This window comes from Paenibacillus andongensis (assembly GCF_025369935.1).
Taxonomy (GTDB): domain Bacteria; phylum Bacillota; class Bacilli; order Paenibacillales; family NBRC-103111; genus Paenibacillus_E; species Paenibacillus_E andongensis.
Genome location: NZ_CP104467.1, coordinates 3282814 through 3398156, shown reverse-complemented (window position 1 = coordinate 3398156; position 115343 = coordinate 3282814). Strand labels below are relative to the sequence as shown.

Annotated in this window: 112 protein-coding genes, 3 tRNA genes, 1 riboswitch and 1 other annotated feature (2 of these 117 only partly in view); of the genes, 33 read left to right on the top strand and 82 right to left on the bottom strand. The window is 44.6% G+C overall.

All coding sequences use genetic code 11. The features are described 5' to 3' along the window. Positions 1-938, bottom strand: partial view of a sensor domain-containing diguanylate cyclase gene (locus tag NYR53_RS14935; protein WP_261305885.1) — the 5' end (the start) only. 1030 nt of this gene lie to the left of the window's left edge; 938 of the gene's 1968 nt are visible here — the first part of the coding sequence; it begins with the start codon at positions 936-938; its stop codon lies off the left edge, out of view. A gap of 374 nt (positions 939-1312) precedes the next feature. Here NYR53_RS14935 and rpsD point away from each other — a divergent pair, with 374 nt between their 5' ends. Beyond that, positions 1313-1912, top strand: a complete 600-nt coding sequence (gene rpsD / locus NYR53_RS14930) for a 30S ribosomal protein S4 (protein WP_047672586.1) — start codon at positions 1313-1315, stop codon at positions 1910-1912. Positions 1913-1958: 46 nt separating this feature from the next. Here rpsD and tyrS read toward each other — a convergent pair whose 3' ends face one another. Next, positions 1959-3218, bottom strand: coding sequence for a tyrosine--tRNA ligase (gene tyrS, locus NYR53_RS14925; RefSeq protein WP_261305884.1), 1260 nt, complete (start codon positions 3216-3218; stop codon positions 1959-1961). A 52-nt stretch (positions 3219-3270) separates the two neighbouring features. Next, positions 3271-3548 (bottom strand) — a binding site (T-box leader). Between the two features lie 128 nt (positions 3549-3676). On the opposite strand from tyrS, the gene NYR53_RS14920 reads away from it, so the two are divergent. Next, positions 3677-6823 (top strand): transglycosylase domain-containing protein, encoded by a 3147-nt coding sequence (locus NYR53_RS14920; protein WP_261305883.1) that lies wholly within the window; start codon positions 3677-3679, stop codon positions 6821-6823. Between the two features lie 114 nt (positions 6824-6937). On the opposite strand, the gene acsA is transcribed toward NYR53_RS14920, so the two are convergent. Continuing rightward, positions 6938-8662 (bottom strand): acetate--CoA ligase, encoded by a 1725-nt coding sequence (gene acsA / locus NYR53_RS14915; protein WP_261305882.1) that lies wholly within the window; start codon positions 8660-8662, stop codon positions 6938-6940. Positions 8663-8891: 229 nt separating this feature from the next. Here acsA and NYR53_RS14910 point away from each other — a divergent pair, with 229 nt between their 5' ends. Further along, positions 8892-9530, top strand: a complete 639-nt coding sequence (locus NYR53_RS14910) for a GNAT family N-acetyltransferase (RefSeq protein WP_261305881.1) — start codon at positions 8892-8894, stop codon at positions 9528-9530. Positions 9531-9599: 69 nt separating this feature from the next. Next, on the top strand, positions 9600-10784 hold the full coding sequence (locus NYR53_RS14905) for an acetoin utilization protein AcuC (RefSeq protein WP_261305880.1): 1185 nt from the start codon (positions 9600-9602) through the stop codon (positions 10782-10784). Between the two features lie 51 nt (positions 10785-10835). On the opposite strand, the gene NYR53_RS14900 is transcribed toward NYR53_RS14905, so the two are convergent. From NYR53_RS14900 to NYR53_RS14870, 7 genes are all read right to left on the bottom strand, one after another. After that, complete coding sequence (locus NYR53_RS14900; RefSeq protein ID WP_261305879.1) at positions 10836-11537, bottom strand: 5'-methylthioadenosine/adenosylhomocysteine nucleosidase; 702 nt, start codon at positions 11535-11537, stop codon at positions 10836-10838. Positions 11538-11625: 88 nt separating this feature from the next. Next, complete coding sequence (ccpA, locus tag NYR53_RS14895; RefSeq protein ID WP_261305878.1) at positions 11626-12630, bottom strand: catabolite control protein A; 1005 nt, start codon at positions 12628-12630, stop codon at positions 11626-11628. A 179-nt stretch (positions 12631-12809) separates the two neighbouring features. Continuing rightward, positions 12810-13217 carry a hypothetical protein gene (locus tag NYR53_RS14890; protein WP_029195585.1) on the bottom strand — a complete coding sequence of 136 codons (408 nt, stop codon included), beginning with the start codon at positions 13215-13217 and terminating at the stop codon, positions 12810-12812. A 126-nt stretch (positions 13218-13343) separates the two neighbouring features. Beyond that, positions 13344-13886 (bottom strand): type 1 glutamine amidotransferase domain-containing protein, encoded by a 543-nt coding sequence (locus NYR53_RS14885; protein WP_261305877.1) that lies wholly within the window; start codon positions 13884-13886, stop codon positions 13344-13346. A 1-nt stretch (position 13887) separates the two neighbouring features. Next, positions 13888-15627, bottom strand: a complete 1740-nt coding sequence (gene ptsP / locus NYR53_RS14880) for a phosphoenolpyruvate--protein phosphotransferase (RefSeq protein WP_261305876.1) — start codon at positions 15625-15627, stop codon at positions 13888-13890. After that, complete coding sequence (locus NYR53_RS14875; RefSeq protein ID WP_261305875.1) at positions 15624-17513, bottom strand: glucose PTS transporter subunit IIA; 1890 nt, start codon at positions 17511-17513, stop codon at positions 15624-15626. Before NYR53_RS14875 ends, ptsP begins: the two co-directional genes overlap by 4 nt. Before the next feature lie 198 nt (positions 17514-17711). Next, positions 17712-18437 (bottom strand): hypothetical protein, encoded by a 726-nt coding sequence (locus NYR53_RS14870; RefSeq protein WP_261305874.1) that lies wholly within the window; start codon positions 18435-18437, stop codon positions 17712-17714. A 183-nt stretch (positions 18438-18620) separates the two neighbouring features. On the opposite strand from NYR53_RS14870, the gene NYR53_RS14865 reads away from it, so the two are divergent. After that, a complete protein-coding gene (locus NYR53_RS14865; protein WP_261305873.1) occupies positions 18621-19187 on the top strand; it encodes an NAD(P)/FAD-dependent oxidoreductase in 567 nt (188 codons plus the stop codon). Positions 19188-19263: 76 nt separating this feature from the next. Here the strand turns inward: NYR53_RS14865 and NYR53_RS14860 are convergent, their stop codons facing one another. The 5 genes from NYR53_RS14860 to crcB (NYR53_RS14840) are packed head-to-tail and all read right to left on the bottom strand — an operon-like array spanning position 19264 to position 22613. After that, entirely contained in the window at positions 19264-19692 is a 429-nt protein-coding gene (locus tag NYR53_RS14860; protein ID WP_261305872.1) for a CoA-binding protein, read from the bottom strand. An 11-nt stretch (positions 19693-19703) separates the two neighbouring features. Further along, the gene (locus tag NYR53_RS14855) at positions 19704-20522 is read right to left on the bottom strand and encodes a C39 family peptidase (RefSeq protein ID WP_261305871.1); all 819 of its coding nucleotides are present in this window, start codon (positions 20520-20522) and stop codon (positions 19704-19706) included. Positions 20523-20552: 30 nt separating this feature from the next. After that, positions 20553-21851: a 3-phosphoshikimate 1-carboxyvinyltransferase gene (aroA, locus tag NYR53_RS14850; RefSeq protein WP_261305870.1), complete on the bottom strand. Its 1299-nt coding sequence runs from the start codon at positions 21849-21851 to the stop codon at positions 20553-20555. Positions 21852-21876: 25 nt separating this feature from the next. Then, the gene (gene crcB, locus NYR53_RS14845; protein WP_261305869.1) at positions 21877-22236 is read right to left on the bottom strand and encodes a fluoride efflux transporter CrcB; all 360 of its coding nucleotides are present in this window, start codon (positions 22234-22236) and stop codon (positions 21877-21879) included. Next, positions 22233-22613 (bottom strand): fluoride efflux transporter CrcB, encoded by a 381-nt coding sequence (gene crcB, locus NYR53_RS14840; RefSeq protein WP_261305868.1) that lies wholly within the window; start codon positions 22611-22613, stop codon positions 22233-22235. The genes crcB (NYR53_RS14845) and crcB (NYR53_RS14840) overlap by 4 nt, the downstream gene beginning before the upstream one ends. 109 nt (positions 22614-22722) lie before the next feature. On the opposite strand from crcB (NYR53_RS14840), the gene NYR53_RS14835 reads away from it, so the two are divergent. Beyond that, positions 22723-23013, top strand: coding sequence for a rhodanese-like domain-containing protein (locus NYR53_RS14835; protein ID WP_056833160.1), 291 nt, complete (start codon positions 22723-22725; stop codon positions 23011-23013). A 23-nt stretch (positions 23014-23036) separates the two neighbouring features. Here the strand turns inward: NYR53_RS14835 and NYR53_RS14830 are convergent, their stop codons facing one another. After that, the gene (locus tag NYR53_RS14830) at positions 23037-23543 is read right to left on the bottom strand and encodes a shikimate kinase (protein ID WP_261305867.1); all 507 of its coding nucleotides are present in this window, start codon (positions 23541-23543) and stop codon (positions 23037-23039) included. Between the two features lie 147 nt (positions 23544-23690). On the opposite strand from NYR53_RS14830, the gene NYR53_RS14825 reads away from it, so the two are divergent. Continuing rightward, complete coding sequence (locus NYR53_RS14825; RefSeq protein ID WP_057302951.1) at positions 23691-24014, top strand: hypothetical protein; 324 nt, start codon at positions 23691-23693, stop codon at positions 24012-24014. Positions 24015-24028: 14 nt separating this feature from the next. Here NYR53_RS14825 and gnd read toward each other — a convergent pair whose 3' ends face one another. The 15 genes from gnd to NYR53_RS14750 all read right to left on the bottom strand — a co-directional run bounded on the left by gnd (position 24029) and on the right by NYR53_RS14750 (position 39610). Continuing rightward, positions 24029-25441 (bottom strand): NADP-dependent phosphogluconate dehydrogenase, encoded by a 1413-nt coding sequence (gene gnd / locus NYR53_RS14820; protein WP_261305866.1) that lies wholly within the window; start codon positions 25439-25441, stop codon positions 24029-24031. A 32-nt stretch (positions 25442-25473) separates the two neighbouring features. After that, positions 25474-26241: an SDR family oxidoreductase gene (locus tag NYR53_RS14815; RefSeq protein WP_261306376.1), complete on the bottom strand. Its 768-nt coding sequence runs from the start codon at positions 26239-26241 to the stop codon at positions 25474-25476. 56 nt (positions 26242-26297) lie between these two features. Further along, positions 26298-27869 carry a gluconokinase gene (gene gntK / locus NYR53_RS14810; protein ID WP_261305865.1) on the bottom strand — a complete coding sequence of 524 codons (1572 nt, stop codon included), beginning with the start codon at positions 27867-27869 and terminating at the stop codon, positions 26298-26300. After that, complete coding sequence (locus tag NYR53_RS14805; protein WP_261305864.1) at positions 27866-29137, bottom strand: nickel pincer cofactor-dependent isomerase, group 22; 1272 nt, start codon at positions 29135-29137, stop codon at positions 27866-27868. Before NYR53_RS14805 ends, gntK begins: the two co-directional genes overlap by 4 nt. A 17-nt stretch (positions 29138-29154) precedes the next feature. Continuing rightward, on the bottom strand, positions 29155-30159 hold the full coding sequence (locus tag NYR53_RS14800) for a LacI family DNA-binding transcriptional regulator (RefSeq protein ID WP_261305863.1): 1005 nt from the start codon (positions 30157-30159) through the stop codon (positions 29155-29157). A gap of 341 nt (positions 30160-30500) precedes the next feature. Further along, positions 30501-31802: a 6-phospho-beta-glucosidase gene (locus tag NYR53_RS14795; protein WP_261305862.1), complete on the bottom strand. Its 1302-nt coding sequence runs from the start codon at positions 31800-31802 to the stop codon at positions 30501-30503. Between the two features lie 5 nt (positions 31803-31807). Then, a complete protein-coding gene (locus NYR53_RS14790; RefSeq protein ID WP_261305861.1) occupies positions 31808-32806 on the bottom strand; it encodes an N-acetylglucosamine kinase in 999 nt (332 codons plus the stop codon). 36 nt (positions 32807-32842) lie between these two features. Beyond that, positions 32843-33832 (bottom strand): LacI family DNA-binding transcriptional regulator, encoded by a 990-nt coding sequence (locus tag NYR53_RS14785; protein ID WP_261305860.1) that lies wholly within the window; start codon positions 33830-33832, stop codon positions 32843-32845. 146 nt (positions 33833-33978) lie between these two features. Continuing rightward, on the bottom strand, positions 33979-34119 hold the full coding sequence (locus tag NYR53_RS14780; RefSeq protein ID WP_261305859.1) for a hypothetical protein: 141 nt from the start codon (positions 34117-34119) through the stop codon (positions 33979-33981). A gap of 45 nt (positions 34120-34164) precedes the next feature. After that, entirely contained in the window at positions 34165-34770 is a 606-nt protein-coding gene (locus NYR53_RS14775) for an extracellular solute-binding protein (protein ID WP_261305858.1), read from the bottom strand. A gap of 242 nt (positions 34771-35012) precedes the next feature. After that, positions 35013-35609, bottom strand: a complete 597-nt coding sequence (locus NYR53_RS14770; RefSeq protein ID WP_261305857.1) for a YkzI domain-containing protein — start codon at positions 35607-35609, stop codon at positions 35013-35015. Between the two features lie 196 nt (positions 35610-35805). Beyond that, entirely contained in the window at positions 35806-36042 is a 237-nt protein-coding gene (locus NYR53_RS14765) for a DUF6953 family protein (protein WP_261305856.1), read from the bottom strand. Positions 36043-36327: 285 nt separating this feature from the next. Then, the gene (locus NYR53_RS14760; RefSeq protein ID WP_261305855.1) at positions 36328-37482 is read right to left on the bottom strand and encodes an ABC transporter permease; all 1155 of its coding nucleotides are present in this window, start codon (positions 37480-37482) and stop codon (positions 36328-36330) included. Then, entirely contained in the window at positions 37475-38662 is a 1188-nt protein-coding gene (locus tag NYR53_RS14755; protein ID WP_261305854.1) for an ABC transporter permease, read from the bottom strand. Before NYR53_RS14755 ends, NYR53_RS14760 begins: the two co-directional genes overlap by 8 nt. A 12-nt stretch (positions 38663-38674) precedes the next feature. Then, complete coding sequence (locus NYR53_RS14750) at positions 38675-39610, bottom strand: ABC transporter ATP-binding protein (protein ID WP_290428997.1); 936 nt, start codon at positions 39608-39610, stop codon at positions 38675-38677. 194 nt (positions 39611-39804) lie between these two features. Here NYR53_RS14750 and NYR53_RS14745 point away from each other — a divergent pair, with 194 nt between their 5' ends. Together NYR53_RS14745 and NYR53_RS14740 are read left to right on the top strand one after the other, a co-directional pair. Beyond that, positions 39805-40926: a sensor histidine kinase gene (locus NYR53_RS14745; protein ID WP_261305853.1), complete on the top strand. Its 1122-nt coding sequence runs from the start codon at positions 39805-39807 to the stop codon at positions 40924-40926. A 33-nt stretch (positions 40927-40959) separates the two neighbouring features. Further along, complete coding sequence (locus NYR53_RS14740) at positions 40960-41622, top strand: response regulator transcription factor (RefSeq protein WP_261305852.1); 663 nt, start codon at positions 40960-40962, stop codon at positions 41620-41622. On the opposite strand, the gene NYR53_RS14735 is transcribed toward NYR53_RS14740, so the two are convergent. Continuing rightward, on the bottom strand, positions 41623-42468 hold the full coding sequence (locus tag NYR53_RS14735; protein ID WP_261305851.1) for a stalk domain-containing protein: 846 nt from the start codon (positions 42466-42468) through the stop codon (positions 41623-41625). It lies immediately after the preceding gene. Positions 42469-42660: 192 nt separating this feature from the next. Between NYR53_RS14735 and NYR53_RS14730 the strand changes: the two genes are divergently transcribed. The 5 genes from NYR53_RS14730 to NYR53_RS14710 all read left to right on the top strand — a co-directional run bounded on the left by NYR53_RS14730 (position 42661) and on the right by NYR53_RS14710 (position 47155). After that, positions 42661-43293, top strand: a complete 633-nt coding sequence (locus NYR53_RS14730; protein WP_261305850.1) for a YktB family protein — start codon at positions 42661-42663, stop codon at positions 43291-43293. Between the two features lie 116 nt (positions 43294-43409). Then, positions 43410-44102 (top strand): hypothetical protein, encoded by a 693-nt coding sequence (locus tag NYR53_RS14725; protein ID WP_261305849.1) that lies wholly within the window; start codon positions 43410-43412, stop codon positions 44100-44102. A gap of 563 nt (positions 44103-44665) precedes the next feature. Further along, on the top strand, positions 44666-45394 hold the full coding sequence (locus tag NYR53_RS14720) for an ABC transporter ATP-binding protein (protein ID WP_261305848.1): 729 nt from the start codon (positions 44666-44668) through the stop codon (positions 45392-45394). Continuing rightward, positions 45391-46437 (top strand): ABC transporter permease, encoded by a 1047-nt coding sequence (locus NYR53_RS14715; protein ID WP_261305847.1) that lies wholly within the window; start codon positions 45391-45393, stop codon positions 46435-46437. The genes NYR53_RS14720 and NYR53_RS14715 overlap by 4 nt, the downstream gene beginning before the upstream one ends. A gap of 7 nt (positions 46438-46444) precedes the next feature. Further along, positions 46445-47155, top strand: a complete 711-nt coding sequence (locus tag NYR53_RS14710; RefSeq protein ID WP_437180151.1) for a TetR/AcrR family transcriptional regulator — start codon at positions 46445-46447, stop codon at positions 47153-47155. A gap of 76 nt (positions 47156-47231) precedes the next feature. Here the strand turns inward: NYR53_RS14710 and NYR53_RS14705 are convergent, their stop codons facing one another. Both NYR53_RS14705 and NYR53_RS14700 read right to left on the bottom strand, forming a co-directional pair. Beyond that, positions 47232-48404: an MFS transporter gene (locus NYR53_RS14705; protein ID WP_261305846.1), complete on the bottom strand. Its 1173-nt coding sequence runs from the start codon at positions 48402-48404 to the stop codon at positions 47232-47234. 34 nt (positions 48405-48438) lie between these two features. Continuing rightward, positions 48439-49701 (bottom strand): MFS transporter, encoded by a 1263-nt coding sequence (locus NYR53_RS14700; protein ID WP_261305845.1) that lies wholly within the window; start codon positions 49699-49701, stop codon positions 48439-48441. Positions 49702-49872: 171 nt separating this feature from the next. On the opposite strand from NYR53_RS14700, the gene NYR53_RS14695 reads away from it, so the two are divergent. Further along, on the top strand, positions 49873-51342 hold the full coding sequence (locus tag NYR53_RS14695) for an aminotransferase class I/II-fold pyridoxal phosphate-dependent enzyme (RefSeq protein WP_261305844.1): 1470 nt from the start codon (positions 49873-49875) through the stop codon (positions 51340-51342). A gap of 87 nt (positions 51343-51429) precedes the next feature. After that, on the top strand, positions 51430-51849 hold the full coding sequence (locus NYR53_RS14690) for a DUF1885 family protein (protein WP_261305843.1): 420 nt from the start codon (positions 51430-51432) through the stop codon (positions 51847-51849). 61 nt (positions 51850-51910) lie between these two features. Here the strand turns inward: NYR53_RS14690 and NYR53_RS14685 are convergent, their stop codons facing one another. The 3 genes from NYR53_RS14685 to NYR53_RS14675 all read right to left on the bottom strand — a co-directional run bounded on the left by NYR53_RS14685 (position 51911) and on the right by NYR53_RS14675 (position 53905). Beyond that, positions 51911-52222 carry a DUF1292 domain-containing protein gene (locus NYR53_RS14685; protein ID WP_047672482.1) on the bottom strand — a complete coding sequence of 104 codons (312 nt, stop codon included), beginning with the start codon at positions 52220-52222 and terminating at the stop codon, positions 51911-51913. A 91-nt stretch (positions 52223-52313) separates the two neighbouring features. Further along, positions 52314-52931, bottom strand: coding sequence for a stalk domain-containing protein (locus NYR53_RS14680; protein ID WP_261305842.1), 618 nt, complete (start codon positions 52929-52931; stop codon positions 52314-52316). An 80-nt stretch (positions 52932-53011) separates the two neighbouring features. Continuing rightward, positions 53012-53905: an alpha/beta hydrolase gene (locus tag NYR53_RS14675; RefSeq protein ID WP_261305841.1), complete on the bottom strand. Its 894-nt coding sequence runs from the start codon at positions 53903-53905 to the stop codon at positions 53012-53014. Between the two features lie 179 nt (positions 53906-54084). Between NYR53_RS14675 and NYR53_RS14670 the strand changes: the two genes are divergently transcribed. Together NYR53_RS14670 and NYR53_RS14665 are read left to right on the top strand one after the other, a co-directional pair. After that, complete coding sequence (locus NYR53_RS14670) at positions 54085-54837, top strand: MBL fold metallo-hydrolase (RefSeq protein ID WP_261305840.1); 753 nt, start codon at positions 54085-54087, stop codon at positions 54835-54837. A gap of 201 nt (positions 54838-55038) precedes the next feature. Beyond that, positions 55039-56655, top strand: coding sequence for an ATP-binding protein (locus tag NYR53_RS14665; protein WP_261305839.1), 1617 nt, complete (start codon positions 55039-55041; stop codon positions 56653-56655). Here the strand turns inward: NYR53_RS14665 and NYR53_RS14660 are convergent. Both NYR53_RS14660 and NYR53_RS14655 read right to left on the bottom strand, forming a co-directional pair. Then, positions 56652-57089: a GNAT family N-acetyltransferase gene (locus NYR53_RS14660; RefSeq protein ID WP_261305838.1), complete on the bottom strand. Its 438-nt coding sequence runs from the start codon at positions 57087-57089 to the stop codon at positions 56652-56654. The genes NYR53_RS14665 and NYR53_RS14660 overlap by 4 nt on opposite strands. 76 nt (positions 57090-57165) lie before the next feature. Beyond that, the gene (locus tag NYR53_RS14655; RefSeq protein WP_261305837.1) at positions 57166-57627 is read right to left on the bottom strand and encodes a divergent PAP2 family protein; all 462 of its coding nucleotides are present in this window, start codon (positions 57625-57627) and stop codon (positions 57166-57168) included. 116 nt (positions 57628-57743) lie between these two features. On the opposite strand from NYR53_RS14655, the gene NYR53_RS14650 reads away from it, so the two are divergent. Further along, the gene (locus NYR53_RS14650) at positions 57744-58175 is read left to right on the top strand and encodes a CBS domain-containing protein (RefSeq protein ID WP_056833226.1); all 432 of its coding nucleotides are present in this window, start codon (positions 57744-57746) and stop codon (positions 58173-58175) included. Here the strand turns inward: NYR53_RS14650 and NYR53_RS14645 are convergent. From NYR53_RS14645 to NYR53_RS14610, 8 genes are all read right to left on the bottom strand, one after another. Then, positions 58144-59355 (bottom strand): ArnT family glycosyltransferase, encoded by a 1212-nt coding sequence (locus tag NYR53_RS14645; protein ID WP_261305836.1) that lies wholly within the window; start codon positions 59353-59355, stop codon positions 58144-58146. The genes NYR53_RS14650 and NYR53_RS14645 overlap by 32 nt on opposite strands. A gap of 27 nt (positions 59356-59382) precedes the next feature. Continuing rightward, a complete protein-coding gene (locus tag NYR53_RS14640; protein ID WP_261305835.1) occupies positions 59383-59739 on the bottom strand; it encodes an EamA family transporter in 357 nt (118 codons plus the stop codon). Beyond that, a complete protein-coding gene (locus tag NYR53_RS14635) occupies positions 59736-60080 on the bottom strand; it encodes a DUF2304 domain-containing protein (RefSeq protein ID WP_261305834.1) in 345 nt (114 codons plus the stop codon). The genes NYR53_RS14640 and NYR53_RS14635 overlap by 4 nt, the downstream gene beginning before the upstream one ends. Positions 60081-60086: 6 nt before the next feature. After that, the gene (locus NYR53_RS14630) at positions 60087-60785 is read right to left on the bottom strand and encodes a glycosyltransferase family 2 protein (RefSeq protein WP_261305833.1); all 699 of its coding nucleotides are present in this window, start codon (positions 60783-60785) and stop codon (positions 60087-60089) included. Between the two features lie 352 nt (positions 60786-61137). Beyond that, positions 61138-61389: a hypothetical protein gene (locus NYR53_RS14625; RefSeq protein WP_261305832.1), complete on the bottom strand. Its 252-nt coding sequence runs from the start codon at positions 61387-61389 to the stop codon at positions 61138-61140. A 153-nt stretch (positions 61390-61542) separates the two neighbouring features. Further along, positions 61543-62028 (bottom strand): hypothetical protein, encoded by a 486-nt coding sequence (locus tag NYR53_RS14620; RefSeq protein ID WP_261305831.1) that lies wholly within the window; start codon positions 62026-62028, stop codon positions 61543-61545. Positions 62029-62049: 21 nt separating this feature from the next. Beyond that, a complete protein-coding gene (locus NYR53_RS14615) occupies positions 62050-62610 on the bottom strand; it encodes a superoxide dismutase family protein (protein ID WP_261305830.1) in 561 nt (186 codons plus the stop codon). A gap of 167 nt (positions 62611-62777) precedes the next feature. Next, positions 62778-63104 carry a hypothetical protein gene (locus NYR53_RS14610; protein WP_047672455.1) on the bottom strand — a complete coding sequence of 109 codons (327 nt, stop codon included), beginning with the start codon at positions 63102-63104 and terminating at the stop codon, positions 62778-62780. Positions 63105-63415: 311 nt separating this feature from the next. On the opposite strand from NYR53_RS14610, the gene NYR53_RS14605 reads away from it, so the two are divergent. The 3 genes from NYR53_RS14605 to NYR53_RS14595 all read left to right on the top strand — a co-directional run bounded on the left by NYR53_RS14605 (position 63416) and on the right by NYR53_RS14595 (position 64427). Then, a complete protein-coding gene (locus NYR53_RS14605; protein WP_261305829.1) occupies positions 63416-63571 on the top strand; it encodes a hypothetical protein in 156 nt (51 codons plus the stop codon). A gap of 159 nt (positions 63572-63730) precedes the next feature. Beyond that, on the top strand, positions 63731-63940 hold the full coding sequence (locus NYR53_RS14600; RefSeq protein ID WP_029196083.1) for an alpha/beta-type small acid-soluble spore protein: 210 nt from the start codon (positions 63731-63733) through the stop codon (positions 63938-63940). A 196-nt stretch (positions 63941-64136) separates the two neighbouring features. Then, the gene (locus NYR53_RS14595; RefSeq protein WP_261305828.1) at positions 64137-64427 is read left to right on the top strand and encodes a hypothetical protein; all 291 of its coding nucleotides are present in this window, start codon (positions 64137-64139) and stop codon (positions 64425-64427) included. Between the two features lie 96 nt (positions 64428-64523). On the opposite strand, the gene NYR53_RS14590 is transcribed toward NYR53_RS14595, so the two are convergent. Next, positions 64524-64596: transfer RNA gene (locus tag NYR53_RS14590), tRNA-Val, on the bottom strand. Between the two features lie 218 nt (positions 64597-64814). On the opposite strand from NYR53_RS14590, the gene NYR53_RS14585 reads away from it, so the two are divergent. After that, positions 64815-65009, top strand: coding sequence for a hypothetical protein (locus NYR53_RS14585; RefSeq protein ID WP_029196081.1), 195 nt, complete (start codon positions 64815-64817; stop codon positions 65007-65009). 82 nt (positions 65010-65091) lie between these two features. Then, complete coding sequence (locus NYR53_RS14580) at positions 65092-65544, top strand: hypothetical protein (RefSeq protein WP_261305827.1); 453 nt, start codon at positions 65092-65094, stop codon at positions 65542-65544. A 64-nt stretch (positions 65545-65608) separates the two neighbouring features. Here NYR53_RS14580 and NYR53_RS14575 read toward each other — a convergent pair whose 3' ends face one another. The 3 genes from NYR53_RS14575 to NYR53_RS14565 are packed head-to-tail and all read right to left on the bottom strand — an operon-like array spanning position 65609 to position 68312. Next, a complete protein-coding gene (locus NYR53_RS14575; protein WP_261305826.1) occupies positions 65609-66121 on the bottom strand; it encodes a metallophosphoesterase in 513 nt (170 codons plus the stop codon). Continuing rightward, positions 66114-67475: a Na+/H+ antiporter NhaC family protein gene (locus tag NYR53_RS14570; RefSeq protein WP_261305825.1), complete on the bottom strand. Its 1362-nt coding sequence runs from the start codon at positions 67473-67475 to the stop codon at positions 66114-66116. The genes NYR53_RS14575 and NYR53_RS14570 overlap by 8 nt, the downstream gene beginning before the upstream one ends. Before the next feature lie 3 nt (positions 67476-67478). Beyond that, positions 67479-68312 carry an alpha/beta hydrolase family protein gene (locus NYR53_RS14565; protein WP_261305824.1) on the bottom strand — a complete coding sequence of 278 codons (834 nt, stop codon included), beginning with the start codon at positions 68310-68312 and terminating at the stop codon, positions 67479-67481. Positions 68313-68502: 190 nt separating this feature from the next. Between NYR53_RS14565 and NYR53_RS14560 the strand changes: the two genes are divergently transcribed. Continuing rightward, positions 68503-69615: a hypothetical protein gene (locus tag NYR53_RS14560; protein ID WP_261305823.1), complete on the top strand. Its 1113-nt coding sequence runs from the start codon at positions 68503-68505 to the stop codon at positions 69613-69615. A gap of 54 nt (positions 69616-69669) precedes the next feature. Here the strand turns inward: NYR53_RS14560 and NYR53_RS14555 are convergent, their stop codons facing one another. The 20 genes from NYR53_RS14555 to NYR53_RS14460 all read right to left on the bottom strand — a co-directional run bounded on the left by NYR53_RS14555 (position 69670) and on the right by NYR53_RS14460 (position 93347). Next, positions 69670-70443: a stalk domain-containing protein gene (locus tag NYR53_RS14555; RefSeq protein ID WP_261305822.1), complete on the bottom strand. Its 774-nt coding sequence runs from the start codon at positions 70441-70443 to the stop codon at positions 69670-69672. An 81-nt stretch (positions 70444-70524) separates the two neighbouring features. Further along, on the bottom strand, positions 70525-71271 hold the full coding sequence (locus tag NYR53_RS14550) for a DUF1906 domain-containing protein (protein ID WP_261305821.1): 747 nt from the start codon (positions 71269-71271) through the stop codon (positions 70525-70527). A gap of 148 nt (positions 71272-71419) precedes the next feature. Further along, positions 71420-71698, bottom strand: a complete 279-nt coding sequence (locus tag NYR53_RS14545; RefSeq protein ID WP_261306373.1) for a DUF2277 domain-containing protein — start codon at positions 71696-71698, stop codon at positions 71420-71422. Positions 71699-71882: 184 nt separating this feature from the next. Further along, complete coding sequence (locus tag NYR53_RS14540; protein ID WP_261305820.1) at positions 71883-72239, bottom strand: hypothetical protein; 357 nt, start codon at positions 72237-72239, stop codon at positions 71883-71885. Positions 72240-72425: 186 nt separating this feature from the next. Next, on the bottom strand, positions 72426-73574 hold the full coding sequence (locus NYR53_RS14535) for a Gfo/Idh/MocA family protein (protein WP_261305819.1): 1149 nt from the start codon (positions 73572-73574) through the stop codon (positions 72426-72428). Positions 73575-73721: 147 nt separating this feature from the next. Further along, positions 73722-74918, bottom strand: coding sequence for an ROK family transcriptional regulator (locus tag NYR53_RS14530; RefSeq protein ID WP_261305818.1), 1197 nt, complete (start codon positions 74916-74918; stop codon positions 73722-73724). A gap of 290 nt (positions 74919-75208) precedes the next feature. Next, positions 75209-75282: transfer RNA gene (locus NYR53_RS14525), tRNA-Ile, on the bottom strand. Positions 75283-75293: 11 nt separating this feature from the next. Continuing rightward, positions 75294-75370: transfer RNA gene (locus tag NYR53_RS14520), tRNA-Met, on the bottom strand. 91 nt (positions 75371-75461) lie between these two features. Further along, positions 75462-75626, bottom strand: coding sequence for a hypothetical protein (locus NYR53_RS14515; protein WP_164484139.1), 165 nt, complete (start codon positions 75624-75626; stop codon positions 75462-75464). 164 nt (positions 75627-75790) lie between these two features. Continuing rightward, on the bottom strand, positions 75791-77542 hold the full coding sequence (locus NYR53_RS14510) for a hypothetical protein (protein ID WP_261305817.1): 1752 nt from the start codon (positions 77540-77542) through the stop codon (positions 75791-75793). Between the two features lie 66 nt (positions 77543-77608). Beyond that, positions 77609-78865, bottom strand: coding sequence for an efflux RND transporter periplasmic adaptor subunit (locus tag NYR53_RS14505; protein ID WP_261305816.1), 1257 nt, complete (start codon positions 78863-78865; stop codon positions 77609-77611). A 29-nt stretch (positions 78866-78894) separates the two neighbouring features. Next, positions 78895-82005 (bottom strand): efflux RND transporter permease subunit, encoded by a 3111-nt coding sequence (locus NYR53_RS14500; RefSeq protein ID WP_261305815.1) that lies wholly within the window; start codon positions 82003-82005, stop codon positions 78895-78897. A 271-nt stretch (positions 82006-82276) separates the two neighbouring features. After that, positions 82277-84430: a hypothetical protein gene (locus tag NYR53_RS14495; RefSeq protein WP_261305814.1), complete on the bottom strand. Its 2154-nt coding sequence runs from the start codon at positions 84428-84430 to the stop codon at positions 82277-82279. 54 nt (positions 84431-84484) lie between these two features. Then, the gene (locus NYR53_RS14490) at positions 84485-85963 is read right to left on the bottom strand and encodes an ABC transporter substrate-binding protein (RefSeq protein ID WP_261305813.1); all 1479 of its coding nucleotides are present in this window, start codon (positions 85961-85963) and stop codon (positions 84485-84487) included. Next, positions 85944-86891: an ABC transporter ATP-binding protein gene (locus tag NYR53_RS14485; protein ID WP_261305812.1), complete on the bottom strand. Its 948-nt coding sequence runs from the start codon at positions 86889-86891 to the stop codon at positions 85944-85946. The genes NYR53_RS14490 and NYR53_RS14485 overlap by 20 nt, the downstream gene beginning before the upstream one ends. Position 86892: 1 nt before the next feature. Then, complete coding sequence (locus NYR53_RS14480; protein ID WP_437180150.1) at positions 86893-89826, bottom strand: ABC transporter permease; 2934 nt, start codon at positions 89824-89826, stop codon at positions 86893-86895. Continuing rightward, positions 89826-90926: a permuted SH3 domain-containing protein gene (locus tag NYR53_RS14475; RefSeq protein ID WP_261305811.1), complete on the bottom strand. Its 1101-nt coding sequence runs from the start codon at positions 90924-90926 to the stop codon at positions 89826-89828. The genes NYR53_RS14480 and NYR53_RS14475 overlap by 1 nt, the downstream gene beginning before the upstream one ends. Next, positions 90889-91659 (bottom strand): ABC transporter ATP-binding protein, encoded by a 771-nt coding sequence (locus NYR53_RS14470; RefSeq protein ID WP_261305810.1) that lies wholly within the window; start codon positions 91657-91659, stop codon positions 90889-90891. Before NYR53_RS14470 ends, NYR53_RS14475 begins: the two co-directional genes overlap by 38 nt. A gap of 389 nt (positions 91660-92048) precedes the next feature. Further along, positions 92049-92669 carry a nitroreductase family protein gene (locus tag NYR53_RS14465; protein ID WP_261305809.1) on the bottom strand — a complete coding sequence of 207 codons (621 nt, stop codon included), beginning with the start codon at positions 92667-92669 and terminating at the stop codon, positions 92049-92051. A gap of 132 nt (positions 92670-92801) precedes the next feature. Then, complete coding sequence (locus NYR53_RS14460; protein ID WP_261305808.1) at positions 92802-93347, bottom strand: GNAT family N-acetyltransferase; 546 nt, start codon at positions 93345-93347, stop codon at positions 92802-92804. A 179-nt stretch (positions 93348-93526) separates the two neighbouring features. Here NYR53_RS14460 and NYR53_RS14455 point away from each other — a divergent pair, with 179 nt between their 5' ends. From NYR53_RS14455 to NYR53_RS14445, 3 genes are all read left to right on the top strand, one after another. Next, positions 93527-94903: a dipeptidase gene (locus tag NYR53_RS14455; protein WP_261305807.1), complete on the top strand. Its 1377-nt coding sequence runs from the start codon at positions 93527-93529 to the stop codon at positions 94901-94903. A gap of 24 nt (positions 94904-94927) precedes the next feature. Further along, positions 94928-95434 (top strand): GNAT family N-acetyltransferase, encoded by a 507-nt coding sequence (locus NYR53_RS14450; protein WP_261305806.1) that lies wholly within the window; start codon positions 94928-94930, stop codon positions 95432-95434. 348 nt (positions 95435-95782) lie between these two features. Continuing rightward, positions 95783-96886 carry an IS4 family transposase gene (locus tag NYR53_RS14445; RefSeq protein WP_261305805.1) on the top strand — a complete coding sequence of 368 codons (1104 nt, stop codon included), beginning with the start codon at positions 95783-95785 and terminating at the stop codon, positions 96884-96886. 230 nt (positions 96887-97116) lie between these two features. On the opposite strand, the gene NYR53_RS14440 is transcribed toward NYR53_RS14445, so the two are convergent. Both NYR53_RS14440 and dapA read right to left on the bottom strand, forming a co-directional pair. Further along, entirely contained in the window at positions 97117-97524 is a 408-nt protein-coding gene (locus NYR53_RS14440; protein WP_261305804.1) for a RidA family protein, read from the bottom strand. A gap of 13 nt (positions 97525-97537) precedes the next feature. Next, positions 97538-98419, bottom strand: coding sequence for a 4-hydroxy-tetrahydrodipicolinate synthase (gene dapA / locus NYR53_RS14435; RefSeq protein ID WP_261305803.1), 882 nt, complete (start codon positions 98417-98419; stop codon positions 97538-97540). Positions 98420-98542: 123 nt separating this feature from the next. Between dapA and NYR53_RS14430 the strand changes: the two genes are divergently transcribed. Beyond that, positions 98543-99418 (top strand): LysR family transcriptional regulator, encoded by an 876-nt coding sequence (locus NYR53_RS14430; protein WP_261305802.1) that lies wholly within the window; start codon positions 98543-98545, stop codon positions 99416-99418. Between the two features lie 129 nt (positions 99419-99547). Here the strand turns inward: NYR53_RS14430 and NYR53_RS14425 are convergent, their stop codons facing one another. The 8 genes from NYR53_RS14425 to pyrR all read right to left on the bottom strand — a co-directional run bounded on the left by NYR53_RS14425 (position 99548) and on the right by pyrR (position 108919). Next, on the bottom strand, positions 99548-99748 hold the full coding sequence (locus NYR53_RS14425; RefSeq protein ID WP_261305801.1) for a putative motility protein: 201 nt from the start codon (positions 99746-99748) through the stop codon (positions 99548-99550). 20 nt (positions 99749-99768) lie between these two features. Beyond that, positions 99769-99855: riboswitch (cyclic di-GMP riboswitch) on the bottom strand. Positions 99856-99942: 87 nt separating this feature from the next. Continuing rightward, positions 99943-100584 carry an orotate phosphoribosyltransferase gene (pyrE, locus tag NYR53_RS14420; protein WP_261305800.1) on the bottom strand — a complete coding sequence of 214 codons (642 nt, stop codon included), beginning with the start codon at positions 100582-100584 and terminating at the stop codon, positions 99943-99945. Positions 100585-100623: 39 nt separating this feature from the next. Beyond that, entirely contained in the window at positions 100624-101313 is a 690-nt protein-coding gene (gene pyrF / locus NYR53_RS14415) for an orotidine-5'-phosphate decarboxylase (protein ID WP_261306371.1), read from the bottom strand. Positions 101314-101409: 96 nt separating this feature from the next. Next, the gene (carB, locus tag NYR53_RS14410; protein WP_261305799.1) at positions 101410-104619 is read right to left on the bottom strand and encodes a carbamoyl-phosphate synthase large subunit; all 3210 of its coding nucleotides are present in this window, start codon (positions 104617-104619) and stop codon (positions 101410-101412) included. Next, entirely contained in the window at positions 104606-105778 is a 1173-nt protein-coding gene (carA, locus tag NYR53_RS14405) for a glutamine-hydrolyzing carbamoyl-phosphate synthase small subunit (RefSeq protein ID WP_261305798.1), read from the bottom strand. Before carA ends, carB begins: the two co-directional genes overlap by 14 nt. A 189-nt stretch (positions 105779-105967) precedes the next feature. Next, the gene (gene pyrC, locus NYR53_RS14400) at positions 105968-107251 is read right to left on the bottom strand and encodes a dihydroorotase (protein WP_261305797.1); all 1284 of its coding nucleotides are present in this window, start codon (positions 107249-107251) and stop codon (positions 105968-105970) included. A 211-nt stretch (positions 107252-107462) separates the two neighbouring features. Further along, the gene (locus NYR53_RS14395) at positions 107463-108368 is read right to left on the bottom strand and encodes an aspartate carbamoyltransferase catalytic subunit (RefSeq protein WP_261305796.1); all 906 of its coding nucleotides are present in this window, start codon (positions 108366-108368) and stop codon (positions 107463-107465) included. Further along, the gene (gene pyrR / locus NYR53_RS14390) at positions 108365-108919 is read right to left on the bottom strand and encodes a bifunctional pyr operon transcriptional regulator/uracil phosphoribosyltransferase PyrR (protein ID WP_261305795.1); all 555 of its coding nucleotides are present in this window, start codon (positions 108917-108919) and stop codon (positions 108365-108367) included. The genes NYR53_RS14395 and pyrR overlap by 4 nt, the downstream gene beginning before the upstream one ends. Positions 108920-109402: 483 nt before the next feature. Here pyrR and NYR53_RS14385 point away from each other — a divergent pair, with 483 nt between their 5' ends. The 4 genes from NYR53_RS14385 (at position 109403) to NYR53_RS14370 (ending at position 114930) form a co-directional block, all read left to right on the top strand. Next, positions 109403-111127 carry an ABC transporter ATP-binding protein gene (locus NYR53_RS14385; RefSeq protein WP_261305794.1) on the top strand — a complete coding sequence of 575 codons (1725 nt, stop codon included), beginning with the start codon at positions 109403-109405 and terminating at the stop codon, positions 111125-111127. Beyond that, the gene (locus NYR53_RS14380) at positions 111124-113004 is read left to right on the top strand and encodes an ABC transporter ATP-binding protein (RefSeq protein ID WP_261305793.1); all 1881 of its coding nucleotides are present in this window, start codon (positions 111124-111126) and stop codon (positions 113002-113004) included. The genes NYR53_RS14385 and NYR53_RS14380 overlap by 4 nt, the downstream gene beginning before the upstream one ends. A gap of 72 nt (positions 113005-113076) precedes the next feature. Further along, a complete protein-coding gene (gene dapD / locus NYR53_RS14375) occupies positions 113077-113787 on the top strand; it encodes a 2,3,4,5-tetrahydropyridine-2,6-dicarboxylate N-acetyltransferase (RefSeq protein WP_171648435.1) in 711 nt (236 codons plus the stop codon). 21 nt (positions 113788-113808) lie between these two features. Further along, complete coding sequence (locus NYR53_RS14370) at positions 113809-114930, top strand: N-acetyldiaminopimelate deacetylase (protein ID WP_261305792.1); 1122 nt, start codon at positions 113809-113811, stop codon at positions 114928-114930. A gap of 244 nt (positions 114931-115174) precedes the next feature. On the opposite strand, the gene NYR53_RS14365 is transcribed toward NYR53_RS14370, so the two are convergent. After that, positions 115175-115343: the 3' portion of an aminotransferase A gene (locus tag NYR53_RS14365; protein WP_261305791.1), read on the bottom strand. It continues 989 nt past the right edge of the window; only the last 169 of its 1158 coding nucleotides appear in the window; the start codon falls outside the window, past its right edge; it ends in the stop codon at positions 115175-115177.

The window sequence follows — 115343 nt, the reverse complement described above, 5'->3', positions numbered from 1 at the left end:
AATTGCAAATCCGAAGCGTGAATCAACTCTCTATTAAACGTCATATATAAAACACCATATACACCCTGCTTGCCTGATAATGGAGCAGCTATATGACCTGATCTTGGACCACTGCTTTCGGATGAAGGTTCAAATATAACATGTCCTTCCATGAAAGCCCGTGTTCGTATGTCATCCTCTGTACTTTGGAAATTCAAAGGCTTCACGGATAGATTCGTAGAGTCATTATCTTGTGAAAGCAATAAATCTACTTGTATATTGGGGTAAACGCTATGCATGCACGCAATGACTTCAGTCAATACCGAATCGACATCAATTTTGGCGTATAGCTTCTTAGAAGCCTCAAATAATATATCATGCTTCTTAAACTCAAGTTCCCTATTCAGATGCTGCATAAATAAATGGTCGTACTTACGACGATCCGCCACGCTTTGCACACTGCCTTGGAACGAAAGTGAAAGGATATAAAATAATTGTGTAAGTTCGTCTACTTCTTCAAGTGTATGGGAAAATAGTCCCAAATATACAATTGGATTCCCTAGTGGATCTAGGACTGGAATCGAAGCAGCCATAACTGACTTCAGTTCTTTTGCGCTCATTTCTTCGCTTGTCATTATATGCATTTTGGGATTCGCAGCACATCGTGCAAGTGGATTGTCATTGCGTTCGACTTCGCTCCATGATGCTCCTACCTGCAGCAAAGCATCAGTTAGAAGTGTATCATTGGAGCAAGCATTAACCACTTTAAGATCCGTATTTACGCATAACAGTGCGGTTTGAGGCGGTAGCATCGCTTGCCCGAATTGGTGAATCCATTCATCAAAAGCATCTAGTACTACCTGATGACAATTAGATTCCCAATAGGAAAAGCTGCTAGAAAGAACAAGTCCTTGCCGAAGAAACTCTTCGAAGTGTTCTGCACGACTATGTTGTTTCATACTACGAAGTGATTCACTCATAGGCTCTCCTTCACCAACAAACTGTAGTCCTATTGATCCAGGCTAAATCTTACCTCATATATCATACTATTTTTCTGTGCTTATTGCACTGATATTTTAGAATCACTTTAAAGGATTGAGACTTGACACACGGACCTGTTTTTAATAAAATTAGAAGTCGAGTAACAACATGATTTCGGTGAATGCCATTTGTGATCACCCTCACTGCTTTTGCTCCTGCCAAGACAGCGGCTGAACTACTCTTGTCAGGGAATCACAGTATGATTCGCAAGCAAAACCAGGCACTTGTCTTCACCCTGACATCTAGATGCTATCTACTAAACTAATTGTTGAAAAGAAGGAGTTTTTCCTAAATGTCACGTTATACAGGACCTAAATTTAAATTAAGCCGTCGTGTTGGTATTTCTTTGAGTGGTAACGGTAAAGACTTGAAACGCCCATTCCCTCCAGGTCAACATGGCCCAGGACAACGTAAAAAAATGAGCGGCTATGGCGTTCAATTAAATGAAAAACAAAAGCTTCGTCACATGTACGGTTTGAACGAGAAGCAATTCCGCAACTTGTTCGATAAAGCTTCCAAACTTAAAGGTATTGCCGGTGAGAACTTCATGGTCTTGCTTGAAAGCCGTTTGGACAACCTGGTTTACCGTCTTGGTCTTTCCAACTCCCGCGCAGGCGCGCGTCAACTAGTTGCTCACGGTCACGTAACTGTGAACGGCAAAAAAGTAGATATCGCTTCTTACATCGTATCTACAGGCGACGTTATTGCTCTTCGTGAAAGAAGCAAAGGTCTTTCCGCAGTGAAAGAAGCTCTTGCTAACCGTAACTACCTGCCAACTTACCTTGAGTTCAACGACGCAAGCGTAGAAGGCAAGTACATCCGTTTGCCAGAACGTTCTGAGCTTCCACAAGAAATTGACGAGAAACAAATCGTCGAGTTCTACAGCCGTTAATAAAAGCAAGCCCCTCAGGGATTTCCCTGAGGGGCTTATTTTTATATTAAGCAAACTGTACTAGGTAGTAATTCTTTTTACCGCGGCGAATAATAATGTAAGATTCTCCGAGCCTGCCCAAATCTCTGGCAACTGCATCGAATTGCGTCACTTTCACACCGTTGACCGTGACTGCCCCGCTTTCAATATCTTGACGCGCTTGACGTTTGGACGGTGCCGCTCCTACGGAAATCAGTAAATCAACCAATGCAATATTATCTTGGTCAATGGTTGTAGATGGAACATCTTTGAACGCTTCTTCAATCTCCGTACGAGAAAGCTCCTGAATATTACCGCTGAATAAAGCTGTTGTAATGTTAAGAGCACTTTCTAACGCGTCTCCACCGTGTACAAGCTTCGTAACTTCGCGGGCAAGTAATTTCTGAGCTTCTCTCTTCTCAGGCTGAGCCTGTACTTCTTCTTCAAGACGTTCGATTTCCTCATGCGAAACGAAAGTAAAATATTTCAGGAAACGGATGACATCATTATCGGCTGTGCCCAACCAAAATTGGTAGAACTGGTAAGGAGATGTTTTGGTTGCATCCAACCAAATGGCTCCGCCTTCTGTTTTTCCGAACTTTTGCCCATCACTCTTTGTCACAAGCGGTAATGTTACGCCGTAAGCACGGTTTTCTGTGGACTTGCCAATTAGCTCAAGACCAGCCGTAATATTACCCCATTGGTCACTTCCACCAATTTGTACAGAGCAATTTTTCGTTTCATTGAGCTTCAGGAAATCGTAAGATTGCAGAATCATGTAGCTGAACTCTGTGAAAGAAATCCCTTTGGAAATCCGTGAATCAACAGAATCCTTTGCCAACATGTAATTAACGGTAAAATTTTTGCCTACATCACGAAGAAATTCGATGACGTTCAGCGATCCTAGCCAATCGTAATTGTTGACAAGCTCTGCACTATTTTCAATCTCAGTGGAGAAATCGAGAAAGCGAGATAACTGATTTTTAATGCTTTGTGACCATGCCTCGACAACTTCTGGCCCGTTGAGTGTGCGCTCATTGGCTTTTCCGCTTGGATCACCAATCAGACCAGTTCCTCCGCCAACAAGTGCCAAAGGAACATGACCAGCGAGCTGAAAGCGTCTCAGCGTTAAAATAGGCAGCAAACTACCGATATGCAAGCTGTCCGCAGTCGGGTCAAAGCCGCAATAAAGCGTAACACGCTCCTCGTTAAGCTTTTTATCTAAGCCCTCTCGATCTGTAATTTGATGAAGCAGCCCGCGAAACTCCAAATCCTTCAAAATATCCATGTTCATCCATCTCCTTTTATCCTTAAAATACAAAAAAAAGCCTTCTTATCCACAAAGGGACGAGAAGACTTGACTCGCGGTACCACCCTAATTAAAACAGTAGTTACGTACATCTATAACAGGTGTTATGTGCACGGCTAGCTATTTTCACTCAAGAACCTTTAACGGGGTTAAATCGGCAAATACTACTTGTGCAGCTGAAGTTGCTGCAGGTTCCCATTCACTGCTCAAGACCGTAATTCACTAACCTGCAGGTACCGGTTCGCACCCTCCACCGGCTCTCTGAAAGCATCCACAAGCTACCTACTGCTGATCTTTCTACGCATTTGATAAAAATTTATCACATGTTTCTAGCTGTTGTCAAACCATGTCGGCATCGTTTCTTCGCTTCATCATTACCGCATAAGGTGCAATTATGGTATACTATTAGGGTTCATGTAAGGAGGATATTGGAACTTATGCGCAATTTTTTCGCTAAATGGAATCGCCCTTGGGTGAGAACAACATTCAAAGTAACTTGGATTACCTTAAAATGGACCATCATTTGTGCTTTTTTGGCCGGAATTGTCGGTGGATCCGCGGCATTCGGGTATGTGAGTGCCCTAGTCAAAAAAGATCCTGTACGCACCGAAGAATCCATACGCCAGCAGATGCAGGAAAATGCAGTCACAGGCTTTGCCTACTTTAATGATGATACCGTCATAGGGCAATTGCGAACGGAAGAAGACCGTCGTCTCGCTCAGCTAGATGACATTCCGCAGCTTCTACTAGACGCTGTCCTCGCCATTGAAGACAAAGACTTCTACAATCATCGCGGGATCGATATCCGCGGACTTTATCGCGCAGTAACTCAGAAACTGCTGAACGAGGAAGTTCAAACAGGTGGCAGTACGATTACGCAACAGCTTGCCAGACGGGTATTTCTTACACTAGACCGCGATGATGGCCGTAAAGCAAGAGAGCTGCTGCTCGCACTGCGGATGGAGCGCCTAATGTCCAAGGATGAAATTTTGCTCGCTTATTTGAACAAAATTCCTTATGGCAATGGCGCGACAGGCTATAATCTATATGGGATTAAAGCAGCTGCCAAGGGTCTCTTCAACATCGACGATTTGGATAAGTTAAACGTTGCTCAAGCAGCTTACTTAGCTGGTCTGCCGCAATCCCCATCGCAGTACTCCGCATTCACGAGTAAGCCTGAGTTTGATGAAGATGGTTTTAAAAAAGCGGTTACGCGTGAACAATTAGTACTCAAACGGATGCTGGAAGAAAAGAAAATTACGAACGAGCAATACCAAGAAGCACTTAAGTTTGATCTCAAAGCTTCCATGCCCCCTGCGGCTCAGAAGGCTTATACGACTTATCCTTACCTAATGATTGAAACAGAAAAAGAAGCAGCCGAAATTCTGTTAAAGCTCCAGAAACCTGAACTTGATCCGAAGAAAAACCAAACCGCTTATAATGAAGCATTAAAAGGCATACATACTCAGCTCTTACGCGGCGGTTATCAAATCTATACAACCATTGATAAGACGATTTATGATTCCATGCATGAAATATCGAGTAACGATAAAAACTTCGCCCCTAATGATGATAAAAAAGGCATGGAACAAGTTGGGGCCATCATGATCGATTCCAAATCCGGAGCTATTAAAGGGATGATTGAGGGCCGCAATTTCTTCGAAGAGCAGCTCAATCACGCCACACAAGCATTCAGACAGCCGGGTTCAACAATGAAACCTATTGCCGCTTATATACCAGCCTTAGAAAAAGGAGCCATTCAACCGGCCAGTGTCGTGGATGATATTCCGATTATTCTAAAAGACGGGGTCAAAGGCTTCCATCTTCCTGAAAACTGGGATCATAAGTTTCACGGATTAATGACAGCAAGAAAGGCTCTAAACCAGTCTTACAACATCCCTGCCATTGATATATTTTTGAATAAAGTCGGGATTAATGAGGCATGGGACTTTGCCAAGAAACTCGGAATTACATCGATTCAAAAAGAAGATTACGCTGCGCAGACCGGTGTAATCGGCGGTTTAAGCAAAGGAACTTCAGTGAGGGAACTGACTGGCGCGTATGCTTCTATTCCGAATAAAGGCGTATTTAACGAAACGTTTATGATTCGCGAAATCAAAGATTCGAATGGCAAAACGATTTATACACATGATCAGAAGCCAACCCCTGTCTACTCTCCACAAAGTGCATATCTAATTACGGATATGATGAAAACGGTGATTAGCCAAGGTACAGCGACAGATTTAATGAAAAACTATAAATCATACGGCAAAATTGAGATTTCAGGCAAAACAGGCTCTACGCAGGACGATGCTGATGCTTGGTTTATGGGCTTTACCCCAGATATCACGGTTGGCGTATGGATCGGCTATGATCAACCGATTAATAAATTGTCATCGTCGACGAAATCATCGCAAGCGCATCAAACTTATCACGCCAAAGATATATGGGCACTCATCATGAACCGAACCATCGAACAAAAACCAGAGTTATTCCCTACCAAAACTTTTGCTAAACCGGATGGAATTGTCTCAGCAACCGTATCCAGCTTATCAGGTAAGCTGCCGAGCGAATTAACGACGAAATTCGATCTTTTGGTTACTGATCTTTTCAACAAGAAATACGTTCCAACTGAAGCCGACAATGTGATGGTTCGGATGAAAATCAGTTCATTTGGCGGACTAAATTACATGGCGCAAGACAATACGCCGGCAGATTTCGTGCAAGAGAAAACGGTTATTAAAAGACAAAAATCGATTAGTCAATTGCTTAAAGAAATCGAAGTAGCGATGAGTAAACTTCCCGAAAAAAGTCGTAAACCGATCGATAATTATAAGCCTATAGACTATGACGATGACGCACCTTCCGAGGTTGACCCTCGGGTTGATGACGGTAAAGAGCCTGCAGCACCAACGAACGTTGTAACAACGAAGTCCGGTGATACAGCAACCATTGCCTTCCAGGCAAGTCCGAATCCGGATATCGTCGGCTATCGCATATATCGTTCCGATAACCGCGGCAAGTTCCAGCTCATGGGCGGCAAAGTTGTCTTGGCAGGCGCTGAGACGAAATTCAGTGATCAAGTCCCCGGATCTAGCTTAATCGGTTATTATGTAACAGCAGTTGATGTGGCGGGGAAAGAATCGGCACCTAGCCGCTCCTCCTACACAGATGGAAGCTCGCTAGATTCTCTGTTCGTTCCTTCTGTCGATGGCAGTCAAGTTCCTGGAGCTACTCCCCCTCCATCAGGCTCAAATGGTGGAATCGGTGAACCCGCAGGAACCGACAACGGTCATAATGGAAATACAAAAGACCTACCTGCTTCACCAACAGGTATTAAAGCCAAAGCTGATGGTGCAGGTGTGATGTTAACCTGGAAAGCTAATGCAGCCAAGGATAAAGTAAAAAAGTATAACGTTTATTTTAGTGATAAAGAAAAAGGAACGTTTAAGAAGCTTGGTACTGTTGATGATGCGACCGAATTTCATTACTACGCAGCAGCTTACAACGGTTATTACAAAGTAACGGCAGTCAATGATGCAGGTGAATCTAAGCCATCGGCTGCTATCGCCTATAACAATTAAATCACGATGTAAACAGACCCGGATATCCGGGTCTGTTTTATTTCTAAAAGCGTATGCAAGTATTAAAAAGCCTCCCTCACACCAAGAAATCCAGTGCAAGGAAGGCTTTGCTTATTAGTCTTCGATCGTCGATAAGTCGCCAGTTGGCAAATTGAGCTCCCAAGCTTTAAGAACACGGCGCATAATTTTACCACTGCGTGTCTTAGGCAGCTTGTCTTTAAATTCAATTTCACGAGGAGCTGCATGGGCAGAAAGCCCTTCTTTAACAAACTTGGAAATGTCCGCTTTTAACTCATCAGATGGTGTGAAGCCTTCACGCAGAGCAATAAACGCTTTAATGATCTCTCCACGCATCGGGTCAGGCTTACCAATAACCCCAGCCTCTGCAACCGCAGGATGCTCAACGAGCTTACTCTCCACCTCGAAAGGACCTACCCGCTCGCCTGCTGTGTTAATCACGTCATCCACACGGCCTTGGAACCAGAAGTAACCTTCTTCATCCTGATAAGCCGAATCACCGGAAACGTACCAACCTGTCAAACGGAAATATTCTTCGTATTTCGATGGATTATTCCAAATTTTACGCATCATCGAAGGCCATGGCGTTTTGATAGCTAGGTTCCCCATCCGATTAGGAGGCAAAACGTTCCCAGCATCATCAATAATAGCCGCTTCGACACCCGGAATTGGACGCCCCATGGAACCAGGCTTAATCGTCATGGATGGATAGTTACAGATGAGTTGTCCACCTGTTTCTGTCATCCACCAAGTGTCATGTATACGTTGGTTATAAACTTTTAGCCCCCAACGTACAACTTCGGGATTTAACGGTTCACCTACGCTAAGTACGTGACGAAGCGAAGACAGATCAAACCCAGTAACCACATCATCACCGGCACCCATCAACATACGGAAAGCAGTTGGCGCACTGTACCAAACAGTTACTTTATATTTTTGAAGTGTATTATACCAATCTTGAGGACTGAAGCGACCACCGCGAATGACATTCGTTGCACCATTTAACCATGGAGCAAAGATGCCATAGGAGGTACCTGTTACCCAACCTGGATCCGCTGTACACCAGTAAATATCGTCCTCTTGAAGATCTAATACAATTTTACCCGTATAATAATGTTGAAGCATGGCGTTTTGTACGTGATAGACACCTTTCGGTTTACCCGTCGAACCAGACGTATAATGGATAATTAATCCATCTTCACGATCCAGCCATTCGATGTCAAGTTCGGTTGAAGCGCTTTCCATCTCTTTATAGAAATCAACTTGTCCTTCAGTTAGCTCCACATTGTCTCCAACGAGAATGACATGCTTCAAATGTGGAAGTTCATTATAAGGAACACGCGATAGTAAACTTGGCGTCGTAACGATCGCTACGGCTTCACTATCTTCCAGACGGTCTCTGACTGCTGTTTCCATGAAAGCCTCAAATAATGGCCCAACAACGGCACCTACTTTAAGTGTACCAAGCAACGAATAGTACAGTTCCGGTGTACGTGGCATGAAAATAAAGACGCGCTCGCCTTTGCCAACACCAAGTCCTCGAAGTACATTACCAAATTGATTAGATTTCGCTTTCATTTGTCCATAAGTGATTGCTTCTTCTCGCTGACTATCGCTGTAATAAAGAGCGATTTTATCCTTTTTGGATGAGTCGGCATGACGGTCAATCGCTTCATATGCCATGTTAACTTTACCTGTTTCATACCAGGAAAAGCTCTTCTCGATGTCTTTCCAGTCAAATGTCGCATGCGTCTGTTCATAATTGCTCATGTTAGGATTAGGGGATACAGCTTCAATGAGTTCAACTTTCATTTGATCCATGTACGTAAAACCCTCCTCACGATATTAATCGCTTTCACTTTCACTTTACTGATTTATTTAAGCAAAATGTGATCGATTTTTGACATATTCTATTATATCATACTAGGAAATATTCGCCTATGTTAAAAATTCGTCTTTTAATTCAACCTAAAGTTTGGTATAAGAATACTATGACCTAACGGAAAAGGAAACGTTCATCATGCTGTTTTTCAAAAGGAGAGCTAAGGTTATGCAGCATATCAAAATATACCACTCACACAGCCTGCGAGCAGCTCCTGATCAGCCCGAAATTATCATAGAAGGCCCTGTTTCAGCAGAAAGCTTGCAAGAGTTAACTATGCATACCAAATTAGATGCGTTCCGCAGACCTAAGGAACAGTTAGAGGCACTAGTCGAAATCGCACAGTTGCCCGAAGGACGTATCATTATAGCAAGAGAAGGTTCCACCATTGTCGGCTATGTCACCTTTCACTATCCAGACGAGATTGAGCGTTGGTCACAAGGTCATATGCAGGATTTAATTGAACTAGGCGCCATAGAAGTTGCAGACGACTACCGATCCATTGGTTTAGGGAAAAAGTTGATTCGACTCGCTTTTGAAGATGAGCAAATGGAGAATATCATTTGCTTCACCACGGAGTACTATTGGCATTGGGACTTGGAAACTAGCAAATTAACGGTCTGGGAATACCGTCAAATGATGGAGAAGCTGATGAAAAGTGTCGACATGATTTGGTTCGCTACGGACGACCCCGAAATATGCTCCCATCCAGCCAACTGTCTTATGGTAAGAATCGGTAAAAAGGTGCCGATCTCTTCCGTTGAGCAGTTTGATCGTATTCGTTTTCAGCAGCGTTTCATGTATTAATTTCTAAGTAATCGCAGGATTTCTAGGGCTTCAAGCGAAATTGTTAGTCCATTCGGGGGAATTAGGGATATGAACAAGAAGGCAAGTCCTGTCTTTATCTATGATGATCAAGAAATTCAATATAAATTTAATGAAAACCATCCATTCAATCAAGCTCGCCTTACGATGACGGTGGATCTGCTGCGAAAAGCCGGCGCGCTCCCTGACAGCGCGCTGTGGTCCCCTCGCTCCGCAACAGATAGCGAACTGCTGCGGGTTCATTCCCCCGCATACATGGAAGCGGTGAAAGCGCTTAGCTGTTCCGTGCCGGAGGAACGCTGGGTCCGGGAAGCATCGCGCTTCGGACTTGACACCGAGGATACGCCCTACTTCGCCGGGATGCATGATACCACGGCGAAGGTCGTAGGCGGTTCCATCACCGCTGTCGAGCTGGTGATGTCTGGTAAGGCTCCGCACGCCCTTCACCTGGGCGGCGGATTACACCACGCCCTGCAAAGCAAGGGCGCAGGCTTCTGCGTCTACAATGACGCGTCAGCGGCGATTGCGTACGCCAAAGAGATGTACGGCGCTAAGGTGCTGTACATCGACACAGATGTGCATCATGGGGATGGCGTGCAGTGGGCCTTCTACGCCGATCCTCAGGTATGCACACTTTCTATTCACGAAACGGGGAAATATCTATTCCCCGGCACGGGCGCCGTGAACGAACGCGGCGAAGGCGACGCGTTCGGCACGAACATTAACATACCGGTGGAGCCCTACACCGAGGATGAGTCCTGGCTGGAGTGCTTCGGCGAGGTGCTTACCGAGACGATTGCCCGCTTCCAGCCAGACGTCATTATCTCGCAGCATGGGTGCGATGCCCATGCTTTCGACCCACTCGCGCATGTCCATTGCTCCATGCGCGTGTACAAGGCTATGCCCGAGCTGATCCACTCCCTTGCGCACCAGTGGTGCGAAGGGCGCTGGATAGCGCTCGGAGGCGGCGGGTACGACATCTGGCGAGTCGTACCGCGGGCTTGGAGCCTGCTCTGGCTCGTCATGAGCGAGCAGGCGATCTTAGATCAGCTGGCGGCGCAGCCCCAGCTGAAGCTGCCACAGGCGTGGCTTGACGCCTGGCAGAGCAAGAGCCCGGTCCAGCTGGTGGATACGTGGCTGGACCCTGTAGAGGCTTGGGCGCCGATTCCGAGGCGCCAAGCGATTGCCGAGAAGAACCGGCAAACGAAGGAAATTGCTATGATGTATCTGAAGTAGAATAAAAGCTCAGAACCGCCATTTCGGCGACATTCTGAGCTCTTTTCATGTTTAGAGATGCTTCACGATATCCTCAACCATTTTGTACGAATTCTCCGATGCCTGAACCGTAAACTCGGCAAAGTTAACATGAGCTGACCCATCTGCTTTATCGGACATCGATCGCAGCACGACATAAGGAGTGGCATTCATCGAGCAAACCTGAGCAACCGAAGCTCCCTCCATTTCAACACAAACGCCGCCAAGCTCTTCGTACAAGCTGGCAACAACTTCCCGGCTTGCAATAAACTGGTCTCCAGAGAGTACTCTCCCCTTTTTAACCTTGCCTGCAAACAGCTTTTCACCAGAAGCAACAGCCAACTCAACAAGCTTGCTATCCGCTTCGAAGATGGATTTCGCTTCATAAGGGATGACGCCGCGAGAAAACCCAAGCGCAGTAACATCCATGTCATGCTGCATGCATTCACTCGATATCACAAGATCTCCGATATTCAGTTCTGGATCTAAGGCTCCCGCTACTCCCGTAAAAATAACAGCTTCGACGCCGAAGTTATCAATTAAAATTTGAGTTGTCACTGCCGCATTCACTTTCCCTACACCTGTCCGGCATACGACAACTTGCTTGTCATAATACGTACCTTCACGAAACGTAATACCAGCTTTGACCGTCTCACGTACATCGGTCATATGCGAAACGAGCAGCTCTATTTCTTCGTTCATCGCTCCGATAAGAGCAAGTTTATTCCATGTCATTTCATTATCCTCTTTCCCTTATCAACATGAGAAAACCTCTACCGAGATCATCCCCGAAGGAATGACCTCGCTTAGAGGTTTGATTTGATTAAGATTGTGTAACGGAGTTGCGATAAATAACTTCGTGCGGCAGGATAACCTGCATATGATCCGTTGACTCTTTATTCATCAACTTCGTTAGAAGACGCATCGACACGGCGCCGATATCATACATCGGTTGTGCTACTGTCGTTAGAGTCGGTCTAACCATGGAAGCCATGCGAATATTATCCACGCTAATGACGGCGATATCTTGCGGTACTCGGAGTCCATTGTCTTGAATCGTATGAATAGCACCAATCGCCATCTCGTCAGTTGCGGAAAAGATTGCCGTTGGTCTTGGTGAAAGCTCCAAGAAATAATTCACAGCGTCTACACTTGACTCGTAACGATAGTTCCCAATGCGAACATATTCATCACGCAGTGGAATACCTGCTGCATCCAATGCCTTTTTGTAACCTTGATAACGCGCAAATCCATTCGCTGGATCATGCAGAGTTCCGGATATCATGGCAATGTCACGGTGACCGGCTTCAATTAGCACATTCACAGCATCAAAAGCAGCTTTCTCGTGATCGATATCAACGGATGCCATTGCTTGGTTCTCATCCTTCGTGCCGCATAAAACGACTGGTACGGAAGACGTACGGAATGCCTGTGTATGTTCCTCTGTTACTACGCCACCCATAAAGAGCAATCCATCAACTTGCTTCTCAAGCAAGGTGTTAATAACACGAATTTCTTTTTCTTTCTTCTTGTCCGCATTACACAAAATGATATTGTAATGGTACATATTGGCAATATCCTCAATCCCACGTGCTACTTCAGCAAAAATGGAATTGGAAATATCGGGAATGACAACACCGACTGTCGTTGTCTTCTTACTCGCTAAACCTCTTGCTACCGCATTAGGGCGGTAACCAAGTCGTTCAATGGCTTCAAAAACCTTCTTACGTGTTTGTGGCTTAACGTTAGGATTGTTGTTTACAACCCTAGAAACGGTTGCCATCGAAACTCCTGCTTCTCTTGCTACATCATAAATGGTTACGGTCACGGTTACTCTCTCCATTTTCAAAAGTATTCTGCGATCCTAGTATATTATCGTTATGATACGACAAATTAATCCATCTTGCAATGTATATTGAAAATGCTTTGAAAATAATTTCAATGTTTTTCAAAAGATGTACACATTATGATAAAAGCCAACCCCCATTGGGATTGGCCACATACTGCTTATGTCGAAATTGCACTCTGTGTGATTTGCGATAACCGCTTGCGAATTTCTTCGGTCCATGGTTCATCACCCAGCGATTGTGCTAGCAATAGGATGTCCAAAAGTTCATTGATCCGTTCTTCAACGATCTTTTCCATGGAATCATTCATATGCTCTTTTTCAGTCACCTTCAGCAGTAAAAAAGCAACCTCCGAAAGTTCATGAAAAAAGAGCTGCTGCTTCTCAGGCTTACTCCCCAGCCTACCGATTAAACCGGTAAGTTCGGGTTTGACATGAGGAACAACTTCACTGCGTCCACACGCTTCACATGAGTAAATAGGTACATTCTCAATGTCGACTTTGTTCTGATAAATAACCGTACGAAGACGAAGGTTCATCGTGCGTCCGCACTTACAATACTTTTGCATTCTAACACTCCTTCTACTTTGCGGGCGGCATGTACATGAGTTGCTTGTACTATGATATTCTACGATTTTAATCGATTTCCTGCCGAATGAAGAGTAGTAGTTTTTGCCACCTATGGTAGTGGAATGTTATTTTTCCTGTAGTTTATTAAATTGAATAAGTTCATCCACAAATCGCTTGGAAAATGCGGGAAGGTCTGGTGGGCGACGCCCAGAAATGATGTTGCGATCGACAACCACTTCTTCGTCCAACCAAGTTGCTCCCGCATTTTCGAGATCATCTCGAATGCCTGGCGTAGACGTCATCGTGTACCCCTTAACAATTTTCGCCGAAATCAGCACCCAACCTGCATGACAGATTTGAGCAATCGGTTTAACTGCTGCGTGAAACTCCTGCGTTAGACGAATTACGTCCGGATAACGACGAAGCTTATCAGGCGCCCATCCTCCTGGAACATATAGGCCAATGTAATCGGAAGACTTTACTTCACTGAAGGCATAGTCTGTCGTAATGGGTACACCATATTTACCATGATACAAGGTTCCTGCCTTAGGGCCGACAATATCCACTACGACCCCAGATTCACGCAAACGTAAAACGGGATACCACATTTCCAAGTCTTCAAACTCTTCATCAACAAAAGCTAACACTTTCGTTCCTGTCAATTCCATGCTAGTTTCCTCCTACTATGGATTCTGTTTGTTCGGTTTGAGCAAGCAGTTCTATGATTTCATCACTTGTTTTGCAAACTAGAATTTCATCGACTAACTGTTTGCACTTTTTAGCATCACTGCTTAATAAACGGTGTTTCACTTGTAAAAGTGTCTGCACGGAAATACTTAGTTCTTCTATTCCCAATCCCAACCAAATCGGAAGCGCTCGGATGTCACCCGCCATTTCACCACAAACGCCTACGGGAATTCCTACACTTTTGGCCGAGTCGATCACATGTTTGAGAAGCCTAATAACTGCCGGATGATAGGGATTATATAAATGCGCGATGTTTTCATTCATCCTGTCCACAGCTAATACATATTGAACAAGATCGTTCGTTCCAATGCTCATAAAATTCACTTCACTTGCAAGGACATCTGCAATGAGCGCTGCGGCGGGCACTTCAATCGTTAATCCAATTTCAATATTTGCATTATAGGGCAAGCCTTGTGCATGCAATTCCGCCTTAGCTTTCTCGAGAAGAGCCTTAGCCTGACGAACCTCATCCAAGGAAGTGACCATAGGATACATTATTTTCACGTTACCGTAGTGGCTGGCCCTGAGAATCGCTCTAAGCTGTGTCATAAATAGGTCCTTACGGTCTAGCGAAATACGAATCGCCCGATACCCCAGAAATGGGTTATCTTCTTTTGCAAGCGGCAAATAATCGAGCTTTTTATCTCCGCCAATATCGAGCGTTCGGATGACAATGGGACGACCTTTAAGCTGCCTAGCAGCATGACGATATACTTCGTACTGTTCGTCTTCGCTGGGCAGAGAATCGCGGTCCATGTAAAGATATTCCGTCCGGAACAAACCTACCCCTGAAGCCCCGTTACGTAAAACCTGATCGATTTCCAGCACGGAATTGATATTGGCATGTAAATTCACATAGCTCTTGTCCAACGTTACGGGAGCAACGTCAGCTATCTCTTGCAAGCTTTCTTTGAACTCGAGCCAATTCTTTTTGCGTGCTTGATACCGCTCAATCGTTATTTTATCAGGATTGATGTATAAGGTACCCTCTTGTCCATCAATAATTAGGAAATCGCCATTTTGAATGGGCCGCAGAAGCTTCCCTTCCAAACCCAGCACATATGGTACGGACATTGCCCTCGCCATAATGGATACGTGCGAATGCGTGCCACCGAGAATCGTAAGTAGTCCAAGCACATTAGCCGGATCCAAATGAGCCAATTGAGACGGTGTTAGCTCTTTGGCGACCAAAATGTAAGGATGATCGATCGGTGGTACCGCCCCGCTTGTATCGCCGAGCAAGTGCTTCAGAAGCCGGTTTCCGACATCTTTAATATCAAGCGCTCGTTCCTTCATATATTCGTCGTCAATGAGATTGAACATATCGACAAATTTATCGATAACTTCTTTCACAGCAACTTCTGCCGCCTTATACTGCAGTTCAATAATCCCTTGAATTTCGTTCATAAAAATGGGATCTTCCAAAATCGCCAAGTGTGCATCAAAAATATAGGCTTGATCTTGCCCAACTACATCCTTAATCTCTTGCTTAATGATTTCTAGCTCATCTTTGGAAGATCGAATACCATCATACAAACGTTCAAATTCATAAGACAAATCGGTGACATCAATCATTTTCTCAGGAAAATCCCACTCCCATGTAGGTATGACAAAAGCCTGACCCATTGCGATCCCTGAAGACGCTCCTATTCCTCTGATCATCCATTCGTCCCCCCCGTTTGTTTAGTAGGCTTTAGGACAACAGACATCACAGAACCTTGGCCTTTTTTGACAGCTTTAAATGGAGCAAAGCTCCAGGATTTAACAAGATCGGGATTCGTAATAATCATCGGTGTCGCCATCGATGAAGCGAATTTTTTAACTTTATTATAGTTAAACTTAACAAGCAGTTGCCCCGATTCCACGTGATCGCCTTCTTTTACTACTGCATTAAAACATTTACCCGGCAAACTAGACGTATCGATGCCAATGTGCAGCAGGACCTCCAAACCTTCTTCGGTCTGGATGCCAAGGGCGTGCATCGTCGGATAAATGTGCATAATGGTCCCGGCAACAGGAGAAACCAGTTCTCCTTTCTCGGGAATAAAAGCAACGCCGTTTCCTACCAAACGCGAAGCAAAGATACGATCAGGTACTTCTTCAATCGGGATCATGCGTCCTTGCATTGGCGATGTAAATAACACTACATGAATATCTTTGCGCAATACTTTCATAATCTCTTCACGAATTAGCTCTGAGAATGTTCCGAACACGACCTGAACATTGCCTCCTCCAAGACGGATGACGCCTGCTGCTCCTAAGTGTCGTAATGCCGTGATGTCCATCAAACGATCATTGACAAGTGTAAGACGCAATCTGGTAATGCAGGCTTCAATCTTCTTAATATTGTCTTTCCCACCGAGTGCTTGCAAAATAAGTGGAGATCGATATGGAATATCGCCTGCCCACTCTTCAAGTGAAGATCCTTCTTCTCTACCTGGCGTAGGAATCTGGAACCGCCTTATGGCCCAGCGGAACAAGAAATAGTAGAGAAGCCCATAAACGATACCGATCGGTATCAGCAGTAAACCGTTATGCGATAGGTGCAAATTAATGACGTAGTCGATGGCACCGGCCGAATACGAAAAACCGTGGTGAATATTCAATTCATAAGCCAACCACATGGCCGCTCCAGACAAAATCGCATGAATAACAAATAAATACGGAGCTACAAAGAGAAACGCAAATTCAATAGGCTCAGTGACGCCGGTTAAAAAAGAAGCTAGCGCTGCCGTCAAGAATGTGGCCCTAATCTTCGGCTTCAAATCTTCCCGCGCTTCCCCAATAATTGCAAAAGCGATTGCTGGGAGGGCAAACATCATAATGGGATATAATCCGGCCATATACAAACCAGCTGTCGGATCCCCGGCAAAATACCTAGGCAAATCCCCATAAGCCATATGCCCCGTTGGTGTCTGATAAGCACCTACTTGAAACCAGAAAAAGTTATTCAAAATATGATGCAAACCCGACGGTACCAGAAGACGATGCGCGATACCATAAACAAAAGCGCCTATACCGCCTAATCCAAGCAGCCAGTTGGAGAGCTTGCCCATCCCCATTTCTAAGTAGGGGCCAATAATGATCATAATATAAGACACTACCAGCGTAGATAGCCCCATAATAAGCGGAACTATACGGGGGCCACCGAAAAATTGTATGTATTCCGGGAGCTTAATCTCTTTACAGCGATGATAAATAATAGCAGCCAGTAATCCAATTAATATCCCACCTGGCACGCCCAGTTGAAATTGAGTCCCCAGCTCATGTTCAATTAGTCTTGTGAACATAAAATAGCCCAGCATGGCTGATAAACCAGCAATCCCAGCGCTCTCTGTAAGGCCTAGCGCAACACCAACTGCGAATATGATCGGTATATAATCGAAGACCGTATTCCCAGCCAACAGCAGCATATCCCCTAAGCTAGATGCATGAATGACATCCCAAGGTAGATCCCCTAGACGAAGCAACACAGCAGCGATAGGAAGCGCAATGGTAGGCAGCATTAATGAGCGGCCAAGCTGTTGTAAGTTCCCCATCCAGTTCAAACGTATGCTACCTCCTAAGCGTTTTGCTTTAGCAAAACTGACATCGTAAGCATAAGCTTAGCGTTTTCGAAGAAAACTTGCATCGTAAGCATAAGCCCTCTCTTATCAAATCGTAAAGCTTGTTAGCCTGTTTGTCAAAACAAAATAAGCAGGTCGGCGTTCGACCTGCTCCTAAACTCATTCAAAACAGTTCCCCTATTAAAACGAGGAATTGTATCCGGATTGTTGCCCCAGGGTTGGATTATTAAATCCGGAATTAAATGATTGAAGGGGCTGTTGTGGAAAGCTTTGTTGCATGCTTTGTTGTGATCCAAAGCCTGTTTGGAAGGATTGTTGAGAAGGCATTGAGGAATCACTACGCTTATACGCATCATGTCCAGGTTGATTCCCACGATAATTCGCTGTGTGGAAAGCATTTGGTGAAACATATGCCTGTTCATACGGTTGTTGATTTGACTGCATAGAACTGCCGTACTGATTAGAAACAAAGGGTTGCTGTTGTTGAGAGGAGGAATAACCATATTGTTGGGATTGGTTAGATCCAAATTGGTTGTTCATTGGGATATAAGATGAATATCCGCTTTGGACGCTGGACTGCTGCTGTTGCCAAGATGGCGACGAAGAATCGCCACGTTTGTATGCATCATGGCCTGGTTGATTTCCACGATAATTCGCGGTGTGAAAAGATTCTTGAGAAGTGGCTTGAGCTGCTTGAGTATTCATTTGATTGAATCCTTGATTAAATCCTTGGTTGTATCCTTGGTTGGTTTGACCAGCGTTAGATTGATTATAGAAAGATTGTACAGCCCCAATAGGCTGGTACTGTTTTTGGTAACCTTGATATTGCGCATTATTCCCCTGAAAACCTTGTGAAGATTGATAACCCTGGGAAGCATTCCCAAAGTTGCTGTTACTGTTGTACATGTGTAAATCCTCCTCGGACTCTCATATTTTGGACACCTTTTTTGGGGCCTTTTTTATTCTCTCCGCTTGTTGATTTTTTATTAATGGAAGCCATTGGGTTGGTCTTTAGAAAATTGACTATGAATTACCCGCTATGCCATAATTCTTTTGTACCCCATTCTCTTTGTAGGAGGAGTTACCGTAATGACATACGACGTAATTATTATTGGAGCAGGCCCAGCAGGATCTAGTGCAGCCCTATTCACAGCAAAAGCAGGTAAAAAGACGCTTGTCATTGACAACAATCAAAGTGTCACTAAACGAGCGTGGGTCGAGAATCATTATGGCGTAGAAGCGATAGCAGGGCCTGATTTAGTCGAAATCGGGAAGAAACAAGCTGCTAAATTCGGAACTGAATTCGTACAAGGCAAGGCGGAGCAATTGACAAAAACCGAAGAAGGTTTCCAAGTAACGACGGACAACGAAGCTTACGAAGGAAAACATGTTATTCTCGCAACAGGACTGTCCGTTGAGCTTGCAGAAGCTTCAGGCATTCAGACGAGGCCTGGAACAGAACCACGCATCAAAACAGTCGTTGATGCAGATGCGCAAGGCAACACCAGCATTAAAGGTGTATGGGCAGCAGGTACTACAGCAGGAGTTAGTATGCACACAATTGTTACGGCCGGTGATGGTGCTAAAGTAGCAATTAATGTGATTAGTGAATTAAATGGTGAACGTTACGTCGACCATGATATATTAAAAGCATAGTTCCGAACATACATAAAACCGCTTCTCCCTTACCTATTTGGCAAGAGAAAAGCGGTTTTTAGTTTTGTCCATAATATTAGTTATTTCGAGGATTTAGAATCGCATCTTCCACTTTAATGCAGCGGTCCATAACGACTTCTAACCCGGCTTCGCTGGCAATACGTGCAGCTTCTTCATTCACAATATCGAGCTGTAGCCAGAAAACCTTTGCATTAATTTTGACGGCTTCTTCAGCGACAGGAACCACTTGATCAGCACGGCGAAACACATTGACGATATCCACGGTTTCAGGAATATCAGATAAAGAAGCGTAGCATTTCTCGCCTAGTATTTCAGTGGCGTTCGGATTGACAGGAATGATCCGGTACCCCCTGCTTTGCATAGCCGCGGAAACCATATAAGATGTACGATCTGGTTTATCAGACAAACCTACTACGGCAATATTTCCTGCACTCGCTAGGATTTCCTTGATGTGCTCTCTTGACGGATTTTCAAATGTCGTCATCTGTTTCCCTCCTATTTTTTCAGGTACGTGAGACCTTGTTTTCCCATTGCGGTCCAACTGTCGATAAACTGATTTTTGTTTACCTGCACTTGCTTTTTTCCGCTTAATGGATCATTCAAGTATACATTATTCTCATCATATCCTACCAATAATACAGCATGCTCAGCATATGTCGTCTTGATAGGTCCCTTAGGTGTATCCCAAGTTACCCATTTGTAAGGGTTGTTGAAATCGATTGTGGTCCAAATAATAACCGGAATATCATTCGCAATCTGCTGTTCATACAATTCGAAGGACTCACCCGTAATGTCGATGGCTTGAGGGATATACGATTTCAACAGTGGAAATAGACCGGCATGATAGATGCCAAAACCTCTCTGCTTCCGAGTGACATCGCCTACGAAACCTGTGTTCGGATTTCCCCAGTAAGCAATTGAGCCGTCTGCATTTATAGTAGCTGGTGTGTCATCCTTGGGCATTTCTGCAGCAAGTTCCATTTTACTTTTTGTAATTCCATGATACTGCAGCATCATCGTTAAACTTGTTATTTCACAACCTGCTGGCAGTTCTGGTAGTTGAGCAAAGACAGGCGCATCAATCATTGCTGATTTTTTCATCTGGATAGCCGGCGACGGAGAAGCAACCTCATTGACTTTCACGGATGCTGTTGGCTTAGCGGCAAGTATCGCAGGACTGGACGCAAATAACGCTGGTTCTTTACCAGTCGCTTTAGCATACAGCAATACGGCAAATACACTGCTAGCAAACACAAGTCCAACAACGAGGAAGAAACCGAACGTCACCTTTAACCCCTGCCAAATAATCGTCATGCTGACTCACCCATTCGTTGTTTTGGGAATCTATGTCTCACTCACAAGTTCAACCTGAGCACCAATAGAACGTAAATGATCAAAGTACTGCGGGTAGGATTTGGCCACATGATGGGCATCACGAATGATCAAACCCTTCTCAGAACGAAGACCAACAACAGTAAGAGCCATAATCACTCTGTGATCGAAATGAGCATTAATTTCGACTCCGCCTGTAACACCTTGTGGTTTACCATGCACGATAATTTCACTTTGGCGTTCTTCTACGTCGGCTCCAGCTTTACGCAGCTCGTTCAAATAATCGGTGATACGGTCGCACTCTTTATAACGTAAATTTTCAACATTGTAGAAACGAGAAGTACCTTCTGCAAATACAGCTGCTGCAACCATTGCAAGCACAGCATCTGTAAAGTGATCTCCATCAAACTCACCAGCAACCAGCTTTTGGTTGCCTCTAACATGCACTACACCATTGTCATGAGTTAAATTGACACCCATTGCTCGCAAGACATCTACACAAGCCTTCTCACCCTGCTTGCTGTTCTCTTCAAGACGAAGAACTCGTACGTCTGAATTCGTCACTGCCGCAGCTGCTAGAATCGCTGCAGACCCCGGGTAATCGCCTTGAATGACATATTCTTTGGCTTGATAGGATTGTCTACCTGGAATGCGGTAGTGCATAAGGTCTTCGCTGGCGTGTACGATAATACCAGCCTGTTCTAATACTTCCAGTGTTTGACCTACAATGATTTTGGATTTCAAATCATGCAGCACTTCAATCTCACTATCCTCTTCTAGCAAAGGTGTCATAAATAAGAGAGAGCTTAGGAACTGAGAACTGACATTACCGGAAACAGTGAGCTTGCCACCGCGCGGTTGTCCCCCTTTAATAGTTATCGGCAGACGTCCGTTAGAATGTTGCACTTCCACACCCATTTGTTGCAAAGTATCAATGAGATCATTATGCGGTCGCTTCCCCAGTGACTCCGGATATGTATTTACAAAAGTCAAATCAGGACAAAAAGCAGCTGTCGACATCAAAAAGCGAAGTACAGCACCGGCATTACCTACATTCAGCTCAGAAACATGCTTGGGATGCTTACCAAAACCCGTAATAACGATTTTCTCATCATCTTCTTCAATAATGGCGCCCAAATTACGAACACAGCGTCTCATGGCATCACTGTCTTCACTATGAGCCGGATAATAGATGGTGCTCGTCCCGTCTGCAAGTGCTCCTATTAGCAAATAGCGGGTTGTGTAGTTTTTGGAGGAGAGAGCATTTATTTCCCCTTGTAGATGGGCAGTTGGTTTCACGATGGCTTTCATGTCGTTGATATCTCCTTTATAGTGTTTATATGTAATATCCGAGGAATGTCAGTAGAATTCCACCGGTATAACTGAGCAGTGTATATAGGATCCAAGCTTGCCATTGTCCAGAGCGGAGCTGCTTAATGCTTTCGAGATTCAATGTGGAAAATGTGGTGAAAGCACCCATAAAACCCGTGCCTATCAACAATTTCCAATCGTCAAAAGAATGATATCTCATCAATAGTCCGAGCAAAAAACAACCCAAAAGATTTATTGTCAGTGTACCATACGGAATAGAACTTGGGAACCTGTTTGAAATGGTTGTCCCCAGCTGAAATCGGCAAATTGCGCCAAAGAATCCTCCAAAACCTACCAGGCAAATGGGCCATAACCATGTCATCATGATCGACGATCGCCCCCTAGAACAGACTCACCAATACGGACACCCATCCATGTTGCTCCTAGTCCTCCCCATAAACTTCCCAAAACATAAATAGCAGCAAGGACCACATGTCCCTGGTTAAGCATACGCATGGTTTCAAAGCTGAAAGTAGAGAACGTAGTAAAAGATCCAATAAAACCAGTTGTTATTGGCAGTCGAAGTCTAGTAGGTATGCGAAGCTTCGGGGCGAACGTAATAAATCCAAGAATCAGACAGCCGATTAGATTACAAATAAAAGTTCCCCAAGGAAAAACGGAAACCGTCGTAGGATTCCATATGGCAGAGAGCGCAAATCGGGCAATGGCGCCTAATATACCGGCTAAACCAATGTACAGCATGGTAACACAACTCCTGTTATTAACCGTAGGTTTGACATCTAGACTTTTTGTTTCTATCATTACTTGTAATGGGGGCTTCTTCCCCACATATCAAGCATGGAGGTCCGAAATGGATACGATTTTACCATCCGAAATCAAAGAAAGACTGGACCGCGGCGAACAACTAGCGATTGTCGATGTTCGCGAAGATGATGAAGTAGCTGCCGGTATCATCCCAGGAGCTAAACATATTCCGCTAGCTCAATTGCCAGACCGCCTAAGCGAAATTCCCCAAGTCGAAGAGCTCATTCTCGTTTGCCGCAGCGGAAACCGCAGTGGACGCGCAATTAGCTTCTTGGAGGCTCAAGGCTATAAAGGTCTTAAAAACATGACTGGCGGCATGTTGGAGTGGGAGGACTAAGCTTCTGGCTTGTCCCCCTCTTCCTAAATTTCAGCTTGCTGGATGATAAGTGCTGTAATTTCGTCCGTTGTTAATTGCGTAGTATCAATAACCGAATGCGCGAAATCATAGGCAAACTTACGTTGTTCAAGCAGCAGGTGAACGCGCTCCTCTAAATTCCCCTGCAGCAAAGGACGACTGGTATCACTGCTCACTCTTTGAATGATGATCTCTGGTGATGCTTTCAGCGCAACCACAAAGCCATTCTGGAGCATACACGCTCGGTTACTCTCGGCCAGCACTGCGCCACCGCCTGTAGAAACAATTTGTCCTTTACGAGTTAATATATGTTCCAGCGCCTTACTTTCCAAAGCGCGAAAATGCGATTCACCATGAATACGAAACAAGTCCGATATGCTTGTTTGATGCTCTTCTTCCAGAGCCGCGTCCGAATCTTGAAAGATCCATCCCAGATGCTCGGCCAGCTTCTTACCAACCGTTGATTTACCTGTCCCCATAAATCCTACAAGTACTATATTGCTAGCTGTCACATTAATCCCCTTTTCTCATATGCTGTTCATACAAACTTTCCCAACATCATAACATAGCCAAATCGACATGAATACAATCCACCAAAAAATCATATAGTAGTGTGAATAAATTCCAGCATAAACAGTTAAGATTTTAAGAGAGACCATATGCCGACAAGGAGAGATGGAGCTTTGAACCCAACTGTTGCCTATCAAAACCGCACAAAAGGCAAACTGGAGCAAATTTTGCACCCAAGCTATACACTTTGCAAAGAGGATGTTGTGTGGATACTGGAGTTTATTAAGAAAAAAGTGGCTGAAGAAGACCCGCTTATGCAAGGTCTTACTCAACCACGTTTATTAAGAAATTTTCGCTATTTTGCCGAAGTCTCCCTGATGCTCATTCACAGACGGAACGGCTTTGATCAAGAAGCCGATCGTCTGAAAATGTGGCTGCGTGAAGCGGCATATGGTTTGCAGGAAGAGGCTTAAAAGGCCTTATCCTCTTAGTTTTCCATCCAATTGAAGTGGAAGGAACCTTCTTTGTCCACACGTTGGAATGTATGTGCACCAAAATAATCGCGCTGCGCTTGCAGCAAGTTTGCTGGCAATCTTTCTGTACGATAGCTATCGTAGTAAGCAAGTGCCGTTGCGAAAGCCGGAACAGCAATCCCGCGAGTAACCGCTTCTGCGATGACTTGTCTCCATGATTGTTGATAGTTGTCTACAACACCATTGAAGTAAGAATCAAGCAGCAGGTTTTTGAGTCCAGGATCGCGGTCGTAGGCTTCCATAATATTTTGCAGGAATCTTGCACGAATGATACAGCCGCCGCGGAAGATCTTTGCGATGTTGCCATATTTCAAATCCCAATTATATTCCTCGGAAGCTGCTCTCATTTGAGCAAAGCCTTGGGCATAAGAACAAATTTTACTTGCGTAAAGCGCTTGGCGAACAGCCTCGATAAACGCTTTGCGATCGCCTGTAAAGGCTGGAGCATCAGGTCCTTTGAGTACTTTGCTTGCCGCTACGCGTTCTTGCTTCATCGCGGAGATGAAACGGGAGAATACGGATTCTGTAATAATGGAAAGCGGTACGCCAAGATCCAAAGCACTTTGACTGGTCCATTTTCCTGTTCCTTTTTGACCAGCGGAATCTAGAATTACATCAACCATAGGCTTGCCGGTTTCAGCATCATATTTAGTGAAAATATCACGTGTAATTTCGATCAAATAGCTGTCGAGCTCGCCGTTGTTCCACTCTGTGAAGATCTCATGAAGCTCTTCAACGCTTACGTTCAGAACATCCTTCAACAATTGATACGCTTCGCAGATAAGCTGCATATCACCATACTCAATGCCGTTATGCACCATTTTCACGTAGTGGCCAGCACCATCAGGTCCGATATAAGTACAACAAGCATCGTCGCCCACTTTGGCAGAAATCGCTGTAAGGATAGGCTCAACGAGTTTATAAGCGTCTTCTTGTCCGCCCGGCATAATAGCAGGGCCATTCAATGCGCCTTCTTCACCGCCGGAAACACCCGTTCCAACGAAACGAATACCTTTCTCTGCTAGCTCTTTGTTACGACGCTGCGTATCTGGGAAGAACGCATTGCCTCCATCGATCAAGATATCGCCTTTGTCCAAATAAGGAACAAGTTGGTTAATCGTATCGTCAGTAGGACCGCCAGCTTTAACCATAATCAAAATTTTGCGTGGAACTTCGAGCGATTGCACGAATTCTTCCATGCTGTATGTACCTACTAGTTGTTTGCCTGGGGCTTCTTGAAGAAGCTCTTTTGTTTTTTCAGCAGAACGGTTAAATACGGATACAGTGAATCCTCTGCTCTCGATGTTTAATGCCAAGTTTTTCCCCATAACCGCAAGACCGACGACACCAATTTGTTGTTTAGACATCTCTCTCATACACCCTTCCGATATATAAATATTTAAATCGTCATCGCGCCAAAACCGCCATCCACTCTTAAAACAGAACCTGTTACAAAGCTAGAAGCTTGTTCAGAAGCAAGGAACACAGCAGCACCCTGAAGCTCAGACGCTTCACCGAATCGATTCATGGGCGTATGACGCATAATGGACTCGACACGTTCCGGCGACAGAATCTTTCGATTCTGCTCCGCTGGGAAGAATCCAGGAATAATCGCGTTAACACGGACGCGGCTCGGAGCGAATTCACGGGCTAGATTCTGCGTGATGTTATTGACAGCTGCTTTGGAAGCGGAGTAAGTGAATACACGGGAAAGCGGCGGATCAGACGAAACGGATGAAATATTAATAATACTTCCTCCCTCTCCTCGATCAACCATGTATTTCCCGAACACTTGGCAGGCTAACACGACGCTTTTCAAATTAACCTCCATTATAGAATCCCATTCTTCCATGGAAATGTCAAAGAAAGGTGTGGCACTATTTTTGCCAGGGCAGTTCATAAGAATATCCACGCTGCCGGACCAAGCGATAACTTCTTTGAGAACAAGCTCCAAATCTTCCCGTCTCGTCGCATCCGCTTGAAAGGTATTTGCTTCCCCACCTATGGCTTCAATGCTCTCACGAACCTGATCACTTTTCTCTTGATTACGACCGATGATGGCTACTTTCGCTCCATGTCCAGCCAAGGCAAGAGCCATAGAGCCTCCAAGCGTGCTGTTGCCGCCAATAATCACTGCTGTTTTCCCTGTAAGATTGAATAAATTCATCGTCATCTTCCCCTCCAGCATTTTGCTTGGCAAACTTTCTTAAAAGTATAGCTAAGTTATGTCTGAGGGCTCCGAAGGTGCTGTTGTTGAAAAGCGGTAATCGCATCGAATTGATCTTTTAACTGATGATATACGCTTGTATAAATAGATGTCAATTGTTGATAGACGCGATAATCGTTTTCATTCACCTCGTGAGCCTTTCCTACCTGAATCCATTGATGAGCATGAGATAGATCTTCGATTTCCCCCATTGCGAGCAAACCTAGTAAAGCTGCGCCGATCCCTGAGCTTTCAATCGAATCAGGCACAGTGACAGATGTGCCGAGCATATTCGTCATCATCTGGCGCCAAAATTCAGATCGGGCAAATCCGCCGGACGCGCGAATCACAGTGGCAGGTCCCATAATCCGCTCCAAGGAAGTGCTAACTGCCTGGATGGAGAACATAACACCTTCGAGCGCTGCACGAATCATATGTTTCTTCTGATGGCTAAGTGAAAGCCCGAAGTAAACGCCGCGTGCATTCGCGTTCCAGTAAGGCGCGCGCTCGCCGGAAAGCAGCGGCAGGAACAGCAGGCCATCAGAGCCCGCAGCAACTTGTGACGCTAGCTCCGTCAAGTAATCATAGGGATCGATTCCCTGGCGGCGGGCTTCTTCGGCTTCCGCCGTAGCGACCTGGTCTCTCACCCAACGGAAAACGATACCACCGTTGTTGATCGGCCCTCCCACGACCCAGAAGTTTTCTGTTAGCGCATAGCAGAACAGCCTGCCTTCGGGGTCGGTTTGCGGCTTGGTGACGACGCTGCGCACGGCACCGCTGGTGCCGATGGTGACGGCGACGACACCCGGCTCGAAAGCACCTACGCCGAGATTCGCGAGGACGCCGTCGGACGCGCCGATAATGAAGGGCGTGTTCTCGGACAAGCCCATTGCGGAGGCTAACTCGGCGCTGAGCCCTTCTACGCGGTGTGTTGTCGGCACCAGCTCAGAAAGCTGTTCCGGCGTCACACCGGCCTGACCAAGCGCTTCTGCATCCCAATCGAGCTTCTCCAGATTGAATAGCCCTGTTGCACTAGCTAGTGAATGGTCAATAAGATAGCGACCAAACAGCTTCGCGAAGACGTACTCCTTGATGCCAATGAACTTATAAGTTTCCTTAACGAGATCGGGTTCGTTATCACGGAACCACATCAATTTAAGAAGCGGTGACATCGGGTGAATTGGCGTTCCTGTCCGCGAGTAAATCTGCTGACCTAGGCCGCTGCGCTTAAGCTCTTCCGCATAATGCGCACTGCGATTATCCGCCCAAGTGATACATGGGGTCAGAGGGTTCGTCTGCTCGTCAACCGCAATGAGGCTGTGCATAGCTGAGCTGAAGGAGACGCAGAGCACTTGGTCAGCTGTAATAGCAAGCTTGCGAACAACAGCGCCAATTCCTTGCACAACGGCGCCATAGATTTGTTCCGGATCTTGTTCGGCCCGATCAGCGGCCGGTGTGAAGAGCGGATATTCAATTGAGTGCGAAGCTAAAACTTGACCATTCCGATCAATTACAAGCGTCTTGGTACTCGTTGTCCCGATATCCGCGGCGACAATGTAAGGCTTATCTCTGACTGCGTCAACTGTCATTTGCTAATATTCCCCTCTGCATCAAATGAAAGGTCATAAGGTTCTGATAGAATTTCAATATCCGGATGTTGACGAGCTGCGTCTAACAAATTCACGGAAATTTCAATTTCGCCCAAGTGAAGTGTATCTTGAATCCGAACTAGTTTGCAGGTCGTGTAATCTAGAATGTTACAGGTTTTAACGGCTGCCTTGATCGCGTAGAAATCGTTCTCCAGTGTAGTTGCGATTTTGGTAGGTGCACAAACGGTTGAAGTTAGTCCGTTTGCATAAGTGAACTCTAAATTCGTTTTATTCACTAATCTTTGTGTGGTGAAATCAGCCGTTCCTACACCGTTGGCATTCCCCTTTGTTTCAGGCGTTAAGTCCAGTACAACCATTTTGGCAACATCTGGTCCGCCATGCGCGTAAGGCGTTGGGTAGCGGCCGGTAACATTGGGATCCATGCCATCGCCGCTTATATTTTTACCAATATAATCAATAACAAGGACATCGATTTCGTCGAATAATATTTTCGGTAGACGTGATTTTGCTTCTATCAGAAGTTGTTCCTCACGTGCTTCAATTTCAGCTGCAGGAAGCACTTCCACTTGGCAAGTCTCATCATAGGCATTTTCAACAAGTGCCACACCGAATACGATAGGCAGCTTCTCGATCATCAAATTGGCCATGGCCGGCACATTCTCCGCCATATACTTGAAGCCAAGCTGGTGACAGGCTTCAGCGCCTTTCTGCTTGCCGAGCCCAATGGCGATCATCTTCATGATCCCGCTCTCAATACGTCCTCGAAACGCCGTATGCGGCTTCACACGGTTAATAACGACGATAGCATCAGCCTCTGAAGCAATGCGATCTACATAAACAGGCAAACCATTAGGTAGTTGGTCGATCTGTACGACTTCCATGGAAGAACGAATAGGCGCGCCCATCGAGGCCTCCGTAATGCCAAAATGCAGCAATACCTCGGTCTGTCCTTCGGCTGTAGCACCACCATGACTTCCCATACAAGGTACGATGAAAGGGAACGCGCCTCGATCTTTAATGGCGTCAATGGTCGTTTTGGTGAAGCCTGCGATATTGGCAATCCCCCTGCTTCCTACAGCAACAGCAACCTGCTGACCGGGATGTATGCTTGCCATAACTCCGCTGCTGGCAAGCTTATTCGCTAATTCTAACTCTGGATTATCCAAAATGGTACGATCAAACTTCTGCCGAATCTTAACCATTTTGGGAATCGGAATATCATTTAATAACTCTCTCAGAATGCTCATGGACAGATCCCTCTTCCTTATGGTGTTAATAACCGAACGGATTCCCGCACGATCAACTCTGTTTTTAATAGCAACTGCTCCGTTTCGTGCTGCTTATTTTCAATATTTCCAAGAAGTCGTAAAGCGCCTTCTCTGCTAATTTGCTCAATCGGTCTGCGAACGGTTGTTAGTGCTGGAGTCACGTAGGCTGCGAATACCGTATCATCAAAGCCTATCACTGAGATATCGATAGGCACATTCATCCCAGCTTCCGATACCGCTTTCATCGCACCAAGCGCCATTTCATCATTACAACAAAATACGGCTGTCGGTCTTTCATCCAGCGTCAGAAATTGCTGCATGGCCTTGTGTCCGCTCTCCAGATCATACAATCCCGGCAAGCGATATGCGGGTGGAACGGTGATCTGGTAATGCTTCATGGCTCGTTCGAAGCCGTCTTTCCGATTCTGTGCGGATTTAAAGCCTTTGACACCCTCTACGAGAGCAATTCGCTTATGTCCCTGCTCAACCAAATAAGAGGCTGCTAGAAAAGCGCCTTGCTCCTCATCAGAGAGAACATTCAGCACGCCTGAAGTTTCAACAGGGCGATTCAGCACAACTTGCGGGATTCCTTTACTGGCAATGTGGTCAATGATGGCTTGATCGTCATCACTCTGACTGACAATAACAATGCCGTCAAAGCTTTTCCGAGTAATCGATTGAAAACTGGTGTAATCGTCAATCCCTTTTACGATCAATTGGTAACGATCCTGTATGACACTATTGACACCGCGGATAGCTTCATAGAAGAAGCCGGCGGAAGTTCCTTTGCTTAGTGTGGTAAAGAACAACCCCAAGTTATACGAACGATCGAGTACCAAACTCTTCGCGCTGTAATTAGGCGTGTAATCCATCTGCTCAGCGATGCTCCGGATGCGCTCCTTCGTCTCCTCCTGAATGAGCGGGCTGTTGTTCAGTGCTCTGGAAACCGTTGTATGAGACACTCCTGCAAGCTTGGCAATATCCTTAATGGTAACGCTCATACCCTCACCTCTACGAGAAGCATATCACATTTATGCACACGTTAACAATGGTCTTTTCACACAAGTTAAATATTTATTCTTAAACTTTGTATACTGTTCAAATCAGAAATTCGACAGTTTTTCCTGCTATCAGCAGTACCACTAGATGCCACTTTCTGCCTTCTCAGGCAGGTCATCCCCCTATAATTCTACCTATTGAGCTTTATCATGTAAGAAATGCAGGTTGTTTCATCCGCTGAAAGAAGGTATTTGCTTACGGACAACTGTGGCTTCTTCTTTTGTTTTGCATATAAATTATAAAACAAAAAAACTCCCTTCTCAGGGAGCTTCCTCTTCATGTATTATTTGAAAAAAGCCGGTAAATACGCTTTATTCTTCTCCAGCATTTCTTCCATAAGCGTCTTGGCTACTGCCACTGACGGCACCAAAGGATGGTGAACCAGTGCTTGTAGAACAAGATCTCTACTACCCGTAACAGCAGCTTCTATGGAGAGGCGTTCATATGTTTTGACAGCATGAATAAGGCCTTTAATATGTTCGGGAACTTTAGTCAAGCCCATTGGTATAGGGCCATTTGCTGTAATGACACAATTCACTTCAATACAAGCATCCTTCGGTAAAAAGTCGATAATGTTATCGTTCATTACATTCAGCGTTTGAATATCCCGTTTATCATTGTAAATGGAATCCATGAGATTAACAGCTGCCTCGGAATAATAAGCCCCCCCGCGTTTCTCCAACTGTTTTGGCTTCTCCTGCAAATCAGGATCTTGATAAAGCTTGAACAATTCGTCCTCAACGCGTTTCACAACTTCTGCACGAGTACCATTTTCTTTGAGCGATGCCAACTGTTCTTCTAGCATGATATCCGTCATGTAAAAATATTTCAAATAATAGGAAGGCAGAGATTGCAATGAACGCAAGAAATCCGCATCCCACTCGCTAGCCGGTACATTTTTCCCGCTATATTCTTCTTTACGATCCAGCAGTTCAGCTAATTTATCCTCGCCTCTGATTTCAGCGCGCGTTACCCAGTGAAGATGGTTTAACCCAACGAACTCAGTGTATATCTGTTCAGGAGCAGCATCATACTTGTTCATTAACCATTTGTGCAATCCGATTGGCGCATTGCAAAGGCCTATGCTTTTCACGTTGGAGTACTTATGAATGGCCTCAGTCACCATACCTGCAGGATTCGTGAAATTCAGCAGCCACGCATTAGGGCTCAACTCCTCAATATCCTTACAAATATCAAGCAGTACAGGAATCGTGCGAAGTGCTTTCATCATTCCGCCCGGGCCGGTCGTCTCCTGACCAATAACACCGTATTTGTTAGGAATATGCTCATCCCATTTACGGGCTTCCAAAAGACCTACGCGCATTTGCGTACTTACGAAATCCGCATTTTCGATCGCTTTTCTGCGATCCAAGGTTAAATGCACCTCGATCGGCAAACCGGACTTCTCGATCATTCTTTTTGCCAAATTCCCGACGATTTCCAGCTTGTGCTTGCCTTCCTCCACATCCACAAACCAAAGCTCTCTTACAGGCAGCTGGGCATATCTTAAAATAAAACCTTCTACGATTTCCGGCGTATAAGACGAGCCTCCGCCTATGATAGCAATTTTCAAAGCATCTCTCATTGCACTCACATCCTAGTCTTGTCTAGTAATTGTATGGTTTGATAATCGGACACGGTCCGGAGTTTCTCGTACACTTCTATTGAAACGGGGGTGCCGGCGGCTTCCATCGCCATCCAAACAGCGCCAACCACAGGTTCGACGTTCAATTTCACAATTGTGGCTTTGGGGGCGACTTCGCTTACTGCCTTTTCAATATAAGAATGAATAAAAGGCCCATCACCTCTTGCAATGACACTGCCCGCAAGCACAACTTGAAAAGTCTCTTGCTCCATATTTAAACGTTTAATTACAGCTGTGGCTGACTTGCCAAGTTCTTCTCCCTGCACCCTGAGAATGCGGCAAGCGACCTCATCCCCCTGCTCTGCGGCTTCAAACAACAGTTTGGTCGTATGAAGCGGTACGGTTTTGTTGTTATCCAGAAAATCGTCAAACATATCCTGCACCGAATTGTAGCCAAGGAACTTGATCAGCAGCTCAGTTAGCAAAGTCGGCTGCTCCCTGCCATCCCATGACCGAATGACAGAACGAAAAGCCTCTACGGCCAGTGTGCCTCCCCCGCCAAAATCACCAAACTGATAGGTGAAGCCTCCACATTGAAAAAACTCACCCTGCCTGTTCTTGCCGGCACTATTCGTTCCACTTCCGCAGATTAGAACAACGCCAAATGGCTGGGAAGTACCTGCATGCAAAGCAATCATGGTGTCACAATCAATCCCATAATTCGTGAATCCCAATCCGCCAATAAGCGGACGCAGGATCGTATAATCAATCGGTCGATCTGCGCCAGCAAGGCCGAAAAAAGCATATTCAATGTCGCTGTGCGTAAGCCCCGCCTGCTGTAGAGCCATAGCTACGGAGTTTGTAATATTTCCGAGTGCTTGTTCAACCCCGAGTTGATGATTGCCATTGCCGCTGTGCCCTTTACCAACGATACGGCCATGTTCATCTGTTACGAGTGTGTAGGTTTTACTCCCGCCTGCATCTACACCCAAATAATATTTCATACTTTCAACTCCTATATATATCCATCAACTCTAGTTTCATTTTCTTGTGGTGGATTCTCGAATGATTAATTCCGGTTCCAATTGCACCGTTATATTACGTTTGGCTGTACCATCAATCCACTTGAGCAAAATATCGACGCCTTGTCTCCCCATTTTGTCCGCCGGTTGACGAACGGTAGTTAACCTAGGGCGGAATTCCTCTGAGAATATCTGATCGTCAAAACCAACAATGGACATATCACGCGGTATTTTGTAGCCCTCATTTTTGAGCGCGTCCATCACACCAAAAGCCGTCAGATCATCCGCAGCAAATACCGCACTTGGAAGTTTTCCAGACTGAATCCAGCGACTTGCCGCTTGATAGCCGGAGGTGATGCTGAAATTACCTTTCTCAATCCAAGAAGGATCCAAGCCAGCCTCCTGCATCGCACTGACGAAACCGCGCTGACGCTCACTGCTGCTTAAGTAAGGTTCAAGCCCGGAAATATGGGCAATCTCCGTATGACCTAGGTCAATTAAATGTTTCGTGGCATCGTAACCGCCTTTATAATTATCAATGATGACAGAGGATATCGATGGATGAATATGCTGATTATCCAGCATAACGAAAGGAATTTTCTTCTTTTTCAATTCCATGACATAATCATCCTCATGTATTGGAGAAAGCATAATAACACCGTCCACACGATCCTCTTGGAACATGGAATTATCGAAAGATGCGAACACATCTGTTGATATCGAAAGCGCTAAGAAGTAACCTTTTTCAGCAAGCCGATCGTTAATCTCTTTGACTACTGCATCCAAGAAAGAATCATTTAAAGTGGTAATGCCGAGTCCAATGATACCCGTCTTGCCGCGAGCTAAGCTCCGCGCAGCAGCATTCGGATGGTAATCTAACTCTTTCATCGCTTGCAGCACTTTTTGGCGATTTTTTTCACGGACAGTGCCAGCTTGATTAATGACTCGCGAAACGGTAACGACGGACAAACCGCTTCTCTTGGCGACGTCAAAGATGCTTACTTTCATATAAAACAACTCCTGTAGTTCTAAAGTTGCAGTAATCAAGTCGATTTACAGCATGTTTTCAAATTACCACAATTAGCACTTCAAATATACAGGGGGAATGCAATTGCAGTACCGCGCGCCGCATTCCCCCAGCTTGAGATGACCAGCTATTTATTCACGCGTTCCAACAATTTGGTTAATTTGTCTTGAATGCCTGGTAAAGCTTCTTCGATTTTCTTTTCGCCATTTTCTACGCTAGCCAGCTCGTTAATGAACAGTTCATTAATTTGCGAGTAGTTCGAAATCATATGGTTGTAAGATTCGAATCCATTTTTGTACGCACCCTCAACCACTTATTTAATTTGTTTGGGCTCGATGCCTTCGAAGTTCGCATAGTACTTCTCGGCAGCTTTTTGGTTAACAGGCGGATTGCCGCCGCTGAGCTCAATGGATTTCTCCTGAACATCTGTTGTAACTAAGTATTTGATCCATTCGTATGCTTCTTTCGGGTGCATTGAATCTTTCAGTACGAACAAAGGGTCAACGTACAGCACACTGCGTATTTTTTCGTTAGGACCTTGCGGCACTGCAGCGACACCGACTTTGAAATTAAATTCACTAGATGCCGCCAAGCTCCAAGAGCCGACGATGGACATACCGATTTTGCCTGAAAGAAACGGGTCACCGAATTGTCCGGATACCGACTTGGAAAACGCCGGCGTCGGGGACACCTTTTTATCCCAAATCAAGCCATAAATCTTCTTGTAAGCTTCAATGACCTCAGGTTGTCGGTGAAGCTGTAAAAGAGCGATGCCCCAATCGGAAATAAAGCAAATACAATGAAGCCGATGATCCGAGGTGAAACGAACAGGTAGAAATACTTGCTTTCTCGACGACTTCCTCTGCTTCTGCTCAGTGAAACCGCTCCTTTCACTTTTTTCAAAATAGTGAATTTTCATCACCAAAAGTTTAATCGCTTTAACTTTTAGAGTTTAGTTCCCCTTTATTCAACAAAATAAAAACATTTTAAGTTATGTACACAAACGATTCCACTCGAAAGTTAAAGTGCTTTAACTTTCGTAAGATGATTATATACGATGACGTTCGGGTTAACAAGCGTAATTTTTCAAGAAATTTAAAGAGAGACCCTATCTATGAATTAGATAAAGACTCTCCCTTTATTTGACTCCACTATTCATTTTCACATCTCCAATAAGAGCATTTCTTGTCTCATCTCGATCAGCTTGGTTTTACTCTCCATGACCGCCTTGACATCACCTGAGGCCATTGCATCATGAAGGGTAGCTAGTTCGTAATCCAGCTCCATACGCAAAATAGGAATCCGGTCATCGGTGCGTTTGGATCGCAGCGCTTGCATGACTTCCTCTACGGTCACGGCAGGCTCCTTCTGATACAGCACTTTATGTTCGATACCGCTAATCTCGACCATTCGAATAATTTCACCGAACATAATATTCTCAATGAGAATTTGCCGATCCTTGAATCTTTTTACTACAGCATGACCACGTGTATCACCAATTAGCTTCTCCATCATTTCGGCGAGCTTCTCATCTTTGAAGGAATAGTTGCCAACGATTTTATACTTTTCACCGATTCGTTCGAATTTCAGCTTAATCAGCTTGCGTCCTGTGCGAATGGAAATGATGAACTGAAGGTCACTTTCGTTCCAATATAGAGAATAACCTTCCTGAATGAGTGCTTTAATGAAGTTCCGGATTAGCCGGCGATCAAATCGTAACTCTAGGTTGCAATACTCCACTTCATGACTCTTACTCACGGCAATCCCCTCCATAATTGGTGCATTCAATTTTATTTAAATATTCAGACAACTTATTTGCTTATTCTTATCTTATTATGAATTCTATGTTTTAGCAACTTGGATTATTGACATTTTTTTAAGGAAAAACGTACAAAAAAAGCTGCTGCCTGTATTATCACGGCTTCAGCCTAAACTGGAAGTAAACGGTCTCAGCCTATTGCCAACCCCAGAAAAATCCATCGCGCTCCCATGCTGCTTTACCGCCATGAAGTTTTTTAAAGATTTTCTTCACGTCTTTGGAAATGGCTTGATTCCCATTCTCGTTTATATAGATGAAGGATTCCCCAAAATGTTGAATTATATAGTCTACTGCTTCTTTCTGATGTAAAATACCTGCGGATTTCAACTGCTCCAACATCCATTCCGCAACTTCATTCGCCGTAACGGCCATTTGCATTCTCTCCCTTTATTCGTATGTTTCTTGGGCCTGTGAACAGGCGAGTGACGCTATTGTACCATGAAGAAGACACAAATTAAAAAGAAACCAATCCTTGGTAAAATGGAATTGCATGCAACCATCTGCTGAAAAAAGCAGTTGTATACAAAAAAATGAGGACAGTTTGGCCGGTATAGCCTTACTGTCCCGCTATTTTTTTTGAGAATAAGTCTAATGTAAAGAGAACAGGGCTGTCCCCAAGTAGATTTAGCTACTTTTGAGATAGCCCTTTGATTTTTGTTAACTAACCTCAGCATCTCCCGGTCTAAGAATGACTGACCCTACGCCCAAAAGAATCAGTCCAAACAAGGTGAGTACGCTCATGTGCATCCACATCTGAGACAAAGTCTGACCAGAAGCCATTCGCTGAATGGCCTCAATCACCCATTTTTGCGGAACGAAATTCGCAAGCTTCTGCATCCAGTCCGGCATTAGGCTGATCGGCCAGTAGCATCCGCCTAGCATACATGTCGGGGTAACAACGAGAGAATTAATTATGCCCATATTCGACGCATTCTTAACCATACTAGCTACCGCGCTGGCAATTCCCATGCTGGCTAGTAAGAAAAACTCCAACAAGATAAACTGCGATACAAACGGAAGTCCATAATCATAATTCGTTACATAACGCGTAAACAAGAGAATGACTAACACTTGCAGCGTCCCGACTAAGAAACTGCCTATGAAATTCCCAAGTACAATTTCGAAAGAATGAACGGGTGCCGAATAAGTTCTAGCCATTGTGCGTTGTCTTCGATCATCCATAATCACGGAAACCGTATTATTGATTAACCCCATCATGAACATCAGCATGAAACCAATTACCGTATGCATATTCGGATTCACATACAAATTAAGATCAGTGACTTGCGCCTTCACCTGATGCTTCTCCATCTGTGAAATTGTCTTCTCCACGGCTTCACGAAGCGCTGCATCTTGGAGCCCTTGCTGGGTATGCAGCTCAATCGTTCCACGATATCTGGATAGAATACTATCCAGATTGATTTTGAGCGTGATCGAAGCCTCATTCGTGTTTAGTTGGTACATATCTATTTGTGCAGATGTGCCTTTCATCAACGTCTCGCTGAATCCTTCAGGAATGAGAAAGGCGCTGCTCACTTTTTGTTTCGTGATAACTTCTTTTAGCGCTGTTTCAGAAGTTTCTTCTTTGAGCCGATAATCTGGCAGCGTCGAAAGTTCTTGCAAGAGATGGGAGCCCATCGTTCCCCGATCCAAATTAATATAAGCAATATCAACCCCGCGTTCGCTCTGCCCACCAAGTATACCAATGATTAGCGAAACTACTCCCGCTGGAATGACTAAATACATGAGAAAGCCTTTTTTCTGCAAAAGTGTACGACGCAGCATATTGAGCGCTATGAATAAGCTATTCATGATATCCCGCCTTCCGATAAATAATCAGGGTAAGAAGCAACAATCCCCCACTAATACACGCCAAAATTGATATATGATGTCCTATGATTGCAGAATCACTTCCGAGCATTATTCGAAACATACTCTGCATGGCCCAGTGATTGAGTGTAAACTCTCCCATCCGCTGCAGAAGACCTTCTGGAAGAGGTGTGAAGCCTCCACTTAGGAAAGTCATGGCAAGAATGATCATTTGGAATGTCGTACTGATTGCTTTAGACGATTTCGCTGCCAGCATGATCAATATCGCTAGACTCATCGAAGCGACGATAATCAATAAGCAAACTAAGAAGAGATGGAAGAAGTCATTTCCCCAATTGACACCGTAAAATAGAATGGTTGCACCAATAACAAGCGATGCCTGAACAATCGAACTGAAAATATTTCCCAGAATTTTACCCAACAAAATTTGATATTCATGAATGGGCATTGCATTTAATCGGGATAGCGTGTGCCTTTCTTTCTCCCCTTGCAAACCGAGCGCCGCTCCCATGCCCGAATATAACAAAAACATGACCAGCATAGACGCTGTGTAATACTGCATTGCTGTATAGTTGGAATTGGAAGATGTAAGCTTGCCTAGCCTTACATACGAAGAAGCCTCCATTGTCGGTTTGAATGAACCGTCACTACTTTGTTTCTGCACTAGATCCGCTGCACCGGGCCCTGCTGAAATTATCGCGGATTGCATGTAATTCACTTGATCCAAAAAGGAGCGAAGCGCCATTTTAGCGGTCAAATTCTGCCCATAATCCTGGCCTAGTATCATCTCCCACTCCGCTTCTTTTCCCTCAAGCACGCGGCTGCTAAAATCACTTGGAACGATGAGTGCAAACTCCGAATCTCCTGACTTGAGCCGTTTGACCGCTTCATCACGCGACTGAATGTTCGTAGGCTGTATGATCTTCATTAACTCCGGTGTGTTCAGAAAGCTATTAAACCCTGCGCTTAATACTCCTAGGTCAGACTGCACGACATCTACCTTAACGGGCTTCAGCGTCCGATCTTCCATTTTGAACGCGCCTGAGAGCGCCGATCCCAAAATGAATATTAGTAAAAGCGGCATCAAAAACTGAATCATGAGTACATAACGCATACGCATAAAACGTAATATTTCATACTTCGCAATGATCCAAATCGGCATGGTGACCTCCTCCTAATCCCGTAAGGTTCTTCCGGTCAACGACAGGAATAAGGCCTCAAGATCAGGCTCCACCTGTGTGAGCGATTGGATTTTCACTTCGTGTTTGGAAAGGATGAACAGGATATCCTGCAAATAGGCTTGGGAGGAACCCACCAGCAACTCTAGTGTCTGCTCATGAATGGTAACCTGCTTAATCCGCGGATGATTCCTTAGCTCCTTCACGGCTTCTTCCTTCAAATTAGATGCTTGAATGATTATTTTATTGTCCTGCTCAACTTTACCGCGCAATTCTTCTTGTGTTCCGCAAGCAATGAGATGCCCATGATCCATGATGCCGACCCGTGTGGATATGGCGGACACTTCCTCCATGTAGTGCGAAGTATAAATGATCGTTGAGCCCATACGGTTCAGCGACCTAACAGATTCTAGAATGTGATTTCGGGATTGAGGATCGATACCCACGGTAGGTTCATCCATAATAATCAGCTTTGGACGATGCATAATGGCACACGCGATATTCAATCTACGCTTCATCCCGCCCGAAAAGGAACTGGGTCTATCACGAGCACGATCCAGTAATCCTACAAATTCCAGCGCTTCCTCCACTCTTTCTTTCAGCAGCTTACCTCTTAATCCATATAACTTTGCGAAAAAAGTAACATTTTCTCGTGCTGTTAGATGTTCGAAAATCGCGAGATCTTGTGGAACAAGGCCAATTCTCCGTTTCACTTCAATCGTATCTTTCGCAACTGAGAGTCCATCAACCAACATTTCGCCTTGATCGATTTTGAGCAGACCGCTCAGCATTTTGATCGTTGTGCTTTTCCCAGCCCCATTGGGACCTAACAATCCGAAAACTTCACCTTCCTGAATCGATAAATTCAAATGATCGACAGAAATTTGATTGCTATATTTTTTGACAACATTTTTTATATGAACAAAGCTCACAAGATCCTCTCCCTTTTCCGTTATTCCAACTTGTGTTATTACAATGATTGTATCTCCAATGGATCCCCTTAACAGGTAGAATAAGTCATTATTCAAAGGTGACAAAAGTCATTATCTGTCTATTAGACGTGTTAACCCTCCTAGTTTATATGGTATACTTTGCTAATACTTGCCCTGAAAAGGAAGGAAATCGATTGACACAATTACGTTCGTTAACCCGCTATTTACTCATTCTCATTCCAGCGATTGCCTCGATGTATTTAGAAAGCTATTCATCTAATAGTACGTATGTCTTCCTCATTCTCATATTCCTTTGGATTGCAGAAATGCGCAGAACGATATTCTCGAAATCCGTATGGATGCTTTTACTCGAAATCGGATTTAGCGGATGGATGAGCTATCACTATGACGGCATTTTGTTCATAACTTTTTACTCAACGCTCTTATCCTATGTAACCACCGTAAATAGTCATATCCGTTACTATATCATGAGTATTCACTTGATTCTATTGAACATATCCTTACATAGTCAGCCAAACAGCTACTACCTTATTGCCAATCTGATCTTCTTGTCTCTGACGATTCTCCTGCTGCAGATGCTCCAAACGGAGCAAAACAAAGAGGAAATTGAGCTGCTCTATGATAGGCTTCGGCGACAGCATTACGAGCTGGACGAAGCTCGCCTTCAGTTAATGGATTACGCCCGAAAAGTCGAAAACATTGCACAAACGGACGAACGCAATCGGATTTCCCGAGATATTCATGATGATTTGGGACATAAGCTGATCCGGCTTAAAATGATGATGGAAGCATCCTTGCAGATCCTGCCTACGCAGCAAAAGAAAGGCGTAGAGATGTTAATGTCGGTCCGTGACCAGTTAACCGAAAGCATGGAACTGCTGCGCTCAACCGTGCGTAGACTGAAACCAGATGATGAAACGTTGCAAACCTACTCGTTGGAGAAACTCATTGAAGGATTGACAGCAGATAAAGGAATAACTATTGAGGTAGAGATGCAGGGGATGCCCTACGTACTGTATCCGAGTCTAGAGTTCATACTATACCGTAATGCACAAGAAGCCATTACGAATGCCATTCGTCACGGGTCCGCAACCCAGGTTCTCATTCAGTTAACCTATGAATCCAAACAGATTACAATGTGCATTTCGAATAACGGTAAACTGCCTAATGAGCGAAGTGTAAACGGATTAGGCATGTCAGGCATGGAAGAACGAAGCAAGCTTATTGGAGGGCAGCTTATGGTGTCGATCGAGGATCGATTTACAGTGACGACGGTCTTGCCCACTTTTCGCTAAATTGAATCTACCTAAGAAAGGGTTGAACACAACATGATACATGTGCTCATTACCGACGATGATCCATTCATCCGCGAAAGCTTACAATTAATCATTGGACTTGACGAAAATATTAAAGTTGTTGGTACGTGTATGCATGGAGACGAAGCTCTTGCTTTTATCCAAAACGGCGTCCAGGTTGACGTTGTCCTGATGGACATTCGGATGCCAATCTGTGACGGTGTTCAAGGCACGTTGAAGATTAAGCAAGCTTATCCTCATATTGCTGTGCTTATTCTGACCACATTCGATGATGATGAATTTATCGTTCAGGCCTTGCGAAACGGAGCCAGCGGTTATCTGCTCAAAAATATTTCGCCGGATCGGATTATTCAAGGAATCAAGACAGTAGAGCAAGGCAATCTTCTTATTCATCCCGAAATTGCTAAGAAATTGACGACCTTTATCGGTACTAATTCATCTTCGAACATACCTGCACCCAAACCACTTAGTGGATATGGATTAACTGCTAGCGAACAAGCTGTCGTAGCCCAAATCGCTGAAGGTCTGTCCAATAAAGAAATCGCCCAGGAGCTATTCCTGAGCGAAGGTACCGTTAAAAATTATATTACGGAAATTCTCAGCAAGCTGAATCTCCGAGATCGCACGCAAATTGCTATTTTTTATTTAAAAAAGCAATCAGGCACCGGCAGTTAATTATTTAACTCTCGTCACCTGGATGTCCTCTTTGGAGGAACTTCCAACGACATAATCAGGCTTATTATTATTGCCATTTATTTGCGTCAGTTTGAGAGTTGTACGATAGAAATGCCCATTTTCCGTAAGCAAGTAGCTGTATGTATTCTCTTCAGGCAGCGCATCGATGATAATTGGATTCGTCATGTAAGGTACTTTATTGATCTCATAATATCGAAAACCTTCCACATACGCTCTGATTGTCTTGAGCTTTACTGGATCCTGCTCCCCTGTAATCACGATGGGTTCATTTATGAGATAGGAAATTTGCGGCGTTTCTTTCCAACTCTTTTTCAATTCTTCTTCGCTGACATAAATATCCTCTGTATACTTTTCCTTCGCTTTCCGTAATCCGCCCGTAGAAACCCCCATTCGGTCCAGATCTTTCAACCGGTAATATGTCTGATCCGTCGTATTAACTAGAATCGGATAAGTCCCCCCTAAATAATCCAAGTACTGTGGATAGGGGTACTGCAGCACAATTTCTGTATAATTCGTTTCGTTGCCTTCCGCAGGCTGCTGGGGATTAATACGGGAATTCAGATAGATGGTTTTCGTGCTATCCTTCCAATTCACAACCGCTCCTAAATAAGTTCCAAGTTCCTTCACCGGCAAATAACTGGAATTATTATAAATTAAAGGCGGATTCGCCAGCTTCACTTCTTGCCCATTCACGACGACTTTAAAATCGTTTCTTAAGTAAGCATCAACGCGCTGCAGCACATCCTGTGCGTAAACACCCGCTGTGAAACAAGTTCCCATTAAAGTGCCAAGTACCGCTATTTTAGACCATTTTGACATCCTCATACGATTAAATTCTCCTGTCTTTCCTGATTGATAGTTATCACATAATTCGGCATGGTTCCACTTTTTTCCTGCTTTTCTGTCATAAAATCGGTCCGATGGCCTACTTCCTTATCTGAAACTCGTATTTATTGCGGGAATACACGAATTGCTTTAGAATAATTGAAAACGTAATTGAAAAGAGGAATTAAACAAATGAGTTTCATTGGATTTGCACAGCATGATTTCGATACCTTTGCTATAGAAGGTCTTGATGGACGTATGGAAGCCATTCGAGAGCGCATTCAGCCTAAATTTAAAGCATTAGGTGATGCATTGGCTCAGGATTTGTCCGTCCTTTCCGGTACAGAAATGTTCCTACATATCGCTAAACACTTAAGACGTAAAGTGAATCCCCCTGTTGATACTTGGCTGGCGATTTGTCCAAACAAACGAGGGTATAAACAGGTACCTCACTTCCAAGTAGGTCTATTTGATGATCGAGTGTTTATTTGGTTGGCACTTATTTATGAACTCCCGAATAAAAGTAACATTGCAACTACCTACATGAAAGAAATCGACCGTTTGCAAAAAGAAATTCCATCCGATTTCGTCCTTTCCTTCGACCATATGAAAAAAGACGTTACCCCCCTGTCCGATCTTGATCGCAGCGGCTGGAACGACGCATTAATTCGTTTCCGTGATGTCAAAAAAGCGGAGCTGCTCATCGGCCGCAACCTCAGTTTCAAGGATCCCGTGCTAGGGAAACCGGCTGAACTTGAGCTGCTTATTAAACAAACTTTTGAGAAGCTCATCCCTCTTTATCAGATGGCTGTGAACGCTAAGTAAATCAGATTTATGGAAATTTTTATGTGAGACTAAGGTTCCTTTAAAGTAAAATTAACCCCTTCTGCACAGACTAAGCGCTGTAGTCCTAATCCAACAGGAAAGGAGGGATTAAAAGTATGAACCCAACGTATATGAAAAAGCTAGTGGTGAGCTCGATTGCTTTCACAATCGCTCTTGGCTGCACGGCACTTCCCTCCGTAACGGCAGCCGCTCAATCTCCTTCCGGGGATCAGGAGCAAACGATTCGTTTGCAACAGACAGATGAGAAGGATCATGGCGGTCACCGCCGAAAATGGCCGATTGTCGATGAGTCTGCTACCGTCATCGGTGTTGACAAAGAAGTGCTCGTCAAAGCGCTGAGGAACGGCAAAAGCATCGTTGAAGCAGCCGCAGACAAAGGCATCAGCGAAGCCGACTTGACTGCCAAGCTGCAGCAGCTTCGAACAGGCAAAATTGATGCTGCCGTCAAAGACGGCAAGCTGACAGCTGATCAAGGCGAGCACATGAAGATGAAACTCAATGAGCATTTGAAGTTCATCCTCAACGAGAAAAACTTGTTAGATGGTCATGATGGCCGCGGCAAGGGGCATAAGTTCGGACTGAAGCCGGATACCGAGAAGCTTGCTAAGACTCTCGGTCTGAGCAAGGACGAACTTCACGCCCAGCTCCGCTCCGGCAAATCCCTGGCTGAGATTGCCAAGTCTAAGGGCATTTCGAAGGACAAGCTTGTGTCGTCCATAAAGGATCAATTAACCCCATCTATTGAACAATGGGTTGATCGTAAGAAAGACGCGAAAGTCAAAGACTGATCATTGCAAGTGATAGCAAAAAGGCATTCCTCTGGGTTACTCTGGGATGCCTTTTTTCCTGCTTGGGATAAGGCCACGAAACTTATGAAAGCATCCATATTCTCGGTTGCCATGAACGTTGTATAAAGTACAACTTTATCTGCCAAGTCTCCACCTCTCATCTTTCGTTGTTGTATGATGTACAACAATTAGGCCTAGATTAGGCTATTTGGGAACAAATGGGCTCGAAATGTTGTACGAAATACAACAGTAGCAGGCTACACAGGGTGAAGCAGTTGTATTGTTGCACAAAATACAACTTGGACTATCGTGCACTCGGGGATTTTCAATTGGCGGGTTCCCAACATGCTTCACAAAGTTGCTGAACGACTCTCATTCAAATATTAGAGCCTCTTGAGCGCAGCTTGCTTTGTATCAAGCTTTATAAACACTCTCAGTTAAGAGCGGTATAAAATAATTCTCAGAAATGAGTGATTACTCACTTCTCAAATTCAATGTGATGGCGTATGATAAGTACATCAAGAAAAATAAGTGATTACTCACTCCCGAAAGAGGTGCAAGATATGACTACAGACCTTTCTATTCAAGTGCATGGTGTCAGCAAGCAATTTGATGAAAAGATTGTTCTGAATGACATTACTCTAGCTGTGCCGAAAGCCCATATTTTCGGATTGCTCGGCCCTTCCGGATCGGGGAAAACAACACTTGTACGTTTAATTGCTGGCATTGATGTTCCCACATCGGGGACCGTTCATGTGCTCGGGCAGCAGATGCCCCAGTTAGCGATGCTATCGAAAATCGGTTACATGGCGCAATCGGATGCCCTTTATGCAGAACTAACCGCTCAAGAGAATTTGGAGTTCTTCGCATCTTTGTATGGGTTAACGGGAACAAAGCGCAAGCAGCGCATCCATGACGTCATGGAGCTTGTTGATCTAGGATCTCATTTGAAGAAGCAGATTTCCAATTATTCTGGAGGAATGAAGCGCCGCTTATCACTCGCAATCTCTTTGCTGCACGAGCCAGGCATTCTAATTCTCGATGAGCCTACGGTGGGCATTGACCCCGTCTTACGCAAATCAATTTGGCAAGAGTTAACGAATCTCAGTTCGCAGGGCACAACGATTCTCGTGACCACCCACGTGATGGATGAAGCAGACAAATGTCATCAGCTTGGTATGATCCGTGACGGCAGACTCACGGCAGTAGGAACACCGGATGAGTTGAAACAGGCTACTTCCTCCGCAACGATTGAAGAAGCATTCTTATATTATGGAGGTGTCAAGCAATGAGAATTCGTGCGATTGTGATCCGTATTTTACGCCAGTTCTTTCACGATAAACGAACTTTAATGATGATGCTTGTAGCTCCAATGTTAATTCTTTTTATGATGTCATTGGTGTTTAACGGCAACACCTATGTCCCAAAACTAGGCGCTGTTAATGTCCCTGCTCCGCTCATTCAAAAACTGCAGGATCAAAATGCGGAAGTAATAACCTACACGGCAGATGAAGCCCAAACTGAGCTAGAAGCTGTGCATTTGGATGCCATTATTGCGATGAATGGGGCAGCGCCGCAAGTGACCTTAGAAGGAAGCGACCCCAGTAAAAATAGAGCTGTGCTGTTCTTGCTCCAAAAAGCACTGCAAAGCGCAGCACCAGCAAGCTCTAACGCTAGCTCTAGCTCCAATTTACAAGCGCCAGCCATCACCTATTTGCATGGCTCTGCTGATATGGCGGCGTTTGACAATTTCGGTCCTGTTCTCATAGGTTTTTTCGTCTTCTTCTTCGTTTTCCTGCTCTCTGGCGTTTCGTTCTTGAGGGAACGAACCGGCGGAACCTTGGAACGACTGCTGGCCACACCGCTGCGCCGGTGGGAAATCGTTGTCGGTTATATTCTAGGCTTTGGCATATTTACAACACTCCAAGCAACGCTCATTGCATGGTTCGCCACTAGTGTGCTGGGACTTATGTTGGTCGGCTCTTTCTGGTATGTTTTGTTAATCACCGTCCTGCTAGCATTGGCTGCCTTATCACTAGGAACGCTGATTTCAGCTTTTGCAAACAATGAATTCCAGATGATTCAGTTCATTCCGCTTATTATCGTCCCCCAGGTGTTCTTCTCAGGCTTATTCAGCCTCGATACGATGTCGGTATACCTCCGCTGGATTGGTGTCATCATGCCGCTTAAATACGGTGCAGATGCCCTACGGAATATAATGATCCGCGGTGCAGGTTGGGATCGCATTTGGTTGGACGTTCTCGTGTTAGCAGCATTCACGATTTGTTTCATGATCTTAAACATAGTGGCACTCCGGAAGCACCGTAGGATATAATGTTAGGATGTCCTATGTTGCAAAGCCAGTTTTGCTAAATAAAGAGGTGAACGCATTGTCCCAAGTCGAACCATGGTTAAACGAGCTTCTGCGTCTAAATGACGAAGAAGAGAAGATGACCGATAAGCAGATAAAAATTGTTCAAGCGGCTGTAGAGATTTTCTCTGAGAAAGGGTTCGCTGGCTCTTCGACCAGTGAAATTGCCCAAAAAGCTGGCGTAGCGGAAGGTACCATATTCCGTCACTATAAAACGAAAAAAGAATTGCTGCTATCGATCGTTGCCCCCATTATGACGAAGCTCATTGCACCGTTTGCAGTGAAGGATTTTACCAAGGTGTTGGAAGCTGATTATCCAGATGTTGAACAATTCTTGCGCGCCATCACTGTGAATCGTTTAGAATTCGCCCGCAAGCATTTTCCGGTTATCAAAATATTCATGCATGAAATCCCTTTCCATACGGAGCTTCGTGAACAGTTTAAAGAGACAGTTGCTGTATTAGTGCTGGAAAAAGCTTATAAAGTCATACGTCACTTTCAAGCTGAGGGTCAATTAATCGAACTTCCCGAAGCTACGAGTATGCGACTGATCGCCTCGACAATTATTGGCTTCTTGATTACTCGATTTTTGTTTGCGCCCGATTCGGAATGGGATGAACCCCAAGAAATCGAGCACACGATTAACTTCATCATGCACGGCTTATCACCTCGCAAGCCATAGCTCGCCGTTACAAAGAAAAAAGCTGCACACCAGCCTTCCCCTATTCGGGAAGCTAGTGTGCAGCTTTTTTCATCTGTCAGGCGGTTTGCTGCTGCGCCCGCGTCTGACGATCTACAAGAACGAAGCGCTGAAGCAGCAGGATCGCTGCTAAGCAGAGCACGCCGCCGATAATGAACGGCAGCGAATGCGCGATGGCGAATACCGCTCCTCCAAGGAGTGGGCCCGCAATGCGGCCCAGACTGTCCATAGAGGAGCTGAGGCCCGTCGCGACGCCTTGACCGACTTTCGTGCGCTGTGTAATCAGCGACGTCACACACGGGCGTATGAGGGCGTTACCTGCGCCGAAGACCGATAAGTAAATAGCAGCGGTCACTACGCTGCTGGAGTACAGCAGCAGGAAGAACCCTGCTGCGGATAACAATAACCCAATGCCGATCACGCGCTGCTCGGCTCCCTGTTTGACCAAGCGACGGACAACGCCGCCTTGGATTAAGGCGCCAACAATACCGCTAGCTAAGAACATCATGCCGATATCGAATGGCGTTGCGCCAATTTTGCCCATTTGGTAATACTGAAGCGTCGCTTCGAGCCCTGCCAATGTGAAAGATACGAAAAATGATAAAACATAAAGATACTTCGAAGCTCCATCGAAAGCAGTCCATCTTGATGGAGCTTTCTCCTTCACGGACGTGCGCTTGTCAACAGACAGCGATTCTTTCAGTATAGCAAAAGCAAAAAGAAAGGAAGCTAGTGCGAGACCAGATGCTACAAAGAATGGAAGATACGTCCCCCAGCGGCTTAAAATCCCGCCGATCGCTGGACCGAAAATAAAGCCTAACCCAATTGACATTCCCACCATACCCATGCCTTTTGTCCGATTCTCAGCGGTTGTAATATCAGCTACATAAGCCACAGCGCATGCTGTTGCTGCTCCTGAGAATAATCCACCTAGAATGCGGGATACGTACATGACCCACAGATTACCGTCAGCGAATCCAAATATCAAAAAGCTAACGCTAAACCCAAGCAGACCAATTAAGATAATCGGTCTGCGCCCGATGCGATCCGATAGTCCTCCCCAAATAGGGGACATGAGAAAAGAGGCTGCGGAATAGACCGATAATAGCAGTGCATTATGATATTCAGCGCCTGCACCTTTAACAACTTCAGGCAGCACAGGAATGATGATCCCGAAACCTACGAATATAGTCATCAACAACAGCATGATGATTCCGATCTGTTTATTCATGATGCTTATAATCCTCCAAACGAATCATTTTCCCTTATCGTACCATACCTTTTTTGGGGATGGAAATGAACATTTGAAGAACAAGCAGCACGACCAGCACCAAGCCGCTCATCAAGAATGGCGTATGATAGCCATACACGTCCCAAAGCTTTCCGGAAACGATCGGCCCAATGATCATCCCCAGCCCTTCAATCGTTAGGAAGAACCCCCAAACTGCGCCTCGTTTCTCCGGTGGAATGGCTGAAGCAATGAGTGCATTCCAAGAAGGAATAAGGAAGGCATAGCCCGCTCCAAGCACAGCAACCAAGACATAGAGCAGCAGCATTGTCTTCGCGAAAGTAAACAGCAGCAGCGCAGCAGCGCTTAGCAGACAACCCACAACTAAAAATGGACGAATGCCTAGACGATCAACTAACTTCCCCATCGGAACTAAGAAAACGACAGTAACAGCTCCGCCAGCAATTAGAAACATGCTGTATTGAAAAGATGTAAGCTTCAATATCTCTTTGGCATAGAGTGTGAGAATGGGAGTCAGAATACCAAGAGCGAACGTTTGCAGGAACATCGCGGGGAATAGCAACGGGCTGACAGACATTGAGCGCCGTACTTCACTTAGATACGTTTTTATCCGCTCCCAGAGTGGTTTTGCAGCAGCTCGGTTAGAAACCAAATCTTTCTCCGCACCGCCCTCTCCGTCCGTTCTTATTACGCCACTCTTTCTTGGCAGCATGAGCGCAACAAGAACGACAACCGTCATGCAGCCGATCAATAATCGAAATCCGGTGCTGTAGTTATTTTCTCCCACGAAAAAGTTAATAGCTACCGGTCCCAGCCCAACGCCTGAGAGCCAAGCCATATAGACAACGCTCATAATTGTAGCTTTACCCTCGTCGCCGGCCACTTCCGTCGTTCCTGTGATCACACAGGGCCATAATGGCGCCGTACCAAAGCCAAGCAGCGCACATCCTAGGATCATCCACATATATTGGGTAGTCGTTGCAATTAGAATGACCGAAACAAATGTCAGGAGCACACCGGTAAGCATGGTTGTTCGGTAACCCAACTTATCAATAATCCAGCCAACGGGTGTACGAAGCACATTATCACCAATATATTGAGCAGCTAGCGTCCAGCCAATAATAAATGTGGATGCACCTAATGTCGTTTTCATATAGACCGGTAAAATCGTTAAAAGCAAGGCTCCCTTCACAAATTCGACGACAAACATAATAATTAACAATTCGATCACAAATGGAGAAAACAAGCGATTATTCCGCCATTTTTGCATCCAAACCATAAGATTTCTCCTTATTTTGGCGTATTTTAACAAGTTGCTGTTAGTTTTACCTGAACTGGCACAAACTATTTTTTAAAAATAAGCTTGCATGATATCTCTATTTTGATATACTCATTTTGTTTGTTGCATTGTTCGACAAGCAATCCACGATAGAAGGGAAGCGATAATCAGGTGGATCATACCCGTACCCCCCTGTTCACTGCACTGCTCACACATGCTGAGAAAAATCCAATTCAATTCCATATTCCAGGCCATAAAAAAGGAGTCGGTATGGACCCGGAGTTTCGTTCCTTTATTGGGGACAACGCGCTATCTATCGACCTCATCAATATAGCACCGCTGGATGACCTGCATCAACCAATGGGCGTGATTGAAGAAGCTCAGAAGCTTGCTGCAGACGCCTATGGTGCTGATCATACGTTCTTCTCCGTACAAGGGACAAGCGGCGCCATTATGACCATGATTATGACCGTGTGTTCGGAAGGCGATAAAATTATCGTTCCGCGCAATGTACATAAATCCGTCTTGGCCGCGATTATTTTCGTAGGCGCTAAGCCCGTGTTCATCCAACCTGCCCGCGATAAAAACTTGGGTATTGATCACGGAATTCCTACGCGTTCTGTTCGCCGTGCACTCGAAAAGCATCCGGATGCCAAAGCTGTTCTGGTCATCAATCCGACCTACTATGGCGTATGTACCAATCTTAAAGAAATTGTTGACCTTGTTCACAGCTATAACATGCCTGTCCTTGTCGATGAAGCACATGGTGTGCTCATTCATTTCCATGATAAATTGCCGATGTCCGCGATGGAAGCTGGAGCTGATATGGCCGCGACTAGCGTTCATAAGCTAGGTGGTTCCATGACACAAAGCTCAGTCCTCAACGTGAAAGGGAATCGTGTTAATCCAAAGCGAATCCAAACGATTATTTCGATGCTTACGACAACTTCAACTTCCTATATATTGTTAGCTTCTTTAGATACTGCACGCAGACATCTGGCGATAAATGGCCATGCAATGGCCGAGCGCACGATTGAACTTGCTCAGTATACAAGAAAACAGATCAACGAAATCTCCAACCTCTACTGCTTTGGGGAAGAGATTCTGGGTGAAGAAGCGACTTACACCTATGATCCGACGAAAATATGCGTTCACGTACGCAAGCTTGGCATCACTGGCTTTGAGGTCGAGAACTGGCTGCGCGATCATTACAACATCGAAGTCGAAATGAGTGACATGTACAACATTCTCTGTCTTATAACGCCTGGTGACACCCAAGAGAACGTCGACACCCTTCTCGAAGCCTTACGCGAGCTTTCTCATATGAATGATGACGTTGTTGAAGTAAAAGAAGTTGTCATCAAAGTTCCTGCGATTCCACAACTAACTTTAACACCGCGGGATGCCTTCTATGGCGAAACCGAAATACTCCCATTCAAAGACGCTGCGGACCGCATTATTGCCGAATTTATTTATGTGTACCCGCCTGGTATTCCCATTTTGCTTCCAGGCGAAGTGATAACCCAAGAGCTTATTGATTACATTGTGGAGCATGTCGAAGTTGGGTTGCCGGTAAAAGGTCCAGAGGACCGCAGTGTTCAAAATGTGAAGGTTATCGTCGAGACGCAAGCGATTTTCTAGTATCCGCCTCGAGCGGTGTATATATTGTAAAACCGTTTACATGATGCTATGATGTTGGTGATGTTTAGCGAATGAGGTGAACAAGGAATGGCTCAAAGCGCTTATATTAAATTCGTAACAGGATCCACAGTTGCCGCACTCACCTTGGATGAACTAAAGGAAAGGCTGCTGCATTACCGTGATCAGCTCAGTCAGACAGCCAAGCAGCTTGGCTGGGAGTATGACGAGGCCGGATTCCCTTATACCATTGAGACGAAGCCGGAAGGCGAAGGCAAATGGTTCTATCTGAAAGGTATCAATCCTTTATACAAATATATTGTGATTGGTGTTGGGAATGAGCAGAACCAAGAGAAAGAGCAGCATTATGTGCAAGTCGTGTTGCCCGACGATGCCACACATGGCGACAAAAGCAAGGGCAATGAATTCTGCAAATACCTTAGTAAACTGCTGAAAGCTGAACTTCATCTATTCAACGGCAGAATCATGTATTTCAATCCCAGAAAATGAATGTATGCAAACAGAAACCCCCTAACAGATCACTCTGCTAGGGGGTTCTTATGTATAGCTCTTATTCTTCGCCTTCTTGAGCTACGATCTCATTGTAAATAGTCACTACACGTTCCCACTCTTCTTCATCTTCAATGTTGACAAGGAAGGCATCGTCGTCCTCTTCTTCAACACGGAAAATAACACCGTCAGCTTCAGGATCGTTGCGATCGAGCAAAACAGCATAAGCCTGCTCTTGAGATTGGAAGGTATATACCATCACCATCTCATGCTCTTCACCGTTCTCGTCCGTTACGATAAAAACATCTTCCCCTTGCTCGTGATCGTGGTCACAGTCCGGGCCGTGTACATGATCATGCTTATCATCGCTCACAGGCAGAACCTCATTTCGTCGAATAATTAGTTACGTAATTATCCTAACATTTTCGTTATAAGAGGTCAAACCACTTTCGTGTTTGCTTTTCCTACTCGGATTGAATCTGCTTCTCGGATACGACTGCATAGTCGTTAGAACCATCTTGCTTCATAGCAAATTTAACGACATACGTACCAGCTTCATTAAAGGAAACGCCATACAAAGGTACTTTCAACCAAAACGATTCTTTGGATTCCGAGATTGATTTCACAACCGGTGTAATAACGCTCTTCCCACTTGGTGAAACAACAGAAACCCGCACAGAATTAATGTTTGTCTTCAAGTTATCGACTTGAGCAAAGACGATAAAGTCTGCTTCCTTGCCGCGCTCTACAACACCGAATGGAACGATAGCGGAGTCTTTACGCACCTCAGTCGTAAAGAACATGTGTACATTTGGTTTGTATAAGTAGGCAGTCTTGTTCGAGTTATCCCATTTCACCAATGCTTGAAGCGCCTCACTTACTGCGCGTAGCGGTAGAACGGTTTTACCGTCAACAATAAGAGGAGGAACGTCTGTATCCCCGAATTCCACTGTCTCTTCATTAACGATTAATCGGGCAATATTATTACCTTTAAAATCCCCCCATATCGATGAAGCCACCACTGCAGCCGTACTTAGAACAAAAAACATCAGCATCAACGCTAATATCCGTTGAACTTTCATTCGCTTAACCTCCAGCTCTTGTTAGTAATCTTTGTGTCTGCATCTTTATACTCCGATGATTAACAAGAGTTGCGATGATTTTATAATTTTGATAAAAAAGCTAGAACACGTTGTGTATAGGCTTCCGGTTGCATCTGATAGGAGCCGACATGCCCCGCTTTTTGTGTGACCCAGAGTTCAAATACATCCGGATAGCGGCTCCACATGCTTTCACTGTTGGACCAAGGAATAGCCTTATCATCACGACTATGAATAAAAAGAATCGGCCTTGGATAAATGTGATCTACCGCGGCGAGCGCATCAACACGATGAGGGTTGATACCAATTAATCTAGGTAAAATAAGTAGAATTAATGGTGTAAACGGAAAACGCGGAAGATTAGACCATACAGGCAAATTGTCCTTTAAGTAAGGACTAAGCTGACTGAAAGCGCTATCTGTAATGACCCCTAACACAGCCCTTTCTTCGGCTGCTGCTAGGATGGATGTACTGCCTCCCATTGAAAAGCCAATCAAGCAGATTTTACTTGGTTCGCGTTCTTGAACCCAGTCGATTGCACCGAGTACATCTTGCTTTTCCAAAAAGCCAACCGTCGTTATTTTCCCTTCCGAGTTCCCCGAGTTTCGAAAATCAAACATAAACACATGATATCCTGCTTCAACAATGGATTTAGCCAAAGCCAACGCTGGAAGCCCTTTTTCCAGACGTGTTCCTGCATAACCATGAGACATAATAACGGTCATTGGGATAGCATCCGTTGGCGCACATGGGGACTTCAAAAACCATCCATCTAAACGAACATCTCTAGATCGGCTTGGGAATGTAATATTCTCCATGTGCAAACCATAGTGATCAGGCGAGTCATCAACAGGTTTACGTTGCGGATGTGTGAGCTGCCAGCCAACATAGACCGATATACCTACTAGAGCCAGACAGATTAGAACGAACAAAATACTGATAATCATCCAAATCATGATGTAATCATCACCTTTTAATTAGATAGAATACGGGGTTAACCCGCCTTAATTCATTCAATTTTGTAACATTTTGACGCTATTCATTCAATAGTGGCTGCACATAATGGTTGAAATTTCGCAACCTCCCATGCTACATTAGAAAAAGATGGTTTTTGTCGAACAATGGAGGCTGCTGAATGAGTTTGCAAATTCAAATGTTGGGAACCGGCAGCGCGTTTGCCAAAACATTTTACAATACCAGTGCACTTATCCGTTCTAATGAAATGAACATCCTCATCGACTGTGGGGCAACAACGCCAAGATCGCTTCATGACATCGGTGTACAGCCTGACCAAATTGATGGTATCCTCATTTCGCATATTCATGCCGATCATGTAGGCGGATTAGAAGAAATGGCCTTTCGATTGTTATACCAATACAAGAATAAGAAAACGAAACTTTTCTTAACAGAATCGCTAGCAGGAGTCCTTTGGGAAAATACGCTAAAAGGCGGTATGTATAATCCTACAGACGGCTTCAGCAGACTAGAGGATTATTTCGAAGTCATCCTCATTGACGAAAATGTTCCGACTAACATACTACCTGATCTAACCATTGAAATTATATCAACACTTCACATACCCCATAAGCTTAACTACTCACTTTTTATCAATGGCCGTACATTCTATAGTGCTGACACCCAATTTAATGAGGAGCTTCTCGTTCAAGAAATTGTTAACAAAAGAAATTGTCATACCATTTTACACGATTGTCAACTAAGCGGGAACGGTTTAATTCATGCCACATTGGAAGAACTGCTCACCTTGCCTGATTATGTACAGGAACGAATCTATCTGATGCATTATGGCGATGATATGGTGAATTTTGTTGGAAAAACAGGCCGTATGACTTTCATACAACAACATGAAGTGATTGAAATTCCAGAATAATTATTTTACGCTCAGAACCTAGGGATGAATTGTCCTTAAGGTTTTTTTTTGAGAAAAAGGGTGATACTTTTCAATTTTGTTTACTTTTGTTAGAAGGGATTTAGTGAATAGACAGAGAACATGTCACAATGGTGTGAGAAACCTTTATGGGGTCATTCATAGCAGAGCGACAGCGTTTAGTTACATTCAGGAGATGATATAGTGGTTATCAATTGGATTTTTTATGTCTATGCTCTTGTTTTTTGTCTATACACAACTATTTTGTTTACTGCAATTAACATACCCTTGCTTGTTGTAGGATTGGTCCTTTATATCATCAGTCATAGGCTTCGAATGCAGCATGCGGCAATTCCCTGGCTTCGCTTACTTTTCATTGGATTTTTACATTACATCGGTCATTCGAATTTATGTCTTCCTTTGTACATACTAACACTTTCCTTCGATATTTATAAAGAAGAAAGCCGCAAAAAATCTTGGTTGTTGGCTGCGTCCTATGCATTGATTTATTTTTGCAATGTTTCTCTCATTATTGGTTTTTCCAGCAAGACCTTGCTAGGGATTTATGCTCTTAATAGTATACTTGATTTTACCGCGGTAGCCTTATTCACTCGTGCAGCCTATTCTACAATTAGAAAAGCAGATTCATTAAGAAATGAACGATATTTATATGCGCAAAAGGATTCACTAACAGGCCTATATAATTACGAAGAGTCGCATCGCAGACTGGAACAATACATACAACAAAAGCAAAGCCTAGTCCTTATTCTTATTGATTGTACGGACCTGAAAGCAATGAATACAACGCGCGGGTTTCAAGCGGGGAATTTCATTTTGAAGCAAATGGCTGATCTCCTCCAAATCTTGTTTAAAGACTCCCTCTTTATAGCCAGATACGGTGGTGATGAGTTCGCTGTGGTCATGCCGATGAATCCAGATCATGATTCTACCTCATCTTTCAAATTGAAGCTTGATTCAGAGCTTCCTAAATTGACTGGCATTCAAATCACGTATGGCATGGCTACTTATCCGTTAGAGGGTTTGACGAAAGATGATCTCATTTTATTAGCCGAGCATAACTTATTTATGAAGAAGCGTGAATCATGGTTAAAGCGCGAAGAGCATATGCTTAGATCGGAAAAACTGAAAGTCGTAGGTGAGCTTGCTTCTGGGATGGCTCATGAAATTCGAAATCCGTTGACAACGGTAAAGGGATTTTTGCAAATTTCCAAAGCAAATGGTTACAATATTGAAAATTGGTATGCGATGATTATGGATGAAATTGATCGGATGAGTGACTTAACGGCAGAATTCCTTCAATTCTCAAAACCCCACCGCATTGATTTCCAGGTCGATTCTCTCCATGAATGTGTACTTAAGGTTATTGCCTTAATGGAATCAGAAGCTACTCGTTTCGGCCACGAGATTCATTATCAAGAATGGGTGGATCCTGTCCTCGTATGGATGGACCAAGATAAAATGATACAGTTATTGCTAAATATTATTAAAAATGCTTGTGAAGCCATGGAAGAAAATGGCATTATCCACATGCAATTAAGCCGCGATCCGAAGAACGCGACTTTAATCATTGCAGATAACGGCCCAGGTATTCCAAGTGAGCAGTTGGAAAAAATCTTCCATCCCTTCTTCACAACGAAAGCAACCGGTACCGGACTTGGTTTATCTATTTGTTACAAAATCGTTCAAGATCACCAAGGGACCTTGGAAGTTGAGAGCGAAATCGGAAAAGGCACGCGGTTTATCATAACCTTTCCCCTAGTTGAAGAGCATTCACAGAATGAAAAAACCGCTTTTCTTTAAAGCGGTTTTTTCATTCTGACATGCAGGATGCCAGCATCATAAAAAGGTTCATCCGAGATAACTTTATAGCCAAGTTGGCTATAAAAGCCTTCGGCTTGACACTGCGCATCGAGGATCGCAAATGTACAATGCTTTTCGCGAGCTTGCTGCTCCATAGCAAGAATCATTTGTTTACCTAAGGATCGGCCTCTGTATTCTTTCAAAACCGCTACCCGCTGCAGTTTAGCCGTCTGAGGTTGATACTCATACCAACGAGCAGCCGCAACAGGCTGAACTCCATCTAACATAAGAAAATGATGGCATGATTCAGGTGATTCATCCTTTTCATCAATTTCCTCGTGCTCAGGTACTTGCTGTTCTTCAACGAACACTTTGAACCGTACTCCAAAACAGGCTTGTAATTGATCTTTTGTTGTGACTCGAATGATTTCCATGTGAACTTCTTCCTTTCTAAGAACATTTCTTGATCTTATCCCATTCAAGAAAAGTTGTCCACATGTACCGATCATCCTATTTCTTGTTTTCCAGCATATAACTAAAAGCACCTATCGCGATACCCAGCAGTGCTCCCCCTACGACTTCTCTTGGCAAATGACCTAGTCGTTCCTTTAAGGCTTTTCGTCTTCGTTCATGGTACAAACCCGGGTGCTGTTTAGCCAGACGCTCAACTTGCTCATCGAGCTCATTCACTTCAATCGCAATCTCTCCAGCAGCCCGCCTGATCCCCATCGCGTCATACATGACGACCGCTCCGAAAACCGAACTCACGGCAAAATCGATCGCAGAAACACCTCTTTTCATTGCTATATAGGTTGCAAGCGCAGATACCCCCGAAGAGTGCGAGCTTGGCATCCCTCCTGTTTGTGTCAGCTGTGACCAATCCCACTTTCCAGTTTTCCAATAGAAAAGTGGCAATTTCATTACCTGAGCAGTACCAATTCCAATCACTGCTGTTGTCAATGCTCGATTCATAACTTTCACCTCACTTCTAGCATCCATCACAGGTTTAGATTCTATTCGAAAAGTTTGATACAATAGAAATGTTGAAGAAAGTTTTCCTAACGGAAAACTCTAAGGAGTGTTAATAAATGAATATTGCTTTTTTCCTTTTGCCTAAATCCGAAGTTATCACAACGACATTGCAAGCAACGCTTCGTCAAACATTAGAACGTATGGAATATCACCGTTATACAGCTGTGCCTATTCTTTCCGATGATGGACTTTATGTAGGTACGGTTACTGAGGGAGATTTATTGTGGTTTCTTAAAAATTCAGACGGAATTGGCTTCGAAAATGCTCACCGTCATGTGCTGGCCGAGGTTCCTCTTCGTGTACAAAATAAACCGGTTCATATTCATGCCGAAATGGTCGATCTTATCGATTTGGCCAAAGTGCAAAACTTCGTTCCGATTGTAGATGATTCCGATAAATTCATCGGGATTGTTCGTAGAAGCGAAATTATTGAATACTGCGCGAAGCAGATCGTGTTTAAATCCCCCTCCGCTGCAGGAGAGAGGTAGTCCAAGCGCTATGCAGTAAGCAGATGACTTGTGTACTCAAATAGGCACTGCCCAGCATCAGAAATGGAAGCATACCATACACATAACGATCCACTGGAATAAATACCATATGGACACCTAAAAACAAGAGAAATGCCACTGTTAAATATTGAACCGAAGGCTTGCGAAAGCTGAAAATGATCATTGCTATGCTGCCTGCAGCAATTAAGAAAGTATGCAGCTGTGTAAGTGCATTCGCATACCACGACGGTACGGAAAAGGGATACGGTCCCACCCACATCGTTTTAAAAAATACGATTAATTTACCAATTGTCATCCATTTCATCCATAACAACGGTTCCTGGGCCAAACCTTCTTTTATCCGTCTCAAGCCTTCAGCGAACTGATTATTTGTATCGATATTATCCCAATCAATTGTACCTCGGAAGTAGGGGTCCGTTCCTCCAAGGAATGGATTGCCCGCTTCCCCTTTGGCGATAAAAATAAAAGAATCAAAAGTCATCCAATTCCGAATCCACCAAGGCATCATCATACAGGCAAAAGACGCAACTGCAAGTAATCCATAGGCTGCGTCTATTTTCTTCGTTCTCACCCAAAGAAACATATAGGGAACTACAGCTAGGGGAAGTACATTAGGACGAATAAGGACGCAAATCCCAAGCAGAACCCCCATCCATAGGTGATCCCGCCATTTGTTATCTTGTATGATGCGTACCTGCATGTAAAGCAGACCCGTAAAAACAGTCAAAAACGGAACCTCCGTCAAGATCAGTGAAGTTGACCAGACGTAGGAAGGATACACCGCGGCAAAAGCAGCGGCGATTAGCCCTGTTATGGGGTTAAACAGCCTTTTCCCAATCAGAAATAAGAATAGAATGGCTCCTAGTGAAATAAAGCAGTTCATGATACGAACGACCATTAATGCCGGCTCTAGATGTTCATGGCCTGTAAGGCTGAATACAGCCGCCAAGAGCAGCGGAAATCCGGGTGTCACGAGTGAATTAGGCACGGTATCGCGATAGGCGAATATGCCTTTGTCGAGCAATTGAATTGCTGTCTTCGTGTACTCTAATTGATCCCACTCTAGAGGTGGATATTCAGCTTCAAGCACATAGTGCAAGCGTATATACAAAGCTGCAGCCATGAGCAGCAGCAACCCAAGCCAAACTCCGAGTTTCATAAGTCCTACTCTCCTTATTAGAAGAACCTATCTCGCTAACAGGAACGCGCCTCCAACTAAGAAGAGCAGCCCTAACCATTGCGATGATGTAAACGTCTCCTTTAATACCAACCACCCGAACAACGAGCCTAGTACATACGCAATCGATTGGAGCGGATAAACGCGACTTAGATCGAATCGACTAAGCGCATAGAACCAGATCAACGTAGCCATGCCATAAAGTAAGCATCCCACTAGAATATAAGGCTGCATCAGTACGGTCCCTAAATTATCTATCCCTGTTAATGGCGTTCGATTGAGCGCTATTTTCCATGCAATTTGACCACACACCAGTAAACATACATTTAGGAATACAATGAGAATCGGTGTCGTCATCAATCTCATTCAGGCCCCTTTCCTCGCACTTGTTCCTGCAGCAGCGCAACTTCCTGTATCAATCGGGTTAATTTGCGATGAAGCTTCGAAATAACTAGCGTCAAATGCATGATAAATACTAGTGAGAATAACAATCCCACCAGAAAAAGCAAGGAAGGTGCGTAGTAGATATGCATTCGGTGCGATACCTGCTCCAATAAGCTCGGAAACACACTAAACAATGCCATGATAAATCCTAGTACTAGCCAGAGAATGGCGTACTGCTCCTGCAGCTTCTGCCTACGAATAAGCTCTATGGAAATGAAAATAAACACCAAACAGAAAGAGATTGCCCAAACATACACATTCACGAATCATCAACTCACATTACGAATTCTTGTCATGCATACAGCAAGAGATACTTTAACCATATAGTAGAGCGATTTCAAAGGAGTAATGGACGATTGACCCGCTTTCCTCTCATGCATTAAAACCGATACTTCTTTCAATCTGAATTGCTGCCGTTCCAGTAAAACAATAGCTTCTACCTCCGGATAATCTTCAGGGTAATAGCTGGCGAAAAGCTCAATGATGGGTCGATTCACCGCTCTGAAGCCCGATGTAGGATCAGTAAAGGTCTTACCAATCATCCAACTAATCATCCAGGTAAAAAAGAGAATGCCCACTCTTCTATCCCAGGCTGAACGATAAGCTGTCTTGACCAGAAATCGAGAGCCGATACAGCAATCAACATGCCCAGTCAAAATTGGCTCCATAATTTGAGTCAACGCTTCGGGATCATGTTGACCATCTGCGTCGATCTGAATAGCGATATCGTAGCCATTCCTTGCTGCGTACATGTATCCCGTTTGCATGGCGCCTCCGATGCCTAAATTGACAGGCAAATCGATTACAGCCGCATGCTGTAACGTACGGGCAACCGTAGAGGTACGATCGGTGGAACCATCATTGATGATGACAATGTCCATATCAGGCTGCTCCCGTTTTATAGAAGCTACCACACCTGCTAACGTTTTTTCTTCGTTGTAAGCCGGAATAATGGCAAGGGTCTTCATTAGATCATTCCTCCCCCCAGATCATCCATTCTTAACCATTTCTATTCCCAAGCATACCCGCTTCTCCATCTGATTAAACCAAATGGCAAGAACGCAAATAGATAGAGCCTGAAACGCAAAAAAGAATGGGATTTGATCCCATCCTTCCCATCATCGAAGCAGGCAAATAACCATTATTCGATCAACACTTTTGAAGAAGCCTGTTGTGAAAACATGCGAAATCACCGTAATTAACATACTGAAGAAGTTCCAAAAAGCAAATGTAGATCCTTGGGTTTTGGTTTGGAATATGGAACATTAATTTAGAACAGCTAAAGAAGAATGGAGAACGTGGCAAGTTCTCTATCATAAGCTAGAGTTTCACATTGAGATCCAAGTGAAACTTGATGTCATAGGGGTCGTTATGCGGTTGGGATATTTCAATAGAAGGGGCGATAATGTTTGTGCATTTAACTTCATTTTGTTGATCTTGTAGTTCTTGCCATTGAGTTGGCTGAATGCCAAGCTGACTCATGACGTGATAAATATCGATTTCTCTCACGATTCCAACACCCCATCCATGGTTTGTCTCTTTCTTTTGTCTACACTTTACTTTATCGGTCATTCTGCCATCTGTAAATATGGACATATTGTCGAATCAGCTAAAAAATCAATAAACCTTTTATTAAGTTCACTTAATGAATTAAGTTAGAATTCGACAAAAAAGACAAAAGAGCTGCTTCATGCGGCGCTTTTGTCTTTTCATAGACCTTGCAAACTATTGTACTTGTCCATTCGATGGCGCTCTGGATGATACATATTCACTCGCCCAATCTACCATACCATTCATTAATGTCAGTATAAGATTGACCGCATCTTTCTCTGTTAATGAACCATTGGATTGACTGCTTACATATTGGGTCGTTTTTTGTTCTAATTTTTCAACGAGATCCTTGATTTTCAGTAAATCATTGGCTAAGTCCGTTACTTGCTGACCATTCGCGTCACTTTGATTGGTCCTTTTACTTGGATTCTGATTTTGATTTTGATTTTGATTCTGGTCTTGACCCTGTGCCTGTTGATTAGAGTCAGAGAATTGCTGGTTACTGCTGCTAGTATTAAATTGCTGCTGCCCTTGACTTCCTTGTGAACTTTGAGAGCTGTTAATCAACATCTTCTTTACTTGCTCTAGCTCGATGAGCACCATATCGTTTTGTTTCGTTAGTTCATCCATTTGCAGCTTAAGATCCTGTGTTTTAATCATGTTGTCAGACAACTCCTTCCATTATTTCACAGCACCGCATGCAATTCGTTTCCCCGAATTACCGGATGGATCCGTCTTCAGATCATCTTCTTTCTCATGGATGACCAGACTTGTCCCCCCTTGTTTTAACAACGAATTCGGCCTGTCCAGAAGCAGCACTGCAGACTTTGTAATGGCATTGAACTTCCCATTTCCCTGTGCATCTACGATCAAATTGGGTAGATCCCCTGCATGGAAACCTTTCGGATTGTGAAAGCCATGTTCCTTTTTAAATGGATTAAAGTGGGCTCCTGCTGAATCAAAGTTAGGGGCTTCACAGACTGCTTTTTCATGAAAGTGTAAACCGTGATTTCCTGGTGTCAGCCCGCTAACTTGGAGATCAATCTGTACGCCATCTTGAACAGATGTTAAATGGGCAGTCCCTATTTGTTGGCCGCTCGAACCGATTATTGAAACTTGCAGCTCTGATGGTGGTGATGCGGCTTCTTTCGTCATCGTACTCTTCACACTTTGACAAGCGGTTAGTACAAGCAATCCCAGACTGACAGTCATGATGATCTTAATTGATTTAATTGATTTCATGTAACGATATCCTCCCGAAAACTTGGCTTTTACATAATCTACCCTTAGGATGCACAACTGCATTACACTGTAACCGCATTAAAATGAACAAATTTTTCACATTTAGCGATCTATAGCAAAAAGCCCGCAATCTATCGATTGCAGACTTCATTCATTCCATTATCTCCTTATAAAATCGTCATGAGCTTCGCAATGATTTGCAGATTCTCTAGCTTCCTTTTGTAGAAATGGAACTCAACCTTCGTATGCTCGACGGCGTCTTCCATCCGCAAAACTTGTTGCTGTAAATCTTTGGTGTATGGCCACATCTCCGCTTGTCGGTGAAGCTCGTTTTTCCCTGTAACCATACCGTCCCCAATAACTTCACATTCTTTGGCTAGAAGCTGATGCTTTGCCCAGGCCAGTTCCGATACCGCATCCACATAGATGGCTTCCGCTTGTTTAAGCAATTCCGGTACAAGTTGTAACTCCAAAATAACATCCGACCGATTCATTCGGACTCCTCCTAAGAGTTTTCATAAGAAAACTAACATCGTAAGCATAAGCTCCGCTTAGCAAATCATGAACTTTTGCTGCTTCGCCTCATGTATATTCATAGAAAAAATAAAACATGCTTAATCGTCCTGTCAGGCGAAAACAAAGCATTTTCTCTCATTATACGACTTATGTTGCTATTCGAATTCTGCAAGGAATGACAAACGGATAAAGGTTACATTAAATCTATCAAATCCCCACTCCCCTACTTGTTTAGCTTGCTAGAAGCAGCTAAGATGATACTATACGTATCAGAGGAGGTGACAAATAAATGAGCCAAGAGGAAGAAGTAGTATCCCAAAATGAAGAAGAAATCGCCCCAGAGTCCACCGATGAAGTGGTGAGCGAGGAGGCGTCTGAAGAAGTTGCAGAAGCTACCCAAGAAGCTGCTGCTGCGGAAGAAAGCACGGAATCCGAAGAGGAATAATCCATTCTACTTATATATTTCCCCCCAGCCTTTTGGTTGGGGGTTTATTGACGTTTGGAAAGCCGTTAAAAAAATGTTAAATTTTTTTGAAAATTCATGAATAAATAAACTGAACATTCAAATAATACTGGTGTACCAAAAAAAAGGAGATGATTATGAATGGCTAGAAACAACACTTTAGTCGTACAACAAGCAAAAGCAGCATTGGATCAACTGAAGTATGAAGTCGCTCAGGAAATTGGTGTCCCTCTCTCCCCTACTGGTTACAACGGTAATTTGGCAACACGTGATGCTGGCGCCATTGGTGGTAACATCACGAAGCGATTAGTGCAAATAGCTGAGCAACAACTTTCCAGCTTCAAACGCTAATCCTTTGATGTAGGAGCAAGCAAAAAAGACTGATTCACTCGATCCTCCTTAGAGTGAAAATCAGTCTTTTCTTTTTTTCCTTCGAAATGTTCATGTATTCCTTCAATTTCCTCACCACTTTCGACGGAAGTATTCTATTTTAAAATTAGTTCTAGTATGATTACGTTGTTCATTATCCGATAAAGGAGTGTTTACCTTGACAGAACAATATGAAATATTCCGTGATCCCTATCGCATGCTCATTCTTTTGGCCACATTAGTTAGTGAACAAAAAGGCGAAAAAGCTCTCGAATTTGACAATGTACCGTTTTTCGAAAATGATACGTTTCTCATCCAGAACGAAAAGTTTCTATACAAAAAAATCCCCACCGAAATTACCTGGTTTCAATTCTTAGGAAGAGACATTGCCTGCAATAAAGACTATACCCGTGAAGAATATAACAAAATGTTCGTTGATTGCCTTGCTTCACTATACAACATCTCATAATACATACACGGAGGCTGTAAAGTGCAGCCTCTTTTTTTTGCATCACAAATAAAGAAAAAGCAAAAAAGTCCCTACTATGTAAGGACTTTTTTAGTATGACCTGTAGTGGGCTCGAACCACTGACCCCTACCCTGTCAAGATAGTGCTCTCCCAGCTGAGCTAACAAGTCGTTTTTTGAGGACGATTATTAATATACCAAGGATTTAAGTTATTGTCAACAGATGGTTGTCATACTTATTTACGCCAATTAGGGAACAACTTTTGCAACCTTTCGGGACAAACTTGACTCTACTGTTCCATACTTAGGAGCTTGTTTGATAGTAGGGCTTTCATCTTGGCTTGATTTATGGTAACTTGATGAAAGTAGATCTTGGGAGGAACAAGGAAATGACGAAACAGCAGCATCGATGGAATTTACGTTTGAAGAGCAGTAACGTGTATTTAGGCACCGTATATTTAGGGGATCCGCTTCCAGAAGTCGAAGATGTCATCATGATTGGTGAGAAGAAATATACGATCCTCGAACTTGGAAGTAACCGTGACGCAAGTGACGTATTTGTTGAAGAAGTGAAAAAGAAATAAAGGCATCAAGATGAAGGCTCTTTTCTTGAAATTGAATAACTTTATTAAATAATCCCGTCCAAATAGGACGGGATTATTTAATATGACAGCATTGATTTTGATGGCTTCATTTCGTACAATAACTCACAAAACGATACATTTAGAGGTGACAAAAATGCGCAAATTCTCTGATGGTAGTACGCTAGTTGAAGCTGTTACTGGAAAGTGGCATAGGTTAGAAAAAGGAATTCGAAAAGGAACCTTTCTAATTGAATTTTCCAATACATTGCTACTAAATATTCACGTAACCAATAACAATATTGATGTTCTTATGAAAGATAATGAAGACATTTTCAGACACATGGGTGACTTATCTTTCGAAGGTCTGGATACGGAGGATCATAAATTTATGTTCCACAGTCTAGGAATCGACCATGTGCATTTCAACAATCGTGATATTCGTATAGATAATCCAAAAAGTGAAATATCTACTGTATTTGTTAGTCTAAGTCATGATAAGAAAATAGAGACCATAACTAAATTAGCGGGACAATAGTTCCCGCTTTTTCTTTTCTGAATAAAAACAAGCCACTCCACGATGGAGTGACTTAAACGTATCCTCACGACTGCTCCTCACTCACTACAACGGAATCTCGAATCTGTTCAAAAGAAACTGGCGTATAATCCCAGTGTTCCACACTAACATTAAAGTAATGACGTCCCTCGTATTTCTGGCTATGAATGTGTCCGTGTACATTGACATAGGGCATTTGTTTGTTCATATACATCGGCTCATGGGATAGGAAAAAGAAATTCTTATAAATAATCGGGTACTCACTCACTTCATCAAAACCGACTTCAAGCCACCAAGTTCTCGACCTTCCTCGATCGTGATTGCCTAAGATGAGGATTTTATAACCATTTAGCTCCGAAACAATGGCTTTGGTTCGCTCTTTATTCAAGAAGGAGAAATCCCCAAGATGAAATACTTTGTCTTCTTGGCTGACAATAGCGTTCCATTTGGCAATCATGGTCGCGTTCATTTCGTCTGCATCAGCAAAAGGCCGAGCTTCAAAATCAATAATGGATGAATGACCAAAGTGATGGTCCGAAATAAAATAGGTATTAGCCATCGTATCCCACTCCTCTATTACTTTCTAAACTTCCTCTACCCTTCGACCATAAAGACCACAGCAAGGTACATACAGGCAAAGCCCAAAGAAACGGCGCATAGCCGACATACGCGAGCACAGGTACACCTACTATGGTTCCACAGACGATGGCAAGCATGTTCCACGGAATCATTGCAGCTAGAATGAGGCTTGAATCCGCCACAACTCTGGCAAGTTGGCTGCGAGGAAATCGCTCTTCCCAAAAAGGCAGCAAACTCCGCCCCGTCATCATAATTGGCAAAGTCTGCGTACACGAAACAAGGCCAAGCCCTAACCCAAAAAGTGATGTTCGTAGAGTCGCTGAAAGAAGCGAAGCGGACGTCTCCCCTAGCAACTTTTGCATATAAATCTCTAGGATACGGTACTTTTCTAAAATACCACTAAATGCACCAGCGAGTGCGATAAGAGCAATCAGCTCGATCATGTTAGAAAGCCCTTTGGTTTGCAGCGAGTTAAATAAGCTGGAATGGTAGCCGAACCACATATCGTGCAACCATTCATGCCAAGTCATTTGCTGCAAGCTCATGCCAATTAGGATGGCAGAAGCGATCGACAAGAGGAAGCCATTTCTTGTTTTGAACCTGAGAAGGATTGAAATCAATAGAACAAACACGGGCAGCAAGAGCCACAAGCTGTACCTAAAACCCGAGGCAAACTGCTGATTGTGTAACGTGAAGTCACTCTGATGCCATTCCCCATTAAAATCGCATACTAAGAAAAACCCCAATGCAACACCTAACGCACCTATTGTTGTGGGTAATAAGGCTTTAAAAAGGACCTGCATGGAAACGCCCGTTGAGGAAGCCACAAGTCTGTTTGCACTGGAAAATGGTGAAGTCCGATCGCCAACGAAAGCACCCGACACGAGAGCACCTGCAACCATAGGAAGCGGGATTTGCAGCAGCACTCCCAAACCAATTAATGGGATCCCCACAGAACTGAGCGTTCCCGTAGATGTGCCCAGCACCATGGAAATACAAACGGAAAGTACAAATGAAAATGTTAGAAAAAAACTAGGATCAACGATACTAAGACCCAAATCAATCATGTATGGGATGGTACCGCTCATTGTCCATGTAGGGATAACCACGCCAACGAGAGAAAGAATCCAAATGACCTCTTTGGTGTGTTTGATACCTTCCCACATGCTTTTCAAGATGTCCCGAAAGGTTGTTCCCGCTCGCCAAATGAGGACAGTCAAGGTCACAAGCCCCAATGAAAATCCAATCACTAAAGGAATATGTAGAAAATAAGCAGCAGCAAGTCCTATTATCGTTATCGTGATTACTGCACTAAGTTGTCTTATCGTTAACATCGTTTAGGCTAACATCCCTTGTATCGTTCGTTTGGTTTCTAGAATTGCTTCCTTCAGCGGCTTCGTCTCCCCTTGATAGGGATGAACCGAACCAAAGGTATGGTTGCCCTCAGGAATTCTAATCCAAGCAATGGTGGCATTTTGTTCAATAAGCCTCTGTGAACCACGGATTCCTCTCTCTCCATCTTCCGTTCCCTGAATAAGGGCGATTGGGAATTTAGCTTCGCTAATTCTCCCTACAATATCGAAACGCTCACGATTAAGCTCCATATCTTCTAAGATTTCGAGGTCCAGCGGCATGTTTTGCTTCGTGCGCCCGTTCATCGTGTACGTTCGCCCTGTTGCCCGCATCTCCGCTTTATTTTCCTCCGTAAATAAATCGACATTCGCAATCCCGTTCCAGCTGATCACACTGGCAATATGTTCAGGATGATCAAGCGCATAGATCAAACTCACTCCCGCACCCCTGCTATGGCCTAAAAGAAGTATGGGTTTCTGGGTGGCTGAGCCTTCACGGTTACGAATATCATTTACAACAACATGCAAATCTTCTAGATCTTTGGAATAGGTTTCTCGAGCAAACTTCTCAAGTTCCGTAAACGCAAGTAAGTCAGCGCCCACGCCATTGTGTGAAAAATTGATCGAAATCACATCAACCTCTTCGGCTAACGACTTAGCCACATGTGGGAACATCCCCCAATCTTTGAAACCTTTGTACCCATGACAAATAATTAATGTCCCTTTGGCCGGCTGAGATGCCGCTTCATAAAGATCTCCTCTCACAATGCGATCTGTCTCTATACATAATTCAAACGGTTTACCCGCGCTTGGTTTCATTCGTATGACCTCCCTTTCTAAATCAAGTTCTAAAAACTGCATACTTCTGTTATTTTATCACAAATCTAAATTGGACAGCATACGCAGGATGTTCGTTCATAAATTTAAGACATTTTGTAAAAACTTGATTATGTGCTTATTAAACTGAATGAGGAGAAGCAAACCCATGCATTCACACCGAGCAAACAGCATGCTCCGAAAGCTGTTATGCATACTGTTGTTTACAAACCTACTAACAGCTGCGCTAGGTATCCACGCGCATGCTCAAGGCGATACGCCACAGTTTGAAGAAACCGCGAGTTCCGGGAAGTTCCAGCTGATCGTTAAAGTTTCACCTCATGCTGCTTATCAAACTGAAGCGATATTTGTAGATAAAAAATTACAACGAGAGCTAGAAGATGGAGGTCCAGGTGCGCCATTCGCCGCCCCCCTTCCCCCGGATACCACGCTTTCCTTTGAAAAAAAAGGTGTGCAACAACGCTTTGGTGTCACGCCAAATGGTGAAGTGGTAGATCTCTCGGCAAGACTCACGTTAAACCTATCAAGTACCGCTCAAGAAACGCTGCGTTCTCAAGTTCAAATGGTTAGAGCCAGGCATTATGGCGAAATCCTTCCTTGGGAGGAGGCGAGTGAAGTCCTCCCCAAATACAGTAAATTCACCATCGTAGACGTGGAGAGCGGTCTCAGCTTTGAGGGGCAGCGCCGCGCGGGCTCCCATCATGCGGACGTACAGCCGCTGACCAAATCCGACTCCGCGACGCTCAAAACCATCTACGGCGGCGCCTGGAGCTGGGACCGCAAGGCGGTCCTCGTGAAGCTGAACGGCCGCACGCTGGCCGGGTCCATGCACGGCATGCCGCATGGAGGTGACGGTATACCGGGAAATGACTTCAACGGTCATTTCTGTATTCACTTCCTCGGGAGCGTGACACACGGCTCCCGCTCCGTTGACCCGGCGCACCAGGTCATGGTGCACCGAGCGGCCGGCTTGCTGACGGAATACGTCAGCAAGCTCTCGCCCTGGGCGCTGATCGACGTGTGGATCAGCGCGGCGAACCAAGGTGACCTGCAGCTGCTGCAGGTCACCACAGGGCAAGAACAGGCGTTGCATGTGCGAAGCATGCGCCGACTGTCCAAGTTCCCGGAGCGGGACGTGTCCCAGCTCCTGCAGCTCGACACCGCGGTTGACGTTTCGGCTACGCCGGTACGTGCTTCCGCGGTTGTGAACAGGCGCGTGCTCTTTCGCCTCGAAAGAGCTTCGCTTGATGAGCGCTGGTATATCCGCAGTGCTGTCATTCAATAAGAAAGCCCGTCATCTCTCACAGACATAGTCGAGAGATGACGGGCTTTCTCACTTTTATTTCACGATAATTTTACCCTTCATGAAATTCTTATGCGGCTCACAGAAATACGTATACTCGCCAGGCTTAGCAAACGTGACACTTTCCGACTCCCCCGTCGCCAAAAGCGCCGTTTTGAAACTGCCATCATCAGCGACAGCATTGTGTTTCACTTTATCCTTATTCGTAAAGACAACCGTGGAGCCAGCTTCAACGGTAATTTCCCCTTCTTTGAATGCAAAGCCCTCAATATTCACGTAGTAGGTTTTAGCTACTTCTTGCCCAGATCCGGAAATTCCTCCGCTAACGAGATTAACCGTACGCGTTGTTTCATCATACACAACCTTAATCCCGAACACTTCAGCCAAAAAGCGGGAGTGAACGAAGGTGGAACTGTTAATTAACTGTGCAGGACCAACCATGGATACTTTGGCCCCGTCCACATTGGCTTCAGAGGATCCGATCATGAGCTTTACCGTTTTTGCGTCCTTCTTTACAGTTACTGTTTGAGTGGCAGCTTCATAAGCTACTTCTGCTCCAATGCCTTCTGCAAAGGCACGGTACGGCACAAACAAAGAGCTATCAATGAGGTAAGACTCATCGAGCTGCAAGGGTTTACCATTCAAAGTGAGCTTCATATCAGATTTTACTTGCTGTTGTACCGCTGCTTTCATACTCATGTCAGCCGCCATGTTACCATGTCCAGACTCATGTTCCTGAGCCGAAACCGATAAGATGCTAGTAGTCAGCAAACCGAAACCTAATACAACCGCGAATAACCTTTTTTTCATAGTAAAAATCCTCCTTTGAATGTGTACATCTACTCTATAGAGTAAACGTATCAATGGAGGATTCGGTTTACATTCAGGCCATTATTGTTCCGGTTGCCCCGAAACTCTACGCAGCTCATTGGCCAGTCGATGAAATTCTTCCCTAGCCGCAGTGGACGAAGTCGCCTCATATCCAGCCGAAAGGAACGGTATAATCACATTGGCATCTTTAGGAGACAGTGGATACGACACGGGGGGTTCCGGTGGTGCTATCGTGTTCCACCAACCTTCATTTCCATACGATTCATCGTAATCCACGCCAATCCCATGCTCAACCAAATCGTTCAAGTATTGATAAATGTTTATAAAATTGGACTTTTTACCGCTGCTCCAAGCATACGTTTGCCAAAAATGAGAGCAAGCTCCCGCGTTACGCACAGCTTCCATCACGGAATAAGAACCATATACACCTGTCGTGTACTCGGGTGTCGCCTCACTTGCCGCTTGAATATAGGCAATAACGGTTGACATTTGGGCACTTGAGGCATCAAAGTCGACTGCAAAGTAAATACAGCTGCCAGGTGGTTGGCCTAGATTTTGAGCAACCTGCACGGCTGTTGCCCCATCAGCCAAACCAGCGCTTCTTCCACCGAGCGCTCGGTTCGCGGTTGTTTCAAACACAGATACGATCTGCAGTCCTGCCTCGCTGATCATGTCCGCTTCACTTTTGGTTAACGCTTTGTAACCACTCGGAACGAGATATCTGGCTACAAACAAGTAGCCATCTTTGACGAAAGCAGCGGCGGTTTGTGCCGTTAAAGGCGTTGAACAATCAAAACCTTTGATCACTTTCTATCACCTAATTTCTACTAGTTTCATACATGATATGCTCAACTAGTGTAGAGCGCTACAAGGACAAGTTGAATGCCTACCCATGTAAACACAAAAAAGGCTCTTTCCCTGTAAGAAAGAACCCGTACTTTCATTAATGATGTTATTAATCTTCTTTTGTTCCAAACCTTTTTGCATTCCTAGCGCGAGCTCGTTCGATTTCAACCTCACGATTTCGAGGCTCTGCATTAGTTACCAGCGAGTTGAGCAGGTTCCGGGCAACTATACTAACCTCCTCGACAGCTTGATTGAACGCCGCTTCATTTGCCTTCGAAGGCTCAGTAAAGCCTGAGATTTTTCTCACAAATTGCAGCGAGGCCGCCTTAATTTCATCATCGGTAGCCAAAGGATCGAAATTGAATAGCGTTTTAATATTTCGGCACATAACTTTCTCCTTTTGAATCATTATACAATTAATTTTACAATAACATCCGAAAATAAGCACACTATCCATTCACCGCTGCAGCTAATTATTGCTCCGGGAGCATTTTAACACGATATAATGACAATGAATAAAGGCCGACGAATATCGTCAGCCTCTGTCCTCTTTCATCTATTCATGCTTAGAATTATTGATAACCGCGATACGATGAGCCATACGAATTGACATAATTACTTTGTTGTTGAGGTTGCTGCATATTTTGAGACTGAAAGCTGCTTTGAGCCGTTTGTTCAAGCTGTCTGCACAACTGCGAAACGTGTTGTAATTGTTGAATCGCCATTTGGTGGCCTTGCAGCGCAGATTGAATGATTTGGACGGCTTTATGTTCCCTTTGTGCTAACTCTTCAAGCCTCATTGCATTTTGCTGCTCTTGTTGAAGCATCTGTTGGTACATCTGCGAAGATTGTTGCGTTTGGTTAATAAGTTGTGCAATGATCCCTTGCGTTTGTTGAAATTGGTTATTGATATTTTGGTCTTGGAACATTTACAATCCTCCTCATTTTTTGGGGCTTAAGCTTCTCCTAAATGTTTCACGTATTTTCATGTCTTACTGTTGGCAACCTTGTATAAGATCTCTCATCGCAGTGAGTTTTATCCCCACAAAATAAAATGTATTTACGTAAAATTTAGTATGTTGATAAAAGAAGCATCCCGACATAGCCGGGTTGATCTATACAGATATAACATTTTCCCATGTTCCTGACTTGACGCTTCTGATGATAGCATCATTTATTAGCGTGATTTGATACCCTTCTTTGAATGTAGCAACTGAATCAGTTGGCGCTGCATTGTTGAATACAGCCTCATAATAATGCTGCATCATATTTTTGAGACTGTCTGTCCAGCCCTCCTCATGACCACTTGGATAGTGCAAATAGGGCAGCGTTTTCTTCTTGAGTAACGTGGGATCTCTTAATATAGTTTCACCTGGTTTATCCCGATAGCCCATTTGTAATTTGAATGGCTCCTCCTGTTTCCAAGTACCGGAAGAATTTAAACCATCCAAGTTTATTTCAAGTGCATTTTTTTTACCGGCAGACACTTGAGATACAGTAAGAACGCCCCGAGCCCCATTATTAAATTTCACCATAATCGAGCAGTAGTCCTCAGTCCTAATATCAACTTGTTGCAAGCTATCCTTTGTATTTACTTCAAAAGACACCCCGCTTTTACTTGGCTTATAACGAATCGGATGAACGATTGATATGTCAGCAAGAACCTCTGTGATTCTTAGATCAGTTACGTATTGTACGAGATCAAAGAGATGGGAACCGATATCGCTTATCGCACGCGTCTCCCCACCAAATTGAGGCTCCATGCGCCAATTATAGTCTGTATTATAAAGAAGCCAATCTTGTAAGTAGCTCCCGCGAATAATTCGAATCTCCCCAAGGTCATTGTCATTGACCATATTCTTCAACTGTTGAACCATCGGAAATTGCCTGTAATTAAAATTAATTCCGGTAATTAGCCCCTTCTCAAGAGCTAGCTCATAAAGTTCTTTGGCTTCCACACTTGTAAGAGTTAAAGGCTTCTCTGATAGAAGATGCTTTCCATGGAGCAGCGCTTGCTTGTTTATTTCGTAATGAAGATGATTCGGCGTACAGTTGTGAACAACCTCAATTTCTTCATCTTGCAGCAGATCCATATAATTGCCGTAAGCTTTGGGAATATTTAGAGTCTTTGCATATTCTTCAGCGTGCTTTTGATTGCTTTGCCCGATAGCCACAATATCCACGTATCCCAATCTTCTCATTGCTTCAAGATGTGCTTTTCCAATAAAACCCGCTCCAATAATAGCCGCTTTTATTTTCCTCATAATTCCCCTCCTTTAGTTATAACATTAACAGTTAGACTTTTAACAGTCAATGTTAAAAGTCTAACTGTTAATGTTATAAGTTGAAAAATAGATAAAAAAAATACACACCCTTCCCTAAGGTAAGAGGTGTGCGTTTTCAAGTCATATTTATTTAAGAATAATGTCAGCCTCATTGTCAGTAGACTGAATAATGATTTGATCAATCGTCATAAAGGCGCCACCGATGAGTCCAGCCATATTCCCAAGTACCGATTTATTAATGATCAAATTTCGTGTGGCTAATGGTAGTGACCTTTGATAAACACTTTGCCGAATTGCCGCAAGGAATATGTCTCCGAACTCAGCAACCCTTCCTCCTATAACGACAAGGTCAGGATTGGCGAAATTAACAATTGAAGCTATTACTCGTCCGATTGAAGTACCGCTTTCGCGAACTAGCGCGACAGAAGTTGAATCCAGTTGAAGGACTCCTGTACCTATATCATCAATTGTCAGCTTTCCGCGGCTATTGAGAATCTGCAGTAAATATTCGCTTCTATGGGATAGAGCTCTCTCTTTTCCTTTCGATACGATAGCTTTGCCCCCAGCTGAAGCCTCCAAACAGCCTTTATTACCACACCAACATACGACATCCGATCCGATGTCAAAATGGCCAATATCTCCCGCGCTTCCTGTAGATCCTCTGTATAACACGCCATCATAAATAATTCCAGAGCCAATACCGCTTCCGACCTTAACATAAATGAGATTGCTAACTTCAAATTGCAATCCTTTGGCATGTTCACCTAGTGCCATAGTATTCACATCGTTATCAACGTAACAAGGACAATCAAAATACTTGGACCAAAATTCCCTGATAGGATACTTGTCCCAACCCGGCATGATCGTAGGAGATATCGGTATACCCATCGAAAAATCAACAGGCCCTGGTATGCCAATACCGATGCCTTTAATAGAAACTTTATCCACTTTATTTTCTAAAAGCATCTGGTCAACAAGCTCATGAATTCGTGTCAACACACGATCAGGTCCATCTGTGATATCAATGTCAGAGGTTGTTAGATAAAGAATTTCACAATTAAAGTTAGTGAGGGCTATGTGAACAAACGAAGTTCCCAGTTCAATGGACAAAATTAAACCAATGTTTTTATTCAATGCATATTGCCTAGGCTTTCTGCCACCTGATGAAACCCCGATCTTTGACACCTCGATCAATTTCTCTTCGAGTAATCGTTCCACATGTACAGAGATGGCGGACAACGATACACCAGTTTCTTCTGCTAATTCAGCTTTAGACAGGGGAAGCTTTGCCCTCCTTATAATCTGGAGAACTTTTGCTGTCATGGAGAGCATCTTCCATTCACCGACTTTCATTACGGATCCATATATTCAATAAATAATAATTTTAACGTTTCCAAATCCCATTATCAAGAAAAATTGAACGTATATAACATGCAGCGAAAAGCTATATTGAATTAGCACTTGAAAATAACAAGAAAACAGGGCAAAAATAAAGCAATGTGCACAAAAAATGCACAAGCCCCTCATTTCCATCATTATCATGATGAGAATGAGAGGCTTGCTATATGCCTAGAAATAATAAAAACCCTTATATTCCAAGGGTTTCCGTGCTATGGGCCCAGAGGGACTCGAACCCCCGACCAATCGGTTATGAGCCGACCGCTCTAACCAACTGAGCTATAGGCCCAAAATAAAATTTGGTTGCGGGGGCAGGATTTGAACCTGCGGCCTTCGGGTTATGAGCCCGACGAGCTACCGGGCTGCTCCACCCCGCGTCATTAGTTGCCGCTCAACAGCGACAAAAATAAATATACACTAAATGCGCGGTCTAAGTCAAGCGTTAATTTCTAGGGTATTTTGTGCAAATTACGTGTTATAACGAACGCCAAATCGCCCTTTTTTGGACTTAAATACTTCCACTTCTTGTGGACATTCATAGCCGTAAATCCACCAGTCTTCTTCCATTCTTTTCGCCAGGCAGCCTGCTTGAAACTTGGAATCATATAATTTGGCCCAATATATCCAGTTCATTGCATTCACTCCGTTATGTTCATTTCGTTAATCCTATCTTATCCAAAAAAAGACCTCCTTATGAGCACTCCATCACATTGCAATAAGAACCGTTCCATATAACGCAAAAAACTACTTGGGAGTGCACTAGAAGCACATGTCCAAGTAGTTTTTCGTTGAATTATCTATTGTTTGAATGTAGTCAACAACCGTTTAACGGATTCACCGTATTCGTTCGTAAATGTCTCAAAAACTTTGACCTGAATCGGGAAGTCCAGTTGGTTGGATCTCGCATTTAGGTTAATTGTGTTTGATCCATTGTATAAACGTCCTTCACCTGACAAGGCTTCAACTGCTTTTCCAACCGGATTACCAACATTATCGAATAATTCGAATGAGAGCTTACTGTTAAACTTATCAACCGTTACTTGCTTATCCGGCTTAATATCCAGATCCAGCTTCAGCTTATAATCATACGTCATATTGCCTTGGAAAATAGCTGAAATCGTCCAATCTTTAATCGTAATATCGTACGGATATACGTTTAGTAGTTTACTCGTTGGGTCATTTTTCTGAACAGGTACTTTCGCCGTCGCAAGCAGTGACTTATAAGTCGTTTCTCCACTAACTTGTTGGCTGTAAAGGTTCATTTTCAGTCCTTCACCTTTTTCTGATGCTGGAAGTGCATACGAATAACTAACCACATACGAGGCATTTGGCACAACACTTAGTGCTGTAGCTTCCTGTCTTCTTCCTCCATATGCATAACCATCTTTACTCACAAGCTCTGTTTGAATTGCCGGAATTGGGATCGGACGGTCACTGTTGTTCGTCAATTTAAACTTCGCCACAGCCGTATTAAAGCCATCGTCTTCATTACTAGTAACATGTAACTCAACCAGCGAAACATCGACATTAGAAGGAACGAATTTATTCGTAGAATCCAGTTTAACTGGTGTACCTAATACATATTCTGGTGCTGGGATAACTCCCTGCGTCGCAGCTCCTGTAGGGAGAAGAATATTGACACGCCCTACCCGATAGGTGTCTTCATGGAACTTACCTTCGCCCGTAGCAGTGGCAAAACTCTCTGGTGTCACTATATTCAAGCTGGTAAATTCCGTATCCAGATCGGTTGGAATGACGATATGAATATATTTCTTCTCGCCTGGATCTAGAATGACAGAAGCTTCTGCTCGACTGCCGGAATAAACATTATTTTCGGTTTTCCCATCAATCCCAAAGTTAGGTACGGTCTGACGTTCTTTGGTCGGATTTACGACTTGAATTTGGACAACCGTAGAAACTCCTTTGGCTGTGATTTCCTTATGAATGTCGACAGGTATGAATCCAAGGGTTGAGCGCAAAGAAGGTAAGGTAAACGCTTCTCCCCATTTAAGGATCGCGGTTGGTTTCGTTATGGTGCTGTCACTGCCGTTCCATACGATACCAGAGTCAACGGCCACGGCAAGTAGTGTTGTTTCTTCTTTTGGATACACCTCAAGATTCACATCAACAAAGCTGAGGTCGGTAAGAGCAACATCGTCACTCCGTTCAACCGTCGTCATGTAGCTGAGCTCCTGCTGGCTCTTGGGTTGTATCGATTTAGGGTTTTTGGCACTTGGCTGCAGCGTATATTCGACGCCATCTGCCATGCGAACCCGCAGTTCAAAGTCAGGCACACGCGAGATTTTACCACTTGTATTTTTAATTCGAATGACGGCACCCAATTTCGTTGAATCGGACTCGTGCTCATTGAGCATGCTTTTAATTTCGACCTCAATTTTATCCGTCAGTGTATAGCTTATATTTGTACTTGCTGCAGTTACTGCCGCCAAGGTCAGACCATCCGCAGCCCATGCAGGAAAAGATGCTGTAGTTAATAGTGCAGCTGATAGAACAATGGTTGCTAGTGATCTCTTCATCGTCTTATTCACTTTTTTCTCCTCCAATTATAGGGATCTTTGAGCAGGAGCTCAAAGTCTCTCCTTTTTAAGCTTCTGTTAGTTACCCACTTTTATTTTATCTTGATCTTTTAGTTGATGTTGACCGGATATAACAAGAATTTCATCTTCTTTGACGCCGGAAATAACTTCCTGATTGGTCTCATTCAAACGGCCAAGCTCAACTTTACGCTTCTGTACCGTTTCACCATTCACAACAAAGACAAAATTATTGCCGCCTTCACGAACGATGCTAAGACTTGGAACAACAGGTACGTTTTGTTCATCATCTTTGGTGAGTTCGACTTGTGCCTTGGAGCCTGGTTTCAGCTTGCCATCCGGATTCGGAACCTCCAATTCCAGATCATAAGCTTTGGATTGTCCGTTAATCACATCTGATAAATAAATCACTTTGGCTCCGGCTTTCGTCGTTACCCCAGGTATGTAGAAAGTCAATTCGCTCTTGCCTCTAACAAGGTTAGCCAATGCTTCGGTAAGTTGAGATTTAATTTTGACCGGATTCGTCTGTTGAACTTCTCCAACGCGGCCGCCTGGCGCTAACGTTTGCCCGACAGTAACATTGAGGTCTGTCAATACGCCGGAAGCTGGTGCTTTAACCTCAAGATTGCTAAGAGTCCTCTCAATATTCCGCGCATTTACTTGCGCCGTTTCTAAACTAGTCTCTACTTGTGCGAGCGAATTCGTCTCTTGCAGAGTTTTCAGTGATCTACGTGCGCTTGCTAAATCTTTCTTTTTATTACTTAGCGCCGTCTCCGCCTGCTCTAACTGAGATTTCGTTGCTGTTCCAAGATCATATTCATTGCGAACCGTATTGTAGGCTTTCTCTAGATCACTAACAGCGGTTTCCAACTTAGAAACGCCATCCTTGGCATCTTCAATTCCGTTCGAATTCCTCTGTTTAGCCTCTGTAAGTCCTGTTTGCGCACCTTTTATATTAACAGAATTTAAATCCTTCTGTATCAGAACATCCGTTGGATCCAAACGGAAAAGCACATCGCCCTTCTCTACGATATCTCCTCGTTTCTTCACGATTTCAATGACTTCGCCACCGGTCTTCGCGACAATATCTAATTGAACGGATGATACTACGTCTCCGACTTGTTCAACAGGCTCACCAATCTTTTGCTTGGCAATTTTGGCCGTTTTTACAACCTTAACCCCTTGCTCGGCTGCAGCAGTTGTTGCTGCTGGACTTGCTGCTGGTGATGCGGAACATCCTACGGCTATCGCCGCGCTGAGCGCGACGACACCGAATAATTTAGCACTTTGCTTAATCGTAAACAACTGACGTTTCATATTCGTTTTCTCCTTTTCCCCTGTTTAGCTTATTGAAGTGCAGATCCTGCATGCTCCGTTTGGTTGGAATTCGACTTTCCTTTTCGCTTGAAGAGGCGGCCTTCTCTTTTCTTAAATAAGATCTCATACATAATAGGCACAATTACAAGTGTTAGTAGAGTTGAAGTTGTAAGACCGCCAATAACAACAACTGCCAAACCTTTGGAAATAATCGTTCCTTTGGATAATCCAAGTCCTAAAGGCAATAGTGCAATGATTGTTGCACCTGCCGTCATGATAATAGGTCTTAACCGCGTAATTCCCGCTTCAATAAGGGAGTCACGAATCGAATAATTTTGCTCTCTAAGCTGCTGCACGCGGTCAACGAGTACAATCGCGTTCGTTACAACGATACCGATCAGCATGAGGAAACCGATGAGCGAAGTTACATTGATCGATTCACCTGTTACTAGTAGTCCTAATAGGCCCCCAATCGCAGCAAGCGGCAGTGAAAACAGAATCGCAAGTGGTGCTCTGGCGTTTCCAAAGGCAATAACCATGACCATGTAAACAATGAAAATGGAAGCAATGATGGCCATAAACATTTGCATGAAGCTTTTATTAATATCATCGGATACGCCCTTCACTTCACGAGTAACGCCTGAAGGAAGTTCTAACTTTGCCAGCTCTTCTGTAATTTTCTTACTGACGCCGCCTTTATCTGAGGCATTAATTTTTGCTTTTACACTGACGATTTGTTCTTGGTCTTCACGACTAATGTTATTTGGTGCTTCGATCTGTTTGACTCGAGCTACCTCATTTAACTGAATCGTTTGACCGGTTGGCGTCTTGACTAAGAAAGTACCCAGTTTATCCACAGAGTTTTTGTATGCGGGATTCAACATAACTTTGGTGGAATAAGTGACATTATTAAATTTCAGATCGCCAAGCTTCTCTTCAGCAATCCAGGCATTAACGGATTGTAAAATTTGAGCACTGGAGAGTCCGTACAAGCGTGCTTTGTTTTGATCCACTGTAATCTCTACTTCGGTTTTGGAATCACTCAAGCTGTCTTTAATGTCGTTCAGCTCAGGGAACTCCTTCATTTTATCTTTAACCAGCTGCGATGCTTGCTTAAGATAAAGCTGGTCATCCCCTTTAAGGGAATACGAGAAATCAGCTCCAGTTGAGGTAGGAGGCCCGCCAGTAAACAATTGTATATTCGCATCTGATCCTGGAGGCATCAGTTTCAACATATCTTCCTTGTACTTCTTGACACCTTCTGTCGCATCCGTTTCTGCTGTTAGCTCGAAAAACATCATCGCTCTATAAGCATATCGGTCACTGCTCTGGTTGTAACCAACAAGGGATTCAATGTACTTGAATGCAGGTTTGCCGGCTTTGTCCGTATGTAATTTCAAGTCTTTTTCAATTTCTTTGGACTTCTCATTCATCATTTCTATGGATGTTTCTCGCGGCATTTTTATCTCGATGACCCCTTGTTTAACGGCTTCACTATTAGGCATGAAAGCTACCGCTAAATTAGGTACTGTAATGATGATTGAGAGAATAAGGGCAACGCCAGCCATCAATAATGTTTTGATGCGGTTATTCAATGACCATATGATCGCTTTTTTGTATTTCTCAGCCATAGGTCCTACGTGATTATCATCGTGATTTGTAAGCTTCTTGCTTCTAAGTACCATCAGCTTCGCCAGCATCGGGATCACCGTTAATGCAACAATCAAGGAAGACATTAAAGCAACGACGAGTGTAATAGCGAAAGGACGGAATACTTCACCAACAACCCCACTAACAAATCCGATGGGACCAAATACACCCACTGTTGTAATTGTAGAAGAAGTAATTGCACTAGAAACCTGTTTCGTTGCTAATTTAATAACAGATTCGTTACGCTCTTGAGCTCTTTCCAGTTGACTGTAGATATTCTCAATTACGACGATACTGTCGTCCACGACTCGCCCGACTGCAATGGCCATTCCGCCTAACGTCATAATGTTAAGGGAAATGCCTAGCGGCCCCATGACAAGTAACGTAACAAGAATCGAAAGAGGAATCGAAACGAGTACAATGATCGTCATACGTATATTACGAAGGAAGAGCAAGATCATTAATGAGGCAAGCACAGCGCCTAATCCGCCTTCTTGCACCATGCCGTGGATGGAATCTTTGATATCGTTGGCTGAATTGTAAATTTTGTGAAATTTCACGCCAGGGAGCGTTTTTCCCCAGTCTGTCATAAGCTTATCTGCACTATCTGCAAACTCTACAGCATTCGCTGCTTTCGTTTTGTAAAGCAGTACGCCGATAGCCGGTTGATCATCTAATCTTGCAATGAATTTAGACTCGCTGATGGCTTCAACTTTGGCAATTTGTTTAAGAAGAAGCGTATCGCCTGTTTTCGTTGTGATTTTCAAATTATCTAAATTGTAAATCGTATCCATTTCGCCCTTGACTCGAACCATCTGCGTGTTCCCATTGAAATCAACCGTGCCCGCAGGGCTAGATACCAATGAGGCTTTGATCAAACCCGAAACATCTGCCGGGGTTAGACCATAATTATTGATCGCAGGAGCATCCAATTTAATGGTAAGTACAGCATCCTGATTACCTACAGAGTCCACATGGTCGATCCCTTTGAGCCCATTAAAGCCAGGAAGAATCGTATCTTTGTAGGCTTTATCCAGCTCGGTTTGGTTCATTCCTGCCTCACCGTAAACCGCCAAATAATAGACCGGTTCGGAAGAAAAGCCTGCGGTTAACACTTTAGGTTTCTCAGAACCTTGAGGCATCTTCACATTGGAGATCAAGCTCTCCACATCTTTCTTCACATCTTCAGGCTTCTTATCTTGGTCTAACTCCAGGATAATCTGTGAATAATTGTCCTGTGAGCTGGAGCTAAGGGTTTTTAATCCATCAAGCCCAGCAACAGCCTTCTCTAGCGGCTTTGTAATTTCATCCAGCACATCCTTCGGAGGTGCTACATATGTAGTGCTAATAATGACGACCGGAAAAGTAATATCAGGCATACTTTCTACCTTTAATGTGGTTGTAGAAAACGTTCCTCCTACGACCAACAGCAGCATGACGATGAAAACCGCTGCCACATTTTTCATTGAAAACTCGGTTAACTTGGACATTCTCACTTCTCCTCTATCACCAGCTTTAATACCTACAACCTGCTCACTCAAATATCATACTTGGAATTTCTTAACAAAACATAAACTAGAATTGAAAATTTTATGTTTTTTCTCGGTCAGGATTTATTATAGCTCTTCATTTTGATAAAAACAGGTGAATGAAGTCATATTTGAGTCATAAATTGGTCATATGAGCAGCTAAACACTTATGACTTCTTGTGACCAAAATGAAAAAAAGCGAAGGCTGAATGCCCTCGCTTCAAATAATGAATTAGTCTGTTGTAATAAACCAATCAGCCTTCTGTGAGGCCAGGAGCTTTCTCTGACCTTGAAACTCGTCATAAATACTGAGTGTGTACTTCTGTAAGAATTTAGTGTTATATATGAGGCCCGGATCTGGATTTGTAATCTTGAAGTTCTCTCGCTTGCCAAGACGCATCTTCGTATCTTCGTCTGCCGTTGAATCCCCGTTGATAACGTCGAAATCTTTGAAATCAAACTTTTTCTCAAATCGTTTAATCCCACCGCCATCTTCAAAAACAAGCAGCAAGTTATGACCTTCGGTATTAATCTCTGTTAGCTTTTCCTTCGTTAATTCGTAGTTAAATTTTATAGTAAATACTTTATCCTCAATCGATGTTCCAATTTTATCAATCGTAATGGTGTAGGGGAACAATTCGACATTTTTAAGCGTTGTCACTACATTCGTCTTCTCATCAGGCAGCCAGTAGGCAACGGGGTTCACATAAGAATCCGCAACGGCTTTCTCACCTTCCGACAGCTTCCCTTCAGTCACTGCTTCTCCAAGAAGTAAATTCAAATTCGCTGTCGTGTAACCTTTTGGCACAGAAGCCCATACATTTAATAACGCTTTTCCAGTCGGACTAATCTTATTCTTTACTTCAGCAACCGTTGCCGGGAATACTGTTCCATCCGATGAACGGAAATTAGCGACGAACTTGGATACACTCGTGAAACGCTTCTCCAAATTGGTTGCTTCCACCATAGCGGAGTACATGATATTCGTTTTATCCTCATAAGTAGATACACTTCGAACTACATACTTCGCTTTACGACCAATATCATTGGATGTATAGGACTGTCCCATACCTATGAATGGAATGGCCTGCAGCTCCGCCTGTGTGGAGAACTCCAGCACATCCGTTGCTGTAGTACTGCTTGTACCAGTACCCGTTCCTGCCTGCGGTGTTTCTCCCTCATTCTCTTGAAGAACTAATTTAATTTGAGAAAATTCATACGTATACGGCACTTTGCCTGCTATTTGCAAATTAACGCTCGCTCCTGCTCCCAATCCGATTACTTTAGCCGTCTGAATGAGCTTGGCATCAATTTTCACAGCGCCATCCAGCAGGAAATACCCTGATAATTTCGGGATAGGAAGTGACTCCTCACCTTTATTGCTTAGTGTCAAATCAGCCGTCAATAGATCTTGGTCTTCCCAAGGCAATCGGTGCAATCCATTAAGCTGAGTTGTATATACACCGGATTTACTAGTGAAGGAATACTCCTTACCTACTGAGCCGCCATCTTGCTGCGTAACGGCAGGCAGCCCAAAATTCGCAACAGAAACATTCAATTTCAAGTCAGGAATTGTTTCTGCAACCGCCAACTGCCACGCGTCCGGGGAAACGGCTACCGGAATGGAACCGGATAACTGAATTTCTTTGCTTTCCTTCGGATTGATCTTCAAATCTTTCAATCCCTTGGCTTCCAATGGATACAGCAGACCTTCTTTTGTGCGAATTGAGAAGAGGTAGGAAGGAATCGTAACTGTATGATTGCCAGCATTCTCTAAAGTCAGATATACGGTGGGAACATGATATTTTTCATTCTTATTGCTGACAAACTTTTTAATTGCAGCATTTACGGTGGTTCCATTTATAGAAATGGCTGCAGCACCATCTGAAGGCGTTACATCTGTATAGGAATCTGGTACTGCGACTTCACCCAGAACACGCTCAAAATTGGACTGGCTAAAATCCCATTTGATAAATTGGACAACGAGATCTTGCAAGTTCGTGCTCGTATTAACGGTCGCATAGAACGTTAAATCAGTCGTTGAACCGGGAGCAACCCGGTTCTTATCCTTATCTGCAGGCAGCAAGCGTGCTGAAAATTGATTGCCGGATTTGCTTTTTAGCCTTACCCAATAATCTATAAATTGCAGCTCACTGCTCCCTTCGTTGTGAATGGTGATGGTAAATGTCGCGAGCTTGCCGCTTTGATCAGGCAAAACATGGATCTGTTTCAATTCAAAGTAACTGCTGCCTGAAATGGAAACCTTGCCTAAGGTCGTTGTGATAGCCGATGGACTGCTATCCGCCCAAGCAGGTGTAACAGTTCCTAGCACCAATGCAGCAGACAAAGCAATGGTTGCCAAGCGATAGCGTTTCTTGATGTACATGATAATGAGCGTCCTCCTTCATAAATATCATCCTAGTAGAAATTCCAGCCTGCTTTAGCCAGCAGGTACAGCCTGTTGTATCATCGGGTTCATAGGCGTATTCGGATTTTCCTTCATTTGTTTAAGCATCGCATCTCCCTGAGTTTGCCATTGCTTGAGCGCTTCGCGAGCTGTCGTTTTCCCTTGAAGGACATTCATAAACTGGGTATGACCAATTTCTTGTACCTGATAAATGTTAGGATTCGTGCGATAAATTTTCATGTTATTTTCCATTGGAGCTGGTGTCACATTGTAGAAAGCTTCCATATGGAAGTCCAATCCATCTTTGGGCTTCAAATATTTGGAGCGTGCAACTAAGTTATAAGAGCTATGAGATTTCAATTTTGCCCAATCTTCGCCATTAATGAACTTGATGAATTTCCAAGCATCATCAGGGTTTTGCGCTTTGGCATTTATACCCATAATACCATTCATATAGATGGATCCGCCAACACCTTTTGCTTCCGGGTGGGAAGGGATCGTTACGACATCCCATTCGATTGGTGTGTAGCCTTTAAAATTGGCTGCATTTTTGTTCGCATTCGTAAGCTGTTGAATTTGGCCATAATTGATAATCGCCATGGCCAAGCGGCCAGACATGAAATCATCGTACGCAAAAGGATTATTTTGATCATATTGTCGGTTCATTTGCTTCTGCGGATCCATCATCTCCGGGAATACCTTCTCTTTTTGCATTTGAGCCATTTTTGTCCAAACTTTTTCCCATTGGTCCGTATCCACCGTCATTTTCTCACCAGCATCGTCGAACATTTTTAATTGCAAGGGAGCTGTGTACATTTGCATACCATAGAACAAATCCCCGCCTTGCGATTGCGTATTAAATGCGAAACCATTAATGCGGCTGTCCCCTTCCCCTTTAACAAGGCGTTTGGAAAGATCGAAGGTCTCATCCCATGTCATCCCATCCTTCGGAAAATCGACGCCCGCATCTGTGAACATTTTCTTATTATAAATGAGTGCAGAAGAGCTGAATGTCGGAGCAAGTGCGTAAAGCTTCCCGCCGCCAGCATTTTTCATACCATCGATAACCGCTGGAACGATCCCGGCAGTGTCAAATTTATCTTTCGTTATTCGTGGATCTAACTGTGTAAGCATGTTGCTTTCAATCATATCCGGCAGCTGTTCATAACCAAGCATAACCACATCCGGCGGATTATCCCCCTGCATGACTTCCTTCAGCTTCTCCATGGGATCAGGCATTTTCTCGCCAGGTTGAATGTTGCCATAACGGTACTTCTCATCCATCGTTGGAATCATTTCAATCTTGATATTCGGATTGGCGAATTCAAATATTTCGGTGAATTGTTGTCTGAAATACTCGTCATCCCCTCCGTACATCATAGAAGTAGCGATCTTAAGTACACGCTCCTGTTTATCGTCCGTTTTTTCCCCTTTGGTACAAGCAACAGCTAGTGGAGCTACCATAGCCAGTGTTAGGGTTGTAGCAAGCATTTTACGAGAAATCTTTGTCATTTTGGTTTCCTCCAACGGTTTGTGAATTTGCTTCCATTCGTTCGATACCTTCACTCGTAGTTAGATCTTTCGGTGCTTTAATCATAATTTTCTCACCGTCAAACTCCATCGTAGCTTTACCGTCAATTTGTAGAGCGCTCAAGTAAGCCTTAGGAACCTGCAGTCGTCCTGCGCGGTCCAGCACCACATACTCCTCATGGTCTTCACCCGTGAGCCCAGTCGATGTTCCATCAAGCGCCGAAATCGAAGGATTGCGAGCAATAAACTCCGAACTTGTCATGCCATCTCGAATGGCAACGACTCGCCCTACTTTACCTGCCATAGACATATCGTGGGTAACTATGACAATCGTCACTCCCAATTCCTTATTCAGCCGCTGGAAAATAGAAAGAATCATATCTGCCGTCTTCGTATCCACCGACCCTGTCGGTTCATCCGCAAGCAGCAAACGCGGACGGTTTGCAAGTGAAATCGCAATCGCTACGCGCTGCTGTTCACCACCAGACAGTTCTTGCAGCTTGTTATTCAAGCGGTGGCCAAGGCCTACCCACTCAAGCAGCTGTTTCGCATAGACAGGGTCATAGTTCCCGCTGAGCATCATTGGCATTTCCACATTCTCGAGCGCGGTGAGGTACGAGACGAGATTTCTCGCATTATTTTGCCAGATGAAGCCGACTGTATGTCGTTTGTAATCAACTAACTGCTTGTCGGTAATCTTCAATAAATCCCAATCGCCAACTTTCACTTGACCTGCAGATGGGCGATCAAGCCCTCCTAATATGTTCAGCAATGTGGACTTGCCGCTTCCGCTATTCCCAATAATGGCCATAAGCTCACCGGCGTCGATCTGAATGTTTAGCCCTTGCAAAGCGACAACTTCAATCTCGTCTGTTTTATAAATTTTGACTAAGCCCTCGCAAGTAATCACCCTATTTCTCCTCTCCCAGCTTCACAGCCTGATGAACGCGCAGCCTTCTAATGTGTAAAAACAACAGCAGAGCTCCTGTTATCATCATGAAAGCAACCACGAAATATAGCTGATAAGTGTCTTTGGAATCGAAAACAACTCGGAAAGGCGGCACCTGCGTCTTCACATTCTGGGAAGTTTGAAGGAAAGGCAGGAAGAAATAACTCGTTAATTTACCAATTCCGATGCCTAGCGCGATGGATAATCCAGCTGTAAAGATTTGCTCGAGGAGCAGCATACCCGTCAATTGTTTGCGGGAAAGTCCCATGGCGCGAAGTACACCAAACTGTACAACTCTGCTGGATAAATTGAAGAACCAATACAACATGTAGCCGATTAAGGACACGATCACAGAGACTAGAAAGCCCAGGCTAAGAATACCAAAAACACCGCCTCTTGCTGGAAGCTTCTTCTGAATAATGAGCTCATTACGAACATCCTTCACGGAAGCTAGCTCAATCCCCTTGGCCTGGAGGGCTGTAACAATTGGTGTAACTTTAGCCTCAGGTTTCATTTTGAGCCATACTTCATAGGGTGTAATAGGTGCCTGATCGTATATGTAATCCAAATTTGCGATGAAAAATGGCGCCTGATCCGGATATTGACTCGGCCAATACGGCAGGATACCAACAATCACGAATTCCACGGGCTGCTGACCTATGGTAATTGAAAGCAGATCACCCGCTTTAAGCGCATATTTACTTGCATAATTCGAAGGTATGATGACAGCTTGCTCATAGCTACCTAGCAAATTCAGGTATTGATTCGGATGAGCTGGGAATAAATCGGGTCGGAACCAAGCAACTTTAGCAAAATCGGCATTATCAATCCCCATAATCATTCCCTGACCCGTTGATTTACCAGAAACAACGACGTTTCCTTTCATCTGCAAAACTCTGGCCGCAGCCTGAACGCCCTCTAGATCACGGAACATTTGAAATGGCGGTTCGACGTAACGAATCTTGGTTGGTGTCTCCTCTCCAGGTTTCGGGCCACCTTGACCTTGGCCTCCACCCGCACCCGAGCCACCGCTGCCATTGCCACCGTTATTACCTCCGGCACCTGATGTTCCTCCTCCTTGAGCACCGCCGCCGCTTTTCCCTGCGTTCGGATCCTTCGGCAGATCGTCCGAGAAGCCTTCCCAAACGGTTTGCAGCACAACATCGGTACCATATTGATACATGATCCGCTCTGTCGAGTTCAGATCAATCGTACGTGCAGCCGAAGAATTGTACACACCAAGGCCGAGCGTAAGAATGAGCAGCAGCATGAGCGGGTAGTAGGCTTTGGCTGAACGGGAAAGCTGAACAAGCGTCAAGTATAGCGGCACAGGCAGGAATTTCCGTCCAAGCCAGCCAAATAATCGCAGCAGCCACGGAAAAATGCGCAGAAAGAAAAGTCCTAACGCGAAGATCGAAAGTGCTGGAACGAAAAACAACAGCGGATGCACCTGTAACTGATCAGTCGTTAGCCCTGTTTGGACGGATAATACTTGGCGTTGATCAAATAAGTAAAAGCCGTAGCCAACAAGTCCTAACAGTACAATGTCAATGAACCAACGCTGCCATAGTGGCGAACGGTCTGATCTTGCAAGCTGCTGCTTATAGTTGACGATTGAAGATCTTGCGAATAGGACAGCAGGAATCACGCTCGCGAGAATGGCAATCAGTACAGCCAGTCCGCCGTAGAGCAATGCCTCATTTGTGAAGCCAACAGGAATTGATTTCCGATCAACGAACGTAAGGAATCCACTGGATGAGCCGATACTTTTCGCCATGAACCAGCCCATAAAGGGGCCAATCAGCAGTGCAATCGCTCCAAGCAATAAGCCTTCCAGAAAATATATGCCCACAATTTGCTTGGTACTGCCTCCACGGCTTCGCAGGATAGCAATCACACCACGCTGTCGGTCAAGCGATTGTCTGGCATTCATCACAATGTAATAGAAAACCATCGCAATCATCGGAGCCGCTAATGTGAATAACAAAATCTGCATTTGCAAGCTTTGGGCTTTAAATTCAGTAAGAATCGGCTTAAACGAAACATCCACCTTCGTATTCTTGAGTTTTTGGAACAAATTGATATCCAGACGCTCCAAACGGTTCTCAAGTGGCGATAATTGACTGGTTTGGATATTCCGCAGATCGAAGGCATAATACCAATTGGCGAGCTGAAGCGGAATCTTCTTCTCCGTTAACAACGTCTTCATGAAAACATCGTCATGAATTATAAGAGCGTTCACTAACCCTTCTAAGCCTTGAAACCAATAAGCACTCGTTTCATTTTTGGGTTTAAAGGAACCAACGATTTTCACTTTTAACAATTGACTGCCGCCTGCACCTGAGACCGAATAGCTGAACACATCCCCTACATGCAGATCGTTTCGAAACAAAGCTTCTTCTAAGACCACTGCTTCCAATAGGCCATTCTGCACTTGCCCAGAAGCCATTTGACCGATGGACCATTCGACCTGATCAGTTAGCCCGCTTAGCGTTGTTAATGTCATTTGTCGACGTTTACTAGGGTCTGCTTTTGTCCCATCTGTGGGAGTTAGTTGCGCTCCTTTGATGTAATAGCTTCTTGCATAAGTCTGTAATGGAAAGCCAACATCTTTCGGAATTTCATCTTGTATATACACATTGACGTCATTGAGCTCTGTAAGCCCTGCACGTTCTGTCCCAACAGCTTGATAGCGCATGAGCAGCGAGCCAGCTGGAAGTCCCTCGCTCTTTTCTTCTAACGATTTGGCGACAACTCGCTTCAGCGACCCATCGGCATACATCGGAATGCTCGTGGTGAAAGCAACAGCCATCACTAGTCCAAGCAGAGTGCTGAGCGTTAGCCAGCGGGTATTCCACATTTTCCGAAATAAAAACCGCAGCATCGGCATGGACATTAGCGACCCACTACTTTCTGTCCAGCTGTAAGACCTTTTACAATCTCCACATCCGTTGACGTCTGCTGACCGATTTCCACGTCCACTTCCTTCTTATTCCCTTGATTATCAATGACTTGGACATAATTCCGACCTGAATACGAGCGAAGTGCAGCCAGAGGGATCGTCGTGGCATTTTCTTTTCGTTGTGTAATAATCGTGACACTCAAGGGTGTTCCTCGATTCAGCCCTTTCGGGAACTCACTAAGCTGAACGACTAAATAATTATCAATCGTATCCTGCTCGCCTTGCCCACCTTGCCCAGGAAACCCGCCGTTATTATTGTTGTTCCCAGCTTGCGGATTCGGCAGCTGCTTCACTTTCCCCTTATGCTGGCCGGCCGAATTAATATCCACCTGCACGTCCATGCCAATGGCTACTTTCTTCGCATCATCTGCAGTAATACTTGCGGCCACGGTTAATTCATTCAAATCGGCGAGAGTCGCAACGGATTCTCCGGTCTTCACTGTATCGCCTTTCTTGGCTGTTACCGAGACGATGGTTCCGCTGAACGGAGCAAGCAGCTGCGCTTTACCAACTTGCGTTTCAAGCTTGGTCAATTCTTCACGCTTCAACTCGAAATCAATCTTTGCCTGCTCGATTTGCTCAGGTGACATTTCATCCGCTTTCCGCAGCGTTTCGATCATCGTAAGCTCATCCTTACGTGTTTGAAGCTTCTTCCGCTTCAAATCACTTGCCATATCCGTTACATCAAGCTCCGCGATAGGCTGCCCCTTTTCGACGGAATCCCCATTTTTCACAAGAATGGCACTGATCCGTTTGGCCGACATATCTTCGGAGAAAAACAGCTTTTCCTCTTGCAAAGCCATTAAGCGCCCACTCCCTCGCACTTTCGTTTCAAGGGTATCTGTTTTCACCGTATATTCAGGTTTTTTGGAAAGCTTAGGCGGGTTAATCGTAGGAAGCGATTCTTCCTCCTGCTCCTTAGGCAAAAGTGAACAGCCAGAAGCAATTAGTAATGTCGAACATACAAGCAGTGCTGCTAAAGGCTTCATCGTCCAATTACGTGACGAATCTTCCGTCCACCATTTCGTAAACATGATCGGCAACCTCCAAAATTGTTGGGTCATGAGTTGTCATACATATTGTGACTTGCTCAGCTTTCATGATGCTGCGGAAAACGGACATAATCTGCGCACCCATCTGAGAATCTAGCTCAGCCGTTGGCTCATCCGCCAGAATAAGGGAAGGCCGATGCGCAATCGCCTTTGCAATCGCGACTCGCTGCTGCTCACCACCGGAGAGCTCATATGGGCGATGGTGCATCCGCTTGCCAAGCCCAACGAGCTCCAGACAATGCTTCACTCGCTCTTTCCACTGAGAACGCGGAATACCCGCCATTCGCAGCGCTAGCTCCACATTTTCCCAAGCAGACAACAAGGGCATTAACGCATAGGATTGAAAAATAAAGCCAATTTCCTTGCGGCGAATCAACGTCCGTTCATCGTCACTGCTGAGATGAAATGCGTTCTTTTGAAACAAAATTTCCCCCTCATTCGGCTGATCGAGCCCCCCGATTAAATTAAGCAGCGTTGTTTTCCCTGAGCCAGATCGGCCTTTGAGCATGACAAGCGACAGCGGTTTGAGCTCCATCTCAATCCCTTTCAGTACCTCTAACTTTTGGCCTCCAACTTGAAAGGAGCGGTGTACCCCACTCACCGTTAATAAAGGAGCATGGAGTTGGCTGAGACGAGAGGAATGTTCATCAGATTGCGGCTCTTCATCGATAGCTAAAGCATCCAAAGAGCTTCTTTTTCGAAACCAGCTTGCCATTTGGTATAACTTCCTTTCATTTCCAAACTGTATGTATGATAAAATAGACGGCAGATCTTTCCAAAAGGTTTCATGAAACTGAAAATTTCCTGAAAGCTTTTTGGCGATATGTCCGATTGTATGAATCTATTAAAATATACTATCATTTGGAAAATTCAACCATACAACGAATTGCCTATTTTATACATAACATTCACACCAAGACCCAGCAGTAACAAATAACAAAACAAACAAATAGCCCCGCTTCTTCATCTCTATTTCCTCCTTCATCCATATATTTGTAGGATAAAGTAGTTTTTTTAAGAAAGAAGCAGGGCAATTATAAAGTTTTTCTTAAATTATGGCGGATGACGAACTTCAAAAAATGAATGCGATAAAACGGTCTCTATTTAAACATATTTAACAAACTCACCAATCGGTTTACGATAACCGCGCGGCCGCTGGCTGGACGTATCTTCTTTCCCAATCGTAATTAACATAGCTGGAACATAGCGTTCCTCTAATTGAAGAGCCTCTATGAGCTTGTCTGCCTCAAAACCGATCATCGGACAAGTGTCCCAGCCTTGATTTTTCGCAGTAAGCATAAATAACATAGCCGATAGACTTGCATTCCGAATCGCTTCATCTCGCTTGAACGGCTCTCCCCGTTCTTCATAGAAATGTGTCACTTGCTGTACTTCGGCATCTAGCTCTTGTTTACTAAAGAAGCCCAAATGGAAAAGTCCTTCATTAATTCTTGCAGAATCCTTATACGCTTCCAAATCACCAAGGACCACAATAACTGCGGACGAGCTCTGAATTTTGTACTGTTTGTAAGACGCTTCATAGACCTTCTGTTTCATCAAAGGATCTGTGACAACAACATAATTTGCATGCTGCAAGTTATAAGCGGATGGAGCAAACTTAACCAGGGAAAAAATTTGCTCTAATTCTTTTTGTGAAATATCGATCCCTTGCGTGAATTTGCTCACAGATCGTCTAGATTTTACAACCGATTCAAAATCATTCAACGTAAAGTCCCCCTAGTCATTTATGTAATAGATGCTCAATTCCTTATTTTAGTAGAGTAATGACTTGATAGCAATATGAAATGACCCATCATGATTACATTTTTCGACATTTTTCTAAGTATTCGTTGGATTTTATTCCATCGCTGTATTGCGCAGTACCATATGGATATGGTCCTCCCAAACACCATGAATTTTTAAATATTTGAGCGCTAAGCCTTCTTCATAAAAGCCCAGCTTCTCAACGACCTTCAGAGATGCCGCGTTTCGAGGCATGATATTGGCTTCAATACGGTGAAGGTTCATCTCTTCAAAGGCGTACGCAATAATCGCTTTCAACCCCTCTGTCATGAGACCCCGATTAAGGAGTTTGCCATCCATTCGGTATCCCAAATGACAAGATTGAAAAGCACCTCTTACGATGTTATTAAGCGCAATTGACCCCACAATTCGTTCTTCAAAGAGCAGCCATACCTTAAGCAGCTGACCTTCCTCGATCTTCATTGCCTCCTGTTCCAATTGCTCAGCCTGATAATCCTTCGTGAAATACGCTTCATTGCGCTCTAATTCCCACGGTTCAAGAAAGGTTCGATTACGAACCACATAATCCAGAACCAGATCTACGGAAGAACGATCCAATGAAACTAAAGACATTCGATCGGTCTTCATCATGAGTTTCATTAACTTTCCCCCTTCAAATAGCAGGATTTACCTACATAATAATACCCACTTCTATCTACATCGTGCAAATCACTTATGAAATGTGTGTCTGATTCACTTATTTGCAGGAATTTACTTGCATTTGGGGAACTTAAAAGAAGCAACAATCTAAATGGCTTACAAAGAAGGAGAATTCAAACATGATTGAAACGATCAAAAACTATTTGAATGAGCAAAGGGACCAACACATAGAGGAATTAATGCAGTTTTTGCGGATTCCAAGCATAAGTGCAGTCGCCGAGCATCAATCAGACATAAACCGCTGTGCAGAATGGACGGCTCAGTCTTTGAAACAAGCCGGTCTTGAGAACATTGAAATTATGGCTACTGGGGGACATCCTGTTGTCTATGCAGACTGGTTACATGCTCCGGGTAAGCCAACTGTACTTGTCTACGGACATTATGATGTTCAACCGGCTGAGCCGCTGGAGCTGTGGAACACACCCCCATTTGAGCCTGTAATTCAAGATGGCAAGCTATTTGGCCGCGGCAGCACCGATGATAAAGGTCAGCTGTTGCTTTACGCCAAAGTGATTGAAGCTTTTTTACGAACGCACGGCAGTCTGCCTGTTAATGTGAAGTTTTGTATTGAGGGTGAAGAAGAGATTGCAAGTAAGAACCTGCCTGCCTTTGTGGAAAAGTATAAAGATAAATTACAAGCCGATACCATTGTTCTTTCCGATACTCAAATGCAAGGACCAGGAAAACCTGCACTTATGTATGGACTTCGCGGGCTTGCTGGGTTTGAAATTACGGTGGATGGCGCAAATAGCGACCTGCATTCGGGCCTGTTCGGCGGCGCTGTTCAAAATCCAATTCACGCTTTATCAAAGCTGCTGAGTTCGTTCCATGATCAAAATGGTCGCGTAGCGGTGGAAGGCTTCTATGATCGCGTCATTGAACTCTCTGACAAAGAGCGTGAAGCTTTTAAACAAGTAGAACCTGACGAGAGCAAGGTTCGATCCGATTTACATGTTGAAACGTTATATGGGGAAAATGGGTTCACGTTCTACGAACAAACGACTTCCAGACCGACTTTGGAAATCACATCCGTGAGCGGTGGCTTTCAGGGTGAAGGCATTAAACCAATCATTCCTAATCGTGCGAGTGCTAAAATTGCTTGCCGTCTCGTTGCTGCACAAGTGCCCGAGGAAATCATGGATGCGGTTGAACATCATATCCATGCCCTCTCTTTGCCTGGCGTCAAAGTGACCCTAGACCGCCAGCTACGCGGAAATCCTTTTATCACACCAATTGACGAGCCTGTCATGGTAGCTGCTGCGGAAGCTTATGAGGATACGTATGGCGTTTGGCCTGTATACACACGAAGCGGAGGTTCAATCCCGATTGTTGAAGTGTTAGGACGCGTATTAGATGCGCCCGTCGTGCTGCTTGGCTTTGGTTTGCCAGGTGAGAACCTGCACGCACCGAATGAGCATTTCCATTTGGTCAATTGGGACAAAGGTACAGAAACCATCAGTCGTTTCTGGCTGAAACTTGCCGCAATGTATGAATAATCACTGAAAGGAATGAGCCTTAACATGAGTACGAATCACCTAACGATTCGCGATGCCAGCTTGGAAGACTTAGCAGAAATAGTGCGAATTTACAATTCGACCATTGAAGGACGCATGGTTACAGCAGATACAGAACCCGTGACTACGGCCAGTCGCGAAGGTTGGTTCCATGAACACACTGCGGATTTCCGCCCATTATGGGTATTGGAAAACGGAAGTGGCATTTGTGGCTGGCTCAGTTTCCAGTCCTTCTATGGCCGCCCCGCCTACAATGCTACAGCGGAAGTCAGCATTTATGTCGATGAAGCTTTTCGCGGCCAAGGCATTGGTCGTTACCTGATGGAACATGCGATAGCCGCTAGTCCAAGGCTGGGACTGAAGACGCTGCTCGGCTTCATTTTCGGTCATAATGATCCGAGCCTCCACCTTTTCCGTAAATTCGGCTTCACCAACTGGGCTCATTTGCCTGGTGTTGCTGAACTTGACGGAATCGAACGCGACCTCATCATCCTTGGTAAACGAGTAGGCTAATTAGTAAGAAAAGCGGCTTAAGCCGTCCTTGATTATCAGTGTCTATAATAGTTGAATGACTCAAAATTCGATTTTTGAGTCATTCACGAGCTTCGTGAAAGTAGATGGACTAAGGAGATTACCAATGTTGTAGTTTCTACAACAATTTACACGCCTAAAGGCTATTTTGCCTGTTAAAGTTGCAGTTTGTACAACATTTTACCCCATTTGTTGCGAAATGGCTTTTATTGGGGCCTAATTGTTGTACATTTTGCAGGCCTGTTGATTATCCACTAATTGGCAGGCAAAAAGGCCGCTCATTCGGTAAACTGTTTGTACCCCTACAAACATCCGAAAGAAGGCGACCTCATGAAAAAGTCTACTATGTTCTCGAATATTCTGCAAACAATTATACCGAAAGAAGAAATTCTACCTCTCATCAATGAGGCCGGTTACGTTGACTCTGCAAGGAAATTCACTGTTTATGATCTCTTTCTATTTTTGTCCCAAGCCGCGCTTCAGCAATGGGACGGTTACCGCGACGGAGAAAAACGGATGTCATCTTCTGGTCTAGCCACAGTGGATCATTCTACGATTTCTAAAAAAGCTAAAGATGTACCATTCGAATTATTCAAACAGCTGCTTAGTCTCATGATTCAAAAATGTAATCGACCAACCCGTCGCCGCCTGCGTATCCCAAAGGAATTACTAGTTGTCGATTCAACCAAGATTACTGTTGGGATAGGACGATTGCCATGGGCACCACTAAAAGGGGAGAAAGCTGGGATAAAACTTCATGTTTCGCTTATTGCGGATACAGGCAAGTTGCATAAAGTAACGGAGACAACCGGGTATCGTCCTGATATTTCCAGTTGTGAAGACGTACTTGACGACTGCTTCATACTTGTAGCAGACCGCGCTTATGGTAAGCACAGAAAGTTTGATGACTATCTTGAGCAAAAACAATATTTCGTGATTCGGCTCAGAGATAACACCCATTTTCATGAACCAGAACTGAGAACACGTAAACGTCCTTATGCTGGGACTCTTGAACAAGACTTAACATGTCAGTTGGGGACAGCATCGACGCTCTCAAAGAATAGATTTCGTGTTGTTATCCTAAAGGATCCGCATGGTAATCCAGTTATTCTCGCTACCAATTTACACAGACCATCTGCTGAGAAAATCGCTGACATGTATAAAAAGCGGTGGCAGATTGAAGTGTTTTTTCGTTGGATTAAGCAACATTTGAATGTGCCCACTCTATTTGGAACAACTCCAAATGCCATTTATGGTCAGCTATACTCGGCTTTGTTGGTATATGTATTACTTAAATTTGTGTTCGACCAGGGAAATGCCATCGTTCATCCGAGTGCGAAGTTGTCTTTTGCCGAATTTGATCGGTTATTCAGTATGAACGAATTGCAACCAGAATGGACGGTTTATTTGACAAGCAATTTAACCTTCCCTTGAGCCCATTTATTGGTAGATCAACAGGCCTGTACATTTTGCAACATTGAGGGGAAAAGGCGGGATCTGGGCAGAAATTGTTGCACTTTCTGCAACATCCAAATTAAAGTCACCTTTACCTGCCCCAGAACCAAAACGTATAATTATAGATAAACAAAAAGCGCTTTCCCTCTTGCCCGCGATAACAAATCGCTTTCTAAAAGGGATAAGCGCTTTTTTTATACTTAAATGCCTTATTTCAAATTTTCCACAATTTCCTCTATCAAAAGAGCTTCAACCTCAATCTCTATCAATAACAAAGGATCAATTAAAGCCTTTACTTCAACCATCGTCGCCACAGGCTGTACATCGCGGAAAAACTCCCCATGTGCCCTGCCAAATTCCTCCCATAAGGATATATCCGTTACAAACATCCGCGTTCGAATCACGTCTGACATTTGCCCCCCGAGTTCATGCAGCGCCTGCTCAATCGTCTGAAGGACGAACCTCGCTTGTTCATACGGATTACCAATACCAACGACCTCTCCATCCCTCATTGCTGTTGTGCCAGCAACCTCGATGCGATTCCCCACCCGAATCGCCCGACAATAGCCTACAACAGGTTCCCAAGGTGAGCCTGTAAAAACCCTAGTCCGATTCATTACTCTCTCCCTCTCATCTTTGTAAATAAGCAGCTAACTTCTTCTGCAAACCTTCTGTAACCGAAAGCAGCGGCAATCGCAGTGTTCCGGATTCAATGATACCTTGCTGCTCAAGCAACCATTTGAGTGGTGCTGGATTTGGCTCTTCGAAAAGTAATCGAATGAGTGGCAGCAACTCATCGAATAGCTGTTTGCTCATCTCGTGCTGTCCAGCTTCAAAATGCCGATAAAACGATACAAAACGCTCCGTCATTACATTCGCTGATGCACTCATAATCCCTTTAGCACCGGAGCTTAGCGCGTCATAAAGCAATGAATCCTCCCCACACAAGACAGGTTTTGAACCAATACGTGAAAGCTCGGACACCAATCGAGTGTTCGGCGTACTGTCTTTCATACCTATGACTCCATCGAGTTCAAGTATCGTACGCACAGTATCAAGTTCCAACGTCACACCTGTCCGATGCGGTACTTCATATAAAATGACAGGCACACCTACGCTTGCTACTCGGCGAAAATGTTCAATGATCCCTTGTTGACTCGGCCTATTATAGTAAGGCACAACGACTAAAACAGCATCTGCCCCTAATTTCCAAGCAGCCGCAGTCTTTTTCACCGTGGACAACGTATCATTCGTTCCTGTACCAACAATGATCGAAGCATCTGCTTGCGCAGCCTCGCGAGCTGCTTGAGCCGTCGCGAATAAGATTGCCATCTCCTCATTTGTAATCGTCGGCGATTCCCCGGTCGTTCCATTAACGACCAGTCCATCTACCTCATCTTGAAACAAATTGTAAGCCAGATTATAAAAAGAGGCTGCATCTACCTCGTATTCCTCATCAAATGGCGTAACTATTGGAACATAGATCCCATGCAAGTCTTTCTCTCTTAACATCCCAATCATCTCCCAGTCCTATTTCATTTGTATATTCACTTTAGCATGGATCATTGGATCACAGTTAGCTATAATAAATGATAAGGATCATCAAAAATTTTGATAGTATAGCGAGGGGTTCCCATGGATTTAACCTATTTCCGAACCTTTCGGGAGGTTGCACGGAGAAAGAGCTTTACACGAGCTGCTGAAGAATTGGGCTATGCGCAATCGAGTATTACGATGCAAATTCAGAAGTTGGAACGCGAGTATGGCGTACCTCTTTTCGAAAGATACGGCCGTCAACTGCGATTAACAGCACCCGGTGAAAGTTTGCTAAAGTTGGTCTTGCAGATGCTTGATCTCTATGATCAATCCAAAGAAATGATAACAAGCGAAGTCAGCGGAACACTGACGATCGGTACGATTAACTCACTTGCTGCTTACTATCTACCACCTTTTTTACATGTACTGAAACAACAATTTCCTGGACTGAATATCCAGCTCTTCCCTGACAGTGAAGCTTCCCTCATTACCAAAGTCAGAGATGGAGACTATGACATTGGACTCCTACTAGATCGTTATCCTGCAGATACCACACTTGCTTGTACAAAGGTTAGGGAAGAACCATTAGTTTTGGTGGCACCGCTTGAGCATCCGTTCACGAAACGAACACAGATTCAACTAAGCGATTTTCAGCAAGCCGAATTTATCGTTACAGAAGAGGGCTGCATATATCGAGGCATGTTTGAAAAGTTGCTAAAAGATCATGCTGTCCCGCTTCAAATTGGATTTGAGCTCGGTAATTTAGAAACCATTAAGCATTGCGTCATGAATGGGCTTGGTATCGCTCTACTGCCTCAAATTGCCGTACAAAACGAACTGGAACACGGGAAATTAGCCCTTCTTCCTTTTTCACATTCGGACTTAAAATTGGACCTTCAACTGCTGCTGCACCCCAAAAAGTGGATGTCCCAGCCCTTGCAGTCGTTCATCGAATTGCTGACGATAAAAAGATGAATTGTTATTGTGATCACCTAATCCTGGTCCTACGCCATTCTAATTGACAATTGGCAGATCCATGACATCTGCGCGCACGAAAAAAGAAGCTCTCCTTTTCGTAAAGGTAGAGCTTCTTCCGTTATAACCTTATATGCGGATGTCGAGATTGCCACCCAAATGCGGTGTCGCAGAAGCGGTAACCAGCTGTTGAGATTTAGCAAAATCCTGTACTAATGTACTAGATGAAGCTGCTTGCATATCACTTACTTTGCTTAAAAGCTGAATGCCAACGGCTTGCTTCAAAGCGTCTCCACCACTAATCGCAGTCAGAACACTATTGATATTCACGAGCACTCCTCCTCTCATCGTTCGGTAGCTGGCAAGCATTCGGCCGCAACCGAGTAGCCCCTATAGCTTTGCGTCTGTCGCTTTCGCGTCATTTGCCATTTCGCAGATGTTAGGCTGTACCTAGCACTTATCCAGTATAGGATAAATTTACACAATTCGTCAATCTTCGCATTTCATTTTAAGCATTTACAAGCCTAAACACCAAACGCAGCAGGATTCAATCTCCAAGAACGAAGCAATTCCATATCTTCTTGTTTGATTCTCCCCTTCTCTAGAGCCACTTCAAGCAGTGTAGAGTAGTTGGAGAGTGTGTACAGTGGCATTTCAGCAGCTTGGAACGCTTCTGTAGCCTTATCTAGCTGGTAGGAGAAAATCGCCAGTACGCCTAGCGCTACTGCACCAGCTTCTTTAACAGCAATAGCTGCTTTCAAAGAACTGCCGCCTGTAGAGATAAGATCCTCAATCACGATCACTTTTTGACCTTGTTTCACAGTGCCTTCAATCAAGTTCTCTTTGCCATGTCCTTTGGCTTTATCACGAATGTAGATCATCGGAAGACCAAGCTTCTGAGCCACCCAAGCGGCATGAGGAATGCCCGCTGTTGCCGTACCAGCAACAACTTCAGCATCCGGGAATTTCTCTTGAATCAATGCTGCGAAGCCGTCAGCGATCGCTTCGCGAATAGCCGGGTGTGACATCGTCAGACGATTGTCACAATAGATCGGCGATTTGAGGCCAGAAGTCCATGTAAAAGGCTGCTGCGGTCGAAGTGCTACCGCTTCGATATCTAATAATGACGCTGCAATATGCTGCGCGATTGTTTCGAGTTGACTCATGTTACTTCCACCGTTCCTTCCGTTGTTAGACAAAGCATGCTACAAGATTGAATCGATAATCGCTTCAATCGCTGCTCTTGGATCCGCTGCGCCTGTGATCGGTCGGCCGATCACAACGTAGTCCGTCCCCTGCGCGAACGCCTCAGCCGGCGTCATGATGCGCGACTGGTCGCCCACGTCGGCTCCCGCAGGGCGAATGCCCGGCGTCACGGTGACGAACCCGTCACCGCACGCCGCCTTAATCGCAGTCACCTCAAGCGGTGATGCGACAACACCCTGAAGCCCCGCAGCATGCGCCAGGCGGGCATAGCGAATGACGGCCTGCTCAACAGTACCGGTCAGGCCGATCTCATCATTCAGCACCTGCACGCTGGTGCTGGTTAATTGCGTCACGCCGATAACGATCGGACGTGCAGCTCCAGAGCTTAGCCCCTTGTCGACACCCTCCAAGGCGGCTTCCATCATCTGCTTGCCTCCGGCAGCATGGACATTGAACACGTCAACCCCAAGGCGCGTCACGCTTTCCGCGCCGCCTTTGACCGTGTTCGGAATGTCATGCATCTTCACATCGAGGAACACCTTGTAGCCGCGCTCCTTTAGGCTCGCGACGAAGCCGGGACCTGCAGCATAGAACAGCTGCATGCCCACCTTCACGTAGCAAGGGATGCCTTCGAGCTGCTTTAGCAGCCCTTCAGCACCTTCTGCGTTCGCATAATCCAAAGCGACCATAATGCGACCGGTAACATCTGTGCGAGTTAGTATACTCAAGTTCGTCACTCTCCTTAGAGTTTTGCTTTAGCAAAACTGGCTTTGTAAGCATAGCCTTTAGACATGAATTGGCATTGCACGCGAGGAGAAGTTGATTGCTTCAAGCATATTAACAAGCGCTCTTACTGTATCGAGTGATGTCATACAAACCACACCGTTCTCCACCGCTTCACGACGAATGCGGAAACCGTCGCGCTCTGGCTCTTTACCTTTAGTCAGTGTGTTCACCACGAACTGTGCATCACCGCTGCGGATGAGATCCAGAATGTTAGGCGAACCTTCGCTTAACTTGTTCACCGTCGTCACTGGAAGACCAGCTTGTTCGATCGCTGTTGCCGTTCCGCCTGTTGCAATGATTTTATAACCAAGACGATAAAAGCCTTTTAAGATCTCAATCGCTTCTTCTTTATCTTTGTCAGCTACCGTTACGACGACAGATCCTGCCGCAGGAATTTTCATCCCCGCTCCAATTAAGCCTTTATAGAGTGCTTTGGCAAAATTGATGTCGCGACCCATAACCTCACCCGTCGATTTCATTTCAGGTCCGAGAGTTGTATCAACACGGCGCAGCTTCGCAAAGGAGAACACTGGCACTTTAACCGATACATACTTGTCTTCCGGCCATAAACCGCCTTGGTAGCCCATATCCGTCAGCTTTTGTCCCATAATGACGCGTGTAGCCACGTTGGCCATCGGGATGTTCGTTACTTTGCTTAAGAAAGGCACAGTTCTGGAAGAACGCGGGTTAACCTCGATCACGTATACTTCATCGTTATGAATAACGAACTGAATGTTGACCAAACCAACTACGTTCAGTTCAAGACCGATTTTCGTCGTAATGTCGATAATTTTTTGTTTAATCTCATCCGAGATGGATTGCGGCGGATAAACCGCGATGGAGTCACCGGAGTGAACCCCTGCGCGTTCAACATGTTCCATAATCCCTGGGATTAGAACCGTTTCTCTATCGCAGATGGCATCAACCTCTACCTCTTTACCAAGCATGTAGCGGTCAATCAGAACCGGATGCTCAGGGTTGATTTTCACGGCATATTCCATATAGCTTAGCAATTCTTCATCGGAGTAGACGATTTCCATTGCGCGTCCACCTAAGACGTAGGATGGGCGAACGATAACCGGATAACCGAACTTCGCAGCTGTACCCACGGCTTGGTCAACCGATGTAACAGTGCCTCCTGGTGGTTGAGCAATGGAGAGCTTGCTTAGTAAGGCTTCGAATTTCTTACGATCTTCGGCAGTATCAATACTTTCGAGATCGGAACCGAGAATGCGTACGCCTGCTTTGTGTAAAGGCGCAGCCAAGTTAATCGCGGTTTGACCACCGAATTGAACGATAACCCCGATTGGGTTTTCGCGTTCGATCACATTCATCACATCTTCAAAGAACAGTGGCTCGAAGTACAAGCGATCGGACGTGTTAAAATCCGTTGATACCGTTTCTGGGTTATTGTTGATAATAACCGCTTCGTAACCTGCCGCTTGGATCGCCCAAACCGCATGAACCGTGGAGTAATCGAACTCAATCCCTTGACCGATACGAATCGGACCGGAACCCAGAACAACCACTTTCTCTTTCGTTGTTTCCGTTACTTCATCTTCTTGCTCATAAGTGGAATAGTAGTATGGTGTTGATGCTTCGAATTCAGCTGCGCAAGTATCTACCATTTTGTAAACTGGTTTGATATTTTGTTGTAGACGGAATGCTCTCACATCAGCTTCTTTGGTGAATGTCGATCTGCCTGCAAGTGCGCGAATCTCAGCCACTGCACGGTCTGTAAAGCCTTTACGTTTGATTTCGAACAGCAGTTCAGCCGTCAAATCAGCAGCAGCAATCTCAGCTTCGAATTTGATCAGACCATCCAATTTGTTCAAGAACCACCAGTCAATCTTCGTCAAATTCTGCAATTGTTCTACGGTGTAACCTCTGCGATACGCTTCTGCGAGTAAGAACAGACGCTCATCGTCAGGCTTTTGCAAGCGGAACTCAAGGGTTTCTTGATCTAAGAGATCCGTCTCTTTTAGGAACAAACGATGTACGCCGATTTCTAAGGAACGAACCGCTTTATGAATGGACTCTTCGAATGTACGGCCAATCGCCATAACTTCGCCAGTCGCTTTCATTTGCGTACCCAGTTTACGGTTTGCCGCTGTAAATTTATCGAACGGCCAACGTGGAATTTTGGAAACGATGTAGTCCAGTGCTGGCTCGAAGCACGCATAAGTTTGGCCTGTTACTGGGTTGACTAGCTCATCGAGCGTGTAGCCAATCGCAATTTTCGCAGCCATCTTCGCAATCGGATAGCCCGTTGCTTTGGATGCAAGCGCTGAAGAGCGGCTTACACGCGGGTTCACTTCGATTACGTAGTATTGGAAGCTATGCGGATCAAGCGCGTATTGTACGTTACAGCCACCCTCGATGTTCAAGGCGCGAATGATTTTAAGCGAAGCCGAACGCAGCATTTGATACTCACGGTCCGACAAGGTTTGGCTTGGTGCCACAACGATACTATCTCCGGTATGTACACCCACTGGATCAAAGTTCTCCATGTTACATACCACGATGCAGTTATCGTTCGCGTCACGCATTACTTCGTACTCGACTTCTTTCATGCCCGCAATACTGCGTTCTACTAGACATTGACCGATTGGGCTGTAACGAATTCCGGAAGCAACGATTTCCGTCAACTCTTCCATCGTGTTACAGATACCGCCGCCTGTTCCACCTAATGTGTAGGCAGGACGAACGATGATTGGAAAGCCGATTTCGTTAGCAAAATCAACCGCTTGAGCAACTGTCGTTACGATAACGCTATCTGGTACAGGCTGCTCTAATTCTCTCATCAAGTCTCTGAAAAGATCACGATCCTCTGCCTTCTCAATTGCTGTTAGCTGTGTTCCGAGTAGCTTCACGTTCTCGCTTTCCAGAACGCCTGCGCGAGCTAGCTCAACAGCCATGTTCAGACCTGTTTGACCACCGAGTGTTGGAAGCAAACCATCCGGACGTTCTTGACGAATAATTTGCGTAACAAACTCAAGGGTAATCGGTTCGATATATACTTTATCCGCCATGTTCGTATCCGTCATGATCGTAGCAGGGTTGCTGTTGATCAGGATAACTTCCATGCCTTCTTCTTTAAGCGCTTGACAAGCTTGCGTACCTGCATAGTCAAATTCCGCTGCCTGACCGATGACGATAGGACCGGAACCGATAACGAGAATCTTTTTGAGTGTATTATTTTTTGGCATATTGCAGTTCCTCCTTCACAGATGTCGATGCCGTGGAAGCTTTCCACTGTGCAAGCATTTGCGCTTGGCGCGGCTGCTGTGGGTTATCGATTTTGTGCTGACGAATCAGCGAGATGAAATCATCGAACAAGTAGCTGGAGTCAAATGGACCCGGTGCTGCCTCTGGGTGATACTGAACCGAGAAAGCAGGGTATTTTTTATGTTTCAAGCCTTCAATCGTGCGATCATTATTGTTGATGTGTGTTACTTCAAGGTCAGTTCCTTGGACGGATTCTTCCTTAACCGTGTAGCCATGGTTTTGTGAAGTAATGTAGCAGCGTCCGGAAATTAAATCTTTTACCGGATGGTTACCGCCGCGGTGGCCGAACTTCAGTTTATCCGTGTCTGCGCCACATGCTAGTGCGAACAGCTGATGCCCCAAGCAAATGCCGAAGAGCGGGATATCGCCGAGTAAGCCTTTAATCATTTCGACAGCGTGAGGTACGTCTTTCGGATCCCCAGGGCCGTTAGACAGCAGAACGCCGTCTGGCGCAAGGCGACGAATTTGTTCAGCTGTAGCATCTTGAGGAACAACGACAACGTCACAGTCACGTTTGCTAAGATCACGGATGATTCCGCTTTTAGCTCCGAAGTCAACGAGAACAATACGTTCTTTGTGACCAGGTGCGCCGTATACACTTTTCGTGGATACACGAGCGACTTGATCTGTCATTAGAGGCGTTCCTCTTAGGATTTCAGTCAGCTCAGCAATCGATTTATTGGATGTTGTCAAAAGGCTTTTCATAACGCCGTGATGACGGATTTTACGAGTTAACATGCGCGTATCGATGCCGCTGATCCCAACGATGCCGTATTCTTTCAGCAAGCTACCCAGTGTATATTGCGCTCTCCAGTTACTAGGAATCTCTTCATGCTCACGAACGACAAAGCCATGAATGAAAGGACGTACGGATTCAAAATCATCCCGAATCACACCGTAGTTCCCCACTAATGGATATGTCATGGTCACGATTTGACCGCAGTAGGAAGGATCGGAAAGCACCTCCTGATAACCTGTAATTCCTGTATTGAATACAACCTCGCCGACGGATTCACCTTCACTACCGAACGATTTTCCTGTAAAAAGAGTGCCGTCTTCCAGCAACAATCTTGCCTGCATGTTCTTTCAACTCCTTCGCTATTGTCAAACGATTCTCTCGAATCGCAGATGTCATGCCTACAATTTCTTTTTCATTGCATAAGATTTGCATAAAAAGCAATCATTCTGTATAAATATACACGAATTTTCGATCTGCGTATAGATCTTAATGCGGATTTATGCTTGATTTCGACGTTATTTAAGAACGATTTATGACCAAACCACTTTACCGGAAGCGATTGTAACAACCGGCCAGCCTTGCAGCTTCCAGCCAATGAATGGCGTGTTTTTGCTGCGTGAAACGATCTCTTCTTTGAGAACTTCGCGCTCTGTTTCCAAATCCACGATGGTAATATCAGCTGCGCTGCCTACTTCCAGTGTTCCGTATGGAAGACCGAATACGTCGGCAGGTTTTTTCGTCATACGATCCACAAGGAATCCCAAGGACCATTTGCCTGTCAGTACAAATTTCGTGTACAGCAGGGAAAACGCAGTTTCGAAGCCGAGTATGCCGAACGGAGCCAGCATCATGCCCTTCTCTTTCTCTTCTTCGGTATGCGGCGCGTGATCCGTCACGATAATGTCTATCGTGCCGTCTTCCAACCCTTCAATGACAGCCTGCACATCGCGCGGCGTACGCAGCGGCGGGTTCATCTTCCAGTTGGCATCGAGCCCTGGAATGTCTTCATCCGAGAGCACGAGGTGATGCGGACATACCTCGGCTGTCACTTTAATGCCGAACTGCTTCGCATGTCGGATCAGACGAACCGACTGCTCGGTGCTTACGTGGCACACGTGGTAGTGTACTCCTGTCGCTTCGGCTAGCAGCACGTCGCGACCTACATGAATCGCCTCGGACTCATTCGGGATTCCCTTCAGTCCGTGCTTCTTCGCGAACGCGCCTTCGCTGACCGGCGCGCCAACTACAAGCGTGTCATCCTCGCAGTGCGCGATGATTGGCATACCGATGGATGCAGCCAACGCCATCGCATCCTTCATCATTTGCGCGCTTTGCACGCCGACACCGTCATCCGTGTAGCCGATGACGCCCGCTTCTTTCAGCGCAGCGAAATCGGTCAACTCGCGGCCAAGCTCGTTCTTCGTAATCGTACCGTAGGGGAGAACACGGACGACACCTTCCGTTGCAGCTTTGTCTAATATGTAGTTCACAGTATCAACGGTGTCGATCACAGGTCTTGTATTCGGCATGCAGGCGATGGTTGTGAAGCCGCCTCTTGCTGCGGAACGTGTTCCGGTCGCGATATTTTCTTTATGCTCAAAGCCAGGCTCTCTTAGGTGAACATGCATATCGATGAATCCTGGAGTCACCAGCTTACCTGCTGCATCAATGACTTCATGGCCATCAGTTTGTGGAGCCGAACCTTCTTCTGCCTCTATAACCTTTGCAATTTTATCATTCTCTACCAAAATGTGTTTCTTCGCTTGTACATTATTTGCATCAACGGTAAGTCCGTTTAATATCCAAATACCCATTGTGATATTGTCCTCCTAGTATTCGTTTGGGGCCCCCGCAAAGTAATGTCTAAACTCTTATCGAAGCAATTCGACGTAGTATGACCGCTTTGAATGGTAAGTTTAGACGCCGATCGAGCTAAAGCTCAATGCGGGCGGAATCAGCTTCAGAGCTTGGCTTCACTTTGTGGGACATTATAGGGATCTTTGATCGAAGATCAAAGTCTCTCCTTTAGGATAAAGCTCGTTCGATGACCGCCATACGAATCGGAACACCGTGAGCAATTTGCGTGAAAATTTTGGATTTCTCGTGTTCAACAAGTTCATCATCAAGCTCAACATTTCGATTGACGGGAGCCGGATGCATGATGATTGCGTGAGGTGCCATGCGACTTGCACGCTCTGCTGTTAGCCCGTATTGCTCGCGATATTCCTCTGCAGAGCGAATGATTCCTTTGTCGTGCCGTTCAAGCTGCACACGCAGCATCATAACCACGTCAGCTTTCAGTGCTTCCTCGAAGGACACATACGGAGCAAACTGAGCTAACTCTGGAGCCTGCATGCTTTCCGGCGCGCAGAACTGCACTTTTGCTCCCAGGGCGATGAGTCCCCATAAGTTGGAGCGAGCGACGCGGCTGTGCAAGATGTCTCCGATGATAGAGACCGTTAAACCTTTGATGGCGCCGAACTGCTTGCGCATCGTGTAGAAATCGAGCAGCGCTTGTGTTGGATGCTCGTTATTGCCGTCCCCCGCGTTAATGAGCGGGATTTTGATTTTCTCAGCCAGCTCTTGCAGGACACCGTTTGGCTTCAATCGGATGACACCGGCATCGATGCCCATGGACTCGAGTGTACGGACTGTATCGTAGATGGACTCACCTTTTTGTACACTGGATTCAGCAGCAGAGAAGTTGAGTACATCAGCTCCGAGCCGCTTTTGCGCCAGTTCAAAGGAGAACCGAGTTCTTGTACTATTTTCAAAAAACAAGTTGGAAACGAATTTGCCTTGAAACTGATTCGTCACCTTCGAAGATGATTGTTCCCAGTAGGCAGCACGATCAAGTATGCTCGTTATTTCATCTGCGCTTACGCCCTTCAATCCTAGAAAATGCTTCGTTTGTGTACTCACTATGCTCACTCCTGTTTCCCCCTCTGTTGAATTATGATGACCCCATCCTTATCATCGATTTCCGTTAGCCGTACTTCGATGCTTTCACTTTTGGAGGTAGGTACGTTCTTTCCTACATAATCAGGGCGAATTGGCAATTCGCGATGGCCTCTGTCAACAAGGACGGCAAGCTGGATCATTTGCGGTCTACCCAGATCGATCAATGCATCCATCGCTGCCCTCACCGTTCTTCCGGTGTAAAGTACATCATCGAATAGAATGATTTTGCGGTCTTGAATTTGGAGCTTGCCGCCTTCCTGGACATTCTCCACTGATTTCACCTTCACGCGATCATCACGATAAGAGGTGATATCAATCTCACCGACAGGAATCGGTATACCTTCAATCTCAAGAATTCTCTCTGCTACTCGACTTGCCAAGTAAATACCACGGGTCCGAATCCCAATCAAGGTACAGTTTTCTACCCCTTTATTCTTTTCCAGTATCTCGTGCGCAATCCGTGTTAGCGCTCTGCGAATTCCCATTTCATCAATAATCGTGTGTTCGGCCGTTTCATTCATCTTTTTCGCCTCCTGAGAGTTTTGCTTTAGCAAAACTTGCATCGTAAGCATTGGCTGAGTTTTCCGTAGGGAAAACTGGCATCGTGTGCATTCGCAGGTTTTCTGTTAGCAAACCAAAAAACTCCTTGCCCATTTATTGGCAAGGAGTTACGAGTGCATAAAGATACAGAGCGGGGCATAAGGATGCGCACATCCCTTTAGCTTTGACTACACTGAATCCGCAACTCAGTATATCCCGTCTTTTCTCATCGACTACCTTGCCAGCCTCTCTGGACTGTTTTTAAAGGTACATATTTAATTAAAAGAATTATCCCACTTTCGACACGATAAGTCAATATCTATTTCTTGAACTTGCTTTGAGCTAGCGCTCGGCCATGTGTTATAATTTACATATGAAAACACGAGCATTGCCCGTTTTCTTGCGAAAATTCTGCAACGCTTATGATGCCCGTTTTGCTAGGGTAAAACGCTAAGGAGGAACCTATGTTCAAATTGTTTCGGCTTCTGAAACCGTACAAAACTTCTGTGGTTGCGATTATTACTTTGATGCTCTTGCAATCATTGGCGCAGTTGTACCTGCCCACTCTGCTCGCAGACATTGTCGATGTCGGGGTTGTGAAAGGAGATATTCCTTATATTCTCCGGTTTGGCGCTTACATGCTTTTAGTAGCGATGGGCGCGATGGTTTGTGTCATCATTGCGAGCTACTTATTAGCACGAACGGCGACAGGATTCGGCAGGGATTTACGACGAACGCTTTTTACCCATGTTGAAAGCTTCTCCTTGCACGAATTTGATAAACTCGGCACATCCTCCCTCATTACCAGAACCACGAATGACATCGCACAAGTTCAGCAAGTGATTGTTATGATGCGGATGTTCATCGGCGCTCCAACGATGCTAGTCGGCGGAGTCATTATGGCCACTTACAAGGACGCTCATCTCGCCATTGTTTTAATCTCCATCATCCCGATTCTTGCACTTGCAATTGTGGGAATCATGCGTAAAGGACTTCCCCTATTCAAAACATTACAGGTCAAAATCGATGGCATTAATCTCGTGCTGCGTGAAAATTTAACCGGCATCCGCGTCATTCGCGCCTTTAACCGTTCCGAACATGAAAAACGCAAATTCGAAAAAGCGAACCTGGATTACACACAAGTAGCCGTAAAAGTAAATGTCATCATGTCTACGATGATGCCCATCATGATGCTTGTATTTAATCTTGGGGTTGTCGTCATTCTTTGGTACGGCGGAGTTCGTATTGATGCCAACCAAATGCAGATTGGTGACTTAATGGCCTTCATCCAATATGCCATGCAGATCATGTTTTCTATGTTCATGATGACGATGATTTTCATGATGATTCCACGCGCATCTGCTTCTTCTGTCCGTATTAATGAAGTTTTAGCCCATCAATCAAACATACATAGTGCGGAAATGGCGAAATCTCTTGATTCCAAGCAAGCAGCTGTTGAATTTAAACATGTATCATTTAGTTATCCTGGGGCTGAACAACCAGCAATCCGCGATCTATCCTTCCGTGCTGAGCCTGGTGAGGTAACAGCAATTATTGGAGGAACCGGATCGGGCAAGACGACCCTCATTCATTTACTTTTGCGCTTCTATGATGTAGAGTCCGGCACTATTACTTTAGATGGTCATCCTCTGCCTTCTTTAAAATTAGAAAGTCTACGACTGCAAATCGGTTATGTCCCACAAAAAGCAGCGCTTTTCTCAGGAACGGTAGCGGATAACATTCGTTTTGGGCGTGAGATGGCAACGGAAGAGGAAATACAGCATGCTGCGACTACTGCCCAAGCTGCAGATTTCATCGCCGAGATGAAAGATGGCTACCAAGCTGTTCTGGCCCAAGGTGGAACGAACTTATCCGGAGGCCAGAAGCAGAGGCTTGCCATTGCGCGTGCACTCGTTCGTAAACCGAACATCTACGTATTTGATGACAGCTTCTCTGCGCTTGATTTCAAAACGGATGCTAAGCTTCGTGCAGCTCTCAAAGCCGAAACCGAACATGCAACCATGATCATTGTTGCCCAACGCGTCAGTACAATTATGGACGCTAACCGCATTATCGTACTGGAAGAAGGGCAAATCGCAGGAATCGGCACCCATTCAGATTTGATGAAAACATGTGCTGTGTATCAAGAAATTGTTGCTTCTCAGCTGTCAGAGGAGGAAATTGCATGAGCGACAAACCAAAAGAGAAAGCTCCTTCTCAAGCAGGGGTAAATCCCGGTCACTTTGGCCGAGGCGGCATGGGTGGCATGGGAATGCCAGTTCAAAAGGCTAAGGATTTCAAGGGAACTATACGACGGTTGTCCCGGTATATGAGTCCTTTCCGTATATCTATCCTGCTTGTTTTTATCTCGGCTGTACTCAGCACGCTTTTCAGCATTATTAGTCCCAAACTTATGGGGAACGCAACAACCATATTGTATGAAGGCTCTATCGCGAAGTTCAAGGGAGTTGCCGGTGCTAAAATTGACTTCGATGCCATTTTCAAAATCATTGTTATCCTGGCTGCTCTTTACATACTTAGTGCCATTCTTACTTTCATCCAACAATGGATTATGGTCGGTGTCACACAGAAAATAGTATTTAATCTCCGTAAAGATATCAGCGAGAAGCTCACCCGAGTACCTCTCTCCTTCTTCGACTCACGCAGTCATGGAGATACGATGAGCCGGGCTACTAACGACGTAGATACTCTCAGCTCTACCATGCAGCAAAGCTTGACGCAGTTGATTACTTCAATCGTAACCTTGCTCGGAATCATTATTATGATGCTAACGATCAGTCCTTTATTGACCTTGGCCACCATCGTAACCTTGCCGCTCAGCATTTTGGGAACGAAAATGATCGCCTCACGGTCTCAGAAGTATTTTAAAGGTCAACAAAAAACGCTCGGCGAACTGAATGGTCACGTGGAAGAAATGTACACCGGACATACCATTGTCAAAGCTTTTGGCCGTGAGCAGAAATCCGTTGAGCAATTCAATGAAATTAATGAACGCTTGTATCATTCAGGCTGGCGTGCCCAGTTTATCTCGGGGATGATCTTCCCCCTTATGTCCTTTATCGGGAATATCGGCTATGTATTGGTCAGTGTGATTGGTGGCATCATGGTAACAAATGGGGCTATTAAAATCGGAGATATTTTAGCGTTTATTCAATATTCAGGGCAATTCGGGATGCCAATTGCACAGGTGGCTAATATAGCCAACGTGATTCAGTCCACTATTGCCGCCGCGGAACGTATCTTCGAGCTGTTAGATGAGCCGGAAGAAGTACTGGAAATCACTCATGTAAAAACAACCCAAAATGTTAAAGGCCATGTTCAATTTAAACAGGTTAATTTTGCTTACAAAGAGGATACCCCGTTGATTCAAGATATGAATATTCAAGTAGAGCCTGGACAAACGGTTGCCATTGTTGGCCCAACAGGTGCAGGTAAAACAACGATTGTCAATTTACTGATGCGTTTCTACGAATTAAAGAATGGTACGATTTCCATTGATGCGGTAGACACACGTGAAATGTCACGTAGTCATCTGCGCGGACTGTTCGGTATGGTCCTGCAAGACACATGGCTGTTCAACGGAACGATTCGTGAAAATATCGCTTACGGACGTGATGGTGCCACTGAGGAAGAGATCGTTAGTGCGGCTCGTGCGGCCTATGCCGATCATTTCATTCGAACCCTGCCGGAAGGATACGATACTAGATTGAATGAAGAAGCATCCAACCTTTCACATGGGCAAAAGCAGCTTCTGACCATTGCACGCGCCATACTTGCGGATCCAACCATTTTGATTCTTGATGAAGCGACGAGCAGCGTAGATACACGCACGGAAGTATCCATTCAAAAGGCGATGAATAACCTGATGGAGGGTCGCACAAGCTTCGTCATTGCACATCGACTTTCCACCATACGAGATGCCGATCTTATTCTTGTTATGAATCATGGCTCCGTTATTGAACAAGGATCCCATGAACAGCTATTGGAACAGCATGGCTTTTATGCAGATCTATACTATAGTCAATTCGCTCAAAAAGCTCTATGAATACACATTGGCTGAAATGCCCCCTTTCTGATAATATAGGAGAGTCAATTTAAATTTTAAGGAGATGTCACCATGACCGAGATGAATACGTTAGAAATTATTCAATTTATTAAAGAAAGCAAGAAAAAAACGCCTGTTAAAGTATACGTAAAAGGAAACCTTGAAGGTATTAACTTTGGTGAAGGCAGCCAAACCTTTATATCCGGCGGAAGCGGCGTTGTTTTTGGCGAATGGAGTGAAATTCAGCCCGTTCTTGAAGCAAACAAAGCGCAAATCGCGGATTTCGTTGTTGAAGCGGATCGTCGCAATTCTGCGATTCCAATGCTTGATCTGAAGCCAATCAATGCGCGCATTGAACCAGGTGCGATCATTCGTGATAAAGTACATATCGGAGATAACGCCGTCATCATGATGGGCGCTCTCATTAATATTGGTGCTTCTGTTGGCGATGGTACAATGATCGATATGAATGCTGTTCTTGGTGGTAGAGCACAAGTCGGCAAAATGTGTCATATCGGCGCAGGTGCAGTTGTTGCAGGCGTTATTGAGCCCCCTTCCGCACAGCCTTGTGTGATTGAGGATGATGTGCTTGTTGGAGCGAATGCCGTTATCTTGGAAGGTGTTCGTATCGGAAAAGGATCTGTTGTTGCTGCCGGTGCTATCGTTACACAAGACGTAGAAGAATATACAGTTGTAGCAGGAGCACCTGCACGAGTGATTAAGAAAGTGGACGATAAAACGAAGTCCAAAACAGAAATTTTACAAGATCTGCGCACCCTGTAAGGTGTTCTGGAGGAATTCACCATGCTTAGCCCCTTTATAGAGCTGCGCCGTCAGCTTCACCAAATTCCGGAGCCGGGCTTTCAAGAGTTCAAGACGCAGCAGCTTCTCCTTGACCATCTAGCTAAGCTTCCTCAGGATAGACTGACGATTCGTACTTGGCGCACTGGCATTTTGGTTTACATCAAAGGTACGAATCCTACCAAACGCTTCGGATATCGAGCGGATATGGACGGGCTGCCCATCACGGAAGAGACCTCTCTTCCGTTTCCTTCCCAGCATCGAGGCTACATGCATGCGTGCGGACATGATTTTCATATGTCGATTGGGATGGGCGTTGTTACCCATTTCGCTCAGCAGCCGATGCAGGATGATCTGATTGTGCTGTTCCAGCCAGCAGAAGAAGGACCAGGCGGAGCTTTGCCCATGCTTGCTGCTGAAGAATTGCAGGATTGGAAGCCTGACCAGATGGTTGCTCTCCATATAGCTCCTGAGTACCCAGTAGGCACGATTGCCACGAGGCCGGAGATCTTGTTTGCCAATACATCTGAGCTGTTCATTGACCTGCTAGGCAAAGGCGGACATGCCGCTTACCCGCACCAAGCAAACGATATGATCATTGCTGCGACACAAATGGTTGGTCAACTGCAGACCATTGTTTCCCGTAATGTGAATCCGCTGGATTCGGCCGTCATTACCATTGGTAAAATGGAAGCCGGAACCAAGCAGAACATTATCGCTGAAAAAGCGCGCTTGGAAGGTACAATTCGTACCCTTTCCGCTGATTCTATGGACAAGATCAAGAAACGGATCGAAGCTGTAGCGGCAGGAATCGAAAGCTCCTTCGAGTGCCAAGTTTCTATTGATTATGGCTCGAATTACCGCCAGGTGTTTAATGATCCAGCTTTGACCGTGGAATTCATGGACTGGCTGCGCGGAAAAGAAAATGTACAGCTTGTGGAATGTACAGAAGCGATGACAGGCGAAGACTTTGGCTACTTTTTGGAGCAAATACCTGGCTTCATGTTCTGGTTAGGGGTAGATACTCCTCATGGGTTGCATAACGCCAAGCTTGATCCTAATGAGAGTGCTATTGATGTAGCCATAGATACCATTACAGCCTATTTACGGTTTAAATCTAATTAAGTATGGTTAAACGAAGGACATCTGTAACGATGCAAAACATTGTAAAACATCGTTACAAGCTGCACACGGCGCGGATACCAGACCTTATCTCACCTGTTATATAGGGAACCTCTCGGTCGCCAAAGACATATAAATTCTTATCTTTCAAAGAAAAACCCTCCAACCACACTAAGTGGATTTGGAGGGTTTCCTCGTTTAAGGATTAAAGTAATCTCATCTATGAAATACCTGAACAATGGCAAGCTTACGTTAGCTTACTAATAAAACGCTCAAGCCGATCAAGCGACTCTTCTAATACTTCTTGTGAATAAGCATACGAAATGCGGATATAGCCTTCTCCGTAAGAAGTGAAAGCATCTCCAGGTACAACAGCAACGTGCTCCTCATGAAGCAGCCTCAAGGTAAATTCCTGA

What these genes read in the sequence shown, in the direction of transcription:
- rpsD (WP_047672586.1), top strand. Translation starts at nt 1,313, where the DNA reads ATGTCACGTTATACAGGACCTAAATTTAAATTAAGCCGTCGTGTTGGT.
- tyrS (WP_261305884.1), bottom strand. Translation starts at nt 3,218, where the DNA reads ATGGATATTTTGAAGGATTTGGAGTTTCGCGGGCTGCTTCATCAAATT.
- NYR53_RS14920 (WP_261305883.1), top strand. Translation starts at nt 3,677, where the DNA reads ATGCGCAATTTTTTCGCTAAATGGAATCGCCCTTGGGTGAGAACAACA.
- acsA (WP_261305882.1), bottom strand. Translation starts at nt 8,662, where the DNA reads ATGGATCAAATGAAAGTTGAACTCATTGAAGCTGTATCCCCTAATCCT.
- NYR53_RS14910 (WP_261305881.1), top strand. Translation starts at nt 8,892, where the DNA reads ATGCAGCATATCAAAATATACCACTCACACAGCCTGCGAGCAGCTCCT.
- NYR53_RS14905 (WP_261305880.1), top strand. Translation starts at nt 9,600, where the DNA reads ATGAACAAGAAGGCAAGTCCTGTCTTTATCTATGATGATCAAGAAATT.
- NYR53_RS14900 (WP_261305879.1), bottom strand. Translation starts at nt 11,537, where the DNA reads ATGACATGGAATAAACTTGCTCTTATCGGAGCGATGAACGAAGAAATA.
- NYR53_RS14890 (WP_029195585.1), bottom strand. Translation starts at nt 13,217, where the DNA reads ATGCAAAAGTATTGTAAGTGCGGACGCACGATGAACCTTCGTCTTCGT.
- NYR53_RS14885 (WP_261305877.1), bottom strand. Translation starts at nt 13,886, where the DNA reads ATGGAATTGACAGGAACGAAAGTGTTAGCTTTTGTTGATGAAGAGTTT.
- ptsP (WP_261305876.1), bottom strand. Translation starts at nt 15,627, where the DNA reads ATGATCAGAGGAATAGGAGCGTCTTCAGGGATCGCAATGGGTCAGGCT.
- NYR53_RS14870 (WP_261305874.1), bottom strand. Translation starts at nt 18,437, where the DNA reads ATGTACAACAGTAACAGCAACTTTGGGAATGCTTCCCAGGGTTATCAA.
- NYR53_RS14865 (WP_261305873.1), top strand. Translation starts at nt 18,621, where the DNA reads ATGACATACGACGTAATTATTATTGGAGCAGGCCCAGCAGGATCTAGT.
- NYR53_RS14860 (WP_261305872.1), bottom strand. Translation starts at nt 19,692, where the DNA reads ATGACGACATTTGAAAATCCGTCAAGAGAGCACATCAAGGAAATCCTA.
- NYR53_RS14855 (WP_261305871.1), bottom strand. Translation starts at nt 20,522, where the DNA reads ATGACGATTATTTGGCAGGGGTTAAAGGTGACGTTCGGTTTCTTCCTC.
- aroA (WP_261305870.1), bottom strand. Translation starts at nt 21,851, where the DNA reads ATGAAAGCCATCGTGAAACCAACTGCCCATCTACAAGGGGAAATAAAT.
- crcB (WP_261305869.1), bottom strand. Translation starts at nt 22,236, where the DNA reads ATGATGACATGGTTATGGCCCATTTGCCTGGTAGGTTTTGGAGGATTC.
- crcB (WP_261305868.1), bottom strand. Translation starts at nt 22,613, where the DNA reads ATGCTGTACATTGGTTTAGCCGGTATATTAGGCGCCATTGCCCGATTT.
- NYR53_RS14835 (WP_056833160.1), top strand. Translation starts at nt 22,723, where the DNA reads ATGGATACGATTTTACCATCCGAAATCAAAGAAAGACTGGACCGCGGC.
- NYR53_RS14825 (WP_057302951.1), top strand. Translation starts at nt 23,691, where the DNA reads ATGCCGACAAGGAGAGATGGAGCTTTGAACCCAACTGTTGCCTATCAA.
- gnd (WP_261305866.1), bottom strand. Translation starts at nt 25,441, where the DNA reads ATGTCTAAACAACAAATTGGTGTCGTCGGTCTTGCGGTTATGGGGAAA.
- NYR53_RS14815 (WP_261306376.1), bottom strand. Translation starts at nt 26,241, where the DNA reads ATGAATTTATTCAATCTTACAGGGAAAACAGCAGTGATTATTGGCGGC.
- gntK (WP_261305865.1), bottom strand. Translation starts at nt 27,869, where the DNA reads ATGACAGTTGACGCAGTCAGAGATAAGCCTTACATTGTCGCCGCGGAT.
- NYR53_RS14805 (WP_261305864.1), bottom strand. Translation starts at nt 29,137, where the DNA reads ATGAGCATTCTGAGAGAGTTATTAAATGATATTCCGATTCCCAAAATG.
- NYR53_RS14800 (WP_261305863.1), bottom strand. Translation starts at nt 30,159, where the DNA reads ATGAGCGTTACCATTAAGGATATTGCCAAGCTTGCAGGAGTGTCTCAT.
- NYR53_RS14795 (WP_261305862.1), bottom strand. Translation starts at nt 31,802, where the DNA reads ATGAGAGATGCTTTGAAAATTGCTATCATAGGCGGAGGCTCGTCTTAT.
- NYR53_RS14790 (WP_261305861.1), bottom strand. Translation starts at nt 32,806, where the DNA reads ATGAAATATTATTTGGGTGTAGATGCAGGCGGGAGTAAAACCTACACA.
- NYR53_RS14785 (WP_261305860.1), bottom strand. Translation starts at nt 33,832, where the DNA reads ATGAAAGTAAGCATCTTTGACGTCGCCAAGAGAAGCGGTTTGTCCGTC.
- NYR53_RS14780 (WP_261305859.1), bottom strand. Translation starts at nt 34,119, where the DNA reads ATGATTTCGAACTACTCGCAAATTAATGAACTGTTCATTAACGAGCTG.
- NYR53_RS14775 (WP_261305858.1), bottom strand. Translation starts at nt 34,770, where the DNA reads ATGAAAATTCACTATTTTGAAAAAAGTGAAAGGAGCGGTTTCACTGAG.
- NYR53_RS14765 (WP_261305856.1), bottom strand. Translation starts at nt 36,042, where the DNA reads ATGGCCGTTACGGCGAATGAAGTTGCGGAATGGATGTTGGAGCAGTTG.
- NYR53_RS14760 (WP_261305855.1), bottom strand. Translation starts at nt 37,482, where the DNA reads ATGAATAGCTTATTCATAGCGCTCAATATGCTGCGTCGTACACTTTTG.
- NYR53_RS14755 (WP_261305854.1), bottom strand. Translation starts at nt 38,662, where the DNA reads ATGCCGATTTGGATCATTGCGAAGTATGAAATATTACGTTTTATGCGT.
- NYR53_RS14740 (WP_261305852.1), top strand. Translation starts at nt 40,960, where the DNA reads ATGATACATGTGCTCATTACCGACGATGATCCATTCATCCGCGAAAGC.
- NYR53_RS14735 (WP_261305851.1), bottom strand. Translation starts at nt 42,468, where the DNA reads ATGAGGATGTCAAAATGGTCTAAAATAGCGGTACTTGGCACTTTAATG.
- NYR53_RS14730 (WP_261305850.1), top strand. Translation starts at nt 42,661, where the DNA reads ATGAGTTTCATTGGATTTGCACAGCATGATTTCGATACCTTTGCTATA.
- NYR53_RS14725 (WP_261305849.1), top strand. Translation starts at nt 43,410, where the DNA reads ATGAACCCAACGTATATGAAAAAGCTAGTGGTGAGCTCGATTGCTTTC.
- NYR53_RS14720 (WP_261305848.1), top strand. Translation starts at nt 44,666, where the DNA reads ATGACTACAGACCTTTCTATTCAAGTGCATGGTGTCAGCAAGCAATTT.
- NYR53_RS14715 (WP_261305847.1), top strand. Translation starts at nt 45,391, where the DNA reads ATGAGAATTCGTGCGATTGTGATCCGTATTTTACGCCAGTTCTTTCAC.
- NYR53_RS14710 (WP_437180151.1), top strand. Translation starts at nt 46,445, where the DNA reads ATGTCCTATGTTGCAAAGCCAGTTTTGCTAAATAAAGAGGTGAACGCA.
- NYR53_RS14705 (WP_261305846.1), bottom strand. Translation starts at nt 48,404, where the DNA reads ATGAATAAACAGATCGGAATCATCATGCTGTTGTTGATGACTATATTC.
- NYR53_RS14700 (WP_261305845.1), bottom strand. Translation starts at nt 49,701, where the DNA reads ATGGTTTGGATGCAAAAATGGCGGAATAATCGCTTGTTTTCTCCATTT.
- NYR53_RS14690 (WP_261305843.1), top strand. Translation starts at nt 51,430, where the DNA reads ATGGCTCAAAGCGCTTATATTAAATTCGTAACAGGATCCACAGTTGCC.
- NYR53_RS14680 (WP_261305842.1), bottom strand. Translation starts at nt 52,931, where the DNA reads ATGAAAGTTCAACGGATATTAGCGTTGATGCTGATGTTTTTTGTTCTA.
- NYR53_RS14675 (WP_261305841.1), bottom strand. Translation starts at nt 53,905, where the DNA reads ATGATTTGGATGATTATCAGTATTTTGTTCGTTCTAATCTGTCTGGCT.
- NYR53_RS14670 (WP_261305840.1), top strand. Translation starts at nt 54,085, where the DNA reads ATGAGTTTGCAAATTCAAATGTTGGGAACCGGCAGCGCGTTTGCCAAA.
- NYR53_RS14660 (WP_261305838.1), bottom strand. Translation starts at nt 57,089, where the DNA reads ATGGAAATCATTCGAGTCACAACAAAAGATCAATTACAAGCCTGTTTT.
- NYR53_RS14655 (WP_261305837.1), bottom strand. Translation starts at nt 57,627, where the DNA reads ATGAATCGAGCATTGACAACAGCAGTGATTGGAATTGGTACTGCTCAG.
- NYR53_RS14650 (WP_056833226.1), top strand. Translation starts at nt 57,744, where the DNA reads ATGAATATTGCTTTTTTCCTTTTGCCTAAATCCGAAGTTATCACAACG.
- NYR53_RS14645 (WP_261305836.1), bottom strand. Translation starts at nt 59,355, where the DNA reads ATGAAACTCGGAGTTTGGCTTGGGTTGCTGCTGCTCATGGCTGCAGCT.
- NYR53_RS14640 (WP_261305835.1), bottom strand. Translation starts at nt 59,739, where the DNA reads ATGAGATTGATGACGACACCGATTCTCATTGTATTCCTAAATGTATGT.
- NYR53_RS14630 (WP_261305833.1), bottom strand. Translation starts at nt 60,785, where the DNA reads ATGAAGACCCTTGCCATTATTCCGGCTTACAACGAAGAAAAAACGTTA.
- NYR53_RS14625 (WP_261305832.1), bottom strand. Translation starts at nt 61,389, where the DNA reads ATGACCGATAAAGTAAAGTGTAGACAAAAGAAAGAGACAAACCATGGA.
- NYR53_RS14620 (WP_261305831.1), bottom strand. Translation starts at nt 62,028, where the DNA reads ATGATTAAAACACAGGATCTTAAGCTGCAAATGGATGAACTAACGAAA.
- NYR53_RS14615 (WP_261305830.1), bottom strand. Translation starts at nt 62,610, where the DNA reads ATGAAATCAATTAAATCAATTAAGATCATCATGACTGTCAGTCTGGGA.
- NYR53_RS14610 (WP_047672455.1), bottom strand. Translation starts at nt 63,104, where the DNA reads ATGAATCGGTCGGATGTTATTTTGGAGTTACAACTTGTACCGGAATTG.
- NYR53_RS14605 (WP_261305829.1), top strand. Translation starts at nt 63,416, where the DNA reads ATGAGCCAAGAGGAAGAAGTAGTATCCCAAAATGAAGAAGAAATCGCC.
- NYR53_RS14600 (WP_029196083.1), top strand. Translation starts at nt 63,731, where the DNA reads ATGGCTAGAAACAACACTTTAGTCGTACAACAAGCAAAAGCAGCATTG.
- NYR53_RS14585 (WP_029196081.1), top strand. Translation starts at nt 64,815, where the DNA reads ATGACGAAACAGCAGCATCGATGGAATTTACGTTTGAAGAGCAGTAAC.
- NYR53_RS14580 (WP_261305827.1), top strand. Translation starts at nt 65,092, where the DNA reads ATGACAGCATTGATTTTGATGGCTTCATTTCGTACAATAACTCACAAA.
- NYR53_RS14575 (WP_261305826.1), bottom strand. Translation starts at nt 66,121, where the DNA reads ATGGCTAATACCTATTTTATTTCGGACCATCACTTTGGTCATTCATCC.
- NYR53_RS14570 (WP_261305825.1), bottom strand. Translation starts at nt 67,475, where the DNA reads ATGTTAACGATAAGACAACTTAGTGCAGTAATCACGATAACGATAATA.
- NYR53_RS14565 (WP_261305824.1), bottom strand. Translation starts at nt 68,312, where the DNA reads ATGAAACCAAGCGCGGGTAAACCGTTTGAATTATGTATAGAGACAGAT.
- NYR53_RS14560 (WP_261305823.1), top strand. Translation starts at nt 68,503, where the DNA reads ATGCTCCGAAAGCTGTTATGCATACTGTTGTTTACAAACCTACTAACA.
- NYR53_RS14555 (WP_261305822.1), bottom strand. Translation starts at nt 70,443, where the DNA reads ATGAAAAAAAGGTTATTCGCGGTTGTATTAGGTTTCGGTTTGCTGACT.
- NYR53_RS14545 (WP_261306373.1), bottom strand. Translation starts at nt 71,698, where the DNA reads ATGTGCCGAAATATTAAAACGCTATTCAATTTCGATCCTTTGGCTACC.
- NYR53_RS14540 (WP_261305820.1), bottom strand. Translation starts at nt 72,239, where the DNA reads ATGTTCCAAGACCAAAATATCAATAACCAATTTCAACAAACGCAAGGG.
- NYR53_RS14535 (WP_261305819.1), bottom strand. Translation starts at nt 73,574, where the DNA reads ATGAGGAAAATAAAAGCGGCTATTATTGGAGCGGGTTTTATTGGAAAA.
- NYR53_RS14530 (WP_261305818.1), bottom strand. Translation starts at nt 74,918, where the DNA reads ATGACAGCAAAAGTTCTCCAGATTATAAGGAGGGCAAAGCTTCCCCTG.
- NYR53_RS14515 (WP_164484139.1), bottom strand. Translation starts at nt 75,626, where the DNA reads ATGAACTGGATATATTGGGCCAAATTATATGATTCCAAGTTTCAAGCA.
- NYR53_RS14505 (WP_261305816.1), bottom strand. Translation starts at nt 78,865, where the DNA reads ATGAAACGTCAGTTGTTTACGATTAAGCAAAGTGCTAAATTATTCGGT.
- NYR53_RS14500 (WP_261305815.1), bottom strand. Translation starts at nt 82,005, where the DNA reads ATGTCCAAGTTAACCGAGTTTTCAATGAAAAATGTGGCAGCGGTTTTC.
- NYR53_RS14495 (WP_261305814.1), bottom strand. Translation starts at nt 84,430, where the DNA reads ATGTACATCAAGAAACGCTATCGCTTGGCAACCATTGCTTTGTCTGCT.
- NYR53_RS14490 (WP_261305813.1), bottom strand. Translation starts at nt 85,963, where the DNA reads ATGACAAAGATTTCTCGTAAAATGCTTGCTACAACCCTAACACTGGCT.
- NYR53_RS14480 (WP_437180150.1), bottom strand. Translation starts at nt 89,826, where the DNA reads ATGTCCATGCCGATGCTGCGGTTTTTATTTCGGAAAATGTGGAATACC.
- NYR53_RS14475 (WP_261305811.1), bottom strand. Translation starts at nt 90,926, where the DNA reads ATGTTTACGAAATGGTGGACGGAAGATTCGTCACGTAATTGGACGATG.
- NYR53_RS14470 (WP_261305810.1), bottom strand. Translation starts at nt 91,659, where the DNA reads ATGGCAAGCTGGTTTCGAAAAAGAAGCTCTTTGGATGCTTTAGCTATC.
- NYR53_RS14460 (WP_261305808.1), bottom strand. Translation starts at nt 93,347, where the DNA reads ATGAAACTCATGATGAAGACCGATCGAATGTCTTTAGTTTCATTGGAT.
- NYR53_RS14455 (WP_261305807.1), top strand. Translation starts at nt 93,527, where the DNA reads ATGATTGAAACGATCAAAAACTATTTGAATGAGCAAAGGGACCAACAC.
- NYR53_RS14450 (WP_261305806.1), top strand. Translation starts at nt 94,928, where the DNA reads ATGAGTACGAATCACCTAACGATTCGCGATGCCAGCTTGGAAGACTTA.
- NYR53_RS14445 (WP_261305805.1), top strand. Translation starts at nt 95,783, where the DNA reads ATGAAAAAGTCTACTATGTTCTCGAATATTCTGCAAACAATTATACCG.
- NYR53_RS14440 (WP_261305804.1), bottom strand. Translation starts at nt 97,524, where the DNA reads ATGAATCGGACTAGGGTTTTTACAGGCTCACCTTGGGAACCTGTTGTA.
- dapA (WP_261305803.1), bottom strand. Translation starts at nt 98,419, where the DNA reads ATGTTAAGAGAGAAAGACTTGCATGGGATCTATGTTCCAATAGTTACG.
- NYR53_RS14430 (WP_261305802.1), top strand. Translation starts at nt 98,543, where the DNA reads ATGGATTTAACCTATTTCCGAACCTTTCGGGAGGTTGCACGGAGAAAG.
- pyrE (WP_261305800.1), bottom strand. Translation starts at nt 100,584, where the DNA reads ATGAGTCAACTCGAAACAATCGCGCAGCATATTGCAGCGTCATTATTA.
- pyrF (WP_261306371.1), bottom strand. Translation starts at nt 101,313, where the DNA reads ATGGTCGCTTTGGATTATGCGAACGCAGAAGGTGCTGAAGGGCTGCTA.
- carB (WP_261305799.1), bottom strand. Translation starts at nt 104,619, where the DNA reads ATGCCAAAAAATAATACACTCAAAAAGATTCTCGTTATCGGTTCCGGT.
- carA (WP_261305798.1), bottom strand. Translation starts at nt 105,778, where the DNA reads ATGCAGGCAAGATTGTTGCTGGAAGACGGCACTCTTTTTACAGGAAAA.
- pyrC (WP_261305797.1), bottom strand. Translation starts at nt 107,251, where the DNA reads ATGGGTATTTGGATATTAAACGGACTTACCGTTGATGCAAATAATGTA.
- pyrR (WP_261305795.1), bottom strand. Translation starts at nt 108,919, where the DNA reads ATGAATGAAACGGCCGAACACACGATTATTGATGAAATGGGAATTCGC.
- NYR53_RS14385 (WP_261305794.1), top strand. Translation starts at nt 109,403, where the DNA reads ATGTTCAAATTGTTTCGGCTTCTGAAACCGTACAAAACTTCTGTGGTT.
- NYR53_RS14380 (WP_261305793.1), top strand. Translation starts at nt 111,124, where the DNA reads ATGAGCGACAAACCAAAAGAGAAAGCTCCTTCTCAAGCAGGGGTAAAT.
- dapD (WP_171648435.1), top strand. Translation starts at nt 113,077, where the DNA reads ATGACCGAGATGAATACGTTAGAAATTATTCAATTTATTAAAGAAAGC.
- NYR53_RS14370 (WP_261305792.1), top strand. Translation starts at nt 113,809, where the DNA reads ATGCTTAGCCCCTTTATAGAGCTGCGCCGTCAGCTTCACCAAATTCCG.